Origin of the sequence: Pseudomonas sp. NPDC077649 (genome assembly GCF_044542855.1) — a bacterium.
Classification (GTDB): domain Bacteria; phylum Pseudomonadota; class Gammaproteobacteria; order Pseudomonadales; family Pseudomonadaceae; genus Aquipseudomonas.
The window spans coordinates 936983-1047980 of the sequence record NZ_JBITVF010000001.1 but is presented as its reverse complement, the minus strand read 5'-3'; the positions used below and the strand labels follow the sequence as shown (position 1 = coordinate 1047980).

The window sequence follows — 110998 nt, the reverse complement described above, 5'->3', positions numbered from 1 at the left end:
GCAGGCCGACACCGGCTCCATCGGCGGCACCGGCTCCCACGAGTTCCACGTGCTGGCCGAGTCCGGTGAAGACGATATCGCCTTCAGCAACGTCTCCGACTACGCCGCCAATATCGAGAAGGCCGAGGCCATCCCGCGCGAGCAAGCGCGCGGCGCCGCCACCGAAGAGATGCGCCTGGTCGACACCCCCGACACCAAGACCATCGACGCGCTGGTGCAGGGCTTCGGCCTGGCCATCGAGAAGACCATCAAGACCCTGGTGGTGCACGCTGCCGAGGAAGGCAAACTGATCGCCCTGATCGTCCGTGGCGACCACGAGCTCAACGAGATCAAGGCCGCCAACCTGGAGCAGGTCGCCAGCCCGCTGCAGATGGCCAGCGAAGCCGAGATTCGCGCCGCCATCGGTGCCGGCCCCGGCTCGCTGGGCCCGGTCAACCTGCCGATCCCCTGCATCGTCGACCGCAGCGTGGCGCTGATGAGCGATTTCGCCTCCGGTGCCAACATCGAGGACAAGCACTACTTCGGCGTCAACTGGGAGCGCGACCTGCCGCTGCCGGCAGTGGCCGACCTGCGCAACGTGGTCGCCGGCGACCCCAGCCCGGATGGCCAGGGCACCCTGGAGATCAAGCGCGGCATCGAAGTCGGGCATATCTTCCAGCTCGGCACCAAGTACAGCGAGGCGATGAACTGCCAGGTCCTGGGCGAGAACGGCAAGCCGGTCACCCTGACCATGGGCTGCTACGGCATCGGCGTGTCGCGCGTGGTGGCCGCCGCCATCGAGCAGAACAACGACGAGCGCGGCATCCTCTGGAACGACGCCCTGGCGCCCTTCCACATCGCCCTGGTGCCGCTGCGCTACGAAACCGAGCAAGTCCGCGAGGCCACCGACAAGCTCTACGCCGAGCTGACCGCCGCCGGTTTCGAGGTGCTGCTGGACGACCGCGACAAAAAGACCAGCCCCGGCATCAAGTTCGCCGACATGGAGCTGATCGGCATTCCGCACCGCGTGGTAGTCAGCGACCGCGGCCTGGCCGACGGCAACCTGGAATACAAGAGCCGCGCCGAGACCGAAGCCCAGGCCGTGCCGCTGGCCGACATCCTGCCCTTCCTGCAAGCCCGTATCAGCCGCTGATCACGCCGCACCGAGACATCATGCACACGAGCAACAGCCTTCGCCTCATCGGCGCCGCCCTGTGCGGCGCCCTCTTCCTCAGCGGCTGCGCCAACCAGCTGCCGCAGCGCAGCGAGCACGAGGAGCGCGTCGAACGCAAACTGCTGGATCACCAGCTGCAGATCGACGTGGGCGAGCCAAAGGTATTGGAACTGCCCCAGCGCCGGGTGCGCGTGCATGATCAGAAGAACTTCGAGGTCACCGCCTTCGAGGTCACCCGCCGCTACGACCGCTACACCCCCTACCAGCCCTGGCGCGAGCTGTACGAGGTGCCGCTGGGCGCGGTGGCGGTGGTCGCCGGGATCGGCGCCAACGTGCTCAACGTGGTACTGCTAGGCAGCCTGCCGGACAGCGCGACGCGCGACTGGATCAGCTACGGCATGGCCGGGCTCAACCCCTTCATGAACGTCGAGTCCAACGGCCGCGCCGAGCAGAACCTGGCGAGCATCGAAGAGGTCCAGCAGGATCGCCGCATGGAATATTCCAGCCTGCCCTGGGCCGAGCGTCCGGTGCGGGTGTTGGCCGGCGAGCAGAGCTTCGAGCTGCTCACCGACCGCAGCGGCGTGCTGCGCCTGAACCTGCTGGACAGCCCCTTTACCGAACAGGATATCGGCCGCCTCGGCATGCTCCGGCTCAGCGTCGAGGACGACCGCGACGAGACCCGCGCCGAGGCCAGCCTGCTGGTCAGCCACACCCTGCGCGGCAAGCTGCGCGAGGCCCACGACCTGATCTTCGATGACCTCGAGGACGACGACGTGGCGCAGTGGGTGCACCGAGTCAAGCGCCTGTCCGACCTGGGCCTGGAAGAAGAAGCCAGCGAGCTGGAGCAGAGCCTGATCGAACTGACCCGCAACGACCCGGAACTGCAGGAAGCCTTCCTCAAGGCCCTGCTGGAAGACGCCGGCCGCCTGGCCGCCGATCCCGTGGTGAACTGAGGCGCCTGTGCCCCTGCCTCGACTGCTGCTAGCGGCGCTGCTGCTGGCCGTCAGTGCCGCCGAGGCCAACCTGCGCCAGGCGCCCGAGCCGGAACTGCGCGAACTGCTGCAACGCACGGTGAGCCAGGCCGACAGTTTTGCCGACCGCTTCGATGCCGAGGTCTGGCTGCTGGACATGTCCACCCGCCTGACCCGCTATATCCCCGACGACCAGCAGCGCCTGACGCTGTTGCGCCTGGTGCACGCCGAGGCGAGCAAGGCCGGGCTGCGTCCGGACCTGGTGATCGCCCTGATCCACGCCGAGAGCCACTTCGACCGTTTCGCCATTTCTTCGGTGGGCGCCCAGGGGCTGATGCAGGTGATGCCCTTCTGGAAGGCCGAACTGGGCCGGCCGCAGGACAACCTCACCGACAACGCCACCAACCTGCGTTACGGCTGCACCATCCTGGCCTACTACCTCAAGCGCGAGAACGGCAACCTCAGCCGCGCCCTGGCCCGCTACAACGGCAGCCTCGGCCAGCTGAAATACCCGGCCAAGGTCATGGGCTTCTGGTACGACTACTGGTACGTCAAGCCGTAGCCGCAGGTGGGCACGGCTGTGCGCCTTGCGCCTAGACCATCTGCAGGCCCTGCTTGCCTTGCGGCGGAGGAAAGGCCGCGTCGAGCAGGGCCAGATCGTCCTCGCTCAACACCAGCGCAGCCGCCGCGGCATTGTCGCGCAGGTGCGCGGCCTCCACGGCCTTGGGAATGGCGATCACCCCGCCCTGGCGCAGAGTCCAGGCCAGCGCCACCTGGGCCGGCGTGGCGGCATGCCGCGCGGCCACTTCGCTCAGCGCCGGCTCGCGTAACAGGGCGCCGGCCTGACTCAGCGGACAATAGGCCATCAGCGGCATGCCGGCGCGGCGCTGCCAGGGCAGCAGGTCGTACTCGATGCCGCGCGCCTCGAGGTTGTACAGCACCTGGTTGGTGGCGCAAGCCGCCTCGTCCAGCTCGACCAGGTCGTCCAGATCGAAGTTGGACACGCCCCAGGCGCCGATCTTGCCCTGCTCGCGCAGGTGCTCGAAGCCCGCCACCGTCTCCTGCAGGGGGTGCTGGCCGCGCCAGTGCAGCAGGTACAGGTCGATGCGCTCGCAACCCAGGCGCCGCAGGCTGCGTTCGCAGGCCTGTTGCACGCCCTGGCGGCTGGCATTGTGCGGATAGACCTTGCTGACCAGGAAGACCTGCTCGCGGCGCCCGACGATGGCCTCGCCGACCACCTCCTCGGCGCCGCCCTCGCCGTACATTTCCGCGGTGTCGATCAGCCGCAGACCGAGCTCGAGGCCTTCGCGCAGGGCCGCCACTTCGCGCGCCCGCTGGCGGCGGTCCTCGCCCATGTGCCAGGTACCCTGGCCGATCACCGGCACCCGGGTGCCGGCCAACTCAAGCGTACGCATCGTCACTGCTCCTCCTGTTCATGACCGCCAGGGATCATAGGTGCCAAAGCTCCACAGATGCCCTTCGATATCCAGGCAGGTGAAGCCGCGCCCACCATAGTCCTCGTCGCGCAGCTCGATGACCACCTCCACCCCGGCCGCCTGAACCCGGGCATACAGGGCATCGGCGTCCTCCACCACCAGGTACAGGCACTGGGTACAACCAGCGGCCTGGTCCGGTTGGCGCATGTGCCGGCCGTGGGGCGAGTCGGCCGGCGAGCCGAGCATCAGCATGTCGCGCCCCCGGCGCAGTTGGGCGTGGGCGATACCGCCCTGCGCGTCGGGTACCACCAGTTGCGCCTCGAAGCCAAACACCCGGCACAGCCAGTCGATTGCCGCCGGGGCATCACGGTAACGCAGGCAGGGAATCAATCGGTTACCGTCATTGCACTCTTTCATCGCACACCTCCGCATAGCCGTCGCCGCGCCATTGCAGCAGGCAGAAACCGTGGCCGAAAGGGTCGCTGAGCAACGCCAGCCGGCCCCAGGCCTGTTCGCTGATCGTGCCCTCCTGACGCGCGCCGGCAGCCAGGACCCGCGCCAGGGCGACGTCCAGGTCGTCGACGACGACATCCAGATGCAGCGGTGTCCAGTGGCGGCCATAGTCGCGCCCCGTCCTCGCCGTGGCGAAAGGCCCGCTGCCCGCCGCCTTGTGCAGCAGATAGAGCGGCACCGCGGCCCCCAGCAGCTCGACCACGCTGCCCGCGAACAACCGGCGCCCGACCCGCAGGCCCAGGCCGTGGGTATAGAAGGCCTCGGCCGCCGCCAGGTCCGGCACGTCGAGGTTCAGCAACAACTCCATGCTCAGAGCGGCTTGAGCAACAACAGCAGCGACACCGGCTGCACGCTCTCCGGGTGCAGCGGTTCCTGCAGCCACTCCAGGCGCCAGCCGGTCTCGCCGATCAGCGTCAGCCAGGACTGCAAGGTGCGGAAGAACCAGGGCATGGGGGCCTGGAAACCCTCGCCGAAACCGGCGAAGTCCTCCACCCGCCAGCCGTCGCGATAGGCCTCGCCATGGCTGGCGCGCCAGGGGTGCAGGGTCTGGATCAGCAGGCTGCCGCCCGGCGCCAGCAGCCCGTGCAGACTGTGCAGGAGCGGCTGCAGCGGCTCCTCGAGCAGGGCGAAGTTGCACACCAGCACCTCGAAACGGCCCAGCGCCTCGGCCTGGCTGTCCAGCTCGGCGTAGCCGCAGACCCGGTACTGGCTGCGTCCATCGCAGGCGGCGCGGGCCGCCTCGATCAGCGGCGCCGAAGCATCCACGCCGACCGGCTCGATGCCGTGCTCGGCCAGGCCACGGCACAACCAGCCCTCGCCGCAGCCAATATCCAGCACCCGCTTGGGCGCCAGGGCCAGCACCGCCTGGAGAATCGCCGCATCGGTGACCAGCCGCCGGCTCTCGATGCGTTGCTCGCGCACCGCGGCAGCCCAGGCATCGGCGTTGGCCTGCCAGCTCTGCTGAAGCTGTTCTCGATGATCGCGCTGCATGGCGATTTCCTGCATTTTTGCGGTGAAGTGGATTCTAGACGCTGCGCCAGCGTCTAAGCTGATATCAGGCAAACGCGGTGACCCGCCTTCTGGCGGCGCTCACCCGGGGGATTTCCGTGAGCTGACAGGCCAGGCCGGTGGATTATGGGCGCATTATGGCAATCCGATCCTCAGCAGCGCGACCTTGCGTCGGACGCTATCGCGGCGACCGATCCGACGCCGGGTCCGCCGTCGCGGCGCTGGCGCCTGCTGCCCTACCTGCTGGTACCGCTGCTGGTGCTGCTCGCCGCCGCCCTGCTCGCCTTCGAGTTGCGCAGTGCGCACTTCCAGGCCCGCGAATTGAGCCGCTACGCCGCCAGCCTGAATTATCGCGTCGAGCCCGGGCCGAGCCCGGCCATCGTCTACCCGAGCGACGGGCCGTTCGACAAGCGCCAGGGCTACGCCTACCTGCCGCTGATGCTCGAGCGCCTGCAGCAGCGCGATTTCCTGATCAGCGAGCAGGCGCGTTTTTCCCCGGCGCTGATGGCCTATAGCCGCCGCGGCTTCTTCCCGCCGTTCGTCGAGAAGAGCCAGAGCGGCCTGAGCATCGCCGACTGCCGCGGCACGCCGTTCTACCAGTTCCGCTACCCACAGCAGGGCTATGCCGACTTCGCCGCCATCCCGCCGCTGGTGGTGGGCAGCCTGCTGTTCATCGAGAACCGTCACCTGCTCGACAGTGAGCAGCCGCTGGCCAACCCGGCGGTGGACTGGCCGCGCTTCGCCATGGCGGCGCTGTCGCAGCTGGGCAAGCTGCTCGACGTGCAGGATCAGTCCGCCGGCGGCAGCACCCTGGCCACCCAACTGGAGAAATACCGCCACTCGCCCGACGGCCTGACCCTGTCGGCCGGGGAAAAGCTGCGGCAGATGATTTCCGCCAGCGTGCGCGCCTATCAGCAGGGCCCGCAGACCCTGGAGGCGCGACGGAACATCGTGCGCGACTACCTCAACAGCGTGCCGCTGTCCGCCGCGCCGGGGCACGGCGAGGTGCACGGCCTGGCCGACGGCCTGCGCATCTGGTACGGCGCCGATTTCGAGCGCAGCAACGCCCTGCTCGACCCGGCCCGTACCCCCGAGGCCAGCCTGGCCGAGCGCGGCCTGGCGCTGCGCCAGGTGCTGTCGCTGATGATCGCCCAGCGCCGCCCGTCCTATTACCTGGCCCAGGGCCGCAAGGAGATGGAGGCGCTGACCGACAGCCATATCCGCCTGCTGGCCGGCGGCGGGCTGATCGACGGCGCCCTGCGCGACGCCGCCCTGGCGCAGAAACTGCGCTACCGTGACTGGCAGCTGGAACCCAACCTGCGTCCGGTGGAGAGCGACAAGGGCATCAGCGTGGCCCGCTCGCGCCTGTCCAACCTGCTGGGCATGCCGCTGTACGACCTCGACCGCCTCGACCTGGCCGCCCGCAGCACCCTGCAGCGCGACCTGCAGCAGCAGGCCAGCGCCTACCTGCAGCGCCTGGCCGAGCCGGAGTTCGCCGGGCAGATCGGCCTGTTCGGCGAGCGCCTGCTGTCGCCGGAAAAGACCGCCGAGGTGCGCTACAGCTTCACCCTGTTCGAGCGCACCGCCACCGGCAGCCGGGTGCGGGTGCAGACCGACAGCACCGACCAGCCGTTCGACATCAACGAGGGCAGCAAGCTGGAGCTGGGCTCCACCGCCAAGCTGCGGGTGCTGGCCACCTACCTGGAGATGATCGCCGAGCTGCACCAGCGGCATGCCGGCAAGAGCGTCGAGGAGCTGCGCGCGCTGGACATAGCCCCACAGGACAACCTCAGCCGCTGGGCGATCGACTACCTGCGCGGCAACCCCGGCGCCAGTCTGCCGGCCATACTAGACGCGGCGCTGGAGCGCAAATACTCCGCCAGCCCGCACGAACGCTTCTTCACCGGCGGCGGCCTGCACACCTTCGGCAACTTCCGCCGCGAGGACAACGGCCGCATCCCGACCCTGCGCGAGTCCCTGCGCGAGTCGATCAACCTGCCGTTCATCCGCCTGATGCGCGACCTGGTGCGCTACAGCACCTACCAGAGCAGCGCCGAGCTGCTCAAGGACGACAAGGACCCGCGCCGCGAGGAATACCTGCGCAGCTTCGCCGACCGCGAGGGGCGCACCTTCCTCCTGCGCTTCTGGCGCAAGTACCAGGGCCAGGCGGAGCAGCAGCGCCTGGAAACCTTCCTCAGCGGCCTGCGGCAGACCTCGGTACGCCTGGCCGCGGTGCACCGCTACCTGATGCCGCAGGCCGACGAGGCCACCTTCGCCGCCTTCCTGCGTGCCCAGGTACCGCAGGAAAAACTGACCGACCAGCGCATCGCCCGCCTCTACCTGGACTACGGCCCCGGCGCCTACAGCCTGCCGGACCAGGGCTACATCGCCCGGGTGCACCCGCTGGAGCTGTGGCTGCTGGGCTTTCTCATCGAGAACCCCCAGGCCGGCTTCGGCGACGCCGTCGCCGCCAGCGTCGACGAGCGCCAGGAGGTCTACGGCTGGCTGTTCCGCAGCCGGCACAAGAGCGCCCGCGACAGCCGTATCCGCATCATGCTGGAGGTGGAGGCCTTCTCCGACATCCACCGGCGCTGGCAGAACCTCGGCTATCCCTTCGCCCATCTGGTGCCGTCACTGGCCACCGCCATCGGCAGCTCCGGCGACCGCCCGGCGGCGCTGGCCGAGCTGATGGGCATCATCCAGAACGACGGCATCCGCCAGCCGGTGCTGCGCATCGAGGAACTGCACTTCGCCGCCGCCACCCCCTACGAGACGCGCGTCGAGCGCAATACCCGCGGCGCCAAGCGGGTGATGTCCTCGGAAGTCGCCGCGGCGCTGCGCGGTGCGCTGTCGCAGGTGGTCGAGGGCGGCACCGCGCGGCGCCTGCAGGGCAGCTTCCTGCTGCAAGACGGGCGCAGCCTGACCCTCGGCGGCAAGACCGGCACCGGCGACAACCGCATCGAGAGCGTCGGCGCCGGTGGCCGGGTGCTCAGCTCGCGGGCGATGAACCGCACCGCCACCTTCGTGTTCTTCCTCGGCCCGCGCCACTACGGCACCCTCACCGCCTTCGTCCCCGGCCGCGAGGCGGAGAAATTCACCTTCACCTCGGCGCTGCCGGTGCAGGTGCTCAAGGGCATGGCGCCGATCCTCGCGCCCTACCTGGAGCCGGGCAGCGCCACCCTGTGCCAGGCGCCGCAGAGCGCGCCGCAGATCAGCTGGCGGTAACACCCGGTAACCAGCGCGAAGGCAACCGGGCGACGAACGAGCAGTCCATGGCTGCAGAGTCCGTTTAGCCTAGGACCTTTGCCTGGAGCCGCCATGTCCCCATCCTGGATCGCCCTGCTGCGCCGCCGGCGCCTGAGCCTGTTCACCCTGGCCTGCCTGCTGGTACTGCTGCCGATCGGCTGCGCCAAGCTGGAGCAGACCGAGCGCGAGCTGGTGTTTCGCATCGAGCCGGGCACCGCGCGCTGGTTCAGCGGCCTGCCCGCCGGCATCGAGGAGGTGCAGCTGCAGTCGCCGCAGCTGACGGCCGAGGAAAGCCTGCACGCCTGGTGGTGGCCGGCCGCGCGCGCCGATGCGCCGACCCTGCTGTACCTGCACGGCTCGCGCTGGAACCTCACCGGCCAGCTGTTTCGAATCGAGCAGCTGCACGCCATGGGTTTTGCCGTGCTGGCCGTCGACTACCGCGGCTTCGGCCAGAGCCGCGGCCAGCTGCCCTCCGAGCGCAGCGTCTACCAGGACGCGCGCATCGCCTGGCAGCATCTGACCAGGCTGCAGCCGGAGCCGGCCAAACGCCTGATCTACGGCCATTCCCTCGGCGGCGCGGTGGCGATCCACCTGGCCCGCGAGCCGGCCGAGGCGGACGCAACGGCGCAGGCCGGCGGGATGATCGTCGAATCCAGCTTCACCAACCTGGCGGATGTCGCCGCCGCGGTGACCCGCACGCGCCTGCCGGTGCACTGGCTGCTGTCGCAGGAGTTCGACTCGCTGAGCAAGATCGCCGAGGTGGGGATGCCGGTGCTGATCGCCCACGGCCGCGACGACCGCTTCATCCCCGCGCGCTTCAGCGAGGCGCTGTACGCCGCGGCGAGCGAGCCCAAGCAGCTGCTGCTGATCGACGGCGCCAACCACAACAACGGCCTGCGCATGGCCGGCAGCAGCTACCGCCAGGCCCTGCAGGCGCTGGGGCTGGGTTTGAACTAGGCGGCGGCCTGGGGATTCACAGCTGTTCTTGCACAGCGCCAGCACGTCGCCCGGATGCAATCCGGATCGGAGACAGGGAGCGGCGCGCGCCTAGGCCCGATCCTTGAACTGCTGCAGGTAGAGCGCCTCGACCTTGGCCCGCGCCCAGGGCGTCTTGCGCAGGAAGGCCAGGCTCGATTTGAGGCTCGGTTCGTGCTTGAAGCAGCGGATATCGATGTGCCGGGCCAGGCCGTCCCAGCCCAGGCGCTCCACCAGGGCGCTGAGGATGGCCTGCAGGGTGAGGCCGTGGAGCGGGTCTTTCGCGGTCATGGGGCAGCCTGTGCGGGTTCGGGGAATCGGGGCCGCCACCTTAGCCAAAGGCGGCCGCCGGCGAAAGCCTGCTAACCACTCGCCGCCGGCTGCTCGCCCGGCGCGTCGGCGGCGCGCACGCCCTCCTCGAGATAGCCCAGGTTGGCCTCGCGGATCTGCTTGGCCGCCTCGTCGTAGAGAAACGGCAGGAACATGAAGCGCCGCCCGCGGGTCACCGGCAGCGCCTCGTGCAGCAGCGAACAGGCGAACACCACGGCGCCGCCCGGCGGCGCGCTGTACAGCGCCGTGCCGAACTCGGGAAAGCGCAACCAGCCGCCCTCGTACTCGCCGCTGTTGAGAAACAGCGAGACGGCGAAGCGGCGATGCGCCGTGCCCTTGGTGGTGTTGTCGCGGTGCGGGCGGAAGTGCCCCTCTTCCTCGGCGTCGTAGCAGCCGATCAGGTAGCGCTCCATGCGTGAGACCTTGAACTGGAAGGCGCGCTCGATCTGCGGCACCAGGCGCTGGTGGATGCGCTGGCGACAGGCCGCGCGCAACGTCTCGTCCTCCACCAGGCAGTCGCGCCGACTCTTGTGCGTCTGGCCGATCACCTGCACGGTCTTGCCGTCGATCTCCTGCATGTAGCCGGACGGCTCGCCGCCGCGCGCCCGGTAGTAGTCCATCAGCTCGCGGCACAGGCTCGGCTCGAAGATCCGCGGCAGCACCAGCACCGGTGCCTGGAACGCCGCGCGGCAGGGCGCGCCGATCTGCGGCAGGCTGTCCAGCACCTGTATCAGCGCCTGCAGGTGCGCCGCCACCTCGCCGGCGAAGGGCAGCACCGCCAGCACCCGCAGCATGGGGTCGAGCACGTAGCTGACGCGCTGGTAGCGGCCGTCCTCGCGGCAGGCGCCGTACAGGCGGCTGACCTGGCGGTCGAAGTCCCAGAAGTAGCGCACCCCCGGCAGCGACTCGGCGACGCGCTGCAGGCGCGCGTCGTCGGCATCCACGGAGACGCCGAAGAAGGCCAGGTTGAGGTCGTCGAAGCGCTGGCGCTGCTCGCTCAGCCCGGCCAGCAGCGCCTGGCTGGCGGGCTCGGCGGCCGAGGCGAAGAAGCACAGCAGGATGTAGCGCCCGCCGACCGTGTCAAACACGAAGCGCTGCCGGCTCTGCGTGGGACAGACGAACCAGGGCGCGGCCTCGCCGACGCCGAGTAAACCGTTGGCCATGCCCGCGCCCTCCGCGCGACTGAAGGAAAGCGGCCCCTGTCATAGGGAACTCAGGCCTAAGCATAGCCAGTCGGCGGCCGGAACGATGGCCGGGCGTCATGTTGCGCAGGCATAAAAAAGGCGGTGGTTGCCGAGGCAACCACCGCCTGTGTCGTCACTGCCAGGGGATCAGACCGACTGGTATTCCTTCTCCGCTTCGTCGAAGCGCTGCAGCATCGCCTTGCTCGGGCCGTTGCCAATGCGGCTGAAGATCAGGATGGCCAGGGTGGCGAGGATGAAGCCCGGGATGATCTCGTACAGGCCCAGACCGATCCAGTTCTTCCACACGATCACCGTGGTGGCACCGACCAGCATGCCGGCCAGGGCGCCGTTACGGGTCATGCCTTTCCACACCAGGGAGAGGATCACCACCGGGCCGAAGGCGGCGCCGAAGCCGGCCCAGGCGTAGGACACCAGGCCCAGGACGCGGTTTTCCGGGTTGGCGGCCAGCCAGATGGCGATCAGCGCCACCAGCAGCACCATGGCGCGGCCGACCCAGACCAGCTCGAGCTGGCTGGCATCCTTGCGCAGGAAGGCCTTGTAGAAGTCCTCGGTCAGGGCGCTGGAGCACACCAGCAGCTGGCAGCTCAGGGTGCTCATCACCGCGGCGAGGATGGCGGACAGCAGGATGCCGGCGATCCAGGGGTTGAACAGCAGCTTGGACAGCTCGATGAACACCCGCTCCGGGTTCTCGGCGACCGGGGCGGCCAGTTCCGGGTGGGCGGCGAAGTAGGCGATGCCGAAGAAGCCGACGGCCACGGCACCGGCCAGGGTCAGGATCATCCAGGTCATGGAGATGCGGCGCGCGGCCGGAATGGCCTTCACCGACTCGGCGGCCATGAAGCGCGCCAGGATGTGCGGCTGGCCGAAGTAGCCCAGGCCCCAGGCCATCAGCGAGATCACGCCGACGAAGGTGGCGCCCTTGAGCATGTCGAAGTTGGTGGCGTCGTTCAGCTCGATGGCGGCGAAGGTCGCATCGGCGCCGCCGGTAGCGATCAGCACCACGATCGGGGTGAGGATCAGGGCGAAGATCATCAGCGTGGCCTGCACGGTGTCGGTCCAGCTCACCGCGAGGAAGCCGCCGATGAAGGTGTAGGCGATGGTGGCGGCGGCGCCGGCCCACAGCGCGGTCTCGTAGCTCATGCCGAAGGTGCTCTCGAACAGACGGGCACCGGCGACCACACCGGAGGCGCAGTAGATGGTGAAGAACACCAGGATCACCACGGCGGAGAAGATGCGCAGGATGCGGCTGTTGTCTTCGAAGCGGTTGGTGAAGTAGTCCGGCAGGGTCAGGGCGTTGCCGTTGTGCTCGGTCTGCACGCGCAGACGGCCGGCGACGAACAGCCAGTTGAGGTAGGCACCGATGACCAGGCCGATGGCAATCCAGCTTTCCGAGATGCCGGCGATGAAGATGGCGCCCGGCAGGCCCATCAGCAGCCAGCCGCTCATGTCGGAGGCACCGGCGGACAGCGCGGTAACGAAACTGCCGAGGCTGCGGCCGCCGAGGATGTAGTCGGAAAGGTTCTTGGTGCGCAGATAGGCGACCAGGCCGATCAGCACCATGGCTGCGATGTACACCACGAAGGTGACGAGCATTGGAGTACTAGCTGTCATTGGGGGGCTCCCCTCTCGTTTGTTGTTATCGGGCATCGGCGACCGCCCATGCCCTGATTGGCAAAACGCACCCGCTCGTGGCGAGTGCCGGGCTCCGCTCTCTGTCACTCGTCGCACCGGCGCATTGGCGGGCACAGGCAAGGGCAGAAACCGGCGCTGTGGGATCTCCACCGCATCGTCACTGCATCGGCAAGTGCCTGGGCACCCTCCCTGACCTCCCTGGCTGACGCCTGCGGCCACCGAATCGCGCCACCACCGTGCTGGCCGCTGTTATCGGTCTAGCTCAGCATCGCTGGTCTGACCAATGGGCGCGGCCGGAAAACGGTCGTGACGAAAAGTGAAGGGCGGAATTTAGTGGCAGAGCGGCGCGGGCTTCTTGCAAAAAGCTCTGGAGTTTTTACAGAAAGCTCCAGCCCGGGGAACTTCCGGCGAACGGCCGTTCGAGCCGGCCAGCGCTAACGCCCTCAGCCCTGGCGATAGGGCAGGTAGCGCCGCGCGTCCTCGGCGTAGGCCAGCACGCCGGGGCGTTCCTGGGCGAGGAAATCCGCCACCGCGGCGCGCAAGCCGGGATGGCAGAGGTAATGCCAGGAGCGAGTGATCACCGGCTCGAAACCGCGGATCAGCTTGTGCTCGCCCTGCGCGCCGGCATCGAAACGGGCCAGGCCCTGGTCGATGGCCAGCTGCATGCCCTGGTAGAAGCAGGTCTCGAAATGCAGCCGGTCGAACTCGGCCAGGCAGCCCCAGTAGCGGCCGTAGAGCGAGCCGCCGCCGAGTAGGCTGAAGGCCATGGCCACCGGACGCGAGCGCTGGCGCGCCAGCACCACGCGGATGGCGTCGGGCATGCGTTCGGCCAGCAGGCTGAAGAAGGCGCGCGTCAGGTACGGCGCCTGGCCGCGCACCTGGTAAGTGTTGGCGTAGCACTGGTAGACGAAGTCCCAGTCCGCCTCGCTCAGCTCACCGCCCTGGCGCCAGTCGAAGTCGATGCCCTGCCCCGCCACCTGCTCGCGCTCCTTGCGCAGCTGCTTGCGCTTGCGCGAACTCAGCGCGTCGAGAAAGTCCTGGAAGTCGCGGTAGCCGCGGTTCGTCCAGTGGAACTGGCAGCCGAGGCGTTCCAGCCAGCCGGCGCGGCCCTGCAGCAGGGCGTCGCAGGCCGGTGCGGTGAAGTTGATGTGCAGGCTCGACAGGCCCTCCTCGGGCAGGCCAGCGGCCAGGGCGTCGAGCAGTTGCCCGGCGGCCTGCGGATCGCCGAGCAGGCGCGCGCCGCCGACCGGGGAGAAGGGCACCGCGCCGAGCAGCTTGGGGTAATAGCCGATGCCGGCGCGGCGGCAGGCGTCGGCCCAGGCGTGATCGAACACGTACTCGCCGTAGGAATGCTGCTTGAGGTAGACCGGCATGGCGGCGCGCAGCGTGCCGCGCCGGTCCAGCCACAGCCGGTGCGCCGGCTGCCAGCCGCTGCGCCCGCCGACGCTGGCGCTGTCTTCCAGGGCACCGAGAAAGGCGTGACGCAGAAAGGGCTGGGCGTCGGCCAGCAGGGCGTCCCAGCTGGCTGGATCCAGATCGGCAAGTCGGTGCAGGGTCATGATCGGCATGGGCGCAGTCTGGCCTGTGCCGTGGGCGAAAAAAAGCCCGGGCGCCATTTTTAACCTCGCCTGGCACCGGCCCGCCGGATGGCCGCCAGGGGTGGCGAGCAATAAAAAAGCCCCGCCATCAGGCGGGGCTCAAACAGGAGCAGAGTCGGCGTTGAATCAGAACGCGTACTGCATGCGCATCACGAAAGCGTCGCCGTCGTCGTCACCCACGTTGTTGGTGATCTTGTCGGTCTCGGCCTTGACGTAGTTGGCGGCTACCTTGACCACGTCGTTGACGTACCAGTTGACGCCTACGGTGTGCAGCTTGGCCTTGGTGTCGCCCACTTCGCGGGTGGCGGTGGCCACGGTGACGTTGTCGTCTTCGACCTTGATGTTGTCGTAGCGGTAGAAGACTTCCCAGGCGCCGAGCTGCTTGTTCTCCGGCTTGATGCTGTCGAACTTCGCGCCATCGAGCTTGTAGCCGCGCGATTCGCCGGTCAGGGTGTAGGCCAGCTGAGCGTAGTAACCGTTGGCTTCGACGTCTTCAATACCGGCACGGTCGGCCTTCAGCTTGCGCGCCAGGTATTCGGCCTGAGCCGAGAACGGCCCCATGGCGTAGGCCAGTTCGGCACCCCAGGCCGCGTCGTTGTCGAAGTCTCCAGCCACGCCCTGGAAGCCGCCAAAGGTGGCGCGGTTGCCGTTGGTACCGGCGTCGTTGCCGCCGTTGGTGGACACGCCCCGCACGGTCAGACGCGGACGGATACGGCCGTCTGCGGCGACATCGTCGAGACCGCGGTTGGCGTAGTTCAGACCCAGGTGCAGGACATTGCCGGCCTCGGCCATCGGCGCGAACACGCCGCGCACGTTGAACTGTTTGACGCTCTCGCCGTCGGTGTCGTTGCTGTCCTTGGCGCTGACGCCACCGGACAGGAAGGCCATGTTGCCCAGAACCGAGCTGGCCTGCACGCCCATGCCGTTCTCGTGGCCGTTGACCCAGTCGGCGATTTCATAGATGGCGGAACGCTCGATGGCGGTGATCCACTTGGAGCTGGTGGCCTTCTCCAGACCGAAGTCCGGATCGAAGCGACCAAAGCGCAGGTTGACCGGGTTGAAGCCGGTGTAAGCAATCGACGCCTCGTCGAAGTAGCCGTCGTCGCTGTTGCCGGCGTTGTGGGCGAGGTCGTAGCTCAGCACATACTTCCAGTCCTTGTAGACGGTGCCACTGAGCTCCAGGAAGGCACGACGGAAGTAGGCGGCGTCGGCGTTGTTGCCGTTGCGGGTGTAGAAACCGTCGAAAGTGCCATAGTCGGCCTGCAAGCGGCCGCCGAGCTTGAAGCTGAACTCCTTGTCGGTAGTCGCTACTTCCAGGCCACCTTTGGTCTTGATCACGATATCGGCGCCGTCGGTGGTGACGGTGCCGGCGAAAGCCTGGGCGGAAACGGCCAGGGCCAGGGCGCTGGCTGCGAAACCGGCGAAGTGCTTACGGATCATCGAGAAATTCCCCTGTTGGACTTTTAGTGTTGAAAACACCCGAGCGCTGGGCTCGTTCGTGCTGGGGGGAATCTTGGCGAGGGGTTATTTCAGCTCAGTTGCCGATATATAAAGATTTCATGACAGCGGAACTTTTTTACTTCGATTTTCTATAAGCAGTGCAGCGCTCTGGCCCGCGGTTCAGGACGGCGCGACGCGCGGCCCGAACAGGATGATGGCGGCGCCCGCCAGGCACAGCGCCGCGCCCAGCCAGTCGCTGGCCAGCGGCCGGGTCTTCTCGACCAGCGCCAGCCAGGCCAGCGAAGCGACTATATAGACCCCGCCGTAGGCGGCGTAGGCACGCCCGGCGAACGCCGCCTCGACCCGCGTCAGGATCAGCGCGAACAGCGCCAGGCTGAGCAGCCCGGGCACTATCCACCAGGCGCTGCGGTCGAGCCGCAGCCACATCCAGAAGGCGTAGCAGCCGGCGATCTCCAGCAGCGCGGCGAGCAGGAACCACAGGTAGTTGAGCACGTTCGCCTCCTCAGCCGCGCAGCATGCCTTCGCGTTCCCAGGCGCAACGCACGCGCAGGGCGCCCTCCTGGGGGCTGTGAAAGCCGCTGTCGGATTCCCAGCGGAAGGTGTGCACGCCATTGAGCTCGGTTTCCAGGTGCACCACCGCATTGGCCCAGTACAGGCGCTTGAGCAGCGCCTCGAAGGCCTCGATCCACAGGTTCCACTCGTACTCCACCGCGCCGTAGCTGGCGCCGAAGTGGATCACCTGGGTCTGGTACAGGCCGGCGCCGGGCTGCTCGCAGAAGGAGAACATCTCGCGCCCGAGGAAGGGCCAGAGGTCGCCGGCCGGCAGTTCGGCCAGCACGCCGTGGTTGGTTTCGCGGCGCAGGCGACGCAGCTCGGGGTCATCCGAGGGCCAGTCGCGGATGCAGCCATAGACGATGGATTCGGACTCCACACCGGCACTCCAGGAAAAACAGACCGCCTTCTAACACAGCCCCGCCGGGCAAGAAAGGAACTGGCGCGAATTCTTCACCGCTGGCGCCGCTGGCTGCGCCCGAGCAGCCAGGCGATCAGCGTCATCAGCAGGGCCAGGCCGGTGAGCGCGGCGAACGGCAGACGGTAACTGCCGGACAGGTCGCGCGCCAGGCCGGTGAGAATCGGCGTCATGCAGGCCAGGCCGTAGCCGGTGAACAGCATCATCGCGGTCCAGCGGCTGACCGCCAGCGGCGAGCCGGCCTCGTACAGCGGCAGCACCAGCGACAGGGCGAAGGAGCCGCCGAGACCGAAGCCGATCAGCACCGCCCAGAGCTCGGGGACCACGCTCGGGGCAAAGCTGATCATCGCCAGGCACAGGCTGCTCAGCGCGCCGCAGGCCAGCAGCAGCGGGTAGCGGGCATCGAAGCGCTGCGCCAGCCAGGGCAGCAGGAAGGAGCTGGGCAGGCCCATCAGCATCGAGAGGCTGAGCAGCGAGTTGCTGCGCAGCAGGCTCAGCCCGGCCTCGTGGTAGCGCGCCACCACCCAGGTGGCCAGGGCATAGAACAGCCCGGCCTGCAGGGCGAAGAAACAGCTGATCAGCCAGGCGCGCGGCTGCCGCCAGGGCAGGCCGCCCTCCTGCGCTTCGCCGGCGCCGAGCTGGTTGGGCAGGCACAGCCAGAGCAGCACGCCGAGCAGCGCCGGCAGCGCCCAGACCGCCAGGCCGAGGTGCCAGGCATCGCCGAACAGCGCGGTGGCCGGCGCGGTGAGCACCGCGCCGGCGGCGCCGCCGATGGCCATGCCGAGGGAATACCAGCCCACCACACGGCCCATCTGCCCGGCGAAATAGCGCTTGATGAAACCCGACAGCAGCGGCCCGGCCACCGCGATGGCGGCGCCGAGGGCGATGGCGCTGGCGATCAGCACCGCGCTCTGGTGCGCCGCCAGACGCGCCAGCAGGGCCAGGGCGATCAGTGCCATGCACAACACGATGGTGCGCTCCAGCCCCCAGCGCAGCGCCAGGCGCGGCGCCAGCGGGGCGAGCAGGCCCATGCACAGCACCGGCAGCGCGGTGGTCAGGCTGATGAAGCTGCGGCTCAGCGACAGCTCGGCGGCGATCCGCTCGATCAGCGGGGCTAGAGAGGTGATGCCGGGGCGCAGGTTGATCGCCGCCAGCACCAGGGCCACCAGCAGCAGGGCCCGAGGGACTGGTTTCACGGATTATCCAAGGTCAGAACGGCAGGCAGGCCGGATCGGCCACCCTACCCCCGCAGGCCCGCTCGGGCAAGCCTGCAGCGGCAATTAACTGACCTTTCGGTCAACCCGCCGGCTTGGCCTTGCCGCGCATCTTGTCGGCCATGTTGGCCATCTCGTCGTAGAGCGCCTGCGGGTTCTTCTGCTTGAGCGCCCAGGCCATGCGGCCCATCTCGTGCGGCAGGATCATGAAGCTGCCCTTGGCCAGCTCGGCGTGGATGTACTCGGCGATATCCGCCGCACTGATCGGCGAGCTTTCCAGCAGCTTGCCGACCTGCGCCTTCATCGCCGGGGTCGGACCGCGGAAGGAGTCCAGCAGGTTGGTCTGGAAGAACGACGGGCAGACCACGTGCACGCCGATCTCCTGCTGACGCAGCTCGATCAGCAGGCTTTCCGACAGCGCCACGACGCCGGCCTTGGCCACGTTGTAGTTGCTCATCGCCGGCCCCTGCATCAGCGCCGCCATCGAGGCGATGTTGACGATCTTGCCCTTGCTCTGCTCCAGCAACGGCAGGAAGGCCTTGCAGCCCTTGACCACGCCCATCAGGTTGATCGCGATCTGCCAGTCCCAGTCCTCCAGCGACAGCTCGCTGAAGAAGCCGCCGGACGCCACCCCGGCGTTGTTGACGATGATGTCGATGCCGCCGAACTGCTCTTCGCAGGCCTGCGCCAACGCGGTCAGCTGGCTGTAGTCGCGCACGTCGCAGCGGCGGGTGAAACCGTCGCCGCCGGCCTCGCGCACCAGCTTGAGGGTCTCGGCCAGGCCGGCCTCGTTGACGTCGGCCAGGGCCAGACGCCAGCCATCGCGCGCCCAGCGCAGGGCGATCTCGCGCCCCAGGCCGGAACCGGCGCCAGTAATCATCATGCGGTTTTGCATAGCGGGCCTGCCTTTTCAATGTCCGGTTGGAATGGCTGGCAGTGTAGCGAAGGAAATAGTGCCGCCAGCCCTTCATCAGGATTATGAATAGGCAGGGCAAATCGGCGCTACGGCCTGCGTCTCCAGCGCCACAGCAGCCAGCCGTACACCGCGCCGTTGACCAGCAGCACCAGTGCGCCGAGCCACAGCTGGATCTGCGACGTCAGTCCGGCCGGATAGATCAGCGGGATCAGGTAGTGTTCGACGAAGCCGCCGTCGTAACCGGCCTGCCCCGCCGCGCGGCGCAACTGGTTCTCCCAGGGCGTCAGCGGGCACAGCAGGTGGCACAACTCCACCACCGCGCCCCAGGCCACCGCCGGCAGGTGCAACCAGGCCAGGCGCGGCCAACGCAGCAGCAACAGGCCGCCGCCCAGCACGAAGAGGATAAAGACCAGGTGCAGCAGCACCAGCGCATCGGCGGCCAGGCGCAGCAGCATCAGTTCACCACCCGCGGCGGCGGCGCCGTGGTGGAGCCAGGGCGATCGCGGACCGGCATGCAACCACCTCCTGTCAATGGCGCGCGCCTCTTTGGCAGGGCGCGGCGCCGCGAGACAAATAGAGCAAAACTCTCCAGAAGATCATGCTCATGCACTTCGACTATCGAAGCCATGCACAGCCCGTATTTCCCCCGGCTGCACAGGGAGACTAGCCTTGCTCTCGACGCGAAACGATTCTCATCGAGGTGCAGCATGCTCAAGACCCTGACCTTCACCATCATGCACTTCTGCATCGCCTTCGGCGTGGCCTACGCGCTGACCGGCAGCATCGCGGTCAGCGGCCTGGTGGCGGCGGTCGAGCCGCTGTGCAACTCGGTGGGCTTCTACTTCCACGAGAAGGTCTGGGCGCGCCTGGAGGCGAAGAAGCGCGAGTCGGCCATTCCCAGGCATGCCTGGCTGCATCACCACGTCTGATCGGCGACTTGCCAGAGCCCTGGGCACCCGCGGCATACTCGGCAGCATCCACAAGGAGCCGCCATGTCCAAGCTGAGCCTGCGCCCCGCGCAACCCGCCGATATTTCGCTGATTCTCGACTTCATCCAGGAACTGGCCGAGTACGAACGGCTCAGCCACCAGGTGGTCGCCGATCCGCTGCAGATGACCGAACACCTGTTCGGCCCGCGCCCCTTCGCCGAAGTGCTGATCGGCGAGGTGGACGGCGAGGCCGCAGGCTTCGCCCTATTCTTCCACAACTATTCCACCTTCCTCGGCCGTCCCGGGCTGTACCTGGAAGACCTCTACGTGCGTCCCGCCGCCCGCGGCGCCGGCCTCGGCAAGGCGCTGCTGGCCGAGCTGGCACGCCTGGCGGTGAATCGCGGCTGCGGCCGCCTGGAGTGGTCGGTGCTGGACTGGAACACGCCGGCCATCGGCTTCTACGAAGGCCTGGGGGCCACGCCGCAGGACGACTGGACCGTCTACCGGCTGACCGGCGAGGCGCTGGACGCGCTGGCCGGACAGCCTCGATAAACGGCGGTTCTGGCACTTTGCCCCAGCTATTGCTGTCATAAGCGGGCTGTTCAATCGAGACGTTCTCTTCCTAAAAGGGACTTGCACATGCCCAGCCTTGCCCGACTCGCCGCCCTGCTCGGCGGCCTGGTCTTCTGTGCGTCCGCCGCAGCGGCGGACGTGGACGCCGATAGCTACGGCTTTCCGCTGGCCAACCCGTTCGAGGCGACCATCGCCACCACCCCGCCGCAGCTGCGCCCGGCGTTGCCAGCCGACGACGCCATCGACCAGCGCGACTACGCCGTGCGCATCCGTCCGGATCGCGAGTTCGAGCTGCTGGAGAACTTCTGGCCGGTGACCAAGCTGCAGTACCGCCTGGCCCAGCAGAAGGGCCGTGCGCCGCTGATCTTCATCATCGCCGGCACCGGTGCGCACTATTCCAGCGGCACCCCGGAATACCTGAAGAAGCTGTTCTACGGCGCCGGCTTCCATGTGGTGCAGCTGTCGTCGCCGACCAGCTACGACTTCATGGCCGCCGCCTCGCGCTTCGCCACCCCGGGCTACACCCCGGACGACGCCGACGACCTGTACCGCGCCATGCAGGCGGTGCGCGCCCAGCACCCCAAGCTCGAGGTCAGCGAGTTCCACCTCACCGGCTACAGCCTCGGCGGCCTGCACGCCGCCTTCGTCAGCCAGCTCGACGAAACCCGCCGCGCCTTCGACTTCAAGCGCGTACTACTGCTCAACCCGCCGGTCAACCTCTACACCTCGATCACCAACCTCGACCGCCTGGTGCAGACCCAGGTCGAGGGTATCGACAACAGCACCAACTTCTACGACCTGGTGCTCGGCAAGCTGACCCGCTACTTCAACGAGAAGGGTTACCTGGATATCAACGAGGCCATGCTCTACGACTTCCAGCAGTCCAAGGAGAAGCTCTCCGACGAGCAGATGGCCATGCTCATCGGCACGGTGTTCCGCTTCGCCGCCGCCGACATAGTGTTCAGCTCGGACCTGCTCAACCGCCGCGGCCTGATCACCCCGCAGGGCTATCGCATCAGCGAGGGCACCAGCCTCACCCCCTTCTTCCAGCTGGCGCTGCGCTGCGACTTCGACTGCTACATCGCCGAACAGCTGGTGCCGATGTGGCGCGCCCGCTACGACGGCGGCAGCCTCAACCAGCTGATCGATGCGGCCAGCCTCTACGCGCTGGAGGACTACCTCAAGGGCAGCGACAAGGTGGCGGTCATGCACAACGCCGACGACCTGATCCTCGGCCCCGGCGACATCGGTTTCCTGCGCCGCGCCTTCGGCGAGCGCCTGACCCTGTACCCGCGCGGCGGGCACTGCGGCAACCTCAACTACCGCGTCAACAGCGACGCCATGCTGGAGTTCTTCCGTGGCTAAGCACTGGATTCTGATCGCCCTGCTGCTGGGCAGCGGGCCGGCCTTGGCCGAACACCACGCCGACCCCGACGGCTTCACCAACCCGCTGCAGCACCTGCGTTTCAACCCGGGGCTGGATCAGCAGGAGTTCGAACGCGCCTCCAACGACGCCCTGCAGGTGTACGACCCGCTGGAGTCGTGGAACCGCCGCGTCTACCACTTCAACTACCGCTTCGATCAGTGGGTGTTCCTGCCGCTGGTGGACGGCTACCGCTACGTCACCCCGAACCTGGTGGAAAGCGGCATCCACAACTTCTTCAGCAACCTCGGCGAAGTGCCTACCCTGGCCAACAGCCTGCTGCAGCTCAAGGGCCAGCGGGCGATGAACAGCACCGCGCGGCTGCTGTTCAACACCATCCTCGGCATCGGCGGCATCTGGGACCCGGCCAGCCGGATGGGTCTGCCCCGGCTGCGCGAAGACTTCGGCCAGACCCTCGGCCACTACGGCATGCCGGCCGGCCCCTACCTGATGCTGCCGCTGCTCGGCCCCTCCAACCTGCGCGACACCGGCGGGCTGGTGGCGGACTACAGCCTGGAAAGCGCGGTCAACTACCTCGACGTGGCCGACGCCAGCAGCCGCAACCCCGGCATCACGGCGCTGCGCGCGGTGGACGAGCGGGCGCACACCAGCTTCCGCTACGGCCAGCTCAACTCGCCGTTCGAGTACGAGAAGCTGCGCTACTTCTATCACGAGTCGCGCAAGCTGAAGATTGCCGAATGACAGGCCGCCGAGCAGCGGGATAAACCCGTTGACCGCGGGGCCGCCCCGCGGTTTTAAGCTGACGGCCTCTCGCCAGCAGAAGGAGTGCAGCATGCGCGTCGCCCAACTGGCCAAGGCCGCCGCCGTCAGCGGCGATACCGTGCGCCACTACACCGACCTCGGCCTGCTCAAACCGCGGCGCGATCCGCACAACGGCTACCAGCTTTACGCCACCGAGGACCTCAAGCGCCTGCGCTTTATCGCCCGCGCTCGCCGCCTGGGCTTCAGCCTCAAGGACGTGCAGGCCATCCTCGACCGCGCCGACAGCGGCGCCGAGCCCTGCGCCGAGGTGCGCGAACTGCTCGGCGAGCGCCTGCACGCGCTCGAGGCGCATATCGCCGAATGCCAGCGCCTGGCCGGGGTGATGCAGCGCGCCCTCGCCGACTGGGCCGCACGGCCGCAATGCGCGGCCGACGGCCAGGCCATCTGCCAGCTGATCGAGGACTTCGAACTGCCCGGCGAAAGCCGCCCGGCCAGCCCCTGCCCCGCCCACTGAAACATCGAACAGATCGATTAATACCCCGCAAAACTTGCGCTATTTGATCGACAAGATCGGCGTAGCATGGCCTCCATCGCCTCGACCGACGGAGTCCACACCATGACCCAAGCCCGCCGCATCCTCAGCATCCAACCCGGCCAGCCGGCCTCGGACGGCGCCGGTGTGCGCCTCAACCGGGTGATCGGTGGCCCGGGCCTGGAGCGCTTCGATCCCTTCCTGATGCTCGACGAGTTCTCCAGCAGCGACCCGGACGACTACATCGCCGGCTTCCCGCCGCACCCGCACCGCGGCTTCGAGACCATCACCTATATGCTCGAAGGGCGCATGCGCCATGAGGACCACTTGGGCAACGTCGGCCTGCTCGGCACGGGCGGCGTACAGTGGATGACCGCTGCGCGCGGCATCGTCCACAGCGAGATGCCCGAACAGGAGTCCGGCGCCATGCGCGGTTTCCAGCTGTGGCTCAACCTGCCGGCCAGGGACAAACTGGGCGACCCCGGCTACCGCGATATTCCGGCCGAGGAGATTCCGCGCCTGACCACGGCAGGTGGTGTCGAGGTGGTGGTGATCGCCGGCCAGTTCGACGACGGCCAGCTCCGCCAGGCCGGCGCCGTGCAGCGCCCGCACACCCAGCCGCAGCTGTTCGACCTGCACCTGCCGCCCGGCAGCCGGATCGCCCCGCGCCTGGCCGACGGCCAGCGGGTGATGCTGTACGTCTACGAAGGCTTGCTCGAACTGCCCGAGGCCGGCGCGCAACCCGTCAGTGCCGGACGCCTGGTGCGGCTGTCCGACGCGGGTGAATTGCATCTGGCCAGCGCCCAGGGCGCACGGGTGCTGCTGATCGCCGGCACGCCGCTGCACGAGCCCATCGTGCAGTACGGCCCGTTCGTGATGAACAGCCGCGAGGAGATCGAGCAGGCCCTGCGCGATTTCCGCGACGGCGTGCTGGCCTGATCCGGCGCAGTGTCAGGCCGGCTGCGCCACCTCGGCCAGACCGAGAAAGGCGCACAGGTCGGCCTTGCGCGCCATGGCGTCCTGGTAGCCCAGCTCAATCAGCTCGCTGCAGTAGCCGGGCTCGAACAGCAGGTAGCTGAGCACCCCGGCGCCGCCCGCCTTGGTCGCCCCCGGCCCGCGCAGGAACAGGCGCAGCGCCCGCGGCAGCTCGCGCTGGTGGCGCGCGGCGATCTGATCCAGCGGCCGGCTCGGGGCAATCACCAGCACGTCCACCGGGTTGAGGCCGAGGCCGCGCGGGCGACGCTCCGTCGGCACCAGGCCGCTCAACTGGTTGAGCCGGTCGAGCAGCTCGATATCGCTTTCCAGGCTGTCGATAAAGGTGCTGTTGAGCAGATGGCCGCCGATCTGCGCCAGGCTCGGCGGGCGATTGCTGAGCGGGCGCGGCGCCGGCTGACTGGGCTCGAGCTGGGCGTTGCCGCTGACCCCGATCACCAGCACGCGACTGGCGCCCAGGTGCAGCGCCGGGCTGATCGGCGCCGACTGGCGCACCGCGCCGTCGCCGAAATACTCGCGGTTGATCTTCACCGGCGGGAAGATCAGCGGGATCGAGGCGCTGGCCAGCAGGTGTTCCAGCTGCAGGCGGGTCGGCACGCCGACGCGGCGGTGGCGGAACCAGGGGTCGATGGTGGCGCGGCCCTGGTAGAAGGTCACCGCCTGGCCGCTCTCGTAGCCGAAGGCGGTCACCGCCACGGCGCGCAGCTGGCGATGGCGCACCGCCGCGGCGATGCCGGAGAAATCCAGCTCGCGCGCCAGCAGCTCGCGCAGCGGCGAGCTGTCGAGCAGCGCCACCGGCACCTCGCGACCCAGGCCGAGCAGGCTGTGGCCGACGAAGCGCGCGGCCTGGCGCAGCACCCCCGGCCAGTCGCTGCGGTACACCATATGGGTGTGAAAACCCTGCCACACCGCGGTCAGGCGTCGCACCGCCTCGCTGAAATGCAGCGCCCCGCAGGCCAGGCCGACCGCGTTCACCGCGCCGGCCGAGGTGCCGACTATCACCGGAAAGGGGTTGTGCGCGGCATCCGGCAGCAGGTCGGCGATGGCCGCCAGCACGCCGACCTGATAGGCCGCCCGCGCCCCGCCGCCGGAGAGGATCAGCCCGGTGACAGGCTCGTGGGGGCGGGCAATGACGGTCATCGGGGCAGATCCTGGGGTTTATTCGAGTATAGGCGAGCTACTTGCGCTTCCCGTACAGCTTGGCCTCGCCCTCGGGGCGGGTCTTGAAGCGCCGGTGCGCCCACAGGTACTGCTCGGGGCAGGCGCTGACCACCTGCTCGATCCACTGGTTGATGCGCAGGCAGTCGGCCTCCTCGCTGTCGCCGGGGAAGTCCGCCAGCGGCGGGTGGATGACCAGGCGGTAGCCGCTGCCGTCGGCCAGGCGCTGCTGGGTGAAGGGAATCACCCGCGCCTTGCCCAGGCGGGCGAACTTGCTGGTGGCGGTGACGGTGGCCGCGGGGATGCCGAACAGCGGCACGAAGATGCTCTGCTTGCGCCCGTAGTCCTGGTCCGGCGCGTACCAGATGGCGCGGCCGGCGCGCAGCACCTTGAGCATGGCGCGGATGTCCTCGCGCTCGATGGCGCTGGCGTCGGGGTTGTGCCGCTCGCGACCACGGCGCTGGATGAAGTCGAACAGCGGATTCTTGTGCTCGCGGTACATGCCGTCGATGGTGTGGTGCTGACCGAGCAGCGCGGCGCCTATCTCCAGGGTGGTGAAGTGCACGGCCATCAGGATCGCCCCCTGGCCTTCGGCCTGCGCCTGCTTGAGGTGCTCCAGCCCCTCGATGTGCGCCAGCGGCGCCAGGCGCGCCTTGGGCCACCACCAGCTCATGGCCATCTCGAAGAAGGCGATGCCGGTGGAGGCGAAGTTCTCCTTGAGCAGGCGTTCGCGCTCGGCGGCGCTCAGCTGCGGGAAGCACAGCTCCAGGTTGCGCGCGGCGATGCGCCGGCGCGAGCCGGCCGTGCGGTACATCAGCCAGCCCAGCGCGCGCCCGAACCGCAGCAGCAGCGCGTAGGGCAACTGCACCACCAGCCACAACAGGCCCAGGCCGAGCCACAGCGGCCAGAAGCGCGGATGAAGGAAATAGGCGCGAAAGCGTGGGCGATCCATGAAAGGTTTCCAAGCACGAGCAAAGCCGCGCATTCTAACGCAGTTTTCCCGCTGACTCGGAAGCCAGGGTGTCGGCGGCTTGCGGCTTGCAGCTCGAGTCGCTATAAGTCCGGGCAACTTTCCGACTCGCCACAAGGCCCATCGCCCTCCCATGAGCCAAGCCGATCTCCTCGCCCAAGACCCCGTGTTCCAGCTCAAGGGCAGCATGCTCGCCATCACCGTGATGGAGCTGGCGCACAACGACCTGGCCCGCCTCGACGCGCAACTGGCGGAAAAGGTCGCCCAGGCCCCGGCCTTCTTCAGCAACACCCCGCTGGTGCTGGCCCTGGACAAACTGCCGGACGGCGAAGGCGAACTGGACCTGGCCGAGCTGATGGCCGTCTGCCGCCGCCACGGCCTGCGCACCCTGGCCATCCGCGCCAGCCGCGAGGCCGATATCGCCGCCGCCGAGGCCATGGACCTGCCGGTGCTGCCGCCCTCCGGCGCGCGCGAACGACCGCTCGACCCGGCACCGAAGAAGGTCGAGAAGCCGGCCGAACCCGAACACAAGCCGAGCAAGATCATCACCAGCCCGGTGCGCGGCGGCCAACAGGTCTACGCCCAGGGCGGCGACCTGATCGTCCTGGCCCCGGTCAGCGCCGGGGCGGAACTTCTCGCCGACGGCAACATCCATGTTTACGCGCCCATGCGCGGCCGCGCCCTGGCCGGCGTCAAGGGCAACGGCAAGGCACGGATTTTCTGTCAGCAAATGGGCGCCGAAATGCTGTCGATCGCCGGTCATTACAAGGTCGCCGAAGACCTGCGCCGCGACCCGCTGTGGGGCGATGCGGTGCATGTCAGCCTGTCGGGTGACGTGTTGAACATCACCCGCCTTTAACGGATACTGCGGCCAATTTTCAGGGACACAAAAAGGCATCCGGAAGCCCAATAACAGCCTACGGATTCCCGCTTTTTTCTTCATTTCTTGGGGTGAATCACCTTGGCCAAAATCCTCGTAGTTACTTCCGGCAAGGGTGGTGTCGGTAAAACCACCACCAGCGCCGCCATCGGTACCGGCCTCGCCCTGCGCGGGCACAAGACCGTCATCGTCGACTTCGACGTCGGCCTGCGTAACCTCGACCTGATCATGGGCTGCGAACGCCGCGTGGTGTACGACTTCGTCAACGTGGTCAACGGCGAAGCCACCCTGACCCAGGCGCTGATCAAGGACAAGCGCATCGAGAACCTGTTCGTGCTGGCTGCCAGCCAGACCCGCGACAAGGACGCGCTGACCCAGGAAGGCGTGGAGAAGGTGATCGGCGAACTGTCGCAGAACTTCGACTACGTGGTCTGCGACTCGCCGGCCGGCATCGAGAAGGGCGCGCACCTGGCCATGTACTTCGCCGACGAGGCGATCGTCGTGACCAACCCGGAAGTCTCCTCGGTACGCGACTCCGACCGCATGCTCGGCCTGCTGGCGAGCAAGTCGCGCCGCGCCGAGAAGGGCGAGGAGCCGATCCGGGAACACCTGCTGCTGACCCGCTACAACCCCGAGCGCGTGACCAAGGGCGAGATGCTCGGCGTCGAGGACGTCGAGGAAATCCTCGCCATCCGTCTGCTCGGCGTGATTCCCGAGTCGCAGGCGGTGCTCAAGGCCTCCAACCAGGGCGTGCCGGTGATCCTCGACGAGCAGAGCGACGCCGGCCAGGCGTACAGCGACGCGGTCGAACGCCTGCTCGGCAAGGAAGTGCCGCATCGCTTCCTCGACGTGCAGAAGAAAGGACTCATGCAACGCTTATTCGGAGCTCGCTAAATGAATATTTTCGACTTCTTTCGCGAACGCAAAAAGGAAACCCCGGCGTCGATCGCGAAAGAGCGTCTGCAAATCATCGTCGCCCACGAACGCGGCCAGCGCAGCCAGCCGGACTACCTGCCGGCGCTACAGCAGGAACTGGTCGAAGTGATCCGCAAGTACGTCAATATCGACTCGGATCAGGTCCAGGTCGCCCTGGAGAACCAGGGCAGTTGCTCGATCCTGGAGCTGAATATCACCCTGCCGGATCGCTGATAGCTACCGGCCCGGTTCACGGCGGCTTCGGCCGCCGTGTTCGTTTATAGTCCCAGGCACCTGTAGGCACGAGCTCTGCTCGCGAACGCCGGTAGCCTGCAGACTTCGCGAGCAGAGCTCGCTCCTACAAGACCGCTGCGAACGCCCCATGCCCCTTAGCCAGATCGAAATACTCCACCAGGACGCCGCCCTGCTGGTGATCAACAAGCCCACCCTGCTGCTCTCGGTGCCCGGCCGCGCCGATGACAACAAGGACTGCCTGGTCACCCGCCTGCAGGACAACGGCTACCCCGAGGCGCGCATCGTCCATCGCCTGGACTGGGAAACCTCCGGCATCATCGTGCTGGCCCGCGACGCCGACAGCCACCGCGAGCTGTCGCGCCAGTTCCACGACCGCGAGACCGAGAAGGCCTACACCGCGCTGTGCTGGGGCCAGCTCGAGGGCGATAGCGGCAGCATCGACCTGCCGCTGCGCTACGACCCGCCGAGCAAGCCTCGCCACGTGGTCGACCATGAGCTGGGCAAGCACGCCCTGACCCACTGGCGCGTGCTCGAGCGCTGCGGCGACTGGTGCCGGGTCGAGCTCACCCCCATCACCGGCCGCTCGCACCAGCTGCGCGTGCATATGCTGTCCATCGGCCATCCGCTGCTGGGCGACCGCCTCTATGCCCACGAACAGGCCCTGGCCGCCCATCAGCGCCTGTGCCTGCATGCCAGCATGCTGAGCCTGACCCACCCGAAGAGCGGCGCGCGGATGCGCTTCGAGTGTCCGGCGCCGTTCTGATCCCCCGCCCGGTAAGCGCAGCCTAGCCTACTCCTTGCCCAACCCATGCTGGCGCAGCTTGTTGGCGATGGTGGTGTGCGACACGCCGAGGCGCTTGCCCAACTGGCGGCTGCTCGGATGATCGTGGTACAGCCGCTCCAGCACCGCCTTCTCGAAGCGCCCGAGGATGTCGTCGAGGCTGCCTTCCACCGAGAACTCGCCCAGGGGCTGCGGCGCGCCGTAGTCCGGCAGGCGGATGTGCTCGGCCTTGACCGTGCCACCGTCGCACAGCGATACCGCCTGGAACAGCACGTTCTCCAGCTGACGCACGTTGCCCGGCCAATGGTAGTGAGCCAGCTTGTCCAGCACCGCCGGCGCCAGCTTGGGCAGCGCGCAGCCGATCTGCCGGCTGGCCTGGTCGAGGAAGTGCTCCACCAGCGGCGTCAGGCCATCGAGGCATTCGCGCAGCGGCGGGATATGCAGGCTGAGCACGTTGAGGCGGTGATAGAGGTCCTGGCGAAACTCGCCGCGGGCGCACAGCTCGGACAGGTCGACCTGGGTGGCGCAGATCACCCGCACGTCCAGATAGACCTCTTCGTCGCTACCGACGCGGCGGAAGCAGCCGTCCTGCAGAAAGCGCAGCAGCTTGGCCTGCAGGCGCGGGCTCATCTCGCCGACGCCGTCGAGAAACAGCGTGCCGCCGGCGGTCAGCTCCAGCAGGCCGAGCTTGCCTTCCGGGCGCGCGCCCTCGAAGGCGCCGGGGCCGTAGCCGAACAGCTCGGTCTCGGCCATGGACTCCGGCAGCCCGGCGCAGTTGAGCGCCATAAAGGGCGACTGGCCGCGCGGGCTGGCCAGGTGGCAGGCACGGGCCAAGAGCTCCTTGCCGGTGCCGGTCTCGCCCTCGATCAGCAGCGGCGCGTCCAGCGGCGCCATGCGCCGCGCCTCCCTGACTACGGCAGCCATCACCCTGGAGCTCTGGAAGATGCTGTCGAAGCCGCGCAGCTCCTGCTTGCGCACGTGGTAGATGCGCTCGCCGACCCGGTCGGCGCGGTGCAGGGTCAGCACCGCGCCGGCCAGCGCCTCGCTGTCGTCGTGCTCGTTCTGCAGCGGGGCGATATCGGCGAGGAACACGTCGCCCTTGATCTTCACCCGCAGGCCGTTGATCCGCGCCTTGTTGGCGCGCACCAGCTCGGGCAGGTCGAAGTCCTCGGCGTAGCGTGACAACGCCATGCCCGGCACCTCGTCGACGCGCACGCCGAGCAGCTGCGCGGCGCTGCGGTTGGCCGCCACTATGCTGCCGGCCATGTCGATCGACAGCACCGGAAAATCCAGCGCGCCGAGCAGCGCATTGAGCTCCAGGTGGCGCCGTTCGCTGGGCATCAGGCCGACGCGCTTGACGCCGAACACCCCGGGGATGGCCTCGAATTTGGGCCGCAGCGACTGGAACTGCAGGTTGATCAGGTTCGGGCAGTGCAGGTAGATGGCGTTGCCCTGCTCGCCGCCGACCTCGCCACGGGCGACGTTGATGCCGTAGTCGACCAGCAGGTTGAGGATGTCGCGCAGGATGCCGACGCGGTTCTGGCAGTGGACTTTGATACGCATGGCAAGGCTCGTGTCTGTCTTGTTATGGGCCGCCGCCGGGGAAAATCGACGCGGGCGGCGTAATTTTCGTCAAGAATATGTGACAGCCTAGCGCAGCGACAAGGCGATAGTCGGCGATTTCGCCGACACCGTAATCCATTCTTTACGGGTTAGCCCGTTCCACTGCCGCCCCTCCCCCTGCCCGCCCCTGCCCCTGTCCACGCACTCGGGTTACTTCTTTGTCCAAGACAAGAACAACAGCCCCCGCAGGAGGCATCGATGAAAGGCACGCAGTACCTGGCCCGGGAACCGGACGACAGCGGTTTTATCCACTACCCCGACGCCGAGCACCAGGTGTGGAACACCCTGATCACCCGCCAGTTGAAGGTGATCGAAGGCCGCGCCTGCCAGGAATACCTGGACGGCATCGAACAGCTCGGCCTGCCGCTGGAGCGCATCCCCCAGCTCGGCGAGATCAACCGGGTGCTCGAGGCCAGCACCGGCTGGCGCGTGGCGCGGGTGCCGGCGCTGATCCCGTTCCAGACCTTCTTCGAGCTGCTGGCCAGCAAGCAGTTTCCGGTGGCCACCTTTATCCGCACCCCGGAAGAATTGGACTACCTGCAGGAGCCGGACATATTCCACGAGATCTTCGGCCACTGCCCGCTGCTGACCAACCCCTGGTTCGCCGAATTCACCCACACCTACGGCAAGCTCGGCCTGCAGGCGAGCAAGGAAGAGCGCGTGTACCTGGCGCGGCTGTACTGGCTGACCATCGAGTTCGGCCTGGTCGACACCCCGGCCGGCCGGCGCATCTACGGCGGCGGCATCCTCTCCTCGCCGAAGGAGACCCTCTACGCCCTGTCCGACGCGCCCGAGCACCAGGCCTTCGACCCGCTGGAGGCGATGCGCACGCCCTACCGCATCGACATCCTGCAGCCGCTGTATTTCGTCCTGCCCGAGCTCAAGCGCCTGTTCGAGCTGGCCCACCAGGACATCATGGCGCTGGTGCACCAGGCCATGCGGATGGGCCTGCACGCGCCGAAGTTTCCGCCCAAGGCGGCCTGACCGATACCATCCTGTAGGTTGGGTTGAGCCGGGGAAGCCCAACATTGCGTTAGCCGAGCAATGTCGAGCGGAGCGCTACGCGCTCCCTGTTGGGCTTCGCAAGCTCAACCCAACCTACGCTCACCCTGGAACTCTGGGGCGAGTAGCCCGGATGAAATCCGGGATCGCCCGTAGACATGACCCCGGTTTTCATCCGGGCTACAAAAAATCAGGAGAAAACCCATGAGCCTTGCCCAAGCCCAATGCGAAGCCTGCCGCGCCGATGCGCCGAAGGTGTCCGATGCAGAACTGGCCGAACTGATCCGCGAGATTCCGGACTGGAACATCGAGGTGCGCGGCGACCATATGGAGCTGGAGCGCGTGTACCTGTTCAAGAACTTCCGCCACGCCCTGGCCTTCACCAATGCGGTGGGGGCCATCGCCGAGGAAGTCGGTCATCACCCGGCCCTGCTCACCGAATGGGGCAAGGTCACCGTCACTTGGTGGAGCCACGAGATGCGCGGCCTGCACCGCAACGACTTCATCATGGCCGCGCGTACCGACCTGCTGGCCGCCGCAGCCGAGGGTTGCAAGTGAGCCATTTCGCCAGCGTCGCCCGGGTGCCGGGCGACCCGATCCTGAGCCTGATGGAGGCCTATCGCCTGGACCGCCACCCGGCCAAACTGGACCTGGGCGTCGGCGTGTACAAGGACGCCCAGGGCCTGACGCCGATTCCGCGTGCGGTCAAGCTGGCCGAGCAGCGCCTGCTCGACAGCGAGCTGACCAAGACCTACGTCGGCGGCCATGGCGATGCGGCCTTCGGCGAGCGCCTCAGCCGGCTGGTGCTGGGCACGGACTCGCCGCTGCTGGCCGGCCAGCGCGCCGGCGCCACGCAGACGCCCGGCGGCACCGGCGCCCTGCGCCTGGCCGGCGATTTCATCCGCCACTGCCTGCCGGGACGCGGCATCTGGCTGAGCGACCCGACCTGGCCGATCCACGAAACCCTGTTCGCCGAGGCCGGGCTCAAGGTCGGCCACTACCCCTACGTCGGCGCCGACAACCGCCTGGACGTGGAGGCGATGATCGCGGCGCTGGCCCAGCTGCCCAAGGGCGACGTGGTGCTGCTGCACGCCTGCTGCCACAACCCCACCGGCTTCGACCTCGGCCCGCGCGACTTCAAGCGCGTGCTGGAGGTGGTCAAGGCGCGCGAGCTGCTGCCGCTGATCGACTTCGCCTACCAGGGCTTCGGCGACGGCCTGGAGCAGGATGCCTGGGCGGTGCGCCTGTTCGCCGCCGAGCTGCCGGAGCTGCTGATCACCAGCTCCTGCTCGAAGAACTTCGGCCTGTACCGCGAACGCACCGGCGCGCTGATCGTCTGCGCTGGCGATGCCGGCAAGCTCGTCGATATCCGCAGCCAGCTGGCCTCGATCGCCCGCAACCTGTGGTCGACACCGCCGGCCCACGGCGCCGCGGTGGTCGCCGAGATTCTCGGCGACGCCGAGCTCCGGAGCCTGTGGCAGGACGAACTGGAGAGCATGCGCCTGCGCGTCGCCAGCCTGCGCCGCGGTCTGGTCGAGGCGCTGGCGCCGCACGGGTTGAGCGAGCGCTTCGCGCATATCGCCGAGCAGCGCGGCATGTTCTCCTACACCGGCCTGACGCCCGTGCAGGTGCAGCGCCTGCGCGAGGAATTCAGCGTGTATATGGTCGGCAGCGGCCGCGCCAACGTCGCCGGGCTGGATGCCGGCCGCCTGGAGCAGTTGGCCAGCGCCATCGCGCGGGTCTGCGCTTAGAGCCTGTTCAGTCCGCCTTGCGCCGCGCCTCGGCCAGGCGCGCGGCCAGGGCGTCCAGTTCGGGCACGGCAGCGTCGGGCAGCTGGCGCAGCACCGCCTGGGTCAGTTTCAGCTGGCGAATGAAACGCCGGCAGCGCACGCACATGGCCAGGTGCGCGCGCACCGCCAGGCGCTGGCGCAGGCTCAGCTGGCCGTCGAGAAAATCGCTGGACTGGGCCACCAGTTCCTTGCAGTTCAGCATTGCCCGGTCTCCTCGAAATGCTCCAGGGTGGCGAAGACTTTCAGGCGCGCGCGATGCAGCAGCACGCGGACATTGGAGAGCGAGATGTCGAGAAGATTACAGATCGCCTCCAGCTCCAGGCCCTGACGCTCGCGCAGCACCAGCACGCTGGCCTGCAGTTCGGACAGGCTGGCCAGGGTCTTGTCCAGGCACTCGCGCAGTTCGCGCTCGGTCAGCAGGGCCTCCGGGCTGTCCTGGTGCCAGGCATGCGGCGCCAGCAGCCAGTGACCGTCATCGGAGAAACGCTCCTCGCCGACGCTGCCGTGCGGGCCCGGCAGGTCGTCGAGCAGCACCTCGCGACGATTGTGCTTGAGGCGGGTCTTGGCGGTGTTGGCGGTGATGGTCAGCAGCCAGGTCTTCAGGCTGGCACGGCCCTGGAAGCCTTCCAGGCTGCGCACCACGGCGAGCCAGGCGTCCTGCACCACCTCGTCGGCATGGCGACTGCCGACTATGGCGTAGGCCACCGCACGCATCGCCCCCTGGTAGGTGGCGACCAGCTCGCGGTAGGCCTGCTGCTCGCCGGCCAGTAGACGCTCCAGCAGATCGCCGTCCGTCATGGCTCTCCCCGAGGGTGCGCCGCGCGCACCGCAGCCGCGTTGGCAGGATCAGCGCTTGCGCAGGATCACGCTGCCGATGGAATAACCGGCGCCGAACGAGCTGAGCACGCCGAGGCTGCCGCTGGCCAGGTCGTCCTGATGCTTGTGCAGGGCGATCACCGAACCGGCCGAGCTGGTGTTGGCGTAGGTGTCGAGGATCACCGGCGCCTCGTGGGGCTCGGCGTCGCGGCCGAGCAGCTTGCGCGCGATCAGCAGGTTCATGTTGAGGTTGGCCTGGTGCAGCCAGAAGCGCTTGACGTCGCCGACGTTGAGCTGGTTTTCCGCCAGGTGCGCGGCGATCAGCTCGGCGACCATCGGGCAGACGTCCTTGAACACCTTGCGGCCTTCCTGGACGAACAGCTTGTCGCGGGCACCCACGCCCTCTTCCGCGGCGCGGTTGAGGAAGCCGAAGTTGTTGCGGATGTTGTTGGAAAACTGGGTCAGCAGCTTGGTGCCGAGGATGTCCCACTGATACGGGGAGGTGGCCAGGTCGGCCCGCTCGATGATCACCGCGGTGGCGGCGTCGCCGAAGATGAAGTGGCTGTCGCGGTCGCGGAAGTTCAGGTGGCCGGTGCAGATTTCCGGGTTGACCATCAGGATGGCCCGCGCCTGGCCGGTCTGCACAGCGTTGGTGGCGGCCTGGATGCCGAAGGTGGCCGAGCTGCAGGCGACGTTCATGTCGTAGCCCCAGCCGTCGATGCCGAGCGCGGCCTGCACTTCGATGGCTACCGCCGGGTAGGCGCGCTGCAGGTTGGAGCAGGCGACTATCACCCCGTCGATGTCGGCGACGGTCTTGCCGGCGCGCTCCAGCGCCTGCTTGGCCGCGGCCACGGACATCTCGCAGAGGATGCCCCAGTCCTCGTTGGAGCGCTCGGGGATGCGCGGCACCATGCGTTGCGGGTCGAGGATGCCGGCCTTGTCGATGACGAAACGGCTCTTGATCCCGGAGGCCTTCTCGATAAAGGCACTGCTCGACTCGGTCAGCGCCTCGACCTCGCCGCGGGCGATGGCCTCGGCGTTGTCGGCATTGAATTGCTGCACGTAGGCATTGAAGGATGCCACCAGTTCGTCGTTGGAAATGCTGTTGGCCGGGGTGTACAGGCCGGTACCACTGATCACGACGTTATGCACGGTCATTCCTCTTCTTCTTCGCCGCGCCGAGCGGCCTGCAGGCAGTAGGCCCATGGCTGGGGCCTGGGCTAAACGGGTAGCGGGCGAGGCGGAGATGGCGGCCCCGGCCCAATGCGCCGAGTTTGCCACAGGCCAATGGCGTTCGTCCGCAGCCCGGACGACTGTCCATCCGGCCACGACGTGACCGGAATCGACAAAAGCGTCTAGAGTGAGGTTTTCCCCCTGTTTCCTATGGAAATTGCATGAACCTGTCGCTACTCAGCCGCTACGCCTTTTTCGCCTTCTGTGTGCTGTTCACCCTGGCCAGCCTGCCCTTTCTCCAGCACGAATGGCTGTGGCCCTTCACCCTGCTGGCCGCCGCACTCAGCCTGATCGGCATCGGCGACCTGCTGCAGACGCGCCAGGCGGTGCGGCGCAACTACCCGATCCTGGGCAATATCCGCTATCTGGTCGAGGGCATCCGCCCGGAGATCCGCCAATACCTGCTCGAAGGCGACAGCGAGCAGCTGCCGTTTTCCCGCGCGCAGCGCTCGCTGGTCTACGCGCGGGCCAAGAACCAGGGCGCCGACAAGCCCTTCGGCACTTTGAGCGACGTGTACCAGAACGGCTTCGAGTTCATCAGCCACTCCATGCGCCCGGCGCCGCTGAGCGACCCCTGCAGCTTTCGCGTGCCGATCGGCGGGCCGCAGTGCCGCCAGCCGTACAGCGCCTCGCTGTTCAACGTCTCGGCGATGAGCTTCGGCTCGCTCAGCGCCAATGCCATCCGCGCGCTGAACCAGGGCGCCAGGCTCGGCAACTTCTACCATGACACCGGCGAAGGCAGCATCAGCCCCTACCACCGCGAGCACGGCGGCGACCTGGTGTGGGAGCTCGGTAGCGGCTACTTCGGCTGCCGCACCGACGACGGCCAGTTCGACCCCGAACGCTTCGCCGCCCAAGCCTGCGATCCGCAGGTGAAGATGATCGAGATCAAGCTCAGCCAGGGCGCCAAGCCCGGCCACGGCGGCATCCTGCCCAAGCACAAGGTCACCGCGGAAATCGCCAGCACCCGCGGCGTGCCCATGGGCCAGGACTGCATCTCGCCGTCGCGCCACAGCGCCTTTGCCACCCCCATCGAGCTGCTGCAGTTCATCGCCAGGCTGCGCGAACTCTCCGGCGGCAAACCGGTGGGCTTCAAGTTCTGCCTGGGCCATCCCTGGGAGTTCATGGCCATCGCCAAGGCCATGCTGGAGACCGGCATCCTGCCCGACTTCATCGTGGTCGACGGCAAGGAAGGCGGCACCGGCGCGGCGCCGTTGGAGTTCACCGATCACCTCGGCGTGCCGCTGCGCGAGGGCCTGCTGTTCGTCCACAACACCCTGGTCGGCTGCAAGCTGCGCGACCAGATCAAGCTCGGCGCCAGCGGCAAGATCGTCAGCGCCTTCGACATCGCCCGGGTGCTGGCCATCGGCGCCGACTGGGCCAACTCGGCGCGCGGCTTCATGTTCGCCATCGGCTGCATCCAGAGCCAGAGCTGCCACACCAACAAGTGCCCGACCGGCGTGGCCACCCAGGACCCGCTGCGCCAGCGCGCCCTGGTGGTCGAGGACAAGGCCCAGCGGGTACACAACTTCCACCGCAACACGCTCAAGGCGCTGGCCGAGATGCTCGCCGCCGCCGGCCTCGAGCACCCCGCGCAGATCGACGCCAAGCACCTGGTGCAGCGCATGTCCGCCACCGAGATCAAGCTGTTTTCCCAGCAGCACGTGTTCCTCGCCCCCGGCGAGCTGCTCGGCGGGCAGATCGGCGGCGAGTTCTACGAACGCATGTGGCGGATGGCGCGGGCCGACAGCTTCGAGCCGGCGCCGGCCTGAGGCTCAGGCCGGCTGCAAGCGATAACCTTCGGCGCTGGTGACCACCTCGACATCGACGACCACCGGCGCCGCGCCGCTGACATGGAATTCGCTGCACAGCTGGCCCAGGGTGCCGGCCAGCTGCTCCAGGCGCTGGCTGTCGTGCGCCACCTCCTGGGCATCGCGCGCGGTGTCGTCGGCGATGCTGCGCACCTGCTGGATCAGCCGCCCCACCTCGCTGGTCGCCGCCAGTTGCTCGCGGGTCGACACGCCGATGGACTGGATGGCCTCGATCGAGCGGTGCACGTTGCCCAGCAGGTCGACGGTCTGCTCGGTGTAGCCGACGCAGCGCGCCACCCCGGCGTGGCTGGCCTGCATCGCTGCCACCGCCCGTGCGCTGCCTTGCTGCAGGCTGGCGATCAGCTCGCGAATCTCGCCGGTGGCCTGCTGGGTACGCCGCGCCAGCTGGCGCACCTCGTCGGCGACCACGGCGAAACCGCGGCCCTGTTCACCGGCGCGCGCCGCCTCGATGGCGGCATTGAGCGCCAACAGGTTGGTCTGCTCCGCCACCGCGCCGATCACCTCGAGCACCCGGCCGATCTGCTGGCTGCTGTCGGCCAGGGCCTGCACCACCTCGGCGGCGCCCTGCAGGTCGCGCTCTAGTTCGAGAATGCCGGTCTGCGTGGCGCCGATCGCCTGCGCCCCGGCGCTGGCGTCGCGGTCGGCCTGCTGCGCGGTGTGCGCGGCCTGCTCGGCATCCGCCGAGACCTGCACCACGGCCTGGGTCAGCTGTTCGATGGCGCCGCCCATCTGCGCGGTGGCCCCCAGCAGGGCCTCGGCGCACTGGTTCAGCTCGGCGGTGGAGCGGCTCAGGTGACGGCTGGTGTCGTGCAACTCGCCGCCGGCGGCGACCACCCGGCTGACCAGTTGATCGAGCAAACCGAGAAAGCGGTTGAAGCGCTGCGCCAGGCGATTGCCGGCGCCGCTGCGGTAGGCCAGGTCGACCGGCTCGCCCTCGCGCAGCAGGTGTGCCGAGGTGCGCTGCAGGTCCTCGCTGGCCGCCGCCTCGCGCGCACCGTGCACGGCCAGTACCAGCAGCACCAGGGTTTCCGCCACCACGTAGGCGGCGTGGATGAAGATCACCGGCCAGCCGCCGTCGCCGCGTACCACCCAGACCCCGGCGCCGCCCTGCTGCAGGGCGAAGAACGCCACGTGATGCACGGCGATGACCGCGGCCGCGCAGAGAATCGGCAGCCAGTCGCGGTAATAGAGCAGAAAGGCCAGCAGCACGAAGACGCTGAAGTGCATCTCCAGCATGCCGTGGCTCTGCTGGATATGTAGCGCGGCCAGCACCATGAAGGCCACGCCCATCAGGCAGCGGTAGACGCGGCTGCCGCCGATCAGCCGGTACAGCAGGCTCAGGCTCGAGGCCGTGCCGCCGCCGATCACCAGCGCGGCGGCCCAGGTGTCGTGCCAGAAGGCCAGGCCGAAGGCATACAGGGTGATGAGCCAGAGCACCCCGAGCATCAGGCGGTCGGCTTGCAGATGGAATTGGCTGAACATGAGAAGCCTCCCTGGCAGGCACGCGAATGGGGCGATTTGTTCTTATTGGCGACTGAAATCTAGCACGCTTGTGCAATAAAGCGACGACAGACACGAGCAAAGTGCCATTACACCCGACCTTCACGCCCCGCCGCCCTCCCTTTACCCGCTACGCGCGCTGGGCCAGACTCGCAGCACCTTCCCGCCGCCCTGGATCGCATCATGGCCCTGCATACCTGGTTGCTGTTTCTCGTCGCCGTGATCGGCCTGTCGCTGACGCCCGGCCCCAACGGCCTGCTGGCGCTGACCCACGGCGCGCTCTACGGTCACCGCAAGGCCAGCTGGACGGTGTTCGGCGGCGTGCTCGGCTTCGCCCTGCTGATGGCCCTGTCGATGTTCGGCCTGGCCGCCCTGCTCAAGGCCTCGGCCGATGCCCTGCTGGTGCTCAAGTGGATCGGCGGCGCCTACCTGATCTGGCTCGGCATCCAGCTCTGGCGGGCGCCGGCGCTGCACCTGACGGTCGCCGGCCAGGGCGCGCAGAAACCCGCCGCCGCGCTGTTTCGCCAGGGCCTGCTGGCGGCGCTGTCCAACCCCAAGGTGATCCTGTTCTTCGGCGCCTTCCTGCCGCAGTTCCTCGACCCGGCGCGCAGCCTGTGGCAGCAGTTCGCGGTGATGGCGCTGACCTTCGCCCTGGTCGAAGGCCTGGTGGAATACCTGCTGGCGCGCATGGCGCAGCGCATCCGTCCCTGGCTGGAGCGCAGCGGCCGCGGCTTCAATCGCGGCTGCGGCGGCCTGTTCGCGCTGATGGGCGCCGCCCTGCCGCTGAGCCGCTGAGGGGCCGCTACTTGCCCGATTTCAGCCGACTGAAGGCGCGTGTCAGGGCGCGGTTGAACTCGCGGCCGTTGTCGTTCTTGCTGTACAGCGTGGCGCGCAGCTCGGCCGGCGGGTAGGTGCCAGGGTCGGCGAGCAGCGCCGGATCGACGAAGGCGTCGGCCGCCGGCACCGCGTTGGCGTAGTAGATGCTGTTGCTGATGGCGCCGATCACCTCGGGGCTCATCAGATGGTCCATCAGCGCCAGGCCGGCCTCGGGGTGCGGCGCGTCCGCCGGGATGACCATGGCGTCGAACCAGATCAGCGCGCCCTCGCGGGGGATACGGTAGCTCAGTCGGTAGTCCTTGCCGGCCTGCTCGGCCTGCGCCGCGGCGATGGCGACGTTGCCGTTCCAGGCCATCGCTAGGCAGGTGTTGCCGTTGGCCAGGTCGCTGATATTGCGGTCGTTGTCGAAGTAGCGGATATGCGGCCTGACCTTGGCCAGGTGGGCCTCGGCGGCCTTGAGGTCGTCGAGGTTCTGCCGGTTGATATCCAGCCCCAGGTAGCGGAAGGCGGCGGCGAACACCTCGTTGGGGTCGTTGAGCAAGCTCACCCCGCAGTCGGCGAAGCGCGCCACCACGGCCGGGTCCATCAGCATCGCCCAGCTGCCGGTCGGCGCGTCGCTCATGCGCGCGGCGATGGCCTCCTGCTGGTAGCCGAAGCCGGTGGTGCCCCAGACGTACAGCCCGGCGTAACGGTTGCCCGGATCGAAGGTGGCCATGTGCGCGGTGAACTCCGCATCCAGCCCGGCGAAGTGCGGCAGGCGCGACTTGTCCAGCTCCTGCAGCGCGCCGCTGGCGATGGCCCGGCTCAGGTGCTGGCCGGCGGTCAGCACCAGGTCGTAGCCGCTGCCGCCGGTGAGCAGCTTGGTTTCCACGGTTTCCAGCGAATCGAAGTGGTCGACCACCACGCGGATGCCGGTCTTGGCCTCGAAGGACGCCAGGGTGTCCGGCGCCAGGTACTCGTTCCAGATATACAGATTGACCTGCTTGGCGGGCTCCGCCGCCTGCGCGGCGGCGGACAAGCCGAGGGCTATGCAGAGTGCGGACAGACGCATGGCTACACCTCCTGGCGCTGGGGCGCGGCGTATTGCGGCATGGTGATGCAGGCGACGTTGCCGCCGCCGAGGAGGATCTCCCGCGAGTTCTCGATGCCGAGGATGCGGTGCCTGGGGAACAGCTCGGCCAGGGTGGCCTGGGCGATGCGGTCGTTGGCATCGCCGAACAGCGGCAGGACGATGGCCGAGTTGCCGGCGTAGTAGTTGATGTAGGAGGCGCAGATCTGCGTGCCGGCCTGGCGGGTGTGGGTGGCGTCGTCCTGGTCCAGGCCCTCGGCCTCGGCCGCCGTCCACTCCAGTACGCGCGGCTGGGGCAGCTTGTGCACCTCAAGCGTGCGGCCACGGGCGTCGCGGGTGCTGCGCAGGATGTCGTAGGCCTCCTGGTAGATTTCCCACTGCGGGTCGCGGCGGTCGTCGGTCCACTGCATCACCACCACGCCGGGGCGGACGAAGCAGGCCAGGTCGTCGATATGGCCGTCGGTTTCATCGAACTTGCAGCCGCGCGGCAGCCAGATCACCTGCTCGGCGCCCAGGTAGTTCTGCAGGCGCCGGGTCATCTCGTCCTTGCCCAGGTGGGCGTTGCGGTTGCGGTTGAGCAGGCACTGCTCGGTGGTCAGCAGGGTGCGCTGACCATCGCTCTGGATGCCGCCCATCTCGGCGATAAAGGGCGCGCGGTAGCGCTCGAAACCCTCGATCTCGAGGATCTTCTGGGCGATCTGGTCGTCCTTGTCCCAGGGGTAGTAGAGGCCGCCGTCGAGGCCGCCGTAGGCGTTGAACTCGAAGTCCACGCCGCGCACCTCGCCGGACTCGTCGTTGACCAGGAAGGCCGGGCCGCTGTCGCGGAACCAGGTGTCGTTGCAGGTCATCTCGACCACCCGCACCTGGGCCGGCAGCTGGCGGCGGGCGTTGGCGTACTGCGCCGCCGAGGCGCACACGGTGACCGGCTCGCTGCTGGCGATGGCGCTGACGATCTCGACCCAGACCTTCTGCGCCGGCTTGCCGCCGTTGCGCCACACGTCCGGGCGCTCCGGCCAGCCGAGCCAGCAGCGGGCCTTGGGTTCGAATTCACCGGGCAGGCGGAAGCCGTCGGCCTTGGGCAGGGAGGTCAGGGTACGGGCCATGGTGCGGGTCTCTCATTGGCTGGAAGTGACCCGACAGTACCCGCGGCAGAGCGGCCGCGACCAATGACCATTATCGCGGGATAGCTGAATTCAATTCACAGGTCGACCAGCTGATCGGTGAACCATTCGATGAAGCTGGCCACCGCCGGCTTGTCCAGGCGCAGACGCTCGCAGACCAGTGCGTACTGCCCCAGCGAGGCCACCTGGGCGGCGAACGGGCGCACCAGGCGGCCGCTGGCCAGGTCCTCGGCACTGGTCAGGTTGTCGCCGATGGCCACGCCCTGGCCGCGCGCGGCGGCCTCCATGGTCAGCCCGGCATGGCCCAGGTAGAGATGGCGCGCCGGCTGGATATCGCCGGCGTGTGTGGTCAGCCAGGCGGTCCAGGTCTTGCCGTCCTGGTCGTCGTGCAGCAGGCAGTGGCGGGCCAGGTCGCGCGGATGCTTGAGCGGCAGCTGGTTGAACAGGCCGGGGCTGCACACCGGGAAGAACTGCAGGGTCGGCAGCGGCCGCACGAAATAGGCGCTGGCGTCCTCGGGGCCGGTGCCGTAGGTGATCGCCAGGTCGATCTCGGCACCGGGCAAGGGCGCCTCCAGTGGCTGCTCGTGCAGGTGCAGGGTGATCTGCGGGTGGCGTTCGGCGAAATCGGCCAGGCGCCCGACCAGCCACTTCTGCGCCAGCTCCACGGTCACCGCGATGCGCAGCTGCGCCTGCGAGCCGGGGTCGCGCAGCTCGTCGCAGGCCTCACCGATCAGCTCGAAGGCCTGCTGCAGGCTGTGCAACAGACGCCGCGCCTGCGGCGTCGGCCGCACCTGACGGCCCTCGCGCTGGAACAGCGCGGTACCGAGCTGCTCTTCCAGCTGGCGAATCTGGTGGCTGACCGCGCTGTCGGTGACGCACAGCTCGGCGGCGGCGCGACCGAAATGAGCGTGCCGCGCGGCGGCCTCGAAGGTGCGCAGGGCGGTGAGTGAAGGCAGGCGGCGCATGGCGATCCCGGTTCCGGCAAAAGCGGCATCCTGGCTCAGGCGCGCACAGCCGACAAGCCATGCGCAGCGGAGCCGCGGCGATGCCCGGGGGGCACCCTACCCACGCAGCGGCCAGGATGACGACATGCACACGCCCGCGCAAACGCCGTCAGGGCGCATCCGGGCGGATATCGAAGCCGCCCTTGTTCTGGCTGACGATACGGAAAGCATGGCTTTCGCCGGCCTTGACCGGCACCGCCAACTCGCGCAGCAGGCGGCCCATGCTGCACAGGGTGTCGTCCTGCTTGTCCAAAGTGATGCCCACCACGCGGGTGCCGGGCCGTACCTGGAAGGTCGCCACCTCGCCGACGCCGATGCGCGCGGCGACCTGGCGATCCACTTCGATGGCCACGTAGCAGCCACCGCCCAGCATGCCGAAGTCGCGATTGACGACGATCTGCGCGCTGCCCGCGCGGGCCTCCTGAAAGGCCAGCAGACGCTCGGCCGGCACCGGGCGGACATGTTCCGGGTCGCCGCGAAAGGACGAGCAGCCGGCCAGCAGCAACAACGGCAGAACGATAGGCAGCGAACGCATGAGGCCCTCCATGGGCGCGGTGGATGCCGTCTGAGTATTGGTGTGGGAAAGCCATCGGGCAAGCCATCGATCACGGCGATGCACCCCGGCCAGGCCCCGCAGGCTGTCGCGGGGCCGCCTAGGCCGCGCGCATCACCGGCACCGGTAGCGCGATAGACGCGAACTATCGCCCGCAAACGAGCGCGCAGCCGGCACAGGCCGAGGCAAATTGGTAAACTCGCGCCATCGTTGCCCGGAGTCCCTATGCGCGAAGAACTGAACCAAGGCCTGATCGACTTTCTCAACGCCTCGCCTACCCCCTTTCATGCCACCACCAGCCTGGCCATGCGCCTGGAGGCGGTCGGTTATCGTCACCTCGACGAGCGCGCGCCCTGGCACACCGAGGCCGGCGGCCGCTACTACGTGACCCGCAACGACTCCTCGCTGATCGCCTTCAAGCTCGGCAAGCGCCCGGCCGTCGACGGCGGCATTCGCCTGGTCGGTGCGCATACCGACAGCCCCTGCCTGCGGGTCAAGCCCAACCCCGAGCTGCAGCGCCAGGGCTTCTTCCAGCTCGGCGTGGAAGTCTACGGCGGCGCCCTGCTCGCCCCCTGGTTCGACCGCGACCTGTCGCTGGCCGGCCGCGTGACCTACCGCCGCGACGGCAAGGTCGAGAGCCAGCTGATCGACTTCTACCAGCCCATCGCCGTGATCCCCAGCCTGGCCATCCACCTCAACCGCGAGGCCAACCAGGGCTGGGCGATCAACCCGCAGAACGAGCTGCCGCCGATCCTCGCCCAACTGGCCAGCAGCGAGACCGCCGACTTCCGCGCCCTGCTCAGCGAACAGCTGGCCATGGAGCACGACTTCAATGCCGATGCGGTGCTGGACTACGAGCTGAGTTTCTACGACACCCAGAGCGCCGCCATCGTCGGCCTCAATCAGGATTTCATCGCCGGCGCGCGCCTGGACAACCTGCTGTCCTGCTACGCCGGCCTGCAGGCGCTGATCGACTCCAGCGACGAGGAAACCTGCGTGCTGGTCTGCACCGACCACGAAGAGGTCGGCTCCTGCTCGGCCTGCGGCGCCGACGGCCCCTTCCTCGAACAGGTGCTGCGCCGCGTGCTGCCGGAGGGCGACGCCTTCGTGCGGACCATCCAGCGTTCGCTGCTGGTGTCGGCCGACAACGCCCACGGCGTGCATCCCAACTACGCCGACAAGCATGACGGCAACCACGGGCCCAAGCTCAACGCCGGCCCGGTGATCAAGATCAACAGCAACCAGCGCTACGCCACCAACAGCGAGACCGCCGGCTTCTTCCGCCACCTGTGCCTGGAGAACGAGGTGCCGGTGCAGAGCTTCGTGGTGCGCAGCGACATGGCCTGCGGCTCCACCATCGGCCCGCTCACCGCCAGCCAGCTGGGCGTACGCACCGTCGATATCGGCCTGCCCACCTTCGCCATGCACTCGATCCGCGAACTGGCCGGCAGCCACGACCTGGAGCACCTGGTGAAAGTGCTGAGTGCGTTTTACTCCAGCCCCGAATTGCCCTGAGAGCGAGCCCCGCGATGATCGAACATATCCGCAACAGCCTGCAGGAAGCCCAGCGCGCGCTGGAGGCCTTCCTCGCCAACCAGCAGACCCTGGGCAATATCCAGCAGGCCGCCGAGCTGCTGATCGAAAGCTTCGAGGCCAAGGGCAAGGCGTTTTCCTGCGGCAACGGCGGCTCGATGTGCGACGCCATGCACTTCGCCGAGGAACTGACCGGGCGCTACCGCAATAACCGCCCCGGCATCGCCGCGGTGTCGATCAGCGACCCCAGCCATATCAGCTGCGTGGCCAACGACTTCGGCTACGACCACATCTTCTCGCGCTATATCGAGTCCCATGGCCGCGCCGGCGACGTGCTGATCGCCATCAGCACCAGCGGCAAGAGCCCCAACGTGGTCAAGGCCGCCGAAGCGGCCAAGGCCCTGGGGGTGAAGGTGGTGGCCCTGACCGGCAAGCCCGGCTCGCTGCTGGAGAGCCTGGCGGACGTGTGCATCTGCGCGCCCGGCGGCGACTACGCCGACCGCGTGCAGGAGCTGCATATCAAGGTGCTGCACATCCTCATCGAGCTGATCGAGCGCAAGCTCAGCCCGCAGAACTACGCCTGAACCCGCTCGCTAGCGGTCGATCACCTGCCCACGCATCGGCGCCAGGCGCGCCAGCAGGCGGTTCTGCGCCGGCGTCGGCACCCCCTCGGCGTCCATCGCGTCCTGCAGGTGCTCGACCAGGGCGTTGAAATCGCTGGGGGTCAGGCGCAGGCCCTTGTGGCTCTCCTCCATGCTGTCGCCGGTGTAGACGCAGGGGCCGCCGCTCTCGAAGCACAGCTGCTCGATGAGTTTGTCGCGCAGGCGCTCGATGTCGATATCGAGAAAGTGCCGGGCGATGCGCGGATCGCGCGCGCTGCCCAGCAGCATGCCCTCGACTATCCGCACGATACCCGGCTCCGCACCCAGGGCGCGGTACAGGCCGTCGTCGCGCGGCGCCTGCTGGGCGCAGGCCGCCAGCAGCAGCGGCAGGCAGAGCATGGCCAGGCGCATGTTCAGAAACTCCCCTGCACGGACAGGTAGACGCCGTCCTGGTGGTCCAGCGTGGCGATCTCGCCGAGCCGCGCGTAGGCCAGCACCAGGGCCAGGTGCTTGTTCGGAAAGTAGCCGACGAACAGATCGGCCCAGTCGCTCTCGCCGGCGAAACTCAGGTTGTCGGGCTTTTCCCGGTACTCGATGCCCACCGCCCAGTGCCGATCCAGCAGCACCGCCACCGAGCCCTCCTTGAGCCAGGAATGGCGGTCGCGGCGGTCGCCGCCGAAGCCCAGCAGGCCCAGTTCGTTGGCCCGGCTGTAGCGCAGGTTGGCGTTGAGCAGCAGGTTGTAGCCGAAGGCGCCGCCGAGAATCAGCCGGCTGGCCGCCAGGTAGCCTTCGCTGTCCTCGCGACGCTGCGCGCCGACCAGGCTGGGCACCCGGAAGTCGCGCTGGCGCTTGTGCTGCAGGCCGAGGGCAATCTGCGGCAGGCGGTCGTAGATCAGGTCGCCGGCCAGGCGCAGCTTGAGGCCGAGCACGTCCTGGCTGAGGCTGTTGTCCGGCAAGTGCAGGTCGCGCGCCAGGGTGCCGAGGTCGAAGCGCTGGCGCGCGTAGGACAGCTCGATGCGGTTGCCGTAGGCCGCCGCCACACCGGCCACGTCGAGGCGGTAGTCGCCGGTCTCGACGCGGGTGGCGAACACGTCCGCGCCCCATTCGCCGCGCTCGCCGTAACCGGCCAGCACCGCCCAGGGCATGATCCCGCCGCCGGCGGTTCCCTCCAGGCTGGTGGCGCCGCCGGTGGCCAGCAGGCGACCTTCGCCGGCGGCGGCCAGCTCGGCGCACAGGCACAGACCCGACAGACAGGCGAGTCGCATGTTTCAGTGCACCTTGGCCAGGGGGGAACGGTAGGGTTGCGCCAGCCAGGCCTCGAAGGCCGCGGCGGCCAGCGGCCGGCTGATCAGGTAGCCCTGCGCGGTGTCGCAGTGCCAGCGCTGCAACAGGCTCAGACTGGGCGCCAGTTCGACACCCTCGGCCACCACCTTGAGGCCCAGGCTGTGGCTCATTTCGATGGTGGAGCGGACGATCACCGAGTCCTCGCTGTGGTCGTCCAGCTCGCGCACGAAACTCTGGTCGATCTTCAGCTCCTGCACCGGCATGCGCTTGAGCTGCGCCAGCGAGGAGTAGCCGGTGCCGAAATCGTCCACCGACAGGCCGATGCCACAGCCGCGCAGGCCGTGCAGCACCTGCAGCGCGCGCTCGGGGTCGAGCATCACGCCGCTCTCGGTGATCTCGAAGATCAGCTGCTCCGGCGCCACCCGGTAGTGCGCCAGCAGCGCGCCGACCCGCGCCGGCAGGTCGGCGTCGAGCAGGTCCTCGGTGGAGATGTTCAGCGACAGCTGCACCCAGACGCCGCGCCCGTCCCATTCCTGCAGCTGGCGCATGACCTCCTCGATGACCCAGGCGGTGAGCAGCTGGATGCTGCCGGTGCGCTCGGCCAGCGGGATGAATTCGCCGGGCGAGACCATGCCCAGCTGCGGGTGCTGCCAGCGCAGCAGCGCCTCGGCCTGGCGCACGAGGCCCTCGCGGATGTCCAGCTTGGGCTGGTAGTGCAGCAGCAGCTGGCCCTGCGCGGCGGCGTGGCGCAGGTCGCGGATCAGGCGGATCTGCCGCTGCTGGGCGGCGTCGCGGCCCTGCTGGTAGAGCTGCAGGCGACCGGGGTGCTGGGCGGCGTCCTGCATGGCGATGCGCGCACGGCGCAGCAGGTCGTCCGGCGTGTCACCGTCGGCCGGGTAGGCGGCGATGCCGATACGGCAGTCCAGGGCGACGTCCAGAGTGCCAATGCGCAGCGGCTTGAGCAGCAGCTGGTGCAGGCGGTCGGCGCTGGCCACCGCGCTGTCGCCGTCGCACTGTTCCAGCAGCAGGAGGAACTCGTCGCCCAGCAGGCGCGCCAGGCTGTCGCCGGGGCGCAGGGTCGCTTGCAGACGCCGGGCCAGCTGCTGCAGGGCCAGGTCGCCGCCGCCCTGGCCGCAGCTCTCGTTGATCGCGGCGAAGTTGCCCACGCCCAGGTACAGCAACGCGGTGGATCGCCCGGCGGTGATCGCGCTGCCCAGCCGCTCCAGCGCCAGGGTGCGGTTGGGCAGGCCGGTCAGCGCGTCGTGCAGGGCGTTGTGCGCCAACTGCCGCTCGCGTTCGGCGATGCCGCACTGCATGTCGTTGACCGCCAGCGCCAGCAGGCCCAGCTCGTCGCTGCGGGCCAGGGCCACCGGTTGCTGGTAGTCGCCGCGGCCAATGCGCTGGGCGGCAGCGGCCAGCTCGCGCACCGGCCGCGACACGCTGCGCGCCAGCAGCAGCGCGCCGACCAGCGAGGCGAGCATGGCCCCCAGGCTGATCAGCAGGATGCGTCGATCCAGCGGCGCGAACGCCGCCTCGGCCTCGCCGAGGGATTTGTGCAGCAGCGCCTCTACCCGGTAACCGGGGCCGCTGGCCAGTTGCAGGTGCTGGCCGAAGTAGTGCTCGGTGCCGTCGTCGAGGCGTTGCGGCATCGCGCCGGCCGCCTCCATCTGCGCCTCTAGCAGGGCCTGGGCGCTGCCCGGCAGGGTGCTGATCCAGGTCGGCGCAGCGCCGTCGCGACTGGCCACCAGACTCAGTTCCAGGTGGGTCAGCTCACGCAGTTGCAGGGCGAATTCGCGGTCCACGGCAAAGCCCATCAGCACCCGGGCGATCGGCAGCGGCGCGCTCACCGTGGCATCCACCAGCAGGTAGATCTGCCTGCCGATGGGCAGCAGGAACAGCCGCGGGCCGTCGCGCCGCGGCAACTGCAACTGGCCGTCGAGACGGGCCAGCGCCTCGGCATCGATGCCCGGGTCGGTGCTCACCTGCAGGCTGCCATCCAGGCCCAGGAGGAACACGGCGCCGGCGTTGATCCGCGCGCCCTGGTTGGCCAGCGCCGAACGGATGGTCGGCGCATCGCCGCTGGCCACCGCATCCTTGAAACCGAAATCGGCCGCCAGCACCTGGGCGGCCTGCTGCAGCTGGTCGCTGCGCAGCGCCAGCAGTTGCTCGAAGACCCGGCTGCCGACGTTCAGCTGTTCCTGCGCCTGGGCGCGCAGCGCCGCATCGGTGGCCGCCTTCACCGCGACATAGAGGGCGCCGATCACCACCAGCAGGAGCAGGACGAGAACGCCGGCGATACGCGCCTGGAAGCTACTGCGCAGCATCTTCGGCGGCTTTCCTGAAGGCCTCGCCGAACGCGCTCGGCGCCGGCGGCGCGGGTGGCTCGGCGGAGCCGCTGCTGGCCAGGACGAAGCGCTGGCTCGGCGCCTGGGCGTCGAACTGCAGCTCGCCGGCGGCCTGTGGCAGCAGCTGCGGGTTGCCCGGGTGCCACAGGGTCACGGCGTAGCGCCCGGCGGGCAGCTCGGCGATGGCGGCGCGGCCGTGCTCGTCACTGACGGCGAACCAGGGGTCGTCGGTGACGTAGATATAGCCGAGCATCCAGTCGTGGATATTGCAGCCGAGCACCACCAGCCCGGGCTTGTCGAACAGCACCGGCTCGCTCGGCGTGCCCTGGTACAGGCGCAGCTCGAAACGCTTGGCCGGCGAGAAGGAATAGACCTGGTGGCGGATGTCGTCGCTGTTGGGGAAGGACACCGAGGTACCGGTGCGCACCGCCAGCACATGGGGCAGGAACTGCTTGTTGCGCTGATCCATGCGCGCCGGCGACGGCAGCTGGGGCGCGTCCAGCGGGCCGCGCAGGCTGATCACCGCATCGGCCAGCGGCTGGCCGGCGGCGTCCACCAGCTCGGCCTGCAGCGCCGCGGCATGCGCCGAGCCGTGCAGGACCAGAACGGCGAACAGAACGAGGGGGAGCAGGCGGGAATTGCAACCAGTCATGCGCGTACCTTGGCCCGAGCCGAAGGCCGGACGTTCACAGGATTACATGCCGTCCTGGCAACCGAGTTTGGCGTACTGAGATGACAGCCTAGCTGGCCGGCGGCGAACCGGCCAGCGGCAATTGGCCAGCAGCGGCGCTATTCGCTGCGCAGGCGCTTGGGCGTGAGGCCGAGGTAGCGGCGCATCGCCGTGGTCAGCGCGCTCTGGCTCGAGAAGCCGCATTCCTCGGCGATCCGCACCAGCGGCAGCTTGCTCTCGCGCAGCAGCCGCGCGGCACGGTCGAGGCGGGTCTTGAGCAGGTACTGGTGCGGGGTGAGGCCGACGCTGTCCTTGAACTGGGCGTGGAAATGGCTGGGGCTCAGGCACATCACCTGGGCCAGTTCGGCGACGCTGATGCGCCGCGCCAGGTGCTCGCCGATATAGCCGTCCAGGCGCTGCAGATCCAGGCTGCCCTGCGGCCGCCAGCGCTGCTCGCCGAACAGGCGCAGGTGCAGCGCCCGCAGCAGCACACCGCCAAGGGAACGGGCCAGGATCGAGTCGCTGCCGTAGCGTTCCAGCTCGGCGCCGGCGTAACTCAGCAGGTGCTGGAAATCGACGTCCAGCGCCGGATAGCGCGGGGTCTCGAACAGGCGGTGGAGCAGTTCCAGGTCTTCGCTGGGGGTGTCCTGCTCGTCGAGGTCGAGGATCAGCATGCGGTTGTCGCCCATGCCGGCGAACTGGTGGGCGGCGTCGCCCGGCACCAGGCAGGCGCGCATGCGGCACACCTCGCCGCCGCGGCCGCCGACCTCGAATTCGGCGCGGCCGACCAGGGACATCACCAGCTGGTGATGGTCGTGGGCATGGACATGGGCCTGTTCATCCAGGCGGATCACTCGGGCTTGCAGCATCGCGAAAGACTGGCGGCACGAAACAAGGGTTGCACTTTACTCCTTAATCGCAAAAAACGCCGCAACCCACGACCAGCGGACGGGTTGCACCTTTTCCAACGCACGCACCAGATTGGGCAGCGAAATCCGCCCAGGCGCCATTAACGGGCACAGCCGGCGCCGCGGCGCAACCGCCGTGCCCAGGCAATCCGGGCATTGCCGGCGGCTGGCAGGAGAGTTGCTTGAGCGAGATCCAATCGACATGGCTCAGCCAGCGGATTCAACCAAGCGAGGCCCCATGAATCTGGAACTCTCTATCGCCCTGGCCCTGGGCGCCGTGCTGCTGACCCTCGGCCACTGGCTCAGCCAGCGCGCCGAACGCCGCCATCACCTGGCCCTGGGCCAACTGGAAAGCCAGACCCTGCAACGCTGCCTGGAACTGCTGCAGGCGCTGCAGAAGCATCGCGGCCTCGGCGCGCAGAAAGACATCGCCAGCGTCAGCCAGCGCAACGCCCTGGCCCGCCAGCTCGATGCGCTGTGGCTGAACTGGCCCGGCGCCAGCCTGCAGCTGCCGGCACTGCAGCAGCACTGGCCGCAGCTGCGGCGCAAGCCCGCCGACTTCGAGGCGCACAGCAAGCTGATCGAAGCCCTGCTGGAAGCCATCGAGCTGCTGGAAGACCGCCTCTACCAGCACGAACACCCGGCCATCCGCGGCCTCGGCGAGGCCTGCCGCGCCCTGGAAGACCTCGCCCGCCTGCGCGGCCTGGCGGTGCGCGCGGCCAACTACTCGCGCTGCCCGCCCGGGCTGCAGATGCAGATGCGCTTTCTCTGCGAGCGCCTCGACGAACAGGGCCAGGACCAGCCGCTGCACGCCCTGCTCGAGCGCCTGCGCCATGAGCTGATCGACGCGCCGCAGGTGCGCCTGGCCCCCGCCGACTGCTTCGCCCTGCTCACGCCGCTGATCGAGCAACGCCTGCAAGGGATTCGCCTGAATCTCGCTTGAACAGAGCCGTTGAAAAAACCAGAGCACCGCCCCATCTAGCACTTAACGTGCAAGCAAAGGTGCTCCATGAACGATCAGGACATCACCCCCGACGCAGCCGCAGAAGGCGCCCAGACGCACGGCACCAGCCTGGTGCTGCCCGCCCAGCGCCTGCCGGACAAGCTCTACGTCATCCCCATCCACAACCGCCCGTTCTTCCCCGCCCAGGTGCTGCCGGTGATCGTCAACCAGCAGCCCTGGGGCAAGACCCTGGAGCGCGTCGGCAACACCGACCACCGCTGCCTGGCGGTGTTCTACGTCGACACCCCGCCCGGCGACAGCGGCGAATTCGACCTCGACAAGCTGCCCGAGCACGGCACCCTGGTGCGCGTGCATCATGCCAGCGAGGACGGCGGCAAGCTGCAGTTCGTCGCCCAGGGCCTGGCGCGGGTGCGCATCCGTGGCTGGCTCAGCCGCAAGCCGCCGTACCTGGTCGAGGTGGAGTACCCGCAGGCGCCGGCCGACCCGCGCGACGAGGTCAAGGCCTACGGCATGGCGCTGATCAACGCGATCAAGGAGCTGCTGCCGCTCAACCCGCTGTACAGCGAGGAGCTGAAGAACTACCTCAACCGCTTCAGCCCCAACGACCCCTCGCCGCTCACCGACTTCGCCGCCGCCCTCACCACCGCGCCGGGCGCCGAACTGCAGGAGGTGCTGGATACCGTGCCGATGCTCAGGCGCATGGAGAAGGTGCTGCCGCTGCTGCGCAAGGAGGTCGAGGTGGCGCGCCTGCAGAACGAGCTGTCGGCCGAGGTCAACCGCAAGATCGGCGAGCGTCAGCGCGAATTCTTCCTGCAGGAACAACTCAAGCTGATCCAGCAGGAACTGGGCATCGTCAAGGACGACCGCAGTGCCGACGCCGACGAGTTCCGCGCCCGCCTGGAGGGCAAGACCCTGCCCGAGCAGGCGCGCAAGCGCATCGACGAGGAACTAAACAAGCTGGCCATACTCGAGACCGGCTCGCCGGAGTACGCCGTCACCCGCAACTACCTGGACTGGGCCACGAACCTGCCCTGGGGCGTCTACGGCCAGGACAAGCTCGACCTGGCCCATGCGCGCAAGGTGCTGGATGCGCACCACGCCGGCATGGACGACATCAAGCAACGCATCGTCGAGTTCCTCGCCGTCGGCGCCTTCAAGGGCGAGATCGCCGGCAGCATCGTGCTGCTGGTCGGCCCGCCCGGGGTGGGCAAGACCAGCATCGGCAAGTCCATCGCCGAAAGCCTGGGCCGGCCCTTCTATCGTTTCTCGGTCGGCGGCATGCGCGACGAGGCGGAGATCAAGGGCCACCGCCGCACCTATATCGGCGCCATGCCCGGCAAGCTGGTGCAGGCGCTCAAGGAAGCCGAGGTGATGAACCCGGTGATCATGCTCGACGAGATCGACAAGATGGGCGCCAGCTACCAGGGCGACCCGGCCTCGGCGCTGCTGGAGACCCTCGACCCGGAGCAGAACGTCGAATTCCTCGACCACTACCTGGACCTGCGCCTGGACCTGTCCAAGGTGCTGTTCGTCTGCACCGCCAACACCCTCGACTCGATTCCCGGGCCGCTGCTCGACCGCATGGAGGTGATCCGCCTGTCCGGCTATATCACCGAGGAGAAGCTGGCCATCGCCAAGCGCCACCTGTGGCCCAAGCAGTTGGCCAAGGCCGGCGTGCCCAAGGCGCGCCTGTCCATCAGCGACGCGGCGCTGCGTGCGGTGATCGAGGGCTATGCCCGCGAGGCCGGCGTGCGCCAGCTGGAGAAGCAGCTGGGCAAGCTGGTGCGCAAGGCGGTGGTGAAACTGCTGGACGATCCCGAAGCGAAGATCCGCATCGGTGCCAAGGACCTGGAAGAAGCCCTGGGCATGCCGGTGTTTCGCAACGAGCAACTGCTGGCCGGCACCGGCGTCATCACCGGGCTGGCCTGGACCAGCATGGGCGGCGCCACCCTGCCGATCGAGGCGACGCGCATCCACACCCTCAACCGCGGCTTCAAGCTCACCGGCCAGCTCGGCGAGGTGATGAAGGAGTCGGCGGAGATCGCCTACAGCTACGTCAGCTCGCACCTGAAGCAGTACGGCGGCGACCCGGCTTTCTTCGACCAGGCCTTCGTCCACCTGCACGTGCCGGAAGGCGCCACGCCCAAGGACGGCCCCAGCGCCGGCATCACCATGGCCAGCGCGCTGCTGTCGCTGGCACGCAACCAACCGGCGAAAAAGGGCGTGGCGATGACCGGCGAGCTGACCCTGACCGGCCAGGTGCTGGCCATCGGCGGGGTGCGCGAGAAGGTGATCGCCGCGCGGCGGCAAAAGATCTTCGAGCTGATCCTGCCGGAGGCCAACCGCGGCAGCTACGAGGAGCTGCCGGACTACCTCAAGGAAGGCCTGACCGTGCATTTCGCCAGGCGCTACAGCGATGTGGCCAGGGTGTTGTTCGAGTAGAAGCAGCGGCAAGCTTCAAGCCGCAAGCAAAAGCGGCTGCTGGAATCGTCGGGCGGAGCGCTGCGCGCTCCCTGTTGGGCTTCGCTGCGCTCAGCGCCAACCTACCCGGTGGCCTGCACCTGGCCAATGCGGCTATGCTGGGCGCGTTTCGCCGACAGGAATCCGTCATGACCGCCGCCTTCCGCCTGCTGCCCCTCGCCGGCCTGGCCCTGCTCGCCGCCTGCGCGCAGAAGCCAAGCACCCAGACCCTGACCCAGGAGCAGGGCAACAAATGCCCGCTGAGCCTCGACCTGGGCCAGCAACTGATCCTCAGCCTGCCCAGCAATCCCACCACCGGCTTTCGCTGGGTGCTGCGCGACGGCGCCGAGAGCGTGTTGCAGAGCCTCGGCCCGGAGGTCTACAGCAACCCGGAGGACGCCGGTCTGGTCGGCGCCGCCGGTAAATCCACCTGGCGCTTCCAGACCCGCGAGCGCGGCGAGGGTCGCCTGCTGCTGACCTACCAGCGCCCCTGGGAAACCGACGTGGCGCCGGCCAAGACCTTCGATTGCGAGTTGCGGGTGAAATAAGGGGCCACCCCGATTCGCCCGGTAGGAGCCCGCTTGTGGGCGATCTGCAGATGCCCTGGATCGCCCGTGGCACACCTCGCTCCGTAGGGCGGATGTCGCTTTTTACATCCACCACAGCGGTGGATCGATAAAGCGCGATCCACCCTGCGCCGAGCCTCCGTTTCGCGATACGGCTGGCCTCAGCCCCGCAGCCCGGATGCAATCCGGGACGCCTCCCGACAGCGCCCCGGCGTGCCTGCCGGCGACCTCAGCTCTTGAGCCGGTAGCCGGTCTTGAAGATCCAGCCCACCAGCAAAATGCACAGCGCCAGAAACCCCAGGATCATCGCCAGACTGAGGCCGACGTTGACGTCGGAGACGCCGTAGAAGCTCCAGCGGAAGGCGCTGATCAGGTACACCACCGGGTTGAACAGGGTCACCGTCTGCCAGGCCGGCGGCAGCATGCTGATCGAATAGAAGGCGCCGCCTAAGAAGGTCAGTGGCGTGACGATCAGCGCCGGGACTATCTGCAGCTTCTCCCAGCCGTCGGCCCACACGCCGATGATGAAACCGAACAGGCTGAAGGTCAGCGCGGTGAGCACCAGGAAGGCCGCCATCCACAGCGGGTGCTGCACCTCGAAGTCGACGAACAGGCGCGCGGTGAGCAGGATGATGATGCCGAGGATCACCGACTTGGTCGCCGCCGCGCCGACATAGCCGACGAGGATTTCCAGGTAGGATACCGGCGCCGACAGCAGCTCGTAGATGCTCCCCGAATACTTGGGCATATAGATGCCGAACGAGGCGTTGGAGATGCTCTCGGTGAGCAGCGCCAGCATGATCAGCCCCGGCACGATAAAGGCGCCGTAGCTCACCCCCTGCACCTGGGTCATGCTCGAACCTATGGCCGAGCCGAACACCACGAAGTACAGCGAGGTGCTGATCACCGGCGTGGCGATGCTCTGCAGCAGGGTGCGCCAGGTACGCGCCAGCTCGAACAGGTAGATGGCCTTGATGGCATAGAGGTTCATGCGCGCGACTCCTTGACCAAGGACACGAAGATTTCCTCCAACGAACTCTGACTGGACTGCAGGTCCTTGAAGTCGATGCCGTGCTGGGCCAGGTCGCGCAACAGCTCGGCGATGCCAGTGTGCTCGTGCTGGGCGTCGAAGGTGAACACCAGGGCGTGGCCCTGGTCCACCAGCTCCAGGCCGTAGCGTTCCAGCTCGGCCGGCACGCCGGCCAGCGGCTGCTGCAGCTGCAGGGTCAGCTGCTTCTTGCCCAGCTTGTGCATCAGCACCTGCTTGTCCTCCACCAGAATGATCCGCCCCTTGCTGATCACGCCGATGCGGTCGGCCATTTCCTCGGCCTCCTCGATGTAGTGGGTGGTGAGGATGATGGTCACGCCGCGCTCGCGCAGGCGCCGCACCATGTTCCACATGTCGCGACGCAGCTCGACGTCGACGCCGGCGGTGGGCTCGTCGAGAAACAGAATCTGCGGCTCGTGGGACAGTGCCTTGGCGATCATCACCCGGCGCTTCATGCCGCCGGACAGTTCCATGATCTTGGCGTTGCGCTTGTCCCACAGCGACAGGTCCTTGAGCAGTTGCTCCAGGTAGGCCGGATCGGGCTTCTTGCCGAACAGGCCGCGGCTGAACTTGACCGTCGCCCAGACGGTTTCGAACACGTCGCTGACCAGCTCCTGCGGCACCAGGCCGATCTGCGCGCGGGCCGCGCGGTAGTCGCGGACGATGTCCTTGCCGCCGACCAGCACCTGCCCGCTACCGGGATTGACGATGCCGCAGATGATGCTGATCAGGGTGGTCTTGCCGGCGCCGTTGGGGCCGAGCAAGGCGAAGATCTCGCCCTGGCGAATGTCCAGGTCGATGCCCTGCAGCGCCGGATGGCCCGACGCGTAGGTCTTGTTCAGTTGCGAAATGGAGATGACCGACTGCACGGTGGAGTCCTTGCCTGCGGAAAAACCACAGAGTGTAGAGCCTGACCACCAGGACAGGGCAAGCACGGATCACTGCGTTGCACAAAAACGTCGGGCCAGTTGCTCGGTCTCGAAGTGCGCGGTGAGAAAGTCGACGAAGGCGCGGGTCTTGGCCGGCAGCACCGCCGGGTAGCGGGCGAGAAACGCCGGCATTGGCGGCAACGGGTGATCGCGGGCGCAGGCAGGCGCGGCGCTGAGCCTGGTCAGGTTCGCCTGAATGGCAGGCAGGAAAAAACCGGCGCGCTTGTGGCGCGCCGGTGCTGCAGGTGAGGTTGAGGGAGAGCGGCCGCGACGCTTGTGGCGTTGCGGCGATAAGCGTGGCGGCGAGCGCCGTCACGCGAATGGGTTACAGCGGCGTGAGCAACTTGCCGCTGGCGATAAAGCAACGCAGGTTGTCGAGAACCAGATCGGCCATCTGCTGGCGGGTCTCGACGCTGGCGCTGCCGACATGCGGCAGCAGCACCGCGTTGTCCAACTCGAGCAACGCGGCCGGGACTTCGGGTTCGCATTGGTAGACGTCCAGACCCGCGCCAGCAATCACACCGTTCTGCAAAGCCGTGAGGTGATGGCCTACCAACTGCCCGACCACCAGGGCGTCGACATCGCCACCCCGCCCCTGCTGCTGGCCGGCTTTCTGACCCTGCTCGGCGTGCTGCAAGTCTGTGCCGCCCTCGCCAGCAAGCTCCAGCCCGGCCCGCTGCTGTTCATCAGCCAGGGCCCGCTGGTGTACACCATCTTCGCCGCCCTGCTGGTCGCCACGGTGATGATGCTGTTCATGGAGTTCTACGGCCTGCGCCTGTTCATCAAGCTGCTCGACGTGCCCAAGCACATCCTCCTTCCGATCATCCTGGTGCTCTGCGTGGTCGGTGCCTTCGGCCTGTCCAGCCGCCTGTTCGATGTCTGGTCGATCCTGCTGTTCGGCCTGCTCGGCTACGGCTTCGTCAAGGCCGGCCTGCCGGCGGCGCCGTTCATCATCGGTTTCATCCTCGGGCCGATGGCCGAGACCAACCTGCGCCGCGGCCTGATGCTCTCCGACGGCAACTTCGCCGACTTCTTCACCACCCCCATCGCCGGCAGCTTCCTCGGCCTGGCCCTGGCCTTCATCCTCTGGCAGGTGTTCAGTGCCCTGCGGCCCAAGCCCAGCGCGATCAACGCCATTCTGCGCACCTGATCGCCCGCCCCAGAGCTCGCGCGTATGGCTGGCCGCCAGGTGCACGCGCAGATACGGGGTGATGCCGCCGCCCCGCGGCGCATCGGGCATCAGGAAGTCGGCGGTGCGCCGGCGGATGAACTCCCAGTGCTCGGCCGGGCTGGTGAGCATCTCGCCGGTGGCGATCGGCGTGTCGAACCGAACTTGAGCCCTTGCTGGCGCGATTGAGGCACTCACAGGCGGGAGCGTCAGCCTCATTCAGACGGGCGCAGCAATGACCTCGACGGCGAGCGGGCGGTAAAAAGGCGAGTGCAGATCGAGCCCCCGTCGAGAGGCTGGCCAATTTGGGATGTGCTGCGCAACCCGACTGCCCCTGAAGGCAACCCCCTTTGGGTTACCCGTCCGACGGGCGGATGATTCCTGCATTGACATATCGGTAAATCTCGATATTATCGCGCCATGGAACTGATCAATGTATTCAAAGCCCTCTCAAATCCGACCCGCCTTGAAATCCTCAAGGGGCTGAAGGATCCGGTGAAGAACTTTCCTCCACAGGATGAAGGGGACGTTCATACCGTGGGCGTCTGCGTCAGCAGTATTCAGGAAGGTGTCGGTCTGTCGCAGTCGACGGTGTCCGATTACCTTGCCACGCTGCAGCGAGTGGGGCTGGTCGAAGTCCGTCGGATCGGGCAGTGGACCTACTACAAGCGCAATGAAGCCAACATCCGTGCTCTGGCCGAGATCATAGGCAAAGAGTTGTAATTTTTTCACGCACAACATCGATAATTCTCGATATCCCTTTTTACCGAAGCACTCACGCTAGAGAGATCGTAGGAAAGACCCGTTAATTCTTTGGCTCTATATATCGAAAATTCCCTATATCCCTTTTTCCAGAAACGAGGAACTACCATGAAAGCGCAAATTCTCAACTCATTCGGCGGCCCGCAATCGTTCGAGCTGCGTGACGTACCCAAGCCGGTGCCGCAAGCGGGACAAGTGCTGGTGCGGGTTCACGCAACCTCCATCAACCCCTTGGATTACCAGGTACGTCGGGGCGACTATGTCGACTACGTGCCTCTCCCCGCCATTACCGGGCATGACGTATCCGGCGTCGTCGAAGCCGTCGGCCCAGGGGTGACGAGCTTCGTGCCAGGCGACGAAGTCTGGTACACCACGCAAATCTTCGAAGGCGATGGCAGCTATGCCGAGTACCACGTCGCCTCCGAAAGCATCATCGGCAAGAAGCCGGCATCGCTGAGCCATCTCGAGGCGGCCAGCCTCACGCTGGTAGGCGGGACGGTATGGGAAGCCCTCGTCGGGCGTGTATCGCTCCGGGTCGGGGAAAGCATTCTGATCCACGGCGGCGCGGGTGGCGTGGGCCATGTCGCGATCCAGGTGGCAAAGGCCATTGGTGCGCGGGTCTTCACCACCGTGCGCGAAGCGAACTTCGAGTTCGCCCGGGGGCTGGGTGCCGACGTGGTCATCGACTACGAACAAGAGGATTACGTGGACGCCATCCTGCGGGAAACCGACGGCCAGGGCGTCGATGTGATCTTCGACACCATCGGCGGCGACACCCTGACCCGTAGCCCCGACGCGCTCGCCCAGCTCGGCCGCGTGGTCTCGATCGTGGACATCGCCAAGCCGCAGAACCTCATTCAGGCCTGGGGCAAGAACGCCAGTTACCACTTCGTCTTCACCCGCCAGAACCGCGGCAAGCTCGATGAACTGAAGGCATTGGTCGAGCGCGGGCAACTGCGGCCCCATGTTGGTGCGGTCTATTCGCTCGCCGACATTGGGCTCGCCCATGCCCTGCTGGAGACGCCCAACAACGGTCTGCGGGGAAAAATCGCGATTGCCGTCGAGCCCTCGCTCGCCCCGTAAGGGCATAGGTGCAACTGCCGAACTTACTCTAGAGGAATACCGCAATGATTTATGAAATTGCTCTGTTGCCCGTTCACCAAGAACGGATTGAACCCTTCAAACGTGCTTTTGCCGAGGTCGCACCTTTGCTCCGCCGCGCCAAGGGGTATGGCGGCCACATGCTCGCGCCCGGTATCGAAACCCCCGAGCGGTTCAACCTGATCGTGCGCTGGGCTTCACTCGAGGACCACACGCCGGGCTTCGAAGCGAGCGAAGACCATCGGCTGTTCATGCTGGGCCTGGAGGAATATTTTTCCGAAGAGCCGACGGTCTATCACATTGAAGGAGCGGCTTTTGCTACGGGAGAGGATGACGATCAAAACAGCATCTTTGACCGGGCAATGCCGGTGTCTTAGGCGGTTGTGGGCTGCAAAGAATTGGCCGTTGTCAGAAACATGCGGACCAGATGTCGCTAATTTGCAGTGATCGTGAGTTGATCTGACAGTTACCTGCCTTGAGGCCCGCGACTGTCAGGTCAAATTCAGCTGTTCAGTGTGGTGATCTTATTGCGATCAAGCTAAATAGCCGCTGATCGGAGACTGGGCCGCCAAATAACCTGGGGCGCGCGGGAGCCCATCGAGGGCGCTATCGACTGCCCCTCGCTCGACTCCCCTCACCCACTCCCCCGCTCGATCACCTCGCCCCCCACATCCAGGCGCAACGGCTGGTGCACCAGCGCCGGTTCGGCGATGGCGCGGCCGATGCGCGGGCCGTCGATGCGCACGGTGGTCAGCGGCGGATGGGTGTGCGCCGCGCAGGACAGGTCGCCGAAGCCGATCAGCTCGGGACAGCCCAGGGCGCGGGACAGGCTAATGGGCGACACGCCGGCCACCTTGGCCACGTCGATCAGGGGCGGCGCGCGAATCGGGAGTTTTTCGGCTCATGCTCTGCCCCTCGGGAGTCCGGGCACCTTACCCAGGGCGCTGGCCCGCATTCATGCGAGATACGTTGTCATACAACATTGGTCACAAGAGACGAAGGGTGCGCGTGCCCAGCCGTTTCTCACCTTGTTCGCTCGCTGGCCGCCGGCGGCACGGTGCCCATCGCCGCGCTGTTCGTCGCCGGCATCGGCCCGGGCCTGCTGCTCAGTTTCACCATGGCCGCCCTGTGCCTGCTGTTCGCGCGCAAGCGCAACTACCCCAAGAGCGAGGTGATTCCGCTGCGCCAGGCGCTGAAGATCTGCGTCGAGGCGCTGTGGGGCCTGATGACCATGGTGATCATCCTCGGCGGCATCCTCAGCGGCGTGTTCACCGCCACCGAGTCGGCCGCGGTGGCGGTGGTCTGGGCCTTCTTCGTGACCATGTTCATCTACCGCGACTACAAGTGGAGCGAACTGCCGAAGATGCTGCACCGCACGGTGCGCACCCTGTCGATCGTGATGATCCTGATCGCCTTCGCCGCCAGCTTCGGCTACATCATGACCCTGATGCAGATTCCGTCGAAGATCACCACGGCCTTCCTGACCCTGTCGGACAACCGCTACGTGATCCTGATGTGCGTCAACTTCATGCTGCTGGCCCTGGGCACGCTGATGGACATGGCGCCGCTGATCCTGATTCTCACGCCGATCCTGCTGCCGGTGGTGACCTCCTTCGGCGTCGACCCGGTACACTTCGGCATGATCATGCTGGTCAACCTGGGTATCGGCCTGATCACCCCGCCGGTGGGCGCGGTCTTGTTCGTCGGCGCCGCCATCGGCAAGGTCAGCATCGAGAGCACGGTGAAAGCGCTGCTGCCGTTCTACGCCGCGCTGTTCACGGTGCTGATGGCGGTCACCTACATCCCCGCCATCTCGCTGTGGCTGCCCAGCGTGGTGCTCTGAACCCGCGCCCGCTCCACTCCCGTTCTGCGGAAACGAGGCCTACCCCATTCACCCCGAGCCGCCGCCTGGCGGCTCTTGCTTTATAAGGACGTAACGCCACGCCATGCACGCCGCCCCGTTCCCCCGGCATATCGCCGCGCTGATCCTCGCCACCCTGGCCTGCTCCTTCGCCGGCAACCATATCGCCGCGCGTATCGCCTTCGACCACGACGCCGGCCTGCTGCTGGCGATCCTCTGCCGCTCGGGGGTGACCCTGCTGGTGCTCGCCGCCCTGGTGCTGTGGCAGCGCGATTCACTGCGCCTGAGCCGCCAGACCTGGGGCTGGCAGCTGGTGCTGGGGCTGCTGATCGCGGTGCAGAGCTTCTGCATCTATTCGGCGGTGGCGCGCATCCCGGTGGGCCTGGCGCTGCTGGTGGTGAACCTCTCGCCGATCCTCCTGGCGCTGCTCACCTGGGCACTCGGCGGCCCGCGACCGACCGGCCGCGCGGCGCTGATCATGGGCCTGACCCTGTTCGGCCTGGTGCTGGTGCTGGACGTGCCGGCGCGCCTGGCCGGTCAGGCCCAGCTCGATGCGCGCTGGATCGAAGGGGTGTCGTTCAGCCTGACCGCAGCGGCGGTATTCGCCGTTGCGTTGTGGATTACCGAACACCGGCTGTCGGCGATGCCCGGGCGGGTGCGCAGCATGCTGACCATGGCGGTGGTGTTCAGCGCCTCGGCCCTGGCCGGCGCCAGCGGCGCCCTGCCCGGTGGCCTCGGCCTGCCCGATGCAGCGGTCGGCTGGGTGGCCCTGGCCTGCCTGGTACTGCTCTACGGCACGGCGTTTTCGGTGCTGTTCATCTGCATGCCGCGCCTGGATATCGCGCGCAACGCGCCGGTGATGAACATGGAGCCGGTGGCCGGGATGCTGTTCGGCTGGCTGATTCTCGATCAGCTGCTCGGCGCCCTGCAGGTGGTCGGCGGGCTGATCGTGGTCGGCGGCATCGTCCTGCTGGCCTACCGCCGCTAGCCATGGCTCAGCCGTGCAGCGCCTCGGCCTCGGCGGCCTCGTGCGCCTGACGCAGGCGCTCGCGGCTGTTGGTCAGGTGCAGCCGCATGGCGGCGCGCGCCGCCTCCGAGTCCTGGCGGGCGATGGCCTCGAAGATCTGCTCGTGCTCGCGCGCAAGACGCGCCATGTAGTGCGCCTGGTCGTCGCGCGCCAGGCTGGCGGAATTAACCCGGGTGCGCGGAATGATGCTGGTGCCCAGGTGACTCATGATGTCGGTGAAGTAGCGGTTGCCGGTGGCCTCGGCGATGCGCAGGTGGAACTGGAAATCGGACGACACCGCGTCGCTGGCGTGCGCCGCGCTCTCGCTGATCGCGTCCAGCGCCTCGCGGATGGCCTTCAGTTGCGCCTCGTTGCGGCGCTGCGCGGCCAGGCCGGCGGACTCCACTTCCAGGCTGATGCGAAATTCGAGAATCGCCAGCACGTCGCGCAGGGTGACGATGGTCGCCGGGTCGATGCGAAAGCCACTGGGGCTGGGGGTGTCGAGCACGAAGGTGCCGATGCCGTGGCGGGTTTCCACCAGACCGGCGGCCTGCAGCCGCGACAGCGCCTCGCGCACCACGGTGCGGCTAACGCCCTGCTCCTCCATGATCGCCGACTCGGTGGGCAGCTTCTCGCCGCGCTTGATCGCACCGTCACGAATACGCTGCGACAGCTCGGCCACCAACTCCTGGGCCAGGCTACGGTGCTTGCGGCGGGCGCGGGGTTGGGCGTTGGGGGTTTCCATGGCGGGAGCGCTCTCGGCTGACGGCTAAGCCGCAATCATAGCCCAGCAGTTGTACGATGACACTATGAATTCCCGACAAACAGCGACACCGGAGCGCCAGATGCCGACTACCTTGCTGACCCTGCACGACAGCCTGACCCGCCTGACCCTGGCCCCCGAACTGGGCGCCAGCCTGGTCAACTGGACCCGCTTGAGCGACGACTGGCCGCTGCTGCGCCACAGCGACGAGCAGGCGCTGGCCGCCGCCAACCCGCGGCAGCTGGCCTGCTACCCGCTGGCGCCCTGGTCCAACCGCATCGGCGGCGGCGGCTTCGCCTGCCCCGACGGCTGGCAGGCGCTGGCGGCCAACAGCGCGCACGAGGCGCTGCCGATCCACGGCAGCGCCTGGCAACAAGCCTGGCAACTGGTTGATGCGACATCCGACAGCGCCACCCTGCAACTGGACAGCCTGCAGCCCTTCCCCTACCGCGCGCGCCTGCAGGTGCGGCTGGCGGAGGGGCGCCTGAGCCTGCACCTGCAAGCCACCCACCTCGGCGAGCGGCCGACCTGGTACGGCCTCGGCCTGCATCCCTATCTCACCCGCACCGCGCATACCCGCCTGCAAGCGCAGGCCAGCCGAGTGTGGCTGTGCAACGCCGACAAACTCTCCACTCAACTGGCCGAGTTACCCGCGACCTGGAACTTCGCCGAACTTGCCGCCCTGCCGGCGCAGACGTTGGACAATGCCTTTACTGGCTGGCCGGGCAGCGCGCTTATCGTTCAGCCGGAGGCCGGCTATCAATTGCTCTGCCACGCCGAGGGCGCCGAATTCTTCTTGCTGTATTGCCCACAGGAGCAGAACTTCTTCTGTTTCGAGCCGGTCAGCCATCCGGTCAACGCCCACCACCTGCCGGGGCGCCCGGGCCTGCAACTGCTGGCGCCGGGGCAAAGTTGCCGACTGCAGTTCAGCCTGGAGTACCAGGCGCTCGATAACTGAGCGCTGGACATTCGCCGACACTTCGCGATAATGGCGCGCAAGTTGCCTCTCGCAACTTCATTGATAAAAAGTTACATACACATAAGTAACTGAATAAGAACGGGAAACTTGCAAGCTCTGACACTTTGCAAAGTATTCGCCGGACGAAACCATCAGCAGCACCCTAGATTGATCCCTGACCGCAGCAGTGAAGCGGAGTGCTTCACGCGTCATGCGGGTCGATCGCCAGACCATATAGGTAAACCCAGTGACGAAAGACGAACTGCGCGCCGAACTCGAGCGCCAGGCGCAGCGTTACAAGGATGTATACGGCGGGGAAGTCATCACCTACGCCGCGCAGCCGGACCCCGACCGCAAACCCTGGCGCAAGAAACCCAGCCTGCTCGACCAGGCCTTCGATAAGGAAATCGAAAAGATCGAAAAAGAACGTCAGGACAAGAAAGACGCCGCCAGCGAATAGCGCCAGGCCCTCTGTCGAACTAGCATTTCATCGCCGCTTCGCTATTACCGCGATTGCGCAGGCCGGACATGCCGCCAGGCTTGTCCGGCGCGCCGGTAAAGGGTGGACCAGGCTTCGCCCTGTCCACCCTGCCCTCGCCGGCTAGCGTCTCTTGCCGCCCAGCAGCGACCCCATCAGCCCGCGCACCAGCTGCCGCCCGAGCTGGTTGGCCGCCTGGCGCAGCGCCGACTTCATCGCCCCGCCGAGCAGTTCGCCGGCCATCTGCCCCAGCCCCTGATCCGGCGCCGCGGCCTTCTGGCGTCCGCTCGGCTGGGCCGGCGCCTCGGCGCTGGCCTGGGCGGCGCGGGCGGTGAGCAGCTCGTAGGCCGATTCGCGGTCGACGGGTTTGTCGTAGCGCCCGGCCAACGGCGACTGACGCACCAGGGCGGCACGCTCGCTCTCGTTCAGCGGGCCGATGCGCGACTGCGGCGGGGCGATGGCCACGCGCTGCACCATGGCCGGCGTACCCTTTTCCTCCAGGGTGCCGACCAACGCCTCGCCGATGCCCAGCTCGGTCAGCACGCTCAGGCTGTCGAACGCCGGATTGGGGCGGAAACCGTCGGCCACCGCGCGCAGCGCCTTCTGCTCCTTGGCGGTGAAGGCGCGCAGGCCGTGCTGGATGCGCAGGCCGAGCTGGGCCAGCACGTCGTCCGGCAGGTCGCTGGGCGACTGGGTGACGAAGTACACCCCCACGCCCTTGGAGCGGATCAGCCGCACCACCTGCTCCAGGCGCTCCTGCAGCGCCTTGGGCGTGCCCTGAAAGAGCAGGTGCGCCTCGTCGAAGAACAGCGCCAGCACCGGCTTGTCGGCGTCGCCACGTTCGGGCAGCTGCTCGAACAGCTCGGCCAGCAGCCACAGCAGGAAGGTGGCGTAGACCTTGGGCGCTTCGTGCACCAGGCGGCTGGCGTCGAGCAGGTGAACCCGGCCGCGGCCGTCGCGATCGGGGTGCAGCAGGTCCTCGAGTTGCAGCGCCGGCTCGCCGAACAGCGCCTCGGCGCCCTGCTGCTCCAGGCTGGCCAGGCGCCGCAGCAGCGCCTGCGCCGAGGTGTTGGTGAACAGCGCGCTGTCCTCGCCGAGCACCTGCGGGTTGTCCTTGAGGTGGCCGAGCAGCGCCTTGAGGTCCTTCAGATCGAGCAGCAGCAAACCCTCGCGGTCGGCCACCTTGAACGCGGCGTAGAGCGCCGCCTGCTGGCTGTCGGTCAGTTCCAGCAGGGCGCCGAGCAGCAGCGGGCCCATCTCGCTCAAGGTGGTGCGCAGCGGGTGGCCGCTCTGCCCGTGCACGTCCCACAGGCACAGCGGATAGGCCTGCGGCCGGTGCTGCAGCCAGGCCATGCTGGCGATGCGCTCGGCGACCTTGCCCTGCGGCGCACCGGCAGCGCCGAGGCCGCACAGGTCGCCCTTGACGTCGGCGGCGAACACCGCCACGCCGGCGTCGCTGAAGGTCTCGATCAGGCGCTGCAGGGTCACCGTCTTGCCGGTGCCGGTGGCGCCGGCGATCAGACCATGACGGTTGGCCAGGCGCAACGGCTGGCCGACGGGCTGGCCATCGCTGCCGGCGCCCAGTACGAACTGCGAAATCAAAGGCATCTTTGCCATCCCCTGGGTTAAAGCTTTACTGCAGGTATGCCGACATAGGCATCAGACCAAAGGCGAATTGCCTTCGCCACAATCTCCCACGAACCGCCCCACTGGCGGCTTCGTGGAACACAAGACTGGTTCCAGAGCCTTCCGGACGCAAGACAACATGACTAAAAACCTGCAGTTCAGCCACAAGATCCTGCTCGCAGCATCGCTGGTGGTGATAGTCGCCTTCTCCCTGTTCACCCTCTACAACGATTACCTGCAACGCAACGCCATCCGTGCGGACCTGGAGAGCTACCTGCATGAAATGGGCGACGTGACCGCCAGCAACATCCAGAACTGGCTGTCCGGGCGCATCCTCCTGGTGGAAAGCGCCGCCCAGTCGATCGTCAACGACAACAGCCCGGATCGCGTGGTCAAGCTGCTGGAGCAGAAGGCGCTGACCTCCTCCTTCGCCTTCACCTACCTGGGCGCCGAGAACGGCGACTTCACCATGCGCCCGGACGCCGACATGCCCGAGGGCTACGATCCGCGCACCCGGCCCTGGTACAAGGATGCCATGGCCGCCGGCGGCTCCACCCTCACCGAACCCTACGTCGACGCCGCCACCGGCGAGCTGATCATCACCATCGCCACCCCGGCCAAGCCGGCCGGCGTGGTCGGCGGCGACCTCAGCCTGCAGACCCTGGTCGACATCATCAACGCCCTGGACTTCGACGGCATCGGCTACGCCTTCCTGGTCAGCGCCGACGGCAAGATCCTGGTGCACCCGGACAAGAACCTGGTGATGAAGAACCTCAAGGACATCTACCCGCAGAACACTCCGCGCATCAGCAGCGAGTTCAGCGAGGCGCAACAAGACGGCAACACCCGCATCCTCACCTTCACCCCGGTCAAGGGCCTGCCTTCGGTCGACTGGCACGTCGGCCTGTCCATCGACAAGGCCAAGGCCTACGCGATGCTCACCGAGTTCCGCGCCTCGGCCATAGTCGCTACCGTCATCGCCGTGGTGCTGATCATCGCCCTGCTCGGTGTGCTGATCCGCGTGCTGATGCAGCCGCTCAACACCATGGGCAAGGCCATGCAGGACATCGCCCAGGGCGAGGGCGACCTGACCAAGCGCCTGGCGATCCAGTCCAACGACGAGTTCGGCGCCCTGGCGCGCGCCTTCAACCAGTTCGTCGAGCGCATCCACAGCTCGATCCGCGAGGTGTCCTCGGCCACCGTGCAGGTCAACGAGGTGGCCAAGCTGGTGGTCAACGCCTCCAACTCGTCGATGGCCAACTCCGACGAGCAGGCCAGCCGCACCAACAGCGTGGCCGCGGCGATCAACGAACTGGGCGCCGCCGCCCAGGAGATCGCGCGTAACGCCGCCGACGCCTCGACCCAGGCCTCCGACGCCCGCCATCAGGCCGAGGACGGCGGCAAGGTGGTGCAGCAGGCGATCTCCTCGATGAGCGAGCTGTCGGACAAGATCAGCGACGCCTGCGCCAAGATCGAGATGCTCAACGGCAAGACCGTGGACATCGGCCAGATTCTCGAGGTGATCAAGAGCATTTCCCAGCAGACCAACCTGCTGGCGCTCAATGCCGCCATCGAGGCCGCCCGCGCCGGCGAGGCCGGCCGCGGCTTCGCCGTGGTCGCCGACGAGGTGCGCAACCTAGCGCACCGCACCCAGGAGTCGGCGCAGGAAATCGAGAAGATGATCGAGGAGCTGCAGGTCGGCTCGCGGGAGTCGGTCACCACCATGACCGAGAGCCAGCGCTACAGCGAGGAAAGTGTGGCGATCGCCAACCAGGCCGGCGAACGCCTGGGCACGGTCACCGCGCGCATCGGCGAGATCGACGGGATGAACCAGTCGGTGGCCACCGCCACCGAGGAGCAGACCTCGGTGATCGAGTCGCTGAACATGGACATCATCGAGATCAACACCCTCAACCAGGAAGGCGTGGAGAACCTGCAGGCCACCCTGCGCGCCTGCGGCGACCTGGAGCAACAGGCCGCGCGCCTCAAGCAGCTGGTCGACAGCTTCCGCATCTAAGTACGCGAAACGAGACCAAGGGCGCCACAGCGCCCTTGGTCGTTATGGCTCGGGCTCAGGCGGTGCCTGTTCCTGCAGCTGCCGCCACAGTTCGGCGGCCTCGGCGAACTCGGTGCCGTCGTCCTCGCTCAAGGCGTCCGGGTCGTAGCGGCGCACGCAACCCTCGCCCAGGGTCGGCGGCGCCTTGGAAGTCGCCTTGTCCAGTGGATCGCTCATCAAGTCCTCCTCACTCAGAGCCTGTTCAAAGTCTCGCGAGCTAGAGCAATGCAAGGCGCTACGCTAGCAACAGCCTTCGGCTGGTCAAAACAGGCGAGGAACGGTCGGAGTCGCGGGCGACTTTACGAGTTGTAAATGAGCATTCCAAGCCTGTTTTTAACGCAGCAGTGCCGACGCGCAGCAGACTTTGAACAGGCTCTAACCGGCTTCCAGCTTGCCCTGCTCATGCTGGGCGAACTCCTTGACCGCCCGCAGCACGTCGTGGCGGCTGATCTGGCCGATCAGGTGACCGTCCTCGACCACCGGCAGGCGCCGACGCCGACCGCGCAGGAAGCGCTCGGACAGCTCGATGATGTCCGCCTCCGGCGAGATGGTCTCGACCTCGGCGGTCATGTAGGCGCTGACGTTGCCGCCGATGGCCTCGTAGTAGGCGCCGGAGAGGATGCCGCGCAGGCAGTCGCCCTCCGACAGCAGGCCGATCAGATGGCCCTGGGAATCAACCACCGGCGCCGCCGAGATACGGTGCTCCAGCAGGCGGTTGATGGCGGTGAACAGATCGGTATCCGACCTGAAGGTCACCAGATGGCGGGTCATGTAGTCCCGCACCTTGATGGACTTGAGCATGGGCGATCTCCTCTGGCGAGCATCGGTTCGGCCTACGGCGCAAGATCAGTCGAACACCACCGTCTTGTTGTCGTGCACCAGAACCCGGTCTTCCAAGTGATAGCGTAGCCCACGCGCCAGCACCATCTTCTCCACGTCCTTGCCCAGGCGCACCATTTCCTCGATATCGTCGCGGTGGGTGACGCGCACCACGTCCTGCTCGATGATCGGCCCGGCGTCCAGCTCCTCGGTCACGTAGTGCGAGGTGGCGCCGATCAGCTTGACCCCGCGCAGCGAAGCCTGGTGGTAGGGCTTGGCGCCGACGAAGGACGGCAGGAAGCTGTGGTGGATGTTGATCACCCGCTGCGCGTACTCGGCGCACAGTGCCGGCGGCAGTATCTGCATGTAGCGCGCCAGGACGATGACGTCGGCCTGGTGCTGCTTGACCAGGCGCTCCACCTCGGCGAAGGCCGGCGCCTTGTCCTGCGCATCGACCGGCACATGGAAGTAGGGGATGCCGTGCCACTCGACCATGCTGCGCAGGTCGTCGTGGTTGGAGATCACGCAAGGAATGGCGCAGTCGAGCTCGTCGCTGTGCCAGCGGTGCAGCAGGTCGGCCAGGCAGTGCGACTCGCGGCTGGCCATCAGCACCACACGCTTCTTCTGCGCCGAGTCGGTGATGCGCCACTCCATGGAGAATTCGCGGGCAATCGGCGCGAAGGCCTGCTGGAAGCCCTCCAGCTCGAACGGCAGGGAATCGGCGCGAATCTCGTGCCGCATGAAGAACCAGCCGCTCTGGGTATCGGAATGATGACTCGCTTCGGTGATCCAGCCGTTGTAGGTCGCCAGGAAACTACTGACCTTGGCGACGATGCCGACGCGATCCGGGCAGGCGATGACCAGTCTGAACGTGCGCATATACAAAACCCCAATGACGGCGCAAAAGTCGGCCATTCTAGCGACAAGCCGGGGAAACTGCAGTAGCGCGGAGGGCCGGGCACCCGTGGCCCCCTGACCGGGCGCGGAAAAATATCGAGGCGGCGGAAAAACAGGCAACTTCGGCCAGCGCGGAAATACCCGGTTTAAATTAAAGCCCGTGGTTACAAAACCTTGCAGTGCACCACGGCTATTTTCTCCGACACTGTTTACTTGTTATAAGTGCGTGACTATTATTGCCTCACTGCTCACTTTTTAAACCTATTCACGCCAAGGTAAAGTCCATGTCGCTGATCAACGAATACCGCGCCACCGAAGAAGCCATCAAGGAGCTGCAAGAGCGCCTGAAGAACCTGTCGCAAGACGACAAGCTGAAAAAGGAACTGGAATTCGAAGGCAAGTTGCGCACCCTGATGGGCGAATATCAGAAGTCCCTGCGCGACATCATTGCCCTGCTCGACCCGGAAGCCAAGGTCGGCAAGGCCCCGCGTGCCGGCAAGCCCGTTGCCACCAAGCGCGCGCGCAAGGTCAAGCAGTACAAGAACCCGCACAGCGGCGAAGTGATCGAAACCAAAGGCGGCAACCACAAGACCCTGAAAGAGTGGAAAGCCAAGTGGGGCGCCGACGTCGTCGAAGGTTGGGCCACCCTGCTCGGCTAAGCCTCGCGCAATACCCGAAAACGCCAGCCCTGCTGGCGTTTTTTATTGCCGTTATTTTGCCGCGGGATGACCGGCGCAATTGTTGCCGGCAACTCGTCCGGCGCCCCGCAAGTTTGCCGTGCTGGCCACGGCCAACGCCCAGCCGGCAATTGCCACAGGGCAACTCACCAGCGCGCCCGGACAAACAAGCGCCGGCCGCCGCCACCCCGCTCGATATGCCCGCGCACAATTGGGCTATGCCCCGTTGCCGGCGCCGCGGCTAATTTATCCCGTAGCGCGCCTGCACATCCTCCGCATACGCCTGCCATTGCTGCAGAAGTTGCACTTGGCTCGGCGTGCAGTTGCCGCGCAATTCATCCAGCGCCTGACGAAACTGCCCCAGGGTATTGGGTGCGCCGAACTCGGCGGCACTCAGACGCTGGCGGCAGAACTCCTGCCAGCGTTGCCGCTCGGCCGGCGACAGGCTGTCCGGAAAGTTGCGTGCGCGATAGCGGAACAGCAACTCCGGCAGACGCGCGTCGTCGAACGGCCAGTCCTGGTTGGCCAGCGCCTCGGGCTCGGCACGGCGCACCTGCTCGCACAGGCGGCGGTCGCGGTCGCCGATAAAACCCTCGTACAGCTGCTGCTCGGGATCGCCGCTGGCGGCGAAGGCCTCCTCGCGATAGATGGTCGCCAGCTTGTCCTGCCACAGCGCCTGCGCCGCCTGCAGCGCCTCGGCGTGGCGCTGGCACTGCGCCCAGTCCAGCTGCAGGCGCTGACGATCCTGCTCGCGCAGCACCGACAGCGGCGCCACCACCGGGCAGCGGTTGATATGCAGCAGCTTCAGCGGCACCGGCGCCTCGCCCTCGGCCAGCTCCTCACGCCGGGTGTACAGGCGGCTGCGCAGGGTCTCGGCATCCAGCTCCAGCAACGGCGCCGGGTCGGCCTGCAGGTCGCAGACGATCAGCGCGTTGCGGTTGCGCGGGTGCCAGGCCAGCGGCAACACCGGCGCCAGGTAATGACGCGCCGCGGAGAAACGCCCGGACACATGCAACAGCGGCTGCAGCAGACGGATCTGATCCAGCACCCGCTGCTTGCTGCGCAACTGATAGAGAAAGTCGTACAGCCGCGGCTGGCGCTCGCGCAGCAGGCGCGCCAGGCCAATGGTGGCGCGCACGTCGGACAGCGCGTCGTGGGCCTGGCCATGGTCGATGCCGTTGGCCTGGGTCAGGCGTTCCAGCTTGAGGGTCACGCGGCCGTCTTCCTCCGGCCACTCGATGCCCTCCGGGCGCAGGGCGTAGGCGGTGCGCACCAGGTCGATAAGGTCCCAGCGGCTGTTGCCGCCCTGCCATTCGCGGGCGTAGGGATCGAAGAAGTTGCGATAGAGGCTGTAACGGGTGACCTCGTCGTCGAAGCGCAGGCTGTTGTAGCCGGCGCCGCAGGTGCCCGGCGCGGACAGCGCGGCATGCACCCGGGTGACGAACTCGCCCTCGTCCAGTCCCAGTTGCTGCAGGCGCTGCGGGTCGATGCCGGTGACCAGGCAGGCGGCCGGGTGCGGCAGGATGTCGTCGCTGGGCCGACAGTAGAGGTTCAACGGCTCGTCGATCTCGTTGAGCGCCTCGTCGGTGCGGATGCCGGCCACCTGCAGCGGACGGTCGCAGCGCGGATTGATGCCGGTGGTCTCGTAGTCGTACCAGAAGATGCTGGAAGTCACGCGCGTATCCCCAGTGCACAGTGGCCAGGCAGTCTATCATTCATGCCCAGGCGCGCCGCCGCCGGCAAAGCATGAACCAGCGCACAGCCGCTGCATGCCCGCCCAGGCGCCGCTTGTAGGCCAAATGCCAGTACCCCTAGCATGTGCCACCTCTCCCACTCTACGTACAAGGACGCCGCCATGAGTGACGCTACCACCCCCAATCCCTATGCCGCCCCCGTCAGCGACCTGCAGCAGCCGCTCGGCGACCAGGCGCCGAGCATCGAAGAAGCGCTGGCCCGCGGCTACGACTTCAGCATCGGCGCACTGATCGGCGAGGCCTGGGCCAAGGTCAAAGGCACCAAGGGCATCATCATCGGCGGTTTCCTGGTGTTCTACCTGGTGCTGCTGGCCGCCACCTTCATCCTCGGCGGCATAGTCGGCGTGTTCGGCGCCCTCAGCGACAACCTGGTCGCGGTGGTGGTCGGCGAGGTGCTGGTGTCGCTGCTGGCCTCGGCCCTGGCCTATCCCTTCATGGCCGGGATCAACATGGTCGGCATCCGCCGCGCCGCCGACCAGCCGATCAGCTTCAACGAAATCTTCAGCCACTTCGGCCGCACCGTGCCGCTGATCATCACCGCCGTGGTGATGATGCTGCTGATCTACCTCGGCATGCTCCTGTTGCTGCTCCCCGGCATCTACCTGGCGGTGGCCTATCTGCTGGCGATTCCGCTGGTGGTGGAACGCGGTCTGTCACCCTGGCAGGCGCTGGAGGCCTCGCGCAAGGCCATCAGCCAGCACTGGTTCAAGGTCTTCGGCCTGTTCCTGCTGCTCGGCGTGATCGTGATCCTCAGCGCCATCCCACTGGGTATCGGCCTGGTCTGGAGCATCCCGCTGATGGTCGTGGCTATGGGCGTGCTCTACCGCACCATCTTCGGCGTGCTGCCCGCCGCCCAGTAAGCCGTTATGCCGAGCCGAGCCATCGGCCCGGTTGCGTTCGTGTCCCGCTGCTCGCTAGCATCGGGCTTTCCCTGATGCAGTCCGCCGATGCCCTCACGCTCAAGCGCCAGCCTCCCGCAGCACCAGCCGCCCCTGGACACCCGCTACCAGGTGGAGACGCCGGAGGGCATCGACCTGCAATTGCGCCCCGCCGGTCTGGTGCCGCGGGCCCTGGCGTTCGCCATCGACCTGGCGATCCGCGGGCTGATCCTGGCGGTGATGTTCATCGTCCTCGGCCTGCTCGGTCAGTTCGGCATGGGCCTGGGCACCATCCTGCTGTTTCTCGTCACCTGGTGGTACATGGTGCTGTTCGAGGTGCTCAACCAGGGCCGTTCGCCCGGCAAGCAGCTGCTCGGCCTGCGCGTGGTGCACGACGACGGCACGCCCATCGGCTGGGCCGCCTCGCTGACGCGCAACCTGCTGCGCTTCGTCGACATCCTGCCGTTCGGCTACAGCCTGGGCATTCTCAGCTGCCTCAACCATCCGGCGTTCAAGCGCCTCGGCGATATCGCCGCCGGCACCCTGGTGGTCTACCGCGACGCCGCGCCGGCGCGCCCGCAGCTGCCGGAGGCCGAGCCGCTGCCGACGCCCTTCCCGCTCAGCCTGGCCGAGCAACGCGCGCTGCTCGGCTTCGCCGAACGCGGCGCCCAGCTGTCGGCCGCGCGCCGCGCCGAGCTGGCCGCCCTGCTCGCCGAACCGCTGCAGGTGCCGGCGGAGCACGCCGAGGCGCGCCTGAACGGCATCGCCCGCGGCCTGCTGGGGAGCGCGCCATGAAGCAGAGCCTGTTCGAAAGCCGCCACCAGGCCGACTGGGACGCCTTCGCCGCGCAGCTCGACGCCCTCGAGCGAGGCAAGGCCGAGGCGCAGGCCGGCAGCCGCTTCGCCGCCGACTATCGCCGGCTGTGCCAGCACCTGGCCCTGGCCGAGGCGCGCGGCTACAGCAGCCACCTGATCGAGCAGCTGCAGCAGTTGGCGATGCGCGGCCACCAGCAGTTCTACCGCCACCGCAGCCACCTCGGCGCCCAGCTGGTGCGCTTCCTGTTCGGCGGCTTCCCCCGCCTGGTACGCGCCGAATGGCGCAGCGTGTGCGTCGCCAGCCTGCTGTTCTTCGGCAGCCTGGCGTTGATGGGCGGCCTGACCTACCTCTACCCGGAGCTGATCTACAGCCTGGTCAGCCCCGAGCAGGTCGGCGAGATGGAGAAAATGTACGACCCCGACGCGCGGCGCCTCGGCCGCTTCGGCGAGCGCGACGCCGGCGACGACTGGGTGATGTTCGGCTTCTACATCATGAACAACATCGGCATCGCCTTTCAGACCTTCGCCAGCGGCCTGCTGCTGGGCCTGGGCAGCCTGTTCTTCCTGTTGTTCAACGGCCTGATGATCGGCGCGGTGGCCGGCCACCTGACCCGCATCGGCTACAGCGAGACCTTCTGGTCCTTCGTCGTCGGCCACGGTGCCTTCGAGCTGACCGCCATCGCCCTGGCCGGCGCCGCCGGCTTCAAGCTCGGCTGGGCGCTGCTCGCCCCCGGCCGCCTGCCGCGCGGCGAGGCGCTGCGCCTGGCCGCGGGCACCGCGGTGCAGCTGGTCGCCGGGGTGATCCTGTTCCTCCTGCTGGCGGCCTTTATCGAGGCCTTCTGGTCGTCCACCACCTTCGCCAGCCCGACCATCAAGTACACGGTTGGCGCCGGGCTGTGGGCGCTGGTGCTGGGCTACCTGCTGCTGGCCGGGCGGAGGCAGCATGCGCCTGACTGAAGCCAGCGTCGCCATCCGCCCGCGCACCGCCTGGGAAGCCATCGACCTCGGCGTGCTGCTCGCCCGCCGCCACGCCGGCCTGCTGATGGCCAGCTGGGCGCTGCTCACCCTGCCGCTGTTCGCCCTGCTCTGCGCGCTGCTCTGGCAGTACCCGGGCTGGGCGATCTTCCTGTTCTGGTGGCTCAAGCCGGCGTACGAGCGGCTGCCGTTGTACATCCTGTCGCAGGCGCTGTTCGGCAACGTGCCGACGCTGAAGCAGGCCCTGCGCGCCCTGCCACGGCTGCTCGGGCCGCAGTTGCTGGCCAGCCTGACCTGGCGCCGGCTGAGCCCGACGCGCAGCTTCGACCTGCCAGTGCTGCAGCTCGAAGGCCTGGCCGGCCAGGCGCGCAGCCAGCGCCTGATCGTCCTCGGCCAGCGCGACGGCGCCGCCGCCACCTGGCTGACCCTGGTCGGCATGCACCTGGAAATCGCCCTGTGGATGGGCCTGGCCGCGCTGTTCTACCTGATGCTGCCGCAGCAGATCGAACTGAACTGGAGCTGGGAAACCCTGATCGCCGCCAGCAGCGGCCAGTGGCTGTGGCTGGAGCACCTGTCCAACCTGCTCTACGTGCTGCTGCTGATCGTCTGGGAGCCAGTCTATGTCGCCTGCGGCTTCAGCCTCTACCTCAACCGGCGCACCGCCCTGGAGGCCTGGGACATCGAGCTGAGCTTCCGGCGCCTGCGCCAGCGCCTGACCGGCAGCGCCTACGCCCTGCTGCTCGGCGGCGCCCTGCTGCTGAGCCAGCTGCCCGGCGTCGCCTGGGCCGACTCGGCGCCGACGGCCAGCGCGCCGTTCGACCCGCAGGGCCCGGATGCGCCGCGCCTGCTGCAGCAGCCGCTGACCAGCCAGGCGGCGCGCGCCGGCATCGAGGCGCTGCTCGACGAGCCGCCGTTCGAGCACCGCGAAACCGTCACCCGCTGGCGCTTCGGCGAGGAAAAACCGGCGCAGGAGGCCGATCCCGAGGACCTGGAAGCCCTGCTGGAGATGCTCAAGAACCTGCTCGAGCTCGGCGAATGGTGGAAGAGCCTGGATATAGTCGCGCAGGTCTTCGAGGCGCTGCTGTGGGCCGCCCTGGTCGCCCTGCTGGTATTCGTCCTGTGGCGCTACCGCGAGTGGCTGCAGACCTTCGGCGAGCGCCTCGGCCTGCCGAGTCGGCGCCGGCTGCAGCCACCGGATCAGCTGTTCGGCCTGGAGCTGGCGCCGGAGAGCCTACCCGAGGACGTCGCCAGCGCGGCCGAACGGCTCTGGGCCGAGCAGCCGCGCGCCGCCCTCGGCCTGCTCTATCGTGCCCTGCTCAGCCGCCTGCTGCACGAACACCGGCTGCCGCTGAAACAGGCGCACACCGAGGGCGAGGTGCTGCAACTGGTCGAGACCCTGCAGCAGCAGGAGCTGTCCGCCTACAGCCGCCAGCTCACCGGCCACTGGCAGGCCCTGGCCTACGGTCACCGCCTGCCGCCCGAGGCGCTGCGCCAGGGCCTGTGCCAGGGCTGGCGCGAGCTGTTCGGCCAGGAGCGCCCGGCATGACGCGGCGCGCCGGCTTCATCCTGAGCATGGCCCTGCTGCTGGGCCTGGGCCTGCTCGCCAGCTACCTGCTGGGCAAGCTCGAAGCCTACGAAGACGAAGTCGAGCACGGCCCGGCCCCCGAGGTCGCCAGCAGCCCCTATCTCGCCGCCGAACACTTCCTGCGCCGGCAGGGCATCGCCGCGCGCCGCGCCGACGGCCTGGAAGTGCTTGCCGGCCTGCCCAGCCAGGGCCAGACCCTGATGCTGCTGGCCGATCGCGGCAACATGACCCCGCGCCAAGTCGAGCGCCTGCTGCAGTGGACGGCGGGCGGTGGCCATCTGCTGTTCGTCGCCGAACGCCTGTGGGACGAGGAGGAAGGCAAGAGCGGCGACCTGCTGCTCGACCTGCTCGGCATCCAGCAGTACATGAGCGAGGAGCTGGACGAGGAGGAAGCGGCCGCGGACGACGAGGAGACTGGCGACGGCGAGCCCTATCCGCAGCTGACCAAGCTCTACCTGGAAAACGAGCAGGCGCCGGCCTATATCGCCTTCGACACCGCCTTCCACCTCTATGACGCGCAGAATCGCGCCCACGCCTGGGCCAACAGCGATGCCGCCACCCACCTGCTGCAGCTGTATCACGGCGACGGCCTGATCACCGTGCTCAGCGATCCTTGGATCTGGCAGAACCGCAACATCGACCAGTACGACCATGCCTGGCTGCTCTGGTACCTCGGCCAAGACAGCGCGGTGACCCTGCTCTACCGCGCCGAGCGCGACGACCTGGCCCGCCTGCTGCTGCGCCACTTCCCGCTGGCGCTGGTGCTGCTGGCGCTGCTGCTCGGTGCCGCGCTGTGGCACCTCGGCATGCGCCACGGCCCGCTGCTCGCCCCCGCCAGCCGCGCCCGCCGCCAGCTGGAGGAGCACCTGCGTGCCAGCGCCGACTTCCTCCTCCGCCGCAGCGGCCAGCAGGCCCTGCTGCAGGGTCTGCAACAGGACATCAAGCGCCGTGCGCGGCGCCGTCATCCCGGCTTCGACAAACTCGGCGTGGCCGAACAGTGGCAGGTGCTCGGTCGCCTGACCCGCCTACCGGCCAGGGACATCAGCCAGGCCATGCGCCCGCTGCCGCCGCAACGCCTCTCCGCCAGCGACTTCACCCGCCAGGTCGCCCACCTGCAAAGCCTCAGGAATGCCCTATGACGAGCGAACAGACGCCAGATACCGAAAACCTGTCGGCCAGCGAAGCCCCGGCCGCCACCCCGAGCAACCCGCAGGCGCAGCAGCGCCAGCGCGCCAGCGCCCTGGCCCAGGCCCTGCGCGCCGAGCTGCGCAAGGCGGTGATCGGCCAGGGCGCGGTGATCGACGACGTGCTCACCGCGCTGATCGCCGGCGGCCACGTGCTGGTCGAAGGCGTTCCCGGCCTCGGCAAGACCCTGCTGGTGCGCGCCCTGGCGCGCTGCTTCGGCGGCGAGTTCGCGCGCATCCAGTTCACCCCCGACCTGATGCCCAGCGACGTCACCGGTCACGCCGTGTACGACCTCGCCAGCGAGCAGTTCAAGCTGCGCAAGGGCCCGGTGTTCACCAACCTGCTGCTGGCCGACGAGATCAACCGCGCCCCGGCCAAGACCCAGGCCGCGCTGCTGGAAGTGATGCAGGAACGCCAGGTGACCCTGGAAGGCCGCGCGCTGGCCGTGCCGCTGCCCTTTATGGTGCTGGCGACGCAGAACCCCATCGAGCAGGAAGGCACCTACCCGCTGCCGGAAGCCGAGCTGGACCGTTTCATGCTCAAGCTGCGCATGGACTACCCGGCGCCGGACGAAGAGCTGAGCATGGTGCGCCAGGTGACCCGCTCGGCCAAGGCCGACATGCTCGAGGTCAGCCCGCTGCGCACCCTGCTGCAGGCCAAGGACGTGCTGGCGCTGCAGAAGATCGCCAGCGACCTGGCGCTGGACGACCAGGTGCTCGACTACGCCGTGCGCCTGGCCCGCGCCACCCGCAGCTGGCCGGGGCTGGCCATGGGCGCCGGGCCGCGCGCCTCGATCGCCCTGGTGCGCGGCGCCCGCGCCCGCGCCCTGCTGCGCGGTGGCGATTTCGTCCTGCCCGACGACATCAAGGGCTGCGCCCTGGCCGTGCTGCGCCACCGCGTGCGCCTGGCACCGGAGCTGGACATCGAGGGCCTGTCGGTGGACCAGGTGCTGCAACAGCTGCTCGACCAGGTGCCGGCGCCGCGCCTATGAAACCCTCGCGCCTGCTCCTCGGGCTGCTCGGCGGCCTGTTCGCCGTCGCCGTACTGCTCGGCGCCCTGCCCCTGCTCGGCGTGCGCCTGGCCGACAGCCTGATGCCGCTGGCCTGGGGCCTGCTGCTGGCTCTGCTGCTGGTCGCCGCGGTCGATGCGCTGTGGCTGCGTCGCCTGCCCTCGCCGCGCCTCGAACGCGCGCTGCCGGGCAACCTGCCGCTGGGGCGCTGGAGCGAAGTGCAACTGACCGCCCACCACGATTACGCCCAGGGCCTGGAGGTCGAGGCGTTCGACCATGTGCCGGCGGGCATGGCCTTCGAACACCTGCCGCAGCGCATTGCCCTGCGCCCCGGCCAGCAGACGCGCTTCGCCTACCGCCTCAAGCCGCTGGTACGCGGGCATTTCCACTTCCAGCACTGCGAGCTGACGCTGCCCAGCCCACTGCGCCTGTGGCAGGCCAGGCGCCTGCTGGCGTTGCCCGGCGAGAGCCGCGTCTACCCCGACTTCGCCCGCCTCTACGGCGCTCAGCTGAAGGCGGTGGACGACTGGCTCAGTCAGCTCGGCGTGCGCCAGCGCCCGCGTCGCGGCCTCGGCCTGGAGTTCCACCAGCTGCGCGAATTCCGCGACGGCGACAGCCTGCGCCAGATCGACTGGAAGGCCACCGCGCGCAAGCGCACCCCCATCGCCCGCGAGTACCAGGACGAGCGCGACCAGCAGATCGTCTTCCTGCTCGACTGCGGACGGCGCATGCGCAGCCAGGACGACGAGCTGTCGCACTTCGACCACGCCCTCAACGCCTGCCTGCTGCTCAGCTACGTGGCGCTGCGCCAGGGCGACGCGGTGGGCCTGGCCACCTTCGCCGGCGGCCAGCCGCGCTACCTGGCGCCGGTCAAGGGCCCGGCCCAGCTCAACGTGCTACTCAATGCCGTCTACGACCTGCACGCCAGCCAGCAGCCGGCCGATTTCGCCGCTGCCGCCGACGCCCTGCTCGCCCGCCAGCGCCGCCGCGCCCTGGTGGTGCTGGTGACCAACCTGCGCGACGAGGACGACCAGGAGCTGCTCGCCGCGGTCAAGCGCCTGTCGCGCCAGCACCGCGTGCTGATCGCCAGCCTGCGCGAGGAAGTGCTCGATCGCCTGCGCCAGGAGCCGGTGCAGCAGTTCGAGCAGGCCCTGGCCTACTGCGGCACCCTGGATTACCTCAACGCCCGCGCCGACCTGCACGAACGCCTGGCCGCCCACGACGTGCCGGTGCTCGACGCCCGCCCCGGCGAGCTGGGCCCCGAGCTGGTCAGCAACTACCTGGCCTGGAAGAAAGCCGGCGCGCTGTAGGGGGGACATGGCGAAGCCTTGTCCACCAGCCGAGCCCCGGGTACCGCTACGCTCGCCCCAGGCCAAGCGCTGACAGAAGCGCGGTACAGGGCCCTGGCACCGGCTTTTCCACACAGTTGCTGCGTGGTTATGCCCGGGGGGCGGTGCTATGATCCCCGGTCTGCGGCGCAAGGAGTGGAAATTCCCGCCGCTTGCAGGCCACCCGCGCCTGCTGTTCCGGCCGCCCGTGATCGGCCCATGCGCATACCGCACACGACCTGAGTAGGAGATAGACCATGGCTTTCGAATTGCCGCCGCTGCCTTACGAAAAGAACGCCCTCGAGCCGCACATTTCCGCCGAGACCCTGGAATACCACCACGGCAAGCACCACAACACCTACGTGGTGAACCTGAACAACCTGGTGCCGGGCACCGAGTTCGAAGGCAAGACCCTGGAAGAGATCGTCAAGACCTCCTCGGGCGGCATCTTCAACAACGCCGCGCAAATCTGGAACCACACCTTCTACTGGAACTGCCTGTCGCCCAACGGCGGCGGTCAGCCGACCGGCGCCCTGGCCGACGCCATCAACGCCGCCTTCGGTTCCTTCGACAAGTTCAAGGAAGAGTTCAGCAAGGTTTCCATCGGCACCTTCGGTTCCGGCTGGGGCTGGCTGGTGAAGAAGGCCGACGGTTCCCTGGCCCTGGCCAGCACCATCGGCGCCGGCTGCCCGCTGACCAGCGGCGACACCCCGCTGCTGACCTGCGACGTCTGGGAACACGCCTACTACATCGACTACCGCAACCTGCGTCCGAAGTACGTCGAGGCGTTCTGGAACCTGGTCAACTGGGAGTTCGTCGCCCAGAATTACGCGGCCTGAATTCAAGCCCCGTAACGCGAAAACCCGGCCTCGGCCGGGTTTTTCGTTTTCGGCGCGGCGAACGGCGCTCAAGTCCGCAGCCGGCGCACCGACACAGTGCTAGACGCCCGCTGTACCGGCAGGCTGCGCGCCGTCGAGAAAAAACTGCTGGCCCGCATGATGGCCCTTTGACGGCCAGGGCGAGATTGCCAATACTCTGATCCGACTGACGCTGGGCGCACAGAACAAGGAATCGCCTTTGAAGCTGGAACTGAAGAACAGCCTGTCACTCAAGTTGCTCCGCGTGGTGCTGCTCTCGGCGCTGGCAGTCGGGGTGGTTTTAAGCTGCGCGCAGATCGTCTTCGACGCTTACAAGACCCGCCAGGCAGTGGCCAACGACGCCCAGCGCATCCTCGGCATGTTCCGCGACCCCTCGACCCAGGCGGTGTACAGCCTGGATCGCGAGATGGGCATGCAGGTCATCGAGGGCCTGTTCCAGCACGAATCGGTGCGCTACGCCAGCATCGGCCACCCCAACGAACCCATGCTGGCGGAGAAATCCCGCGAGCTGACCCAGCTGCCGACGCGCTGGATGACCGACCCGATCCTCGGCCAGGAGCGGCACTTCTCCACCAAGCTGGTCGGCCGCGGGCCCTACAGCGAATACTACGGCGACCTCAACATCACCCTGGATACCGCGCCCTACGGCGAAAGCTTCGTCACCAACTCGGTGATCATCTTCATCTCCGGCGTGCTGCGCGCCCTGGCCATGGGCCTGGTGCTGTACCTGGTCTACCACTGGCTGCTGACCAAGCCGCTGTCGAAGATCATCGAGCACCTGACCCACATCAACCCCGACCGCCCCAGCGAACACAAGCTGCCCATGCTCAGGGGCAACGAGAAGAACGAGCTGGGCCTGTGGATCAACACCGCCAACCAGCTGCTGGCCTCCATCGAGCGCAACACCCACCTGCGCCGCGAGGCGGAGAACAGCCTGCTGCGCATGGCCCAGTACGACTTCCTCACCGGCCTGCCCAATCGCCAGCAGCTGCAGCAGCAGCTCGACCAGATCCTCGAGGACGCCGGCCGTCTGCAACGCCGCGTCGCCGTGCTGTGCGTCGGCCTGGACGACTTCAAGGGCATCAACGAGCAGTTCAGCTACCAGAGCGGCGACCAGCTGCTGCTGGCCCTGTCCGATCGCCTGCGCAGCCACAGCGGCCGCCTCGGCGCGCTGGCCCGCCTCGGCGGCGACCAGTTCGCCCTGGTCCAGGCCGATATCGAACAACCCTACGAGGCCGCCGAGCTGGCGCAGAGCGTGCTCGACGACCTGGAGCAGCCGTTCCTCCTCGACCAGCAGGAAGTGCACCTGCGCGCCACCATCGGCATCACCCTGTTCCCCGAGGACGGCGACAGCACCGAGAAGCTGCTGCAGAAGGCCGAGCAGACCATGACCCTGGCCAAGAGCCGCTCGCGCAACCGCTACCAGTTCTATATTGCCAGCGTCGACAGCGAGATGCGCCGCCGCCGCGAACTGGAAAAGGACCTGCGCGAGGCGCTGGCGCAGAACCAGCTGCACCTGGTCTACCAGCCGCAGGTGGACTACCGCGACCACCGCGTGGTCGGCGTCGAGGCGTTGCTGCGTTGGCAGCACCCGCAACACGGCTTCGTCGCGCCGGACCTGTTCATCCCGCTGGCCGAACAGAACGGCACCATCATCCCCATCGGCGAATGGGTGCTCGACCAGACCTGTCGCCAGCTGCGCGAGTGGCACGACCAGGGTTTCAGCGACCTGCGCATGGCCATCAACCTGTCCACCGTGCAACTGCACCACGCCGAGCTGCCGCGGGTGGTCAACAACCTGATGCAGGTCTACCGCCTGCCGGCCAAGAGCCTGGAGTTGGAAGTCACCGAGACCGGCCTGATGGAAGACATCAGCACCGCTGCCCAGCACCTGCTCAGCCTGCGCCGCTCCGGCGCCTTGATCGCCATCGATGACTTCGGTACCGGCTACTCCTCGCTGAGCTATCTGAAGAGCCTGCCGCTGGACAAGATCAAGATCGACAAGAGCTTCGTCCAGGACCTGCTGGAAGACGAGGACGACGCCACCATCGTTCGCGCCATCATCCAGCTCGGCAAGAGCCTGGGCATGCAGGTGATCGCCGAGGGCGTGGAGACCGCCGAGCAGGAGGCCTACATCATCGCCCAGGGCTGTCACGAGGGGCAGGGCTACCTGTACAGCAAGCCGCTGCCGGCGCGCGAACTGACCCTGTTCCTCAAGCAGGCCCGCCGCCTCAGCGCCGCCGCCGGTAACCCCGCCACTCTCTAAAGGGGCAAGCCTACCTCGATGGCAGGCTCGCTGCCCTAGGCCTCAGAAATGCCGCACGCCCAGCAGCCAGGCGGTGGCTAAAGCGCCGACCAGGCACAGCGCCGCGCCCGCCGCGGCCTGCCAGTAGAAGCCGCGGGCCAACTCGTCTTCGCCGGCATTGGCAAGGATGAAGGGACGCGCCTCGCCCGGCTTGGCCATCTTGTGCCGCGCCGGCTCGGCGCTGCTGCGCCGGTGCCTGTGCTCCGCCTCCAGCTGCGCGGCCAGGCGCACGCGGCCCCACTCGCGCTCGTCCAGCTCGCCGTTGCCATCGCTATCGAAACGCTGCAGCAGCCCGGCATAGTCGCCCTTCCACTCGCGGATCACCTGGCCCTGCGCGCCGTGCAGGTCGAGGCCCTGCTGGCCGCCGCCGGTGGTGCGGAAATCGCCGATGGCATAGAGCGGCTGGCCGACGTGAAAACGCTCCTCGCAGTAGCGGTAACGCTTGCCGCTGCTGAGAAAGCCCAGCAGCCCGGTCTTGGCCGGCCCCAGCGGGTGACGCAGGTTGCCCTGCCAGACCTCGCGCACCAGCGGGCGCACCTCGGCGCCGCGCGGGTCGATCAGGCATTCGCCGGTACCGTCGACCAGGCGCAGCCAGGCATCGCTGCTGCCACTCTCGATCACCCGCCAGCTGCGCTTCTTGCCACTGGATTTGTACTCCTCGATGCGAAAGCGCCACCACAGGCAGGGTTTACCGGTCAGCGGGCCACGCACCGCCGCCTCGGGCAGCTCCTCCAGCACGCCGTAGAGTTCGACATAGCCCTGCGCCGCCGAGCGGATCTTCGAGGTCGGCGTGTCCAACAGATGGCGCGCCTGCGACCAGCGCCGCAGACACCACCAGCCACCGCCCAGGCAGGCGCCCAGGCTGAATCCCAGGGCGACCAGCAGGCCGCCGATATCGCCTTCCATCGCCTCAGCTGAACAGCGATTTGAGGTCGACGTCGGCCTTCTCGGCTTCGCTGAACACCAGCAGCTCGGCGGCCTGGAAGGCGAACAGGCGGGCCAGGATCACGTCGGGGAACTGCTCGATGCGCACGTTGTTGAGGTTGACCGCCTCGTTGTACAGCTCGCGGCGGTCGGCGATGCCGTTCTCCAGGCCGCTGATGCGCTGCTGCAGGTGCTGGAAGCTGTCGTTGGCCTTGAGCTCCGGGTAGTTCTCGGCCAGCGCGAAGAGCTGGCCGAGGCCGGCGCGCAGGCCGCTTTCCGCCTTGCCCAGGGCGCCGACGTCGTGCTGCTCGCGGGCGCTGGCCACGGCGCTGCGCGCGGCGATCACCCGCTCCAGGGTGGCGCCCTCGTACTGCATGTACTGCTTGCAGGTCTCCACCAGCTTGGGCAGCTCGTCGTGGCGCTGCTTGAGCAGCACGTCGATGTTCGACCAGGCCTTGCTCACCCCATGCTTGAGGCGCACCAGGCCGTTGTACAGCGACACCGCGTAGGCGCCGAGCAGGACGAGGACGACGATCAGGATCACGGCGGTCAGGCTCATGCAGTTTTCTCCATGCAGAACTGCGAATCGGTGCCGGCATTCTAGCGGCAGCGGCGCCCGACGGCAGCGATATCCCGCACAGCGACGCATAATGGCCTTTACACATAATGCGAAACATTTGCATTATGTTGCGGTTTTACAGGTACCCCTGCGTACCATCCACATTCCGCACATGCAAAGGACCCCGCCATGATTCGTATGCCCCTGGCCTCCGCCAGCCTGCTGGCCATCGCCATTTCCCTCGCCGGTTGCGGCGAAGACCAAGCGCCCGCCAGCCAAGCGACGGCCCCGGCTGCCAGCAGCGAGAGCGCCGCTCCGGTCGCCGCAGCCAAGGTCGACCAGGCGGCGGCCAAGGCCGTGGTCAAGCACTACGCGGATCTGGCCCTGGCCGTGTTCAGCGACGCCGCCAGCACCGGCAAGGCCCTGCAGAGCGCCATCGACGCCCTGCTGGCCAACCCCAGCGAAGCCACGCTGAACGCCGCCAGGCAGGCCTGGCTGGCCGCGCGCGTACCCTACATGCAGACCGAAGTGTTCCGCTTCGGCAACGCCGTGGTCGACGACTGGGAAGGTCAGCTCAATGCCTGGCCGCTGGACGAAGGCCTGATCGACTACGTCGCCGCCGACTACCAGCACGCCCTGGGCAACCCCGGCGCGCAGGCCAATATCGTCGCCAACAGCGAGCTCCAGATCGGCGAAGACAAGATCGACGCGAGCGAGATCAACGCCGAGCTGCTGGCCAGCCTGAACGAGCTGGGCGGCTCCGAGGCCAACGTCGCCACCGGCTACCACGCCATCGAATTCCTGCTCTGGGGCCAGGACCTCAACGGCACCAACCCCGGCGCCGGCGAGCGCCCCTATACCGACTACCTGGTCGGCGAAGGCGCCACCGGCGGCAATGGCGAACGCCGTCGCGCCTACCTGAAGGCCGCCACCGAGCTGCTGGTCAGCGACCTGGACAGCATGGTCGAGCAGTGGAAAGACGGCGTCGAAGGCAACTACCGCAGCGAGCTGCTGGCCGACTCGGCCGAGAACGGCCTGCGCAAGATGCTGTTCGGCATGGGCAGCCTGTCCCTCGGCGAGCTGGCCGGCGAGCGCATGAAGGTCGCCCTGGAAGCGGGCTCCACCGAAGACGAACACGACTGCTTCAGCGACAACACCCACAACTCGCACTTCTACAATGGCAAGGGCATCCGCAACGTCTACCTGGGCGAGTACCGCAAGGTCGACGGCAGCACCCTGAGCGGCCCGAGCCTGGCCGAACTGGTGGCCAAGATCGACGCCCAGGCCGACGCCACCCTCAAGGCCGACCTGGAAGCCAGCGAGGCCAAGCTGCAGGCCCTGGTCGACAGCGCCGAGAAGAACAAAGTGCACTTCGACCAGCTGATCGCCGCCGATAACACCGAGGGCCAGCAACTGGTGCGCGACGCCATCGCCGCCCTGGTCAAGCAGACCGGCGCCATCGAACAGGCCGCGGCCAAGCTGGGCATCGGCGACCTCAACCCGGATACCGCCGATCACCAGTTCTGATCGAACCGGTAACCGCACGGACCGGCGCTTTCGCAAGGGAGCGCCGGTTTTTTATGGGCGATTGCACGCCCTGTAGAAGCAGTCTGGCACCCGACTCCCGGATTGCATCCAGGCCACAAGACAGCTTTGCGCGACCTTTTGCCCCGCCAATGAAACGCTAATCCATCTTATTTAAGCTCCGTTAGCCTGCTAAGCTTAGCCCCCTCCTGTTTCACGCTCCGGACTCTTCGATGCTGTCGTTCCCGCGCCGTTTGCTGCCCCTGCTGGCCCTCGCCCTGGCCGCCTGCGATCAGCAACCGCGCTTCACCGCCGCCGAGCCCGGCGAAGCGCTCTCGGCCGGCGCCGCCAGCGTGCGCCAGTACGATCACAACGCCTTCTCCATGCCCGCGGCCAACCTGGCACCGAGCCGGCGTCTGGACTTCGCCGTGGGCAACAGCTTCTTTCGCAACCCCTGGGTCGTCGCCCCGGCCACCACCACCGCACGCGACGGCCTCGGCCCGCTCTTCAACACCAACGCCTGCCAGAACTGCCATATCAAGGACGGCCGCGGCCACCCGCCGGCGCCCGATGCCGCCAGCGCCGCCTCGCTGCTGGTGCGTCTGTCGCTGCCCCACGATGCGGCCCAGGCCGAGCTGATCGAACGCCTGGGGGTGATTCCCGAGCCGACCTATGGCAGCCAGCTGCAGGATATGGCCAACCCCGGCGTGGCGGCGGAAGGCAAGGTGCGTCTGAGCTACCGCAGCCTGCCGGTGCGCTTCGTCGACGGCACGCTGGTGGAGCTGCGCCAGCCCGAGCTGCAGATCAGCCAGCTCGGCTACGGCGACATGCACCCGGACACCCGTTTCTCGGTGCGCGTGGCGCCGCCGATGATCGGCCTGGGCCTGCTCGAAGCCATTGCCGAGGCGGATATCCTGGCCAACGCCGACCCGGGCGACGCCGACGGCGACGGCATCTCCGGGCGACCCAACCGGGTCTGGGATCGCGTCCAGCAACGCAGCGTACTCGGCCGCTTCGGCTGGAAGGCCGGTCAGCCCAATCTCAACCAGCAGAACGCCGACGCCTTCGCCAATGACATGGGCCTGACCAGCTCGCTGATCCCCCACGACAACGGCAGTCCAGCGCAAACCGATTGCCTGGCCGCGCCCCATGGCGGCGAACCGGAGGTCAGCGACAATATTCTGGCCAGCGTGCTGTTCTACAGCCGCAACCTCGGCGTGCCGGCGCGTCGTGACGTCGACTCGCCCGAAGTACTCAAGGGCAAGAATCTGTTCCATCAAGCCGGCTGCCAACAGTGCCACACTCCCAGCTTCACCACTGCGCCTGATGCCGCCGAGCCGGAACTGGCGAGCCAGTTGATCCGTCCCTATACCGACCTGCTGCTGCACGATATGGGCGAGGGGTTGGCCGACGGCCGCGAGGAGTTTCTCGCCACTGGCCGCGAGTGGCGCACCGCGCCGCTGTGGGGCATCGGTCTGACGCAGACGGTCAATGGTCACAGCCAGTTCCTCCACGACGGCCGCGCGCGCAACCTGCTGGAAGCCATCCTCTGGCACGGCGGCGAGGCCGAGGCGGCCAAGCAGCAGGTCCTTAGCTTCGACGCCGAGCAGCGCGCCGCGCTGCTGGCCTTTCTCAATTCCCTATAAGGAGCCCGACATGCTGCACAAGAGCCTGATCGCTTCTCTGCTCGGCCTGGCCCTGGTCGGCTGCGGCCAGCAGGAGCCCAATGCCAAGGTCAGCGCGGCGCTGGCCGACGGCGTGCTGCTGCCGGCCTACAGCAGCTGGCAGGAAGCCGACCGCCAACTCGCCGCCAGCGCCGCCGCCTTCTGCGCCGGCGACGCCGACCTGCCGGCCGCGCGCCAGGCCTTCCTCGGCGCGCAGAGCGCCTGGGCCGGGCTGCAGCCGCTGCTGCTCGGGCCGCTGGCCGAAGGCAATCGCGCCTGGCAGATCCAGTTCTGGCCGGACAAGAAGAACCTGGTGCAGCGCCAGGTCGAAGCCCTGGTCAAGAACAAGCCGCAGCTGAGCCAGGCCGATGTGGAAAGCGCCAGCGTGGTGGTGCAGGGCCTGAGCGCCTACGAATACCTGCTGTTCGACCCCAGCCTGGATCTGGCCCAGGCCGAGCAGAAGGCGCGCTACTGCCCGCTGCTGACGGCCATCGGCGAGCATCAGCAGGCGCTGGCTGGCGAGATTCTCGGCGAGTGGCGGGGCGAACAGGGCATGGCCGCGCAAATGAAGCGCTTTCCCAACGAGCGCTACGCCGACGCCGACGAGGCCATCGCCGAACTGCTGCGCGTGCAGGTCGGCGCCCTCGACGGCCTGAAGAAGAAGCTCGGCGCGCCCATGGGCCGGCAGAGCAAGGGCATTCCCCAGCCCTACCAGGCCGAAGCCTGGCGCAGCGCCGCGAGCCTGGCCAACCTCGGTGCCGCCCTGGCCAGCGCCGAACTGCTGTGGCACGGCAGCAACCAGGACGGCCTGCAGGCGCTGCTCGGCAGCGATCAGGCCGAACTGGTGGAGCGCATCGACGCCGCCTACCAGGACACCCGCCAACGCCTGGCCGCGCTGGAGCGGCCGCTGGGCGAGCTGCTCGGCGAAGACGCCGGGCGCGCCAACCTCGACGAGTTGTACGACAGCCTCAATCGCCTGCACCGCCTGCAGGAAGGCGAGCTGGCCAAGGCCCTCGGCGTGCAGATCGGCTTCAACGCCCACGACGGGGACTGACGATGCAGCGCAGAACCTTGCTCGGCCTGGGCGCGCTGCTCGGCGTCGGCGCCGCGACCGGCGCCTTCGCCGGCTGGACCCTGCTCGGCCCAAAGGGCCAGCCGCTGCTGCTGTCCGCCCGCGACGACGGCGACGGCCGCCACTACGCCGTGGGTTTCCGACTGGACGGCTCGCGCGCCTTCGCCACGCAGGTAGCCGAGCGCTGCCACGACGTGGTGCCGCACCCCAGCCTACCGCTGGCGCTGTTCGTCGGCCGCCGGCCGAGCACCGCCAGCTACCTGATCGACACCCGCGAAGGCCGCCTGCTGCAGAGCCTGGTCACGCCGGCCGGCCGCCACTTCAACGGCCACGCGGTGTTCCACAAGGGCGGCGACTGGCTGTACGCCACCGAGAACGACACCAACGAGCCCGGTCGCGGCGTGCTCGGCGTCTACCGCCTGCAGGGCGAGCGCCTGGTGCGCGCCGGCGAGCATGCCAGCCACGGCGTCGGCCCGCACCAGCTGCTGTGGATGCCCGACGGCGAAACCCTGGTGGTGGCCAACGGCGGCATCCGCACCGAAGCCGAGAGCCGGGTGGAGATGAACCTCGACGCCATGGACGCCAGCCTGGTGCTGATGCGCCGCGACGGCAGCCTGGTCAGCCGCGAACGCCTGGCCGAGCAGCAGAACAGCGTGCGCCACCTGGCCGTGGCCAGCGACGGCACGGTGGTCAGCGGCCAGCAATACATGGGCGACATCCAGGATGCGGCCCCGCTGCTGGCGATCAAGCGTCCCGGCCAGGCCTTCCAGCCCTTCCCCCTGGGCGAGGCGCAGCGCCTGGCGATGAACCAGTACACCGCCAGCGTGGCGATCCACAGCGAGCTGCGCCTGCTGGCGCTGACCGCCCCGCGCGGCAACCGCTTCTTCATCTGGGACCTGGACAGCGCCGCGGTGCGCCTGGACGTGCCGCTGGCCGACTGCGCCGGGGTCGGCGCGCTGGCCGAGGGCTTCGTGGTCAGCTCCGGCCAGGGCCGCTGCCGCCTGTACGACTGCCGCGGCGAGCGCATAGTCGCCAAGGCGCTGGAGTTGCCGGCCGGGCTGTGGGACAACCACCTGCGCCTGGCCTAACGCTCTGGGGGCGACCCGGGACGCGAGCCTGCCGCATCCCGGATTGCATCCGGGCCATCCGCGCCAGCGGTTGGGGGCGCCGCGAGCCTCGCAAGGCGAAACGCCTCCCCCGCCTCCGCGAGAGCAACGGCAAACAGACGCGCAAGTGTCATCCAAACGTCATCAACTGGTCATAACCTGCAAAAGCCCGCCGCGGCGTGGCCAACCTATACTTCAGCACCTGCTCCCGGCGACGGAGCGGCTGAGCGATAGGGAAATCGACACCACCGCCACGCGCTGCTTTTCAGCTGGCTTCCCAACGTTCGAACTCCGAGGCATGACCCCCATGCTGCAAAAATCCCTGCGTGCGCAGATTCTCGCTCTGCTCGGCGGCAGCCTGGCGCTGATCCTGGTCACCGCGCTGGCCTGCTTCAGTTTCCTCTCCGGCGGCATCCAGTCCTACCGCGGCCTGCTCGACGGCCCGCTGGAGGCCTCGCGGCTGATCGACGCGGCCAACGTCGAGTTCAAGACCCAGGTGCAGGAATGGAAGAACGTGCTGCTACGCGGCCAGGACAGCGCCAACCTCGAGCGCTACTGGAGCCAGTTCGAGGCGCAGGAGCGCAAGGTGCAGGAGCGCCTCGGCCAGCTGATCCAGGTCGCCGCCGCCGATCCGGCGCTGAAGGCCCAGGTCGAACGCCTGCGCAGCGAACACCAGAGCCTCGGCGCCAACTACCGCAAGGGCCGCGACGCCTTCGTCGCCGCCGGCGCCGACGCCCAGGTCGGCGATGCCGCGGTCAAGGGTATCGACCGCGCCGCCAGCGAGCAGATGAGCGCGCTGGTCGACCAGCTGCGCCAGCACAGCCTGAGCCAGGCCGAGCAGATCAACGCCAGCGCCGAGCGCACCATCCTCAGCGGTACCCTGCTGATGCTGGCCGCCGCCCTGGTGATCGGGGTGTTCAGCCTGTGGCTGGTCAATCGCCACCTGATCATCCCCATCCGCCACCTGATCACCCACGTCGATCAGCTCAGCCACGGCCAGTTCGGCCAGCGCGTGGAGACCTCGCGCGCCGACGAACTGGGCATGCTGGCGATAGCCGCCAACACCCTGCGCGACTTTCTCGCCAGCACCACCGAGAGCTTGCACCGGAGCAGCGGCAACCTCGACAACGCCAGCGGCGAGCTGAACGCCATCGCCTCGCGCATGACCGAGGGGGTCAACGAGCAGTTCCAGCGCACCGACCAGGTCGCCACCGCCATGCACCAGATGTCCGCCACCGCCCAGGAGGTGGCGCGACATGCCGCCGAGGCGGCGCACGCGGCGGACGATGCCGACGACTCGGCGCGCCAGGGCGGCAAGGTCATGCAGTCGACCATCGCCACCATCACCGACATGCGCGGCGAGATCGCCAACACCGCCGAGGTGATCCGCCGCCTGGAGGCCGACAGCGGGCGCATCGGCAAGGTGCTGGAGGTGATCCGCGGCATCGCCGAGCAGACCAACCTGCTGGCGCTCAACGCCGCCATCGAAGCGGCGCGCGCCGGCGAACAGGGCCGCGGCTTCGCCGTGGTGGCCGACGAGGTGCGCACCCTGGCCCAGCGCACCGCCGAATCCACCGCCGAGATCAACCAGATCATCGATACCGTGCAGACCGGTGCGCTGAATGCCGTGCGCGCCATCGAGAGCGGCCAGCAGCGCAGCGAGCAGGGCGTCACCCAGGTCACCGAGGCCGGCGCCATGCTGCAGCGCATCACCGGCGCGGTGGAGGCGATCCGCGACATGAACCGGCAGATCGCCACCGCCGCCGAGGAGCAGACCTCGGTGGCCGAGGACATCTCGCGCAACCTCACCGAGCTGACCGCCATCGCCAGCGCCAACCAGGAAAACGTCGAGCGCACCCAGGCCGCCAGCCACAACCTGCGCAACCTGTCCGGGCAGCTGGGCGAGGTGACCCGCCGCCTCGGTTCATAGATCACTCAGCAGCTGGCACAGGGAAGTGCCAGCACCCTGCAATCACCCGCCCCACGGGGTTTTGACAGCGCCCGGCTCTGGCACTAAGGTGCCTCTCTTGCCTATTCCCAGGCCCTACCCTGCTCGCCAAGGAAACGGAATATGTTGCTCCGCCGCATGCTCATCATGCTCGGCGTGGTACTCGTCGTGGTACTCGCCTTCGCCGCCTACAAAGGCCTCTCCATCTACCAGCAGATCCAGATGTTCTCGGCGCCGCAGCCGGCCATCAGCGTCTCCGCCGCACAGGCCGAGCAGCAGCCCTGGCAGGGTCGCCTGCCGGCCATCGGCACGCTCAAGGCGTTCCAGGGCGTCGACCTGTCCGCCGAGGTGGAAGGCATCGTCAGCGCAGTGCTGTTCGAGTCCGGGCAGAAGGTCACGCTCGGCCAGCCGCTGATCCAGCTCGACAGCGAAGTGGAACGCGCCAACCTGGCCACCGCCGAGGCGGTGCGCAGCCTGGCGCGGGTCGAATTCGAACGCGGCCGCAGCCTGGTGAACCGGCAGAGCATCTCCAAGAGCGAGTTCGACCGCCTCAACGCCGAGCTGCTCAAGGCCGAGGCGACGGTCGCCCAGCTCAAGGCGCAACTGGACAAGAAGCGCGTGCTCGCCCCCTTCGCCGGCACCATCGGCATCCGCCAGGTGGACACCGGCGACTACCTCTCGCCCGGCGCCGCCATCGCCACCCTGCAGGACCTGTCGCGCCTGCACGTCGACTTCTTCCTGCCCGAACAGCGCGCGCCGCTGCTGCAGGTCGGCCAGCGCGTGCTGGTCGGCGTGGCCGCCTACCCGGGCGAGACCTTCGAGGGCCGGATCGCCGCGCTCAACCCCAAGGTGGAGAACGAGACCCGCAACCTGCAAGTGCGCGCCACCCTGAGCAACCCGGACGAGAAGCTGCTGCCGGGCATGTTCGCCAACCTCGAGGTGCTGCTGGCAGGCGACGAGCCGAAGATCGTGGTGCCGGAAACCGCCATCACCTACACCCTCTATGGCAACTCGGTGTACGTGGTGCAGGAAAAGCAGGACGAGGACGGCCAACCGGTCAAGGATGCCGAGGGCGAGACGCAGCTGACGGTCGAGCGGCGCTTCGTCGAGACCGGCGAGCGCCGTGCCGGCCGCGTGGTAATAGTCAAGGGGCTGCAAGCCGGCGAACAGGTGGTCACCTCCGGCCAGCTCAAGCTGGACAATGGCGCCCATGTCGAGCTGGTCGAAGATCCGGCACTGCAACTAGACGCGAACTGACCCGTCAACGCGCGTAGGAGCCAGCCCGCTGGCGATCTGCCCCAAGCCAGATCTCGCCGGCATGCCGGCTCCTACGGATGACAACAGCCAAGGAAATCCTTATGGCTTTTACCGATCCTTTTATCCGCCGTCCGGTGCTGGCCACAGTGGTCAGCCTGCTGATCGTGCTGCTCGGCTTCCAGGCCTTCGGCAAGCTGAGCATCCGTCAGTACCCGCAGATGGAGAACGCCCTGATCACGGTGACCACCGCCTACCCCGGGGCCAACGCCGAGACCATCCAGGGCTATATCACCCAGCCGCTGCAGCAGAGCCTGGCCAGCGCCGAAGGCATCGACTACATGACCTCGTCGAGCCAGCAGAACCTGTCGACCATCTCCATCTACGCGCGCATCGGCGCCGACACCGACCGCCTGTTCACCGAGCTGCTGGCCAAGGCCAACGAGGTGAAGAACCAGCTGCCGCAGGACGCCGAGGACCCGGTGCTGTCCAAGGAGGCGGCCGACGCCTCGGCGCTGATGTACGTCAGCTTCTACAGCGACGAGCTGTCCAACCCGCAGATCACCGACTACCTCTCCAGGGTGATCCAGCCCAAGCTGGCCACCCTGCCCGGCATGGCCGAGGCGCAGATCCTCGGCAACCAGGTGTTCGCCATGCGCCTGTGGCTGGACCCGGTGAAGATGGCCGCCTACGGCGTCACCGCCGGCGACCTCAACGAGGCGGTGCGCAAGTACAACTTCCTCTCCGCCGCCGGCGAGGTGAAGGGCCAGTACGTGGTCACCAGCATCAACGCCAGCACCGACCTGAAGTCGGCCGAGGCCTTCGGCGCCATTCCGGTGAAGACCCTCGGCGATACCCGCGTGCTGGTGCGCGATATCGCCCGGGTGGAAATGGGCGCGGAGAACTACGACTCGATCAGCTCCTTCGACGGCATCCCCTCGGTGTACATCGCCATCAAGGGCACGCCGAGCGCCAACCCGCTGGAGGTGATCAAGGAGGTGCGCGGCATCCTCCCCGAACTGGAGGCGCAGCTGCCGCCGAACCTCAAGGTGGCCATCGCCTACGACGCCACCCTGTTTATCCAGGCGTCCATCGACGAGGTGGTCAAGACCCTGATCGAGGCGGTGCTGATCGTCATAGTCGTGGTGTTCCTGTTCCTCGGCGCGCTGCGCTCGGTGCTGATCCCGGTGATCACCATCCCGCTGTCGATGATCGGCGTGCTGTTCTTCATGCAGCTGATGGGTTACTCGATCAACCTGCTGACCCTCCTGGCCATGGTGCTGGCCATCGGCCTGGTGGTGGACGACGCCATAGTCGTGGTGGAGAACATCCACCGCCATATCGAGGAGGGCAAGACGCCGTTCGACGCCGCCATCGAGGGCGCGCGCGAGATCGCCGTGCCCGTGGTGTCGATGACCATCACCCTGGCCGCGGTGTACGCCCCCATCGGCTTCCTCGAAGGCCTGACCGGCGCGCTGTTCAAGGAGTTCGCCCTGACCCTGGCCGGCGCGGTGATCATCTCCGGCATAGTCGCCCTGACCCTGTCGCCGATGATGTGCGCCAAGCTGCTGCGTCACGACGAGAATCCCTCGGGCCTGGCCCATCGCCTGGATCTGATCTTCGACCGGCTCAAGCAGCGTTACCAGAAGATGCTGCACGGCACCCTCAACACCCGCCCGGTGGTGGTGGTGTTCGCCCTGATCGTCATGGCGCTGATCCCGGTGCTGCTCAGCTTTACCGAGAGCGAACTGGCGCCGGAGGAGGATCAGGGCATCGTGTTCCTCTTCGCCAACGCACCGCAGCCGACCAACCTCGACTACGTCAACGCCTACACCGACCAGTTCGTGGAGATCTTCAAGACCTTCCCCGAGTACTACTCCTCGTTCCAGATCAACGGCTTCGACGGCGTGCAGTCGGGCATCGGCGGTTTCCTGCTGACGCCGTGGAACGAGCGCGAGCGCACCCAGATGGAGATCCTTCCGGAGGTGCAGGCGCGGCTCAACCACATCCCCGGCCTGCAGATCTTCGGCTTCAACCTGCCGTCGCTGCCGGGCACCGGCGAGGGCCTGCCGTTCCAGTTCGTGATCAACACACCGAACGACTACGAGTCGCTGCTGCAGGTGACCGAGCGCATCAAGGCGCGCGCGCTGGAGTCGGGCAAGTTCGCCTTCCTCAATATCGACCTGGCCTTCGACAAGCCGGAAATCGTGGTCGACATCGACCGCGCCAAGGCCGCGCAGATGGGCGTGTCCATGGAGGACCTGGGCGTCACCCTGGCCAGCCTGCTCGGCGAGGGCGAGATCAACCGCTTCACCATCGACGGCCGCAGCTACAAGGTGATCGCCCAGGTCGAGCGCGCCTACCGCGACAATCCGGGCTGGCTGGACAGCTACCACGTGCGCAGCGAAAGCGGCGTCATGGTGCCGCTGGGCACCCTGATCAGCCTCAGCGACCGCGCCCGGCCGACCAAGCTCAAGCAGTTCCAGCAGCTCAACTCGGCGATCATCGAGGGCGTGCCGATCGTCAGCCAGGGCGAGGCGATCAACACCATCACCGCCATCGCCCGCGAGGAAGCGCCGCGCGGCTACAGCTTCGACCATGCCGGCGCCTCGCGGCAGTACATCCAGGAAGGCAGCGCGCTGTTCGTCACCTTCGCCCTGGCCCTGGCGATCATCTTCCTGGTGCTGGCCGCGCAGTTCGAGAGCTTCCGCGACCCGCTGGTGATCCTGGTCACCGTGCCGCTGTCGATCTGTGGCGCGCTGGTGCCGATCTTCCTCGGTTTCTCGACCATGAACATCTACACCCAGGTCGGCCTGGTGACGCTGATCGGCCTGATCAGCAAGCACGGCATCCTCATCGTCGAGTTCGCCAACCAGCTGCGCCACGACAAGGGCCTGCCGCTGCGCGAGGCCATCGAGGAAGCGGCGGCGATCCGCCTGCGCCCGGTGCTGATGACCACCGCGGCGATGGTGTTCGGCATGGTGCCGCTGATCCTCGCCAGCGGCGCCGGCGCGGTGAGCCGCTTCGACATCGGCCTGGTGATCGCCACCGGCATGAGCGTCGGCACGCTGTTCACCCTGTTCGTCCTGCCCTGCGTCTACAGCCTGCTGGCCAAGCCGGATGCCGAGCCGCAGGCGCAGACCGTGCCCGCCCATTGAGCAGTGCCTGCCCGTAGGGTGTCGCGGGGCCGCGACACCCTACAGGCGGCGTACGACAGAAAGGCGTAATAAGTCCTTGCTATTTATGTAATAGGAATTATTCTCAGTTACGTAAAGACGGCCAAGGAGACCTGCCATGACCTACCTGATCGATGCCTGGCTGGACCGCCCGCATCCCTATCTGCGCATCCTCAATCGCGAAACCGGCGAGGTCTGCGCCATGCTCGAAGAAGAAGCCCTGGACGAATTGCGCGACCAGGGCGACCTCGACCTGCACGAACTCAACTCCAGCGAACCCATAGTGCTCAAGGAGCTGGTGCGCAGCCTGTTCCTGTTCTGCTACGCGCGGGCCTTGCGGCCCTAAGTCGAAACCGCCATTCGGTGCTCGCGGCGCCATCGCTGAAACGCAAACGGGGCGCCCTGTTTCCAGGGCGCCCCGTTTCGTTGGCCTTTCTCGCTGTCAGGTAGGGTGCGCCATGCGCACCGCAGCGACAGCCTGTGTCCAAGGCTTACAGGATATCGAGCAGCTCGACATTGAACACCAGCACGCTGTGCGGCGGGATGCTGCCGACGCCCTGGGCGCCGTAGGCCAACTCGCTCGGCACGTGCAGGCGCCACTTGCTGCCAGTGCCCATCAGTTGCAGCGCCTCGACCCAGCCCGGGATCACCCCGCCGACCGGGAATTCCGCCGGCTGGCCGCGCTCATAGGAGCTGTCGAACACGGTGCCGTCGATCAGGGTGCCGTGGTAATGAGTACGCACCTGGTCGTCGGCCGACGGCTTGGCGCCCTCGCCCGCCACCAGTACTTCGTACTGCAGGCCCGACGGCAACACGGTCACGCCTTCGCGCTTGGCATTCTCGGCCAGGTAGGCGCGGCCTTCGCCGGCAGCGGCTTCGGCCTTGGCGGCGGCTTCGGCCTGCATGATTTCGCGGATAACCTTGAAGCTGGCGCCCAGCTCGGCCTCGGAGACGCGGCTGGCCTGGCCGCCGAACGCGTCGGTCAGGCCGGCGAGGATGGCCGTCAGGTCGACGCCGGGCGGCGGGTTGTCGCGCAGTTGACCACCGAGCTGGCGGCCGATGCCGTAGCTGACGCGGCCCTCGTCGGAGGACAGATCGGGGCTGAAGGTGAATTCGGACATGAAAGGCTCCGCTTGGGGCTGCAAAAAGGCCGGCCAGACTAGCACAGAAGCGCGGCCCGTCGTCACGCGCCCATGCTGGCGGAACGGCGGCGTCGGCAGCGCTCGGAGCAGTAACGCACTTCGTCCCAACAGCGCGCCCATTTCTTGCGCCAGGTGAACGGCAGGCCGCAGACCGCGCAGCTTTTCACCGGCAGCTGGCGCTTGTTCACAGCATCTCCCCGGCATCCAGGCGGGCCAGCAGGCGTTCGCCCCAGTCCCACAGCGCCTGCTGCCTGGCCTCGTCCATGCGCGCCAGGTTGCGATAGACCATGCCCAGGCGCGGGTTGCGCTCGAGCCGCTCGCGGTGGCGCATAAGGAAGTGCCAGTACAGCGCGTTGAACGGACAGGCCGACTCGCCGCTGCTTTCGCTCACCTTGTAGGCGCAGCCGCTGCAGTAGTCGGACATGCGTTTGATGTACTGGCCGCTGGCGCAATAGGGCTTGGAACCCAGGTAGCCGCCGTCGGCGTGCATCACCATGCCCAGGGTATTGGGCAGCTCGACCCAGTCGAAGGCATCCATGTACACCGCCAGGTACCAATCGCAGATCTGCTTGGGCGCGATGCCGGCGAGCAGGGCGAAGTTGCCGGTGACCATCAGCCGCTGGATATGGTGGGCGTAGGCGTGCTCCAGGGTCTGGCCGATGGCCTGGCGCAGGCAGTTCATGCGGGTGTTGCCGGTCCAGTAGAACGCCGGCAGCGCGCGCGTGTTGCCGAAGGCGTTGCCCTCGGCGTACTCGGGCATCTGCAGCCAATAGATGCCGCGCACGTACTCGCGCCAGCCGATCAGTTGGCGGATAAAGCCCTCCGCCGCATTCAGCGGCACCCGCCCGGCCCAATAGGCGGCCTCGACGTCGGCGCACAGGCGGCGCAGGTCGAGCAGGCCGATGTTCAGCGCGGCGCTGATGCGCGCGTGAAACAGGTAGGGCTCGCCGCTGGCCATGGCGTCCTGGTAGTCGCCGAAATCTGCCAGGCCGTGGGCGAGGAAATGCGCCCAGAGCCGCTCGGCCTCGGCGTGGGTCACCGGGTAGTCGAAGGCCGCCAGGCTGCCGTAATGGTGGGAAAAGCGCGCGGCCACCAGCGCCAGCACCTCGCCGGTGATCGCGTCGGGCGCGCTGCGCAGCGGCTGCGGCGGGCGCACGCCGCGCGGCAGGGCCTTGCGGTTGTCGGCGTCGAAGTTCCAGGCGCCGCCCACCGGCGTGCCGTCGCCGTTCATCAGCAGGCCGCTGCGGCGGCGCATCTCGCGGTAGAAGTACTCCATGCGCAGCTGCTTGCGCCCGCCGGCCCAGGCGGCGAACGCCTCGCGGCTGCAGAGAAAACGCTGGTCGACATGCCAGTGAATCGGCAGGCCGCAGTGGCGCAGGGCCTGCTCCAGGCGCCAGTCGCCGCATTCGGTAAGGTGGATTTCCTGGGCGCCGAAATGATCGGCCCAGCGCAGCAGTTCGCCGGGCAGCGAGCCGCTGTTGTCGGCATCGTCCAGGCGCACGTACTGCACGCGCAGGCCGCGCTCACGCAGCGCCGCGGCGAAGTGGCGCATGGCGCTGAAGATCAGGGCGATCTTCTGCGGATGGTGCGGCACATGGCCGGCCTCCTCCGCCACCTCGGCGAGCAGCACGACGTCCTGCGCCGGGTCGAGCCCCTGCAGGCTGGCCAGATCGAAACTGAGCTGGTCGCCGAGCACCAGGGCCAGGCGGCGCGCGCTCACCCTCACCCGATCACCAGCTGGAACGCAGGGAAATCGGCACCTTCAGGCAGTCCTGGCTGCCGGCCGGCATGCCGCACATCTCGTCGTGCACCACCGCGTGCACCAGGTTGAACGGCACCTTCGGCAACTCGTGCAGCAGGTCGCGCGCATGTTCCACCGAGCGCAGGTGCAGGGTGGCGCCCTGGCTGTCGCTGAGCGGGTGGGCGCGGCCGTCCATCTGCGCTTCGAGCAGGTAGATGCCGCCCTCCATGGAGATCAGGTTGAGCTCGTCGATGTGCCCGGCGAGGGCATGGCTGGACAGGTCTTGCAGATTCATGGGGCTCTCCTTACGCAGGCAAAGCTATACAAAAATCACTTCATATACAATTTTTGTACAAGTAGATAAAAGCACAAGGCAGAAAGCAAACCGCCCGTCCGTTTTGCAACGGCCGGGCGGCGGTGGAGCCCCGGGACGACTCAGCCGTCGTACTTGGTCAGCTTGTCCAGATAGCCCATGGCGAAGGCCGAGCCGACGAAGGTCAGGTGGATGATCACGTACCACTTGAGGTACTCGAGGTCGTAGTTCTTGGCGTCCATGAACACCTTGAGCAGGTGGATCGAGGAGATCGCCACGATGGAGGCGGCCACCTTCATCTTCAGCGAGCCGGAGTCCATCTTGCCCAGCCAGCTGAGCTTCTCGGTGCCTTCGCGAATGTCCAGGCGCGAGACGAAGTTCTCGTAGCCAGACAGCATCACCATCACCAGCAGGCCACCGACCAGAGCCATGTCGATCAGCGACAGCAGCTTGAGGATCACGTCGGCTTCGGCGAGGGTGAAGATCTGCGGCAGGATGTGGTACAGCTCCTGGAAGAACTTGATCGACAGCGCCAGCACCGCCAACGACAGGCCGAAGTAGATCGGGGCCAGCAGCCAGCGCGAGGCGTACATGGCGTTTTCGATGAGGCGTTCCATAGGGACTCACTGCAGGGTCAAAACTGGCGCGAGTATACCCACACGCCAGCGCCAGACAAAGCGCGCGACGGCCTCGGCGGTTATCCACGCTTTCTGTGGATAAAGCTGTGGGCAATGGCGCCTTGCGCGGCGCGACGGGGCATGGCCTGCGGCCTGGGCGGCGCTGTACAAAAGCCGCGCAGATGTGACCCTCAGGTCTCCGGCTGGAACTGGTAGCACCCGGTGGGTCGACGGCGCTCGCCGTTGAGGCGACGCAGTTCGGCCTGCAGGTGCAGGCGCCAGATGGGTGGTTCGAAGCATTCGGCATAGCCCTGCTGGGCCAGGCTCTCGGCGATGGACGCAAGCACCCCTTCGGCGACAAAAGGCCCGTAGAACGGGCCCTGTGCCTTGATCGCCGAGGGTTGCGCGCCGGACATGCCGGCCGCGCAGAGCAGCGTCCAAAGTCCGTTTTCCCCGGCCAGCGGCCGGATCACGCATTCGATACGAGTGACCAGGCCCAGGCATTGGCGGGTAAGGCAGAGGCTACGCGGCATGGCGGCGACCCTCGCGGATTCCAGGCTCCAGCCTACACCCCGAGCGGCCGCACTGTGAAGGCCAAAGTTATCCCCGCAATCTGTGGATAACTCTGTGCATGACGGCTGAACAACGATGCCGGCACGGTTGCCCCGGGCGATCCGGGACAATCGTGCAAGATTTGTTCAGCCCGCGGCGCCCTCGCCTTCGCCCTTCTTGCGCCGCGGCGCCTTGGCCGGCTTGGCGGCGACGGGCTCGGCTTCGGCCTTGGCCTTGGCCGCCTCGGCGTGCTTGCCGTCTTCCTCCAGGTCGATCTCGGCGATTTCACGCAGGCGCTCGACCACCCGCGCATTGACGCTGCCCTTGGGGAAACGGCCCTGCTCGTCCGGATGGCCGGCCGCCTCGCCGACCAGCAGGCTCAGCGCCTCGTCGACGTGGCGCACGGCGTAGACGTTGAACTGGCCGGCACGCACCGCCTGCAGCACGCGGTCGTCGAGCATCAGGTTGCTGACGTTGGAATGGGGGATGATCACCCCCTGCTCGCCGGTCAGACCGCGTGCCTCGCACAGGCGGAAGAAGCCTTCGATCTTCTCGTTGACCCCGCCGACCGCCTGCACTTCGCCGAACTGGTTGATCGAGCCGGTGATGGCGAAGCACTGCTTGAGCGGCGTGCGCGACAACGCCGAGATCAGCGTGCAGACCTCGCCGAGCGAAGCGCTGTCGCCGTCGACGTAGCCGTAGGACTGCTCCAGGGCGATGCTGGCGGAAATCTCCAGGGGGAATTCCTGGGCGTAGCGGCTGCCGAGAAAACCGGTGAGGATCATCACCCCCTTGGAGTGGATCGGCTGGCCCAGGCTGACTTCGCGCTCGATGTCGACGATGCCGCTGCCGCCTGGATAGACGGTAGCGGAGATACGCGCCGGCACGCCGAAGGCCGAGTCGCCCACTTCCAGCACGGTCAGGCCGTTGCACTTGCCGACCGCGGCGCCGCAGGTGTCGATGAGGATGATGCCGGCCAGCATGTCGTCGATGATCCGTGCCGACACCCGCCCGGTGCGGGTGGCCTTGGCCTTGAGGGCGCGCTCGATATGGCCGACGTCGGTGAGCGTCTCGCCGGCCAGGTGGCGGATGAAGTCGGCCTCGCTGACCAGCTGGAACAGGTCGCCGATGCGTGCCGACAGACGGCCCTGATGCTCGGCCAGGCGCGCGCTGTAGGTGGCCAGGCGCGCCACCGCCGCGCCGGTCAAAGGCGCCATGCCCTCCTCCGAGGTGCGCGTCTTCATCAACTGGGCGAACTGCTCCAGGCTGTCCTCGGCCAGGGGAATGTCCTCGTCGAAGTCGACCAGCACGCGGAACATCTCCTGGAAGTCCGGGTCGTGGTCCTGCAGTGCGTAGTAGAGCTGGCGCGAGCCGATGATGATGACTTTCAGCTGCAGCGCGATGACCTGGGGATTGAGGGTCACGGTGGCGATGCGGCCGAGGTCGCCCAGCGGCGATTCCATCTTCAGCTGGCGCGAATGCAGGGCGCGCTTGAGCGCCTCCCAGACGAAGGGCTCGTTGAGCAGCTTCTCCGCCTCCACCACCAGGTAGCCGCCGTTGGCGCGGTGCAGCGCGCCGGGGCGCAGCTGGCGGTAGCTGGTGTACAGCGCGCCCTGGTCGGAGCTGTATTCGATGCGGCCGAACAGGTTGTCGTAGGTCGGGTGCGACTCGAACACCACCGGCGCACCGCCGTTGGCGTGGTGACCGACCACCAGGCTAGGGCAGTACTGCTCCTCGAGCAGCTTGCGCAGCTGCGGGTCGGCCTTGTCGACGTCGACCAGCTGCTCGACCGCGGTCTTCAGCAGATTGACCTGCATCGCCTGCAGATAAGCGCAGACGCCGGCGTTCTCCGCGTACTTCTCCGACAGCGGCGCCAGCAGCGGCTGCAGGGCGACGGTGATGGTCTCCTCGTTGAGCTGGCGCAGCAGGTTGCTCGACTCGCGTTTCCACTGCGGCAGGCTGGCCAGCTCCTCGTTGAGGCGCTCCTCGAGCAGGGCGATGTCGGCATGGAAGCGCTCGCGCTCGGCTTCCGGCAGCTGGGCGAACTCGGCCTCGTCCAGCGCCTTGCCGTCAGCCATCGGGGTGAAGGCGATATTGCTGCTGTCGCGGTACAGGGCCACGCCCTTCTCCAGCGACAGCTTCTCGATCACGTCCAGCGCCTGGTCGTAGCGCTTGTTGAAGGAGCGGTCGATGGCGCTCTTCTTCTGCTGGTAAGTGGGCGTCTCGAACACCGCCGGGAAGGTGGCCAGCAGGTTGTCGATCAACTGGTTGATGTCGGCGATGAAATCGCTCGCGGTGCCGGCCGGCAACTCCAGCGCGCGCGGCTCGCGCGGCTCGTCGAAATGGTTGACGTAAACCCGATCAGCCGGGGTCTCCATGCGCTTGGCCTCGGCCTTGAGGTAGCGCTGGACGAAGGAGAAGCGTCCGGTACCCGGCTCGCCCATGACGAACACGTTGTAGCCGGGGCGCGGCATGGCCACGCCGAACTGCAGGGCCTCCACCGCGCGAGCCTGACCGAGCACGCCACGGAAGGGCTCGAGGTCGTCGGTGCTGGTGAAGTTGAACTGCTCGGGGGCGAAGGGGCGGGTCAGGGAGTCGGGCGGCAGCCGCAGGCTGGCAGCAACGGAGTCGGGCATCGTAAATCCTTAGGCGGGAAGGCAGGGGCCTGGGGAAATCATGGCCCCATCCGCGGTCCCGGACAAGCGCTAAGCTTGATCCAGGGCAGCCTCCTGCGCCCAGTGCCGCTTAAAGTGTCGCGCTCCTCTCACCGGACGCCCCGCATGAGCCTATTCCAGGAAATCGCCGCCCTGCTCGCCCTCTCCGCGCTGTTCGGGATGCTGGCGGTGCGCCTGCGCCAGCCGCTGATCATCGCCTACATCCTGGTCGGCATCCTCGCCGGTCCGGCGGCGATGAACCTGTCCGGCGACCACGCCTCGCTCGGCCTGCTGGCCGAGATCGGCATCACCGTGCTGCTGTTCGTGGTCGGCCTGAAACTGGACATGCGCCTGGTGCGCACCCTCGGCCCGGTGGCGCTGGCCACCGGTCTGGGCCAGCTCACCTTCACCATCCTGTTCGGCCTGCTGCTGTGCCGCCTGCTCGGCCTGGACTGGCTGACCGCCACCTACGTGGCGGTGGCGCTGACCTTCTCCAGCACCATCATCATCGTCAAGCTGCTGTCGGACAAAGGCGAGATCGATTCGCTGCACGGGCGCATCGCCATGGGTTTTCTGATCGTGCAGGACATCGCCGTGGTGCTGGCCATGCTGGCGATCAACCTCTACCAGCCGGCGGCGGGCGAACGCCAGGGCCTGTCGCCGCTGGCGCTGATCACGGTACTGCTGTGCAGCCTGATCCTGCTCTACATCCTGATGCGCTACGCCCTGCCGCACCTGCTCGCCCCCATGGCGCGCTCGCCGGAGCTGCTGATGCTGGTGGCCATCGCCTGGGGCACGCTGCTGGCCGGCGGCGCCGAGGCGCTGGGCCTGTCCAAGGAGATCGGCGCCTTTATCGCCGGTTTCTGCCTGGCCTCGACGCCGCTGCGCGAGGCCATCGCCAGCCGCCTGACCAGCCTGCGCGACTTCCTGTTGCTGTTCTTCTTCCTGCACCTGGGCATCCAGCTGGATTTCACCCATTTCCAGGGCCAGCTCGGCAGCGCCCTGCTGCTGTCGCTGTTCGTGCTGATCGGCAACCCGCTGATCGTCATGGCGATCATGGGCGCGATGGGCTACCGCAAGCGCACCGGCTTCATGGCCGGGCTCACCGTGGCGCAGATCAGCGAGTTCTCGATCATCTTCGTCGCCATGGGCATCGGCCTCGGCCACGTCGGCGGCGAAGCCCTGGGCCTGACCACCCTGGTGGGGGTGATCACCATCACCCTGTCCACCTACATGATTCTCTACGCCCAGCCGCTGTTCGAGCGCCTGTCGCCCTGGCTGGGGCCGTTCGAGCGGCGCGTGGCGCACCGCGAGAACGCCGCCGACAGCGCCAGCGACAGCCAGCAGCCGGAGGTGATCGTCTATGGCCTGGGCCGCTACGGCCGCCAGCTGGCGCACCGCCTGGAAGACGCCGGGCTGCGCGTGCTCGGCGTCGACTTCAACCCGGAAGCCCTGGCCAGTGCCCGGCGCACCGGCCTGACGGTGTGCTACGGCGATGCCGAGGATCACGACTTCATCGCCCATCTGCCGCTGCAGCAGGCGCGCGCGCTGGTCAGCACCATCCCCCAGCGCGAGGTCAACGCCATCCTCCTGCGCGCCGCGCGCAGCGCCGGCTTCCGCGGCCAGGTGACCTTGAGCGCCTTCCGCGAGGGCGACCTGGAGGCCTTCACCCGCGCCGGCGCGGCCAGCGTGCTGCAACCCTATATCGACGCCGCCGACTCGGCCGCACGGCGGCTGCTGGAAGAGGTCGGCCAGCCGCTCAGCTGAGATCGGCGCAGCGCAGGCAGAACTCCGCGGCCGGCAGCGCCTCGAGTCGGCCCGCTTCAATCGGCTCGAAGCAGCGCTGGCACTCGCCGTAGCGCCCCTCGGCCAGACGCTGCTTGGCCAGGCCGACCTGGCGCATGGCGGCCTCGGCCTCGGCCAGCAGCGCCTCGAGCACCTCGTCGTTCTGCCGCTGCTGCGCCTGCTCGGCGAAATCCGCCGAGTGGCTGCGCCCCAGGTCGCGGCGAATGGCGTTGGCGCGGGCGCCGTATTCGGCCAGCAGGGCGTCGAGCACGGCGGCGGTGTCGTGAGCGGTCATGATGCAACTCCTCAAGGCTATGACTTAAGTGTGGCCGCTGCCGGCCAAGTTGCACGGCAAGCGTGCAAACGCCGCCTTGACACCCGCCACGCGCCTGGCCAAAGCTCGGCCATCGCCACTATTAGAAGAACAGCGACCTTGAAACGGATATTCGCCGCCTTCGCCCTGTATTCCGTCACCTCCCTGACCGCCGCCTCGCCGGAGCAACTCGCCGAAGATCCTTACTGGATCGCCCTCGGCCACTACGAGACCGGCAAGCTCGGCGGCTGGCGCAGCTACGTCGACGACCAGGCCTTCTTCCTCGCCGCGGGCGGCGCCAGCGATCCGGCCGCGGAGCTGGCCGCCACGCTCGCGGCCCTGTACCAGCCGGCCGAGCTGGGCGACCGCCACCCGCAGTGCGTCTACCCGGCGCGCACCCGCTGGCTGAAGGAGCGCCTGGCGCTGGACGACCTGCCCAGCCCGGACTGCGCCGAGTACCGCGCCTGGTTCGCCGACGTCAATCCGCACAGCACCGTGCTGGTGTTCCCCGCGGCCTATCTGAACAGCCCCTCGTCGATGTTCGGCCACACCCTGCTGCGCATCGACCAGGCCGACGTCGACAGCCACAACACCGCCCTGCTCAGCTACGCGCTGAACTTCGGCGCCTTTATCGAGGGCGACGACAACAGCATCCTCTACGCCTGGCGCGGACTGATGGGCGGCTATCCCGGGCTGTTCGCCCTGGTGCCCTACCGCGAGAAACTCAGCGAGTACAGCCGCCTGGAGAACCGCGACCTGTGGGAATACCGCCTCAACCTCAGCCCCGAGGAGACAGGGCGCATGGTCGAGCACGTGTGGGAACTCAAGCAGGTGCGCTTCGACTACTTCTTCTTCGACGAAAACTGCTCCTACCGCCTGCTCGAACTGCTGGAGATCGCCCGCCCCGGCATCGAGCTGACCGAGCACTTCCCGATCACCGCCATCCCCACCGACACCGTGCGCGCGGTGAAGGACGCCGGGCTGATCGAACGCATCGACTACCGCCCCTCGCGCGAGCGCGAACTGCTGGGCCGCGCCGAGCCGCTGGACGCCGAGGAAAAGCACTGGGTGCTGAGCCTGGCCGGCGACTCCGCGCAGCTCGGCGCGGCACCGTTCCAGAGCCTGCCGAGCGAGCGCCGCGCGCTGATCCAGGACGCCGCCTTCCGCCTGGTGCGCTACCGCGCCAGCGGCGAGGCGCGCACGGACGAGACCGCCGAGCGTAGTTTCCAGCTGCTCGGTGCGGTCAACCGCAACCCGCCGCCACCGCTGGCGCTGCAACGCCCGCTACTGCCCGAGGAGGGCCACCAGTCGCGCACCTGGCAGCTGGCCGGCGGCAGCCGCGAGAACCGCGCCTTCGCCGAATACGGCCTGCGCATGGCCTACCACGACCTCAACGACAACCTCGACGGCTTCCCCCTCGGCGCGCAGATCGAGATCGCCCAGCTCAAGCTGCGCCAGTACGAGGGCAACCACTGGCAAGTGCAGCGCCTGGACCTGGCCAACATCCGCTCGCTGACGCCGCGCGACGCCTTGCTCCAGCCCTGGTCCTGGCAGGTCGGCGGCGGCCTGGAGCGGGTACTCGGCGCAGACGGCGACAGCCCGCTGGTGGCGCATATCGGCGGCGGCGGCGGCGCCACCTGGCAACTCGGCGCAGATACCCTGGGCTTCGCCCTGGCCACCGCGCGCCTGGAGCACAACCGCGACTTCGCCGCCTTCGTCGCCCCGGCCATGGGTTTCAACGCCGGCCTGTTGTGGCGCAACGCGCTGGGCAACCTGAGCCTGGAAGCCAGCGGCGACTACTTCCACAACGGCGAGGTGCGCCGTCGCCTGTCGCTCAATCAGCAATGGGAGGTACGCACCGACCTCGGCCTGCGCCTGAGCGCCCAGCGCGAGTTCAGCCAACTCGCCGCGCCGGTCAACGAGGTCAAGCTGGAGCTGCGCTGGTATCACTATTGAGCGCCGGCAGGCGCACAATAGAGCGGTCATACCAGGCAGGAACCCAACCATGCACGACCACGGCCCGCAGCTGCTGCAAGTTCCTGGCGGCAAGCCGATCAAGCTCTGGACCCGCGGCGTGCCGGTGGAGGACGGAGCCCGCCGACAACTGCTCAATACGGCGCGGATGCCCTTTATCTTCAAGCACCTGGCGGTGATGCCGGACGTGCACCTGGGCAAGGGCTCGACCATCGGCAGCGTGATCCCCACCCTCGGCGCCATCATCCCCGCCGCGGTCGGCGTGGATATCGGCTGCGGCATGGTCGCCGCGCGCACCTCGCTGCGCGCCGCGGATCTGCCGGACGATCTGCACCGCCTGCGCTGCGCCATCGAACGCGCGGTGCCGCACGGCAAGAGCTTCGGCAAACGTGACGTCGGCGCCTGGGATCAGGTGCCGGCCACCACCGACCAAGCCTGGAAGACACTGGCCGGGCGCTTCCGGGCGATCTGCGCCAAGCACCCGCGCCTGGAGAAGAGCAACCACCGCGTGCACCTCGGCACCCTGGGCGGCGGCAATCACTTCATCGAACTCTGCCTGGACCAGGCCGACCGTGTCTGGCTGATGCTGCACAGCGGCTCGCGCGGCGTCGGCAACGCCATCGGCAACCTGTTCATCGAGCTGGCCCAGGCCGACATGCGCCAGCACCTGGCCAACCTGCCGGACAAGGACCTGGCCTACTTCGAGGAAGGCAGCCGGCATTTCGCCGACTACCTCGAGGCGGTCGGCTGGGCCCAGGACTACGCCCGGCAGAATCGTGCGCTGATGCTGCAGGCGGTGATCGCGGCGACTCGCCAGGTGCTCGGCCGGCCGTTCGAGGCGCAGCTGGAAGCGGTGGACTGTCACCACAACTACGTGCAGCAGGAGCGCCACTTCGGCCACGAGGTGCTGGTCACGCGCAAGGGCGCGGTGTCGGCACATAAGGGTCAGCTGGGCATCATCCCCGGCTCCATGGGCACGCGCAGCTACATAGTGCGCGGCCTGGGCAATGCCGAGGCGTTCTGCTCCTGCAGCCACGGCGCCGGCCGGGTGATGAGCCGCAGCCAGGCGAAGAAGCGCTTCGACCTGGCCGACCAGCTGCGCGCCACCGCCCATGTCGAATGCCGCAAGGACAAGGACGTGATCGACGAAATCCCCATGGCCTACAAGGACATCGAGGCGGTGATGGCGGCCCAGCGCGACCTGGTCGAGGTGGTGCACAGCCTGCGCCAGCTGCTGTGCGTGAAGGGTTGAGTGACCGGCGGCGATGACGCCGCGACACGGCTTCCTATACTGAAAGTCCCACCGTACCGTTCTGGAGAGCCATCATGCGCCGCCTAACCGCCTTCTTCGCCGCCGCCCTGCTCAGTGCGCCCCTGTGGGCGATGCACTGCCCGGCGGACATGGCCAAGATCGACGCCATGCTGCAAAGCGACCCACCGGCCGACCCCGCCGTGCTGGCCAAGGTGCAGGAACTGCGTGCCGAAGGCGAAGCCCTGCACAAGGCCGGCAACCACAGCGAATCGGTCAAGGTGCTGGGCGAAGCCATCAATCTGCTGGAAGCCAGCGAGTAGTCGCCGACTCCCCTGCTGGTTGTAGGCGCCTGCAGCACTGCTGCCTAGTAGCCGGTGTAGAGCAGTTCCAGCGCCAGCTGCCGTACCTCCTGCAGATCCACCGGTTTGCTCAGGCAGGCGGAGGCCCCGCGCGCCCTGGCTTCCTCGAATAGCGCCTGGTCGGCCACCGCGCTGATCACCAGCACCGGCACCTCGCGCAGCCGTGGCTCGGCGCGCATGGTGTCGAGTATCTCCAGGCCGTTGCCGTCCGGCAGGTCGATGTCGAGCAGCAGCAGCGCCGGTTCGTTGTCCTGCAGCTCGGCCAGCGCGCGCTGGCGGGTGCCGGCGCCGCGCACCTCGGCGAATTCGCGCAGCGCCTCCTGGAGAATCTTCAGGCAGGCCGGGTGATCCTCCACGCACAGTACCTGCACCAGGCGCCGCTCGTCTTGCGCCGACTGCGCCGGTGCGTCGGCGTCGGCCTCGTCCGGCCGCGCGGCGCTGGGCAGGTCGAGCCAGAAACGGCTGCCCACGCCCGGCTCGCTGCGCACGCCGATCTCGCCGTCCATCAGGCTGGCCAACTCGCGGCACAGCACCAGGCCGATGCCGGTGCCGGGGATGTTCGAGCTTTCCCGGCCGAGGCGCTGGAACGGCTGGAACAGCTGCGCCTGCTGCTCACCGGACAGCCCCGGGCCGGTGTCGTCGACCCACAGCCGCACGCAGTCGGCACGCACCTCGTAACCCATGCGGATCAGGCCCTGCGGGCTGTTGTACTTGATCGCGTTGGACAGCAGGTTGAGCAGGATCTGCCGCACCCGGCGCGGGTCACCCTGGACGAACAGCGGCGGCTGGGCCGCGGCCATCACCTGCAGCTGCAACTGACGCTGCTGCACCTCGGGCTGTACCAGCTCGGCGCAGCCGGCCAGCAGGCTGCCGATCTCCAGCGGCTGCAGCTGCAACTGCTGACGGCGGCTCTCGATGCTCGACAGATCGAGGATGTCGTCGACCAGCGAGGTCAGGTGGCGGCTGGCGTTGACGATCTCGTGGGCGTAGTCGCCCTCCAGGCGCGCCTCCGCCTTGTCCTGCGCCTCCATCTCGATCAGTTGGGCGAAACCGTGGATGGCGTTGAGCGGCGTGCGCAGCTCGTGGCTCATGCTCGACAGGAAGCGACTCTTGGCCTGGCTGGCGGCCAGGGCCTCGAGGCTGGCGTGGCGCAGTTCCTCCTGCACCTGCTTGAGGCGGGTGATGTCGACATGGGTGCCGGCCACGCGCAGTGGCCAGCCCTTGGCGTCGCGCTCCAGCACCTTGCCACGGCTAAGCAGCCAGAGGTACTGGCCCTGGCAGTCGAGGTAGCGGTATTCGGCGTCGAAATGCTCGTCGCCACTCTCGGCGAAGTGCTTGCGCAGGTGGCGCAGGCGTTCCAGGTCGTCCGGGTGCACGCGCTGATTGAACTCGCTCAGGCTCAGGTGGCGCGCACCGAGGCCGAAGCGCCGCACGAAGCGTTCGCTGAGGTCGATGGTCAGATCGCGGGCATTGATCTGCCAGAGGCTCTCGGTGGTGCTTTCCAGCACCAGCTGGAGAATGTTCTGCGCCTCCTGGCGCTCCTGCTCGCTGGCCTGCAACTGGCGCCCGGCTTGCTGCATCGCATCGGCCAGGCGACTGACCTCGGCGATCCGGCTGTCCGGTGCCGCCGGCAGGTAGTTGCCCTGCCCAAGGCTGCCGGCCATCTCGACGATATCGGCGATGGGGTGCGCCAGCAGGTCGCTGAGACGCCGCGAACGCAACCACATCCAGGCGAA

105 protein-coding genes and 4 pseudogenes (2 of these 109 cut by a window edge) are annotated in these 110998 nt (G+C 67.7%); 56 read left to right on the top strand and 53 right to left on the bottom strand.

Annotated elements, in window-relative coordinates:
- The 3 genes in view from ACIGFL_RS04730 to ACIGFL_RS04720 are tightly spaced (at most 20 nt apart) and all read left to right on the top strand, a layout consistent with a single transcriptional unit that may run on beyond the window.
- Positions 1-1132, top strand: the 3' portion of a protein-coding gene (locus tag ACIGFL_RS04730; protein WP_021445051.1) for a proline--tRNA ligase. Its footprint begins 584 nt before the window's first position; 1132 of the gene's 1716 nt are visible here — the last part of the coding sequence; its start codon lies off the left edge, out of view; its stop codon occupies positions 1130-1132.
- A 20-nt stretch (positions 1133-1152) separates the two neighbouring features.
- Positions 1153-2106 carry a hypothetical protein gene (locus tag ACIGFL_RS04725; RefSeq protein WP_397496302.1) on the top strand — a complete coding sequence of 318 codons (954 nt, stop codon included), beginning with the start codon at positions 1153-1155 and terminating at the stop codon, positions 2104-2106.
- 7 nt (positions 2107-2113) lie between these two features.
- On the top strand, positions 2114-2686 hold the full coding sequence (locus tag ACIGFL_RS04720) for a lytic transglycosylase domain-containing protein (protein ID WP_021445053.1): 573 nt from the start codon (positions 2114-2116) through the stop codon (positions 2684-2686).
- Between the two features lie 31 nt (positions 2687-2717).
- Here ACIGFL_RS04720 and ACIGFL_RS04715 read toward each other — a convergent pair whose 3' ends face one another.
- From ACIGFL_RS04715 to ACIGFL_RS04700, 4 genes are read right to left on the bottom strand one after another with little or no spacing between them, the layout of a single operon-like run.
- A complete protein-coding gene (locus ACIGFL_RS04715) occupies positions 2718-3539 on the bottom strand; it encodes an aldo/keto reductase (RefSeq protein WP_397496301.1) in 822 nt (273 codons plus the stop codon).
- Between the two features lie 18 nt (positions 3540-3557).
- Positions 3558-3977, bottom strand: a complete 420-nt coding sequence (locus ACIGFL_RS04710; protein WP_397496300.1) for a VOC family protein — start codon at positions 3975-3977, stop codon at positions 3558-3560.
- A complete protein-coding gene (locus ACIGFL_RS04705) occupies positions 3961-4380 on the bottom strand; it encodes a VOC family protein (RefSeq protein ID WP_122107563.1) in 420 nt (139 codons plus the stop codon). The genes ACIGFL_RS04710 and ACIGFL_RS04705 overlap by 17 nt, the downstream gene beginning before the upstream one ends.
- A gap of 2 nt (positions 4381-4382) precedes the next feature.
- Positions 4383-5063: a bifunctional 2-polyprenyl-6-hydroxyphenol methylase/3-demethylubiquinol 3-O-methyltransferase UbiG gene (locus tag ACIGFL_RS04700; protein WP_031303464.1), complete on the bottom strand. Its 681-nt coding sequence runs from the start codon at positions 5061-5063 to the stop codon at positions 4383-4385.
- Positions 5064-5207: 144 nt separating this feature from the next.
- Here ACIGFL_RS04700 and ACIGFL_RS04695 point away from each other — a divergent pair, with 144 nt between their 5' ends.
- Entirely contained in the window at positions 5208-8306 is a 3099-nt protein-coding gene (locus ACIGFL_RS04695) for a transglycosylase domain-containing protein (RefSeq protein WP_397496299.1), read from the top strand.
- A 93-nt stretch (positions 8307-8399) separates the two neighbouring features.
- A complete protein-coding gene (locus tag ACIGFL_RS04690; protein WP_397496298.1) occupies positions 8400-9284 on the top strand; it encodes an alpha/beta hydrolase in 885 nt (294 codons plus the stop codon).
- A gap of 90 nt (positions 9285-9374) precedes the next feature.
- Here the strand turns inward: ACIGFL_RS04690 and ACIGFL_RS04685 are convergent, their stop codons facing one another.
- The 10 genes from ACIGFL_RS04685 to ACIGFL_RS04640 all read right to left on the bottom strand — a co-directional run bounded on the left by ACIGFL_RS04685 (position 9375) and on the right by ACIGFL_RS04640 (position 19083).
- A complete protein-coding gene (locus tag ACIGFL_RS04685) occupies positions 9375-9593 on the bottom strand; it encodes a VF530 family DNA-binding protein (protein ID WP_397485715.1) in 219 nt (72 codons plus the stop codon).
- Positions 9594-9664: 71 nt separating this feature from the next.
- Positions 9665-10795, bottom strand: a complete 1131-nt coding sequence (locus ACIGFL_RS04680) for a redoxin domain-containing protein (RefSeq protein WP_397496297.1) — start codon at positions 10793-10795, stop codon at positions 9665-9667.
- Positions 10796-10963: 168 nt separating this feature from the next.
- The gene (putP, locus tag ACIGFL_RS04675) at positions 10964-12448 is read right to left on the bottom strand and encodes a sodium/proline symporter PutP (protein WP_397496296.1); all 1485 of its coding nucleotides are present in this window, start codon (positions 12446-12448) and stop codon (positions 10964-10966) included.
- 464 nt (positions 12449-12912) lie between these two features.
- Positions 12913-14037: a GNAT family N-acetyltransferase gene (locus ACIGFL_RS04670; protein WP_397496295.1), complete on the bottom strand. Its 1125-nt coding sequence runs from the start codon at positions 14035-14037 to the stop codon at positions 12913-12915.
- A gap of 156 nt (positions 14038-14193) precedes the next feature.
- On the bottom strand, positions 14194-15507 hold the full coding sequence (locus ACIGFL_RS04665; protein WP_021444563.1) for an OprO/OprP family phosphate-selective porin: 1314 nt from the start codon (positions 15505-15507) through the stop codon (positions 14194-14196).
- Positions 15508-15687: 180 nt separating this feature from the next.
- A complete protein-coding gene (locus tag ACIGFL_RS04660) occupies positions 15688-16020 on the bottom strand; it encodes a YnfA family protein (RefSeq protein ID WP_021444564.1) in 333 nt (110 codons plus the stop codon).
- Positions 16021-16030: 10 nt separating this feature from the next.
- Positions 16031-16459 carry a hypothetical protein gene (locus ACIGFL_RS04655; RefSeq protein ID WP_021444565.1) on the bottom strand — a complete coding sequence of 143 codons (429 nt, stop codon included), beginning with the start codon at positions 16457-16459 and terminating at the stop codon, positions 16031-16033.
- A 74-nt stretch (positions 16460-16533) separates the two neighbouring features.
- On the bottom strand, positions 16534-17694 hold the full coding sequence (locus ACIGFL_RS04650) for a CynX/NimT family MFS transporter (protein WP_397496294.1): 1161 nt from the start codon (positions 17692-17694) through the stop codon (positions 16534-16536).
- Between the two features lie 100 nt (positions 17695-17794).
- The gene (locus tag ACIGFL_RS04645; RefSeq protein ID WP_021443870.1) at positions 17795-18607 is read right to left on the bottom strand and encodes an SDR family oxidoreductase; all 813 of its coding nucleotides are present in this window, start codon (positions 18605-18607) and stop codon (positions 17795-17797) included.
- Between the two features lie 107 nt (positions 18608-18714).
- Entirely contained in the window at positions 18715-19083 is a 369-nt protein-coding gene (locus ACIGFL_RS04640; RefSeq protein WP_397496293.1) for a DUF2784 domain-containing protein, read from the bottom strand.
- Positions 19084-19335: 252 nt separating this feature from the next.
- Between ACIGFL_RS04640 and ACIGFL_RS04635 the strand changes: the two genes are divergently transcribed.
- From ACIGFL_RS04635 to ACIGFL_RS04610, 6 genes are all read left to right on the top strand, one after another.
- The gene (locus ACIGFL_RS04635) at positions 19336-19557 is read left to right on the top strand and encodes a DUF2061 domain-containing protein (RefSeq protein ID WP_397496292.1); all 222 of its coding nucleotides are present in this window, start codon (positions 19336-19338) and stop codon (positions 19555-19557) included.
- A gap of 63 nt (positions 19558-19620) precedes the next feature.
- On the top strand, positions 19621-20109 hold the full coding sequence (locus ACIGFL_RS04630; RefSeq protein ID WP_021443873.1) for a GNAT family N-acetyltransferase: 489 nt from the start codon (positions 19621-19623) through the stop codon (positions 20107-20109).
- Between the two features lie 87 nt (positions 20110-20196).
- Entirely contained in the window at positions 20197-21495 is a 1299-nt protein-coding gene (locus tag ACIGFL_RS04625; protein ID WP_397496291.1) for a serine/threonine protein kinase, read from the top strand.
- The gene (locus ACIGFL_RS04620; protein ID WP_021443875.1) at positions 21488-22255 is read left to right on the top strand and encodes a VacJ family lipoprotein; all 768 of its coding nucleotides are present in this window, start codon (positions 21488-21490) and stop codon (positions 22253-22255) included. The genes ACIGFL_RS04625 and ACIGFL_RS04620 overlap by 8 nt, the downstream gene beginning before the upstream one ends.
- Positions 22256-22346: 91 nt before the next feature.
- Complete coding sequence (locus ACIGFL_RS04615) at positions 22347-22790, top strand: MerR family DNA-binding protein (protein ID WP_397496290.1); 444 nt, start codon at positions 22347-22349, stop codon at positions 22788-22790.
- 102 nt (positions 22791-22892) lie between these two features.
- Positions 22893-23747, top strand: coding sequence for a pirin family protein (locus ACIGFL_RS04610; RefSeq protein ID WP_397496289.1), 855 nt, complete (start codon positions 22893-22895; stop codon positions 23745-23747).
- Positions 23748-23759: 12 nt separating this feature from the next.
- On the opposite strand, the gene ACIGFL_RS04605 is transcribed toward ACIGFL_RS04610, so the two are convergent.
- Together ACIGFL_RS04605 and ACIGFL_RS04600 are read right to left on the bottom strand one after the other, a co-directional pair.
- Positions 23760-24941 carry a patatin-like phospholipase family protein gene (locus tag ACIGFL_RS04605; protein ID WP_397496288.1) on the bottom strand — a complete coding sequence of 394 codons (1182 nt, stop codon included), beginning with the start codon at positions 24939-24941 and terminating at the stop codon, positions 23760-23762.
- Between the two features lie 37 nt (positions 24942-24978).
- On the bottom strand, positions 24979-25911 hold the full coding sequence (locus tag ACIGFL_RS04600) for a lipid A biosynthesis lauroyl acyltransferase (protein ID WP_397496287.1): 933 nt from the start codon (positions 25909-25911) through the stop codon (positions 24979-24981).
- 151 nt (positions 25912-26062) lie between these two features.
- On the opposite strand from ACIGFL_RS04600, the gene minC reads away from it, so the two are divergent.
- From minC to ACIGFL_RS04580, 4 genes are all read left to right on the top strand, one after another.
- A complete protein-coding gene (gene minC / locus ACIGFL_RS04595; protein WP_397496286.1) occupies positions 26063-26788 on the top strand; it encodes a septum site-determining protein MinC in 726 nt (241 codons plus the stop codon).
- Positions 26789-26890: 102 nt separating this feature from the next.
- Complete coding sequence (minD, locus tag ACIGFL_RS04590; protein ID WP_021443220.1) at positions 26891-27703, top strand: septum site-determining protein MinD; 813 nt, start codon at positions 26891-26893, stop codon at positions 27701-27703.
- Entirely contained in the window at positions 27704-27958 is a 255-nt protein-coding gene (minE, locus tag ACIGFL_RS04585) for a cell division topological specificity factor MinE (RefSeq protein WP_021443221.1), read from the top strand. It begins immediately after the preceding gene.
- Positions 27959-28106: 148 nt separating this feature from the next.
- On the top strand, positions 28107-28742 hold the full coding sequence (locus ACIGFL_RS04580) for an RluA family pseudouridine synthase (RefSeq protein WP_397496285.1): 636 nt from the start codon (positions 28107-28109) through the stop codon (positions 28740-28742).
- A 27-nt stretch (positions 28743-28769) separates the two neighbouring features.
- Here the strand turns inward: ACIGFL_RS04580 and ACIGFL_RS04575 are convergent, their stop codons facing one another.
- Positions 28770-30323 carry a sigma-54-dependent transcriptional regulator gene (locus ACIGFL_RS04575; protein WP_397496284.1) on the bottom strand — a complete coding sequence of 518 codons (1554 nt, stop codon included), beginning with the start codon at positions 30321-30323 and terminating at the stop codon, positions 28770-28772.
- Positions 30324-30581: 258 nt separating this feature from the next.
- Here ACIGFL_RS04575 and phhA point away from each other — a divergent pair, with 258 nt between their 5' ends.
- From phhA to ACIGFL_RS04560, 3 genes are all read left to right on the top strand, one after another.
- The gene (phhA, locus tag ACIGFL_RS04570) at positions 30582-31367 is read left to right on the top strand and encodes a phenylalanine 4-monooxygenase (protein WP_397496283.1); all 786 of its coding nucleotides are present in this window, start codon (positions 30582-30584) and stop codon (positions 31365-31367) included.
- Positions 31368-31589: 222 nt separating this feature from the next.
- Positions 31590-31943 carry a 4a-hydroxytetrahydrobiopterin dehydratase gene (locus ACIGFL_RS04565; RefSeq protein ID WP_397496282.1) on the top strand — a complete coding sequence of 118 codons (354 nt, stop codon included), beginning with the start codon at positions 31590-31592 and terminating at the stop codon, positions 31941-31943.
- A complete protein-coding gene (locus ACIGFL_RS04560; RefSeq protein WP_397496281.1) occupies positions 31940-33136 on the top strand; it encodes an amino acid aminotransferase in 1197 nt (398 codons plus the stop codon). Before ACIGFL_RS04565 ends, ACIGFL_RS04560 begins: the two co-directional genes overlap by 4 nt.
- A gap of 7 nt (positions 33137-33143) precedes the next feature.
- Here ACIGFL_RS04560 and ACIGFL_RS04555 read toward each other — a convergent pair whose 3' ends face one another.
- Genes ACIGFL_RS04555 through ACIGFL_RS04545 form a run of 3 tightly spaced genes read right to left on the bottom strand, consistent with a single transcriptional unit; the run spans position 33144 to position 35143 of the window.
- Positions 33144-33377, bottom strand: a complete 234-nt coding sequence (locus ACIGFL_RS04555) for an anti-sigma factor (protein ID WP_021443648.1) — start codon at positions 33375-33377, stop codon at positions 33144-33146.
- Complete coding sequence (locus ACIGFL_RS04550; RefSeq protein ID WP_021443647.1) at positions 33371-33973, bottom strand: RNA polymerase sigma factor; 603 nt, start codon at positions 33971-33973, stop codon at positions 33371-33373. The genes ACIGFL_RS04555 and ACIGFL_RS04550 overlap by 7 nt, the downstream gene beginning before the upstream one ends.
- Before the next feature lie 48 nt (positions 33974-34021).
- The gene (locus ACIGFL_RS04545; RefSeq protein WP_031303016.1) at positions 34022-35143 is read right to left on the bottom strand and encodes a beta-ketoacyl-ACP synthase III; all 1122 of its coding nucleotides are present in this window, start codon (positions 35141-35143) and stop codon (positions 34022-34024) included.
- A gap of 242 nt (positions 35144-35385) precedes the next feature.
- Between ACIGFL_RS04545 and ACIGFL_RS04540 the strand changes: the two genes are divergently transcribed.
- Complete coding sequence (locus ACIGFL_RS04540) at positions 35386-36996, top strand: FMN-binding glutamate synthase family protein (protein ID WP_397496280.1); 1611 nt, start codon at positions 35386-35388, stop codon at positions 36994-36996.
- A gap of 3 nt (positions 36997-36999) precedes the next feature.
- Here ACIGFL_RS04540 and ACIGFL_RS04535 read toward each other — a convergent pair whose 3' ends face one another.
- Positions 37000-38538 carry a methyl-accepting chemotaxis protein gene (locus ACIGFL_RS04535; RefSeq protein WP_397496279.1) on the bottom strand — a complete coding sequence of 513 codons (1539 nt, stop codon included), beginning with the start codon at positions 38536-38538 and terminating at the stop codon, positions 37000-37002.
- 201 nt (positions 38539-38739) lie between these two features.
- On the opposite strand from ACIGFL_RS04535, the gene ACIGFL_RS04530 reads away from it, so the two are divergent.
- On the top strand, positions 38740-39351 hold the full coding sequence (locus ACIGFL_RS04530; RefSeq protein ID WP_021442106.1) for a LysE family translocator: 612 nt from the start codon (positions 38740-38742) through the stop codon (positions 39349-39351).
- A gap of 7 nt (positions 39352-39358) precedes the next feature.
- Here the strand turns inward: ACIGFL_RS04530 and ACIGFL_RS04525 are convergent, their stop codons facing one another.
- The 4 genes from ACIGFL_RS04525 to ACIGFL_RS04510 all read right to left on the bottom strand — a co-directional run bounded on the left by ACIGFL_RS04525 (position 39359) and on the right by ACIGFL_RS04510 (position 43122).
- Positions 39359-40444, bottom strand: coding sequence for an extracellular solute-binding protein (locus tag ACIGFL_RS04525; RefSeq protein ID WP_397496278.1), 1086 nt, complete (start codon positions 40442-40444; stop codon positions 39359-39361).
- 2 nt (positions 40445-40446) lie between these two features.
- The gene (gene aguA / locus ACIGFL_RS04520; RefSeq protein WP_397496277.1) at positions 40447-41565 is read right to left on the bottom strand and encodes an agmatine deiminase; all 1119 of its coding nucleotides are present in this window, start codon (positions 41563-41565) and stop codon (positions 40447-40449) included.
- A gap of 95 nt (positions 41566-41660) precedes the next feature.
- Complete coding sequence (locus ACIGFL_RS04515; RefSeq protein ID WP_122107586.1) at positions 41661-42548, bottom strand: LysR substrate-binding domain-containing protein; 888 nt, start codon at positions 42546-42548, stop codon at positions 41661-41663.
- A gap of 148 nt (positions 42549-42696) precedes the next feature.
- On the bottom strand, positions 42697-43122 hold the full coding sequence (locus ACIGFL_RS04510) for a 3-isopropylmalate dehydratase (RefSeq protein ID WP_397496276.1): 426 nt from the start codon (positions 43120-43122) through the stop codon (positions 42697-42699).
- 243 nt (positions 43123-43365) lie between these two features.
- Here ACIGFL_RS04510 and ACIGFL_RS04505 point away from each other — a divergent pair, with 243 nt between their 5' ends.
- Positions 43366-44655, top strand: coding sequence for a M18 family aminopeptidase (locus tag ACIGFL_RS04505; protein ID WP_397496275.1), 1290 nt, complete (start codon positions 43366-43368; stop codon positions 44653-44655).
- Positions 44656-44669: 14 nt separating this feature from the next.
- Positions 44670-45257 (top strand): D-sedoheptulose 7-phosphate isomerase, encoded by a 588-nt coding sequence (gene lpcA / locus ACIGFL_RS04500; protein WP_021442099.1) that lies wholly within the window; start codon positions 44670-44672, stop codon positions 45255-45257.
- A 9-nt stretch (positions 45258-45266) separates the two neighbouring features.
- On the opposite strand, the gene ACIGFL_RS04495 is transcribed toward lpcA, so the two are convergent.
- The 5 genes from ACIGFL_RS04495 to ACIGFL_RS04475 all read right to left on the bottom strand — a co-directional run bounded on the left by ACIGFL_RS04495 (position 45267) and on the right by ACIGFL_RS04475 (position 50443).
- Positions 45267-45686, bottom strand: a complete 420-nt coding sequence (locus tag ACIGFL_RS04495) for a group 1 truncated hemoglobin (RefSeq protein ID WP_021442098.1) — start codon at positions 45684-45686, stop codon at positions 45267-45269.
- A 2-nt stretch (positions 45687-45688) separates the two neighbouring features.
- The gene (locus tag ACIGFL_RS04490; protein WP_122107591.1) at positions 45689-46540 is read right to left on the bottom strand and encodes a DUF3034 family protein; all 852 of its coding nucleotides are present in this window, start codon (positions 46538-46540) and stop codon (positions 45689-45691) included.
- Between the two features lie 3 nt (positions 46541-46543).
- Positions 46544-48883, bottom strand: coding sequence for a putative bifunctional diguanylate cyclase/phosphodiesterase (locus tag ACIGFL_RS04485; RefSeq protein ID WP_397496274.1), 2340 nt, complete (start codon positions 48881-48883; stop codon positions 46544-46546).
- Positions 48870-49556 (bottom strand): methylamine utilization protein, encoded by a 687-nt coding sequence (locus ACIGFL_RS04480; RefSeq protein WP_397496273.1) that lies wholly within the window; start codon positions 49554-49556, stop codon positions 48870-48872. The genes ACIGFL_RS04485 and ACIGFL_RS04480 overlap by 14 nt, the downstream gene beginning before the upstream one ends.
- 137 nt (positions 49557-49693) lie before the next feature.
- Complete coding sequence (locus ACIGFL_RS04475; RefSeq protein WP_397496272.1) at positions 49694-50443, bottom strand: AraC family transcriptional regulator; 750 nt, start codon at positions 50441-50443, stop codon at positions 49694-49696.
- 277 nt (positions 50444-50720) lie between these two features.
- Here ACIGFL_RS04475 and ACIGFL_RS04470 point away from each other — a divergent pair, with 277 nt between their 5' ends.
- From ACIGFL_RS04470 to ACIGFL_RS04460, 3 genes are all read left to right on the top strand, one after another.
- Complete coding sequence (locus ACIGFL_RS04470) at positions 50721-51425, top strand: hypothetical protein (RefSeq protein WP_397496271.1); 705 nt, start codon at positions 50721-50723, stop codon at positions 51423-51425.
- Positions 51426-51491: 66 nt separating this feature from the next.
- A complete protein-coding gene (gene lon, locus ACIGFL_RS04465) occupies positions 51492-53888 on the top strand; it encodes an endopeptidase La (RefSeq protein ID WP_397496270.1) in 2397 nt (798 codons plus the stop codon).
- A gap of 167 nt (positions 53889-54055) precedes the next feature.
- On the top strand, positions 54056-54454 hold the full coding sequence (locus ACIGFL_RS04460) for a protease inhibitor I42 family protein (RefSeq protein ID WP_397496269.1): 399 nt from the start codon (positions 54056-54058) through the stop codon (positions 54452-54454).
- A gap of 247 nt (positions 54455-54701) precedes the next feature.
- Here the strand turns inward: ACIGFL_RS04460 and ACIGFL_RS04455 are convergent, their stop codons facing one another.
- The 4 genes and pseudogenes from ACIGFL_RS04455 to ACIGFL_RS04440 form a co-directional block, all read right to left on the bottom strand.
- Positions 54702-55463, bottom strand: a complete 762-nt coding sequence (locus tag ACIGFL_RS04455; protein ID WP_021446366.1) for an ABC transporter permease — start codon at positions 55461-55463, stop codon at positions 54702-54704.
- Positions 55460-56389: an ABC transporter ATP-binding protein gene (locus tag ACIGFL_RS04450; protein ID WP_021446365.1), complete on the bottom strand. Its 930-nt coding sequence runs from the start codon at positions 56387-56389 to the stop codon at positions 55460-55462. The genes ACIGFL_RS04455 and ACIGFL_RS04450 overlap by 4 nt, the downstream gene beginning before the upstream one ends.
- A gap of 69 nt (positions 56390-56458) precedes the next feature.
- Entirely contained in the window at positions 56459-56581 is a 123-nt protein-coding gene (locus tag ACIGFL_RS04445; protein WP_021446364.1) for a hypothetical protein, read from the bottom strand.
- A 193-nt stretch (positions 56582-56774) separates the two neighbouring features.
- A pseudogene (locus tag ACIGFL_RS04440) lies at positions 56775-56990 on the bottom strand (NAD(P)-dependent oxidoreductase); the annotation flags it as partial.
- A gap of 117 nt (positions 56991-57107) precedes the next feature.
- Between ACIGFL_RS04440 and ACIGFL_RS04435 the strand changes: the two are divergent.
- Positions 57108-57599 (top strand): annotated as a pseudogene (locus ACIGFL_RS04435) (tripartite tricarboxylate transporter permease); the annotation flags it as partial.
- Positions 57600-57608: 9 nt separating this feature from the next.
- Here ACIGFL_RS04435 and ACIGFL_RS04430 read toward each other — a convergent pair.
- Positions 57609-57794, bottom strand: a pseudogene (locus ACIGFL_RS04430) (enolase C-terminal domain-like protein); the annotation flags it as partial.
- A gap of 243 nt (positions 57795-58037) precedes the next feature.
- Between ACIGFL_RS04430 and ACIGFL_RS04425 the strand changes: the two are divergent.
- From ACIGFL_RS04425 to ACIGFL_RS04415, 3 genes are all read left to right on the top strand, one after another.
- Complete coding sequence (locus tag ACIGFL_RS04425) at positions 58038-58340, top strand: helix-turn-helix transcriptional regulator (RefSeq protein ID WP_021445912.1); 303 nt, start codon at positions 58038-58040, stop codon at positions 58338-58340.
- Between the two features lie 147 nt (positions 58341-58487).
- Positions 58488-59462, top strand: coding sequence for a zinc-dependent alcohol dehydrogenase family protein (locus ACIGFL_RS04420; protein WP_397496268.1), 975 nt, complete (start codon positions 58488-58490; stop codon positions 59460-59462).
- Positions 59463-59506: 44 nt separating this feature from the next.
- Positions 59507-59857 (top strand): antibiotic biosynthesis monooxygenase family protein, encoded by a 351-nt coding sequence (locus ACIGFL_RS04415; RefSeq protein ID WP_397496267.1) that lies wholly within the window; start codon positions 59507-59509, stop codon positions 59855-59857.
- A 257-nt stretch (positions 59858-60114) separates the two neighbouring features.
- Here ACIGFL_RS04415 and ACIGFL_RS04410 read toward each other — a convergent pair whose 3' ends face one another.
- The gene (locus ACIGFL_RS04410; RefSeq protein WP_397496266.1) at positions 60115-60324 is read right to left on the bottom strand and encodes a hypothetical protein; all 210 of its coding nucleotides are present in this window, start codon (positions 60322-60324) and stop codon (positions 60115-60117) included.
- 189 nt (positions 60325-60513) lie between these two features.
- Here ACIGFL_RS04410 and ACIGFL_RS04405 point away from each other — a divergent pair.
- Positions 60514-61323, top strand: a pseudogene (locus ACIGFL_RS04405) (TRAP transporter large permease); the annotation flags it as partial.
- Between the two features lie 103 nt (positions 61324-61426).
- Positions 61427-62329 carry an EamA family transporter gene (locus ACIGFL_RS04400; protein WP_397496265.1) on the top strand — a complete coding sequence of 301 codons (903 nt, stop codon included), beginning with the start codon at positions 61427-61429 and terminating at the stop codon, positions 62327-62329.
- A gap of 7 nt (positions 62330-62336) precedes the next feature.
- On the opposite strand, the gene ACIGFL_RS04395 is transcribed toward ACIGFL_RS04400, so the two are convergent.
- Positions 62337-63092: a FadR/GntR family transcriptional regulator gene (locus tag ACIGFL_RS04395; RefSeq protein ID WP_021444899.1), complete on the bottom strand. Its 756-nt coding sequence runs from the start codon at positions 63090-63092 to the stop codon at positions 62337-62339.
- 100 nt (positions 63093-63192) lie between these two features.
- Between ACIGFL_RS04395 and ACIGFL_RS04390 the strand changes: the two genes are divergently transcribed.
- Positions 63193-64068, top strand: a complete 876-nt coding sequence (locus ACIGFL_RS04390) for an aldose 1-epimerase (RefSeq protein ID WP_021444898.1) — start codon at positions 63193-63195, stop codon at positions 64066-64068.
- Positions 64069-64315: 247 nt separating this feature from the next.
- Positions 64316-64528, top strand: coding sequence for a hypothetical protein (locus tag ACIGFL_RS04385; RefSeq protein ID WP_021444897.1), 213 nt, complete (start codon positions 64316-64318; stop codon positions 64526-64528).
- A 141-nt stretch (positions 64529-64669) separates the two neighbouring features.
- Here the strand turns inward: ACIGFL_RS04385 and ACIGFL_RS04380 are convergent, their stop codons facing one another.
- The gene (locus tag ACIGFL_RS04380; RefSeq protein WP_397496264.1) at positions 64670-66154 is read right to left on the bottom strand and encodes a helicase HerA-like domain-containing protein; all 1485 of its coding nucleotides are present in this window, start codon (positions 66152-66154) and stop codon (positions 64670-64672) included.
- Positions 66155-66311: 157 nt separating this feature from the next.
- Here ACIGFL_RS04380 and ACIGFL_RS04375 point away from each other — a divergent pair, with 157 nt between their 5' ends.
- A complete protein-coding gene (locus ACIGFL_RS04375) occupies positions 66312-68189 on the top strand; it encodes a methyl-accepting chemotaxis protein (RefSeq protein WP_021442682.1) in 1878 nt (625 codons plus the stop codon).
- A gap of 42 nt (positions 68190-68231) precedes the next feature.
- On the opposite strand, the gene ACIGFL_RS04370 is transcribed toward ACIGFL_RS04375, so the two are convergent.
- The 3 genes from ACIGFL_RS04370 to purU form a co-directional block, all read right to left on the bottom strand.
- Complete coding sequence (locus tag ACIGFL_RS04370; RefSeq protein ID WP_021442681.1) at positions 68232-68405, bottom strand: hypothetical protein; 174 nt, start codon at positions 68403-68405, stop codon at positions 68232-68234.
- A 198-nt stretch (positions 68406-68603) separates the two neighbouring features.
- Positions 68604-69029 carry a CBS domain-containing protein gene (locus ACIGFL_RS04365; RefSeq protein WP_021442680.1) on the bottom strand — a complete coding sequence of 142 codons (426 nt, stop codon included), beginning with the start codon at positions 69027-69029 and terminating at the stop codon, positions 68604-68606.
- Positions 69030-69074: 45 nt separating this feature from the next.
- On the bottom strand, positions 69075-69926 hold the full coding sequence (gene purU / locus ACIGFL_RS04360; protein ID WP_021442679.1) for a formyltetrahydrofolate deformylase: 852 nt from the start codon (positions 69924-69926) through the stop codon (positions 69075-69077).
- A 302-nt stretch (positions 69927-70228) separates the two neighbouring features.
- Here purU and mvaT point away from each other — a divergent pair, with 302 nt between their 5' ends.
- The gene (gene mvaT, locus ACIGFL_RS04355; protein ID WP_021442678.1) at positions 70229-70603 is read left to right on the top strand and encodes a histone-like nucleoid-structuring protein MvaT; all 375 of its coding nucleotides are present in this window, start codon (positions 70229-70231) and stop codon (positions 70601-70603) included.
- A 259-nt stretch (positions 70604-70862) separates the two neighbouring features.
- Here the strand turns inward: mvaT and sbcB are convergent, their stop codons facing one another.
- Complete coding sequence (gene sbcB / locus ACIGFL_RS04350; protein ID WP_397496263.1) at positions 70863-72296, bottom strand: exodeoxyribonuclease I; 1434 nt, start codon at positions 72294-72296, stop codon at positions 70863-70865.
- Positions 72297-72476: 180 nt separating this feature from the next.
- On the opposite strand from sbcB, the gene ACIGFL_RS04345 reads away from it, so the two are divergent.
- The 9 genes from ACIGFL_RS04345 to ACIGFL_RS04305 all read left to right on the top strand — a co-directional run bounded on the left by ACIGFL_RS04345 (position 72477) and on the right by ACIGFL_RS04305 (position 83294).
- Positions 72477-73235: a hypothetical protein gene (locus tag ACIGFL_RS04345; protein ID WP_021442676.1), complete on the top strand. Its 759-nt coding sequence runs from the start codon at positions 72477-72479 to the stop codon at positions 73233-73235.
- Positions 73236-73322: 87 nt separating this feature from the next.
- A complete protein-coding gene (locus ACIGFL_RS04340) occupies positions 73323-74048 on the top strand; it encodes an RDD family protein (protein ID WP_397496262.1) in 726 nt (241 codons plus the stop codon).
- Complete coding sequence (locus ACIGFL_RS04335; RefSeq protein WP_397496261.1) at positions 74045-75025, top strand: stage II sporulation protein M; 981 nt, start codon at positions 74045-74047, stop codon at positions 75023-75025. The genes ACIGFL_RS04340 and ACIGFL_RS04335 overlap by 4 nt, the downstream gene beginning before the upstream one ends.
- Entirely contained in the window at positions 75012-76589 is a 1578-nt protein-coding gene (locus tag ACIGFL_RS04330; RefSeq protein ID WP_397496260.1) for a DUF4129 domain-containing protein, read from the top strand. Before ACIGFL_RS04335 ends, ACIGFL_RS04330 begins: the two co-directional genes overlap by 14 nt.
- The gene (locus tag ACIGFL_RS04325) at positions 76586-77767 is read left to right on the top strand and encodes a DUF4350 domain-containing protein (RefSeq protein ID WP_397496259.1); all 1182 of its coding nucleotides are present in this window, start codon (positions 76586-76588) and stop codon (positions 77765-77767) included. Before ACIGFL_RS04330 ends, ACIGFL_RS04325 begins: the two co-directional genes overlap by 4 nt.
- The gene (locus tag ACIGFL_RS04320) at positions 77764-78804 is read left to right on the top strand and encodes an AAA family ATPase (protein ID WP_397496258.1); all 1041 of its coding nucleotides are present in this window, start codon (positions 77764-77766) and stop codon (positions 78802-78804) included. Before ACIGFL_RS04325 ends, ACIGFL_RS04320 begins: the two co-directional genes overlap by 4 nt.
- Positions 78801-80132, top strand: a complete 1332-nt coding sequence (locus ACIGFL_RS04315; protein ID WP_397496257.1) for a DUF58 domain-containing protein — start codon at positions 78801-78803, stop codon at positions 80130-80132. Before ACIGFL_RS04320 ends, ACIGFL_RS04315 begins: the two co-directional genes overlap by 4 nt.
- A 275-nt stretch (positions 80133-80407) precedes the next feature.
- The gene (sodB, locus tag ACIGFL_RS04310) at positions 80408-80989 is read left to right on the top strand and encodes a superoxide dismutase [Fe] (RefSeq protein ID WP_397496256.1); all 582 of its coding nucleotides are present in this window, start codon (positions 80408-80410) and stop codon (positions 80987-80989) included.
- A gap of 238 nt (positions 80990-81227) precedes the next feature.
- Positions 81228-83294, top strand: a complete 2067-nt coding sequence (locus ACIGFL_RS04305) for a putative bifunctional diguanylate cyclase/phosphodiesterase (protein WP_397496255.1) — start codon at positions 81228-81230, stop codon at positions 83292-83294.
- 42 nt (positions 83295-83336) lie between these two features.
- Here the strand turns inward: ACIGFL_RS04305 and ACIGFL_RS04300 are convergent, their stop codons facing one another.
- A complete protein-coding gene (locus tag ACIGFL_RS04300) occupies positions 83337-84239 on the bottom strand; it encodes a GIDE domain-containing protein (RefSeq protein WP_021443759.1) in 903 nt (300 codons plus the stop codon).
- A 4-nt stretch (positions 84240-84243) separates the two neighbouring features.
- Entirely contained in the window at positions 84244-84816 is a 573-nt protein-coding gene (locus ACIGFL_RS04295; protein WP_397496254.1) for a LemA family protein, read from the bottom strand.
- A 189-nt stretch (positions 84817-85005) separates the two neighbouring features.
- Here ACIGFL_RS04295 and ACIGFL_RS04290 point away from each other — a divergent pair, with 189 nt between their 5' ends.
- The 8 genes from ACIGFL_RS04290 (at position 85006) to ACIGFL_RS04255 (ending at position 96906) form a co-directional block, all read left to right on the top strand.
- Positions 85006-86343 carry an imelysin family protein gene (locus ACIGFL_RS04290; protein WP_397496253.1) on the top strand — a complete coding sequence of 446 codons (1338 nt, stop codon included), beginning with the start codon at positions 85006-85008 and terminating at the stop codon, positions 86341-86343.
- Between the two features lie 230 nt (positions 86344-86573).
- The gene (locus tag ACIGFL_RS04285; protein WP_397496252.1) at positions 86574-87986 is read left to right on the top strand and encodes a di-heme oxidoredictase family protein; all 1413 of its coding nucleotides are present in this window, start codon (positions 86574-86576) and stop codon (positions 87984-87986) included.
- Positions 87987-87996: 10 nt separating this feature from the next.
- Positions 87997-89058: an imelysin family protein gene (locus tag ACIGFL_RS04280; protein WP_397496251.1), complete on the top strand. Its 1062-nt coding sequence runs from the start codon at positions 87997-87999 to the stop codon at positions 89056-89058.
- Between the two features lie 2 nt (positions 89059-89060).
- Positions 89061-90164, top strand: coding sequence for a DUF1513 domain-containing protein (locus tag ACIGFL_RS04275; protein ID WP_397496250.1), 1104 nt, complete (start codon positions 89061-89063; stop codon positions 90162-90164).
- A gap of 325 nt (positions 90165-90489) precedes the next feature.
- A complete protein-coding gene (locus ACIGFL_RS04270) occupies positions 90490-92112 on the top strand; it encodes a methyl-accepting chemotaxis protein (protein WP_397496249.1) in 1623 nt (540 codons plus the stop codon).
- Between the two features lie 141 nt (positions 92113-92253).
- The gene (locus ACIGFL_RS04265) at positions 92254-93387 is read left to right on the top strand and encodes an efflux RND transporter periplasmic adaptor subunit (RefSeq protein WP_397496248.1); all 1134 of its coding nucleotides are present in this window, start codon (positions 92254-92256) and stop codon (positions 93385-93387) included.
- Between the two features lie 101 nt (positions 93388-93488).
- Positions 93489-96542, top strand: coding sequence for a multidrug efflux RND transporter permease subunit (locus ACIGFL_RS04260; RefSeq protein ID WP_397496247.1), 3054 nt, complete (start codon positions 93489-93491; stop codon positions 96540-96542).
- Between the two features lie 136 nt (positions 96543-96678).
- On the top strand, positions 96679-96906 hold the full coding sequence (locus ACIGFL_RS04255; RefSeq protein ID WP_122107622.1) for a hypothetical protein: 228 nt from the start codon (positions 96679-96681) through the stop codon (positions 96904-96906).
- A gap of 145 nt (positions 96907-97051) precedes the next feature.
- On the opposite strand, the gene ACIGFL_RS04250 is transcribed toward ACIGFL_RS04255, so the two are convergent.
- The 7 genes from ACIGFL_RS04250 to ACIGFL_RS04220 all read right to left on the bottom strand — a co-directional run bounded on the left by ACIGFL_RS04250 (position 97052) and on the right by ACIGFL_RS04220 (position 103561).
- Positions 97052-97681, bottom strand: coding sequence for an FKBP-type peptidyl-prolyl cis-trans isomerase (locus ACIGFL_RS04250; RefSeq protein ID WP_397496246.1), 630 nt, complete (start codon positions 97679-97681; stop codon positions 97052-97054).
- A 62-nt stretch (positions 97682-97743) separates the two neighbouring features.
- Positions 97744-97890, bottom strand: a complete 147-nt coding sequence (locus ACIGFL_RS04245) for a DUF2256 domain-containing protein (RefSeq protein WP_021442569.1) — start codon at positions 97888-97890, stop codon at positions 97744-97746.
- Entirely contained in the window at positions 97887-99422 is a 1536-nt protein-coding gene (locus ACIGFL_RS04240) for a cryptochrome/photolyase family protein (RefSeq protein WP_397496245.1), read from the bottom strand. The genes ACIGFL_RS04245 and ACIGFL_RS04240 overlap by 4 nt, the downstream gene beginning before the upstream one ends.
- 10 nt (positions 99423-99432) lie before the next feature.
- Positions 99433-99738 carry a DUF6482 family protein gene (locus tag ACIGFL_RS04235; RefSeq protein ID WP_122107624.1) on the bottom strand — a complete coding sequence of 102 codons (306 nt, stop codon included), beginning with the start codon at positions 99736-99738 and terminating at the stop codon, positions 99433-99435.
- Between the two features lie 140 nt (positions 99739-99878).
- Positions 99879-100373, bottom strand: a complete 495-nt coding sequence (locus tag ACIGFL_RS04230) for a TIGR00645 family protein (RefSeq protein WP_021443600.1) — start codon at positions 100371-100373, stop codon at positions 99879-99881.
- A 191-nt stretch (positions 100374-100564) separates the two neighbouring features.
- A complete protein-coding gene (locus ACIGFL_RS04225) occupies positions 100565-100906 on the bottom strand; it encodes a hypothetical protein (protein ID WP_021443601.1) in 342 nt (113 codons plus the stop codon).
- A 165-nt stretch (positions 100907-101071) separates the two neighbouring features.
- Entirely contained in the window at positions 101072-103561 is a 2490-nt protein-coding gene (locus ACIGFL_RS04220) for a Lon protease family protein (RefSeq protein ID WP_122107626.1), read from the bottom strand.
- 144 nt (positions 103562-103705) lie between these two features.
- Here ACIGFL_RS04220 and ACIGFL_RS04215 point away from each other — a divergent pair, with 144 nt between their 5' ends.
- On the top strand, positions 103706-105346 hold the full coding sequence (locus ACIGFL_RS04215; protein ID WP_397496244.1) for a cation:proton antiporter: 1641 nt from the start codon (positions 103706-103708) through the stop codon (positions 105344-105346).
- On the opposite strand, the gene ACIGFL_RS04210 is transcribed toward ACIGFL_RS04215, so the two are convergent.
- Positions 105339-105659 carry a TraR/DksA family transcriptional regulator gene (locus ACIGFL_RS04210; protein ID WP_397496243.1) on the bottom strand — a complete coding sequence of 107 codons (321 nt, stop codon included), beginning with the start codon at positions 105657-105659 and terminating at the stop codon, positions 105339-105341. The two genes, ACIGFL_RS04215 and ACIGFL_RS04210, sit on opposite strands and share 8 nt — an antisense overlap.
- A gap of 138 nt (positions 105660-105797) precedes the next feature.
- Between ACIGFL_RS04210 and ACIGFL_RS04205 the strand changes: the two genes are divergently transcribed.
- From ACIGFL_RS04205 to ACIGFL_RS04195, 3 genes are all read left to right on the top strand, one after another.
- The gene (locus ACIGFL_RS04205; protein ID WP_397496242.1) at positions 105798-107633 is read left to right on the top strand and encodes a DUF4105 domain-containing protein; all 1836 of its coding nucleotides are present in this window, start codon (positions 105798-105800) and stop codon (positions 107631-107633) included.
- Positions 107634-107682: 49 nt separating this feature from the next.
- Positions 107683-108903: an RtcB family protein gene (locus tag ACIGFL_RS04200; protein WP_397496241.1), complete on the top strand. Its 1221-nt coding sequence runs from the start codon at positions 107683-107685 to the stop codon at positions 108901-108903.
- Positions 108904-108977: 74 nt separating this feature from the next.
- Positions 108978-109223, top strand: coding sequence for a hypothetical protein (locus ACIGFL_RS04195; protein WP_021445945.1), 246 nt, complete (start codon positions 108978-108980; stop codon positions 109221-109223).
- Between the two features lie 44 nt (positions 109224-109267).
- On the opposite strand, the gene ACIGFL_RS04190 is transcribed toward ACIGFL_RS04195, so the two are convergent.
- A protein-coding gene (locus tag ACIGFL_RS04190; RefSeq protein ID WP_397496240.1) for an ATP-binding protein crosses the window boundary here: on the bottom strand, positions 109268-110998 show its 3' portion. It continues 1185 nt past the right edge of the window; the window shows 1731 of its 2916 coding nt (coding positions 1186-2916); its start codon lies beyond the right edge, outside the window — the gene reads right to left on this strand; it ends in the stop codon at positions 109268-109270.

What these genes read in the sequence shown, in the direction of transcription:
- ACIGFL_RS04425 (WP_021445912.1), top strand. Translation starts at nt 58,038, where the DNA reads ATGGAACTGATCAATGTATTCAAAGCCCTCTCAAATCCGACCCGCCTT.
- ACIGFL_RS04715 (WP_397496301.1), bottom strand. Translation starts at nt 3,539, where the DNA reads ATGCGTACGCTTGAGTTGGCCGGCACCCGGGTGCCGGTGATCGGCCAG.
- ACIGFL_RS04235 (WP_122107624.1), bottom strand. Translation starts at nt 99,738, where the DNA reads ATGAATCTGCAAGACCTGTCCAGCCATGCCCTCGCCGGGCACATCGAC.
- ACIGFL_RS04370 (WP_021442681.1), bottom strand. Translation starts at nt 68,405, where the DNA reads ATGAGCGATCCACTGGACAAGGCGACTTCCAAGGCGCCGCCGACCCTG.
- mvaT (WP_021442678.1), top strand. Translation starts at nt 70,229, where the DNA reads ATGTCGCTGATCAACGAATACCGCGCCACCGAAGAAGCCATCAAGGAG.
- ACIGFL_RS04580 (WP_397496285.1), top strand. Translation starts at nt 28,107, where the DNA reads ATGCCCCTTAGCCAGATCGAAATACTCCACCAGGACGCCGCCCTGCTG.
- ACIGFL_RS04700 (WP_031303464.1), bottom strand. Translation starts at nt 5,063, where the DNA reads ATGCAGCGCGATCATCGAGAACAGCTTCAGCAGAGCTGGCAGGCCAAC.
- ACIGFL_RS04690 (WP_397496298.1), top strand. Translation starts at nt 8,400, where the DNA reads ATGTCCCCATCCTGGATCGCCCTGCTGCGCCGCCGGCGCCTGAGCCTG.
- ACIGFL_RS04695 (WP_397496299.1), top strand. Translation starts at nt 5,208, where the DNA reads ATGGGCGCATTATGGCAATCCGATCCTCAGCAGCGCGACCTTGCGTCG.
- ACIGFL_RS04225 (WP_021443601.1), bottom strand. Translation starts at nt 100,906, where the DNA reads ATGCCGCGTAGCCTCTGCCTTACCCGCCAATGCCTGGGCCTGGTCACT.
- ACIGFL_RS04550 (WP_021443647.1), bottom strand. Translation starts at nt 33,973, where the DNA reads ATGACGGACGGCGATCTGCTGGAGCGTCTACTGGCCGGCGAGCAGCAG.
- ACIGFL_RS04210 (WP_397496243.1), bottom strand. Translation starts at nt 105,659, where the DNA reads ATGACCGCTCACGACACCGCCGCCGTGCTCGACGCCCTGCTGGCCGAA.
- purU (WP_021442679.1), bottom strand. Translation starts at nt 69,926, where the DNA reads ATGCGCACGTTCAGACTGGTCATCGCCTGCCCGGATCGCGTCGGCATC.
- ACIGFL_RS04230 (WP_021443600.1), bottom strand. Translation starts at nt 100,373, where the DNA reads ATGGAACGCCTCATCGAAAACGCCATGTACGCCTCGCGCTGGCTGCTG.
- aguA (WP_397496277.1), bottom strand. Translation starts at nt 41,565, where the DNA reads ATGGCCCGTACCCTGACCTCCCTGCCCAAGGCCGACGGCTTCCGCCTG.
- ACIGFL_RS04710 (WP_397496300.1), bottom strand. Translation starts at nt 3,977, where the DNA reads ATGAAAGAGTGCAATGACGGTAACCGATTGATTCCCTGCCTGCGTTAC.
- ACIGFL_RS04680 (WP_397496297.1), bottom strand. Translation starts at nt 10,795, where the DNA reads ATGGCCAACGGTTTACTCGGCGTCGGCGAGGCCGCGCCCTGGTTCGTC.
- ACIGFL_RS04315 (WP_397496257.1), top strand. Translation starts at nt 78,801, where the DNA reads ATGAAACCCTCGCGCCTGCTCCTCGGGCTGCTCGGCGGCCTGTTCGCC.
- ACIGFL_RS04365 (WP_021442680.1), bottom strand. Translation starts at nt 69,029, where the DNA reads ATGCTCAAGTCCATCAAGGTGCGGGACTACATGACCCGCCATCTGGTG.
- ACIGFL_RS04605 (WP_397496288.1), bottom strand. Translation starts at nt 24,941, where the DNA reads ATGACCGTCATTGCCCGCCCCCACGAGCCTGTCACCGGGCTGATCCTC.
- ACIGFL_RS04610 (WP_397496289.1), top strand. Translation starts at nt 22,893, where the DNA reads ATGACCCAAGCCCGCCGCATCCTCAGCATCCAACCCGGCCAGCCGGCC.
- ACIGFL_RS04200 (WP_397496241.1), top strand. Translation starts at nt 107,683, where the DNA reads ATGCACGACCACGGCCCGCAGCTGCTGCAAGTTCCTGGCGGCAAGCCG.
- ACIGFL_RS04575 (WP_397496284.1), bottom strand. Translation starts at nt 30,323, where the DNA reads ATGCGTATCAAAGTCCACTGCCAGAACCGCGTCGGCATCCTGCGCGAC.
- ACIGFL_RS04375 (WP_021442682.1), top strand. Translation starts at nt 66,312, where the DNA reads ATGACTAAAAACCTGCAGTTCAGCCACAAGATCCTGCTCGCAGCATCG.
- ACIGFL_RS04480 (WP_397496273.1), bottom strand. Translation starts at nt 49,556, where the DNA reads ATGACTGGTTGCAATTCCCGCCTGCTCCCCCTCGTTCTGTTCGCCGTT.
- ACIGFL_RS04320 (WP_397496258.1), top strand. Translation starts at nt 77,764, where the DNA reads ATGACGAGCGAACAGACGCCAGATACCGAAAACCTGTCGGCCAGCGAA.
- ACIGFL_RS04510 (WP_397496276.1), bottom strand. Translation starts at nt 43,122, where the DNA reads ATGCGTTCGCTGCCTATCGTTCTGCCGTTGTTGCTGCTGGCCGGCTGC.
- ACIGFL_RS04495 (WP_021442098.1), bottom strand. Translation starts at nt 45,686, where the DNA reads ATGCGCCTGGCCATGCTCTGCCTGCCGCTGCTGCTGGCGGCCTGCGCC.
- ACIGFL_RS04630 (WP_021443873.1), top strand. Translation starts at nt 19,621, where the DNA reads ATGTCCAAGCTGAGCCTGCGCCCCGCGCAACCCGCCGATATTTCGCTG.
- ACIGFL_RS04475 (WP_397496272.1), bottom strand. Translation starts at nt 50,443, where the DNA reads ATGCTGCAAGCCCGAGTGATCCGCCTGGATGAACAGGCCCATGTCCAT.
- ACIGFL_RS04565 (WP_397496282.1), top strand. Translation starts at nt 31,590, where the DNA reads ATGAGCCTTGCCCAAGCCCAATGCGAAGCCTGCCGCGCCGATGCGCCG.
- ACIGFL_RS04400 (WP_397496265.1), top strand. Translation starts at nt 61,427, where the DNA reads ATGCACGCCGCCCCGTTCCCCCGGCATATCGCCGCGCTGATCCTCGCC.
- ACIGFL_RS04390 (WP_021444898.1), top strand. Translation starts at nt 63,193, where the DNA reads ATGCCGACTACCTTGCTGACCCTGCACGACAGCCTGACCCGCCTGACC.
- ACIGFL_RS04555 (WP_021443648.1), bottom strand. Translation starts at nt 33,377, where the DNA reads ATGCTGAACTGCAAGGAACTGGTGGCCCAGTCCAGCGATTTTCTCGAC.
- minC (WP_397496286.1), top strand. Translation starts at nt 26,063, where the DNA reads ATGAGCCAAGCCGATCTCCTCGCCCAAGACCCCGTGTTCCAGCTCAAG.
- ACIGFL_RS04470 (WP_397496271.1), top strand. Translation starts at nt 50,721, where the DNA reads ATGAATCTGGAACTCTCTATCGCCCTGGCCCTGGGCGCCGTGCTGCTG.
- ACIGFL_RS04255 (WP_122107622.1), top strand. Translation starts at nt 96,679, where the DNA reads ATGACCTACCTGATCGATGCCTGGCTGGACCGCCCGCATCCCTATCTG.
- ACIGFL_RS04215 (WP_397496244.1), top strand. Translation starts at nt 103,706, where the DNA reads ATGAGCCTATTCCAGGAAATCGCCGCCCTGCTCGCCCTCTCCGCGCTG.
- minE (WP_021443221.1), top strand. Translation starts at nt 27,704, where the DNA reads ATGAATATTTTCGACTTCTTTCGCGAACGCAAAAAGGAAACCCCGGCG.
- sodB (WP_397496256.1), top strand. Translation starts at nt 80,408, where the DNA reads ATGGCTTTCGAATTGCCGCCGCTGCCTTACGAAAAGAACGCCCTCGAG.
- ACIGFL_RS04330 (WP_397496260.1), top strand. Translation starts at nt 75,012, where the DNA reads ATGCGCCTGACTGAAGCCAGCGTCGCCATCCGCCCGCGCACCGCCTGG.
- ACIGFL_RS04195 (WP_021445945.1), top strand. Translation starts at nt 108,978, where the DNA reads ATGCGCCGCCTAACCGCCTTCTTCGCCGCCGCCCTGCTCAGTGCGCCC.
- ACIGFL_RS04285 (WP_397496252.1), top strand. Translation starts at nt 86,574, where the DNA reads ATGCTGTCGTTCCCGCGCCGTTTGCTGCCCCTGCTGGCCCTCGCCCTG.
- ACIGFL_RS04525 (WP_397496278.1), bottom strand. Translation starts at nt 40,444, where the DNA reads ATGCGTCTGTCCGCACTCTGCATAGCCCTCGGCTTGTCCGCCGCCGCG.
- ACIGFL_RS04665 (WP_021444563.1), bottom strand. Translation starts at nt 15,507, where the DNA reads ATGATCCGTAAGCACTTCGCCGGTTTCGCAGCCAGCGCCCTGGCCCTG.
- ACIGFL_RS04490 (WP_122107591.1), bottom strand. Translation starts at nt 46,540, where the DNA reads ATGCGACTCGCCTGTCTGTCGGGTCTGTGCCTGTGCGCCGAGCTGGCC.
- ACIGFL_RS04265 (WP_397496248.1), top strand. Translation starts at nt 92,254, where the DNA reads ATGTTGCTCCGCCGCATGCTCATCATGCTCGGCGTGGTACTCGTCGTG.
- ACIGFL_RS04645 (WP_021443870.1), bottom strand. Translation starts at nt 18,607, where the DNA reads ATGCAAAACCGCATGATGATTACTGGCGCCGGTTCCGGCCTGGGGCGC.
- ACIGFL_RS04515 (WP_122107586.1), bottom strand. Translation starts at nt 42,548, where the DNA reads ATGCGCCGCCTGCCTTCACTCACCGCCCTGCGCACCTTCGAGGCCGCC.
- ACIGFL_RS04280 (WP_397496251.1), top strand. Translation starts at nt 87,997, where the DNA reads ATGCTGCACAAGAGCCTGATCGCTTCTCTGCTCGGCCTGGCCCTGGTC.
- ACIGFL_RS04640 (WP_397496293.1), bottom strand. Translation starts at nt 19,083, where the DNA reads ATGCTGCTGCGCCTGGCCGCCGATGCGCTGGTGCTGCTGCACCTGGTC.
- ACIGFL_RS04220 (WP_122107626.1), bottom strand. Translation starts at nt 103,561, where the DNA reads ATGCCCGACTCCGTTGCTGCCAGCCTGCGGCTGCCGCCCGACTCCCTG.
- ACIGFL_RS04395 (WP_021444899.1), bottom strand. Translation starts at nt 63,092, where the DNA reads ATGGAAACCCCCAACGCCCAACCCCGCGCCCGCCGCAAGCACCGTAGC.
- ACIGFL_RS04535 (WP_397496279.1), bottom strand. Translation starts at nt 38,538, where the DNA reads ATGTTCAGCCAATTCCATCTGCAAGCCGACCGCCTGATGCTCGGGGTG.
- ACIGFL_RS04615 (WP_397496290.1), top strand. Translation starts at nt 22,347, where the DNA reads ATGCGCGTCGCCCAACTGGCCAAGGCCGCCGCCGTCAGCGGCGATACC.
- ACIGFL_RS04275 (WP_397496250.1), top strand. Translation starts at nt 89,061, where the DNA reads ATGCAGCGCAGAACCTTGCTCGGCCTGGGCGCGCTGCTCGGCGTCGGC.
- ACIGFL_RS04530 (WP_021442106.1), top strand. Translation starts at nt 38,740, where the DNA reads ATGGCCCTGCATACCTGGTTGCTGTTTCTCGTCGCCGTGATCGGCCTG.
- ACIGFL_RS04635 (WP_397496292.1), top strand. Translation starts at nt 19,336, where the DNA reads ATGCTCAAGACCCTGACCTTCACCATCATGCACTTCTGCATCGCCTTC.
- ACIGFL_RS04380 (WP_397496264.1), bottom strand. Translation starts at nt 66,154, where the DNA reads ATGCCTTTGATTTCGCAGTTCGTACTGGGCGCCGGCAGCGATGGCCAG.
- ACIGFL_RS04300 (WP_021443759.1), bottom strand. Translation starts at nt 84,239, where the DNA reads ATGGAAGGCGATATCGGCGGCCTGCTGGTCGCCCTGGGATTCAGCCTG.
- ACIGFL_RS04260 (WP_397496247.1), top strand. Translation starts at nt 93,489, where the DNA reads ATGGCTTTTACCGATCCTTTTATCCGCCGTCCGGTGCTGGCCACAGTG.
- ACIGFL_RS04270 (WP_397496249.1), top strand. Translation starts at nt 90,490, where the DNA reads ATGCTGCAAAAATCCCTGCGTGCGCAGATTCTCGCTCTGCTCGGCGGC.
- ACIGFL_RS04725 (WP_397496302.1), top strand. Translation starts at nt 1,153, where the DNA reads ATGCACACGAGCAACAGCCTTCGCCTCATCGGCGCCGCCCTGTGCGGC.
- ACIGFL_RS04600 (WP_397496287.1), bottom strand. Translation starts at nt 25,911, where the DNA reads ATGGATCGCCCACGCTTTCGCGCCTATTTCCTTCATCCGCGCTTCTGG.
- lpcA (WP_021442099.1), top strand. Translation starts at nt 44,670, where the DNA reads ATGATCGAACATATCCGCAACAGCCTGCAGGAAGCCCAGCGCGCGCTG.
- ACIGFL_RS04335 (WP_397496261.1), top strand. Translation starts at nt 74,045, where the DNA reads ATGAAGCAGAGCCTGTTCGAAAGCCGCCACCAGGCCGACTGGGACGCC.
- ACIGFL_RS04505 (WP_397496275.1), top strand. Translation starts at nt 43,366, where the DNA reads ATGCGCGAAGAACTGAACCAAGGCCTGATCGACTTTCTCAACGCCTCG.
- ACIGFL_RS04670 (WP_397496295.1), bottom strand. Translation starts at nt 14,037, where the DNA reads ATGCCGATCATGACCCTGCACCGACTTGCCGATCTGGATCCAGCCAGC.
- ACIGFL_RS04340 (WP_397496262.1), top strand. Translation starts at nt 73,323, where the DNA reads ATGCCCTCACGCTCAAGCGCCAGCCTCCCGCAGCACCAGCCGCCCCTG.
- ACIGFL_RS04460 (WP_397496269.1), top strand. Translation starts at nt 54,056, where the DNA reads ATGACCGCCGCCTTCCGCCTGCTGCCCCTCGCCGGCCTGGCCCTGCTC.
- ACIGFL_RS04705 (WP_122107563.1), bottom strand. Translation starts at nt 4,380, where the DNA reads ATGGAGTTGTTGCTGAACCTCGACGTGCCGGACCTGGCGGCGGCCGAG.
- ACIGFL_RS04540 (WP_397496280.1), top strand. Translation starts at nt 35,386, where the DNA reads ATGAACCTGTCGCTACTCAGCCGCTACGCCTTTTTCGCCTTCTGTGTG.
- lon (WP_397496270.1), top strand. Translation starts at nt 51,492, where the DNA reads ATGAACGATCAGGACATCACCCCCGACGCAGCCGCAGAAGGCGCCCAG.
- ACIGFL_RS04420 (WP_397496268.1), top strand. Translation starts at nt 58,488, where the DNA reads ATGAAAGCGCAAATTCTCAACTCATTCGGCGGCCCGCAATCGTTCGAG.
- ACIGFL_RS04415 (WP_397496267.1), top strand. Translation starts at nt 59,507, where the DNA reads ATGATTTATGAAATTGCTCTGTTGCCCGTTCACCAAGAACGGATTGAA.
- ACIGFL_RS04345 (WP_021442676.1), top strand. Translation starts at nt 72,477, where the DNA reads ATGAGTGACGCTACCACCCCCAATCCCTATGCCGCCCCCGTCAGCGAC.
- ACIGFL_RS04485 (WP_397496274.1), bottom strand. Translation starts at nt 48,883, where the DNA reads ATGCTGCGCAGTAGCTTCCAGGCGCGTATCGCCGGCGTTCTCGTCCTG.
- ACIGFL_RS04250 (WP_397496246.1), bottom strand. Translation starts at nt 97,681, where the DNA reads ATGTCCGAATTCACCTTCAGCCCCGATCTGTCCTCCGACGAGGGCCGC.
- ACIGFL_RS04625 (WP_397496291.1), top strand. Translation starts at nt 20,197, where the DNA reads ATGCCCAGCCTTGCCCGACTCGCCGCCCTGCTCGGCGGCCTGGTCTTC.
- ACIGFL_RS04325 (WP_397496259.1), top strand. Translation starts at nt 76,586, where the DNA reads ATGACGCGGCGCGCCGGCTTCATCCTGAGCATGGCCCTGCTGCTGGGC.
- ACIGFL_RS04290 (WP_397496253.1), top strand. Translation starts at nt 85,006, where the DNA reads ATGATTCGTATGCCCCTGGCCTCCGCCAGCCTGCTGGCCATCGCCATT.
- ACIGFL_RS04455 (WP_021446366.1), bottom strand. Translation starts at nt 55,463, where the DNA reads ATGAACCTCTATGCCATCAAGGCCATCTACCTGTTCGAGCTGGCGCGT.
- ACIGFL_RS04295 (WP_397496254.1), bottom strand. Translation starts at nt 84,816, where the DNA reads ATGAGCCTGACCGCCGTGATCCTGATCGTCGTCCTCGTCCTGCTCGGC.
- ACIGFL_RS04685 (WP_397485715.1), bottom strand. Translation starts at nt 9,593, where the DNA reads ATGACCGCGAAAGACCCGCTCCACGGCCTCACCCTGCAGGCCATCCTC.
- ACIGFL_RS04445 (WP_021446364.1), bottom strand. Translation starts at nt 56,581, where the DNA reads ATGCCGGCGTTTCTCGCCCGCTACCCGGCGGTGCTGCCGGCCAAGACC.
- phhA (WP_397496283.1), top strand. Translation starts at nt 30,582, where the DNA reads ATGAAAGGCACGCAGTACCTGGCCCGGGAACCGGACGACAGCGGTTTT.
- putP (WP_397496296.1), bottom strand. Translation starts at nt 12,448, where the DNA reads ATGACAGCTAGTACTCCAATGCTCGTCACCTTCGTGGTGTACATCGCA.